Source organism: Mesorhizobium sp. M0862 (genome assembly GCF_040319795.1).
Classification (GTDB): Bacteria; Pseudomonadota; Alphaproteobacteria; order Rhizobiales; family Rhizobiaceae; genus Mesorhizobium.
In genome coordinates this window covers 1-109574 of sequence record NZ_JAMYOJ010000014.1, presented here as the reverse complement: position 1 = coordinate 109574, position 109574 = coordinate 1, and the positions used below count along the sequence as shown (strand labels likewise).

Here is a 109574-nt window from a genome sequence, read left to right as displayed (position 1 = left end):
CCTCAAGCTCAGCCTCGTCAGCTGTCCGGTCCGGCTCTATCCGGCAACGACGACCAGCGAGCGCATATCGTTCAACCAATTGCACAAGAAGACCCACAACCGCATCAACATGAAGCCGGTCGACCCTGAACTCGGCCTCGTCGAGCGCGCGGACCTGGTCAAGGGTTACGAATACGAGGACAAGCAGTACATCATCATCGATGAGGCCGACCTCGAAGCAGTGCGTATCGAATCCAACCACACGATGAACATCGAGGCCTTCGTCGACGAAGACGAGGTCGACGTCATCTATCAGGATGCGCCGTATTACATGGCCCCGGATGGCGCCATGGCGGAGGAAACTTTTGCCGTGCTGCGCGAAGCCATGCGCAAATCCGGCAAGCTGGCCATTGCCCGCCTTGTCCTGTCCAGCCGCGAGCGCGTGGTGACGATCGGCGCGCGCGAGAACGGCATGTTCGTGTGTACGTTGAGGAACCCGAACGAAGTGCGCGGCACGGCTGAATATTTCGGCAACATCCCGGCTGGCAAGCCGGATCCCGAAATGCTGCAATTGGCCGAAGCGCTGATCAAGCAGAAGGAAACCACCTTCGATCCGAAGAACTATGAGGACCGCTACGAGATCGCGCTGATGACGATGATCCGCGAGAAACTGAAGGGCCATAAGCCGATCATTGCGGCGGCGCCCGAGCGTGGCAATGTCATCAACCTCATGGACGCGTTGAAGGCGAGCCTGTCGCAATCAGCCAAGCCGCCGGCCAAGTCGAAGAGCAAGGCCGACGACGCTGAAAAACCTGCCGCCAAGGCTAAGGCGGGTGCGGCCAAGGAAAACCCGTTGAAGGCCAATCTGCTCAAGGCCGTCGGCAAGAGCAAGGGGTGACGGCGCCGACCGGTATAATCCCGGGCGCCGTCTTCGGCGCCATCGGCGCGCTGGCGGCATTTCCGCTGCGGCTCGCGGCCCGTGAGGTGGAGCGTCAGCACGGCCAGTTGCGGCGCGGCGTCACCAGGCGCACCAGCCATGTTGTGTTCGGCCGAACGCTGATCGCCAAGGCCGGCACGGCGAAGGACGGCGATGCCGAGATCGAGCGCCGGGTTGCAGCCGAGGGCTCCGCTGGCCGAACACTCCTTAGCGAAAATGGCTTCCTGCGCCTGCTTGGTCTGATGAAGGCGCCGGAGGCGTCTTCGCTGTCCAGGCAGTCTCTCGTCGACCAGTCCAGACTGTCCGGTGCCGACCTCGACCTGCTCAGCCTGTTCGACGCCTTCGAGCACGATTGTGAACCCTACTCGTTCCGCGATCTGATCCTTGCCCGCAAATATGCCGGGCTGGTTGCCGGCGGCGCATCCTGGGGCGCCATCGCGCGCTCGGTCCACCGTTCCGGCCCGGTCGCCTCGCTCACCGCCAAATCGCTCAATGTCGGCTCGCAGCATGGCAGGCCCGATGCGATCTATCTCGAAGGCGGCCAGAGCGAACTCGACGGCCAGCTGCTGTTCGATCTCGGCAGTGCAGCCGGCGACGACACGCTGGAGGACCTGTTCGCCGAGGCGGAAAGCGCGGAAGAGCAGGGCGATCACGAGCAGGCGGCGGCTCTTTACCAGCGCTGCCTTGCCATCGATCCGAGCGACGCCATCGCCGCCTTCAACCGCGCCAACTGCCTGCGCGGCGCCGGCCGTGCAGCCGAGGCCGCGCACGACTATGCCCGCGCGATCAAGCTCGATCCCGCATTCGTCGAGGCGTGGTTCAACCTCGCCGGCCTGATGAGTGAGCAGGGCAAAGTGCCTTCTGCGCGCCGCCATCTGCAAAAGGCGATCACGCTCGACAGGACTTATGCCGATCCAGTGTTCAACCTCGCCCGACTGGAATTCGACGCCGGGAATCTACTGGAGGCGCGACGGAACTGGATGCGCTATCTCGAACTTGATGCGGATAGCGAATGGGCTCGCATGGCGGCCCGGGGGATACAGTTCGTCGATTTGCAGATGACGCGGACGGCGGGGTAGGGCGCAATGGCAGCGCTTGAGCACCCCCCTCTGGCCTGCCGGCCATCTCCCCCTCAAGGGGGGAGATTGGATGTCGCCATCGCTTTCGCCAATCACTATCGTCGCGAGGTCCGTGAGGCGCTGAAACTGCCAATCTCCCCCCTTGAGGGGGAGATGTCCGGCAGGACAGAGGGGGGCGCGAAGGAACTCGGCCTTTACCGGCAGCGCACCCCATGACCACCTTCCTCTTCGACGGCAATTACACCGCCCCCGTCACGATCCTGCTTGCCCACGGCGCCGGCGCATCGATGGATTCTCCCTCGATGACCGCCACCGCCAAGGCGCTCGCCACCGCCGGCTTCCAGGTCGCGCGCTTCGAATTTCACTATATGGCGGCCCGCCGCTATGGCCAGCGCAAGCCGCCACCGCGCGCCGAGACGGTCAACCCGGAATACATCAAGGCCATCGCCGATCTGAGGGCGAGGGGCGTCGCTGGTCCGCTCATCATCGGCGGCAAGTCGATGGGCGGGCGCGTCGCCTCGATGGTCGCCGACGAGATGTTCGCCAAGGGCGAGATTTCGGGCCTCATCTGCCTCGGCTATCCCTTTCATCCGCCGGCCAAGCCCGAGCAACTCAGGACAAAACATCTCGCCGACCTCAAGACGCCGACGCTGATCTTCCAGGGCACCCGCGACGAGTTCGGCACGAAAGAAGAGGTCGCGACCTACGGCCTTTCCAAAGCCATCGAGGTGATCTGGCTGGAGGATGGCGACCACGACCTGAAGCCGCGCAAGAGCGTGTCGGGTTTTTCGACCGCCGATCATTTGAAGACGCTGGCCGGGACGGTGAAGGCGTGGACAGGGCGGATCGTTTCCTGATCGCCAAATGAAAATCGCCACCTTCAATATCAACAACATCAACAGCCGGCTGCAAAACCTGCTGGCGTGGCTGGCGGCAGCCAAGCCCGATGTCGTCTGCCTGCAGGAGCTGAAGGCCCGCGACACGCAGTTTCCGCGCACGGCGCTTGCGGCGGCCGGCTATGGCGCGCTGTGGAAGGGCGAGCCGACCTGGAACGGCGTAGCCATACTGGCGCGAGGAGCCGAGCCGGTGCTGACCCGTGACGAACTGCCCGGCGATACCGCCGACAAGCAGAGCCGCTACATCGAGGCGGCGGTGTCGGGCGTCGTCATCGCCTGTCTCTACGCGCCCAATGGTAACCCGCAGCCGGGGCCGAAATTCCAGTACAAGCTGGCGTGGCACGCGCGGCTGGAGGCGCATGCCGCAGAACTGTTCGACACCGGCCTGCCGGTGGCGCTGGTCGGCGACTACAACATCGTGCCCGAGCCGCGCGACATCTACGCCACCCGCTCCTATGACGACAACGCGCTGGTGCAGCCGGAAAGCCGGGCGTCATTCCAGCGTCTGCTCGAGCAGGGCTGGACCGATGCGCTGCGCAAGAAGCATCCGAAGGAAACGCTCTACACATTCTGGGACTACCGCCGCAACCGCTGGCCGCGCGATGCCGGGCTGCGGCTCGACCACATCTTGCTGTCGAAGAAACTGGCGCGCCGCCTCACTGCTGCCGGCATCGACCGCGATGTCAGAGGTGAGGACGGCGCCAGCGACCACGCGCCGGTATGGGTCGAATTGAAGTGAATTTGGCTGCGTGATCGCGCCCACTTTCGTGGGCGCAGTTTTGCGCTATTTGTTTCGCTGCGGCGGCCGCATGATGAGCAAGGTGCGGCACCGGAGGGGAGTCCGATGGACAGGTTGGCCGAAAGGCTGTTTGCGCTTCCGCTGCTGGCGGCCGCTTTGGCTTGTCTGGTGCGGGCGTATCTGCTGCTCGGCGACAGAGATTTCAGCTGGAGCGGGATCGACCACATGCTGCACGGCCCAGCCACGCTGCGACCGGTGGTGTTCCTGACCGTCGGCGGGCTTTGCCTGCTTGGCGCCCTGTTGTTCTGGGCCGGACTGCTGCCGGGTCGGCGAAGCCAGCCTGCTGGAACGCCGCTTTTTGGCCGCGACGCCGAGATGGAATCCAAGGGTCGCCCAGGCTGGCGGCGCGCCTTCCTCATGTTGCCGGTGCTCGCCGTGTTGGCGCTGCTGGCCGACCACTTCCCTTGGGCGCGTGACGCCGGCCCGGGCGCTGAGGTCGTCGCCCCGAGGGAGCCCAAAGCCGAGCCGAAGGGCCAGGATATCGCCGGCGTCCCACCGGACCTGGCGACGCCGGCGGTTCCACCGAGTTCGCCGCCGCTCGCCACGCCTCCCGAGCCAACCCCGCCTGAGCAGGCTGCCAAACCGCCGGAACCGGCGCAGCCTACGCCTCCGGCTGCTCCCCCTCGGCCGCCACAAGTCGCAGTCGCTCCGGCGACACCGCCACCGGAGACTGCTCCACCGCCGGCTCCGGCGACACCGCCACCGCAAACCGTCGCGCCGTTGCCGCCGCCTCCGCCGGCGCTGCCGACCGAGCCCGACGGCCATCGCGACGCCGTCGTCTGGCTCGCCGTCTCGGCCGATGGCCGCGACATCATGAGCGCCAGCACCGACCATATGATCAAGCTCTGGGACATCGCCGGCAAGCGGCTGATCCGCAACCTTGGTGAACACAAGGACATGGCGCGCACGGCGCTGTTCATGCCCGACGGCGCAACCGCGCTGACCGCCGGCGACGATGGCGAGATCGTGCTGCGAAAGCTTGCCGACGGCGCGGTGCTGCATGTCTTCTCGTCGGGCGCGAATGGCGGCGTGCGTAAGCTGGCGATCAGCCCGGACGGCAAGCGCGCCGTCAGTGGCCACGACACCGGCAACGTCATCGTCTGGGATCTCGTCAACAAATCGGTGCTGCATGTGATGACCGGACATGACTGGCCGATCAGCACGGTCGCAATCTCGCCCGACGGCACGCGCGCGCTGAGCGGCTCCATCGACGGCACGCTGAAATTCTGGGACGTCGAAAGCGGCAAGCAATTGCGAAGCTGGCACGGCCACGAGCAGGGCACTTACGGCGCTGTCTTCACCGCCGACGGCCATCATGTCGTCACCGGCAGCGGCGACTACACGATCAAGCTCTGGGACCTCGACACGTTTAGGGAATTGCGCCGCTTCGAGGGTCACGAAGGCACCGTCTATACGCTGGCGCTGTCGGCCGACGGCAAGCGCTTGGCCTCCGGCTCGCTCGACGGCACGGCGCGGCTGTGGGATGTCGGCACCGGCGGCCAGACCGCCATGTTCGACAGCCGCACCGGCCCGATCTACGCCGTTGCCTTCGCCACCGACGGCACGCTGCTCACCGGCGGCGACGATCGCACCATCAGGGATTGGCCGGCGGCTGGCGGCGATGGCGAAATCCTGTTCGCCGGCGCACCGCAGTAGCGACATCAAATGCTTTGGATATTCCAGAACAGCCTGGCTTGCGCTATGGATTACTGGTGGCTGCAAATGGATTGGGGACGGTGAGCAACAACGACTGGGCGCCCAAACTGGATACACCTGTCTACAGCCCGCCCAAGTCGCGTCGCCGAGGGGTCCTTACCGTCGTTCTGGTGTTGCTGGCGGCTTATGTGCTGCTCGGTCCTGGCCGAAATTATTATGTGCAGTGGTCAGCGGCACAAAAGGGTGCAGCGGCTCTCCAGGCAAAGGATTATGCCGAGGTATTCCGTCAAATGAAGATCATGGCGGACGCTGGCAATGTTGACGCAAAAGGGCAGCTTGGTGCGCTGTACTGGCGCGGGGAGGGCGTGGCTCAGAACGACAGCCAGGCGGTGTATTGGTGGAAGAAATCCGCCGATGGCGGCAATGCGGAAGCCATAGCAGCACTGGGTCAGGCCTACCTTATGGGCAGGGGCGTTGAAAAGGACAGTCGGCTTGCCGAGAGTTTCTCACGAAAGGCCGCCGATAAAGACAACATGAATGGGCAGTACCAGCTCGGCGTGTTGTACTGGCAGGGCCAAGGGGTCGCGCAAAGTTATGAGCAGGCGCTCTATTGGTGGCGCAAGGCGGCCGATCAGGGGAGCGGGGAGGCTGAATATTCTCTCGGCCAAGTCTATTTAAATGGCCAAGGGGTCGAAAGAAACGATCAACTGGCGTTGAAGTTTTCCAGGCAATCAGCCGACAAGGGCAATGCGAACGCTCAGTACGCCCTCGGCGTCCTGTATGCGCAGGGTCGGGGTGTTGCGCAAAGCTTCGAGCAGGCTGCCTCATGGTGGCGCAAGGCGGCTGACCAAGGAAGCCTGGAGGCCGCTTTCTGTCTCGGACGCGCCTACTATCTTAACCAAGGCGTCAAGAAGGATGATCAGGCCGCCATAGTGTGGGTGAAAAAGGCAGCCGATCTGGGTGAGCCGAATGCCCAGGCTTTGCTGGGCACGTTGTACTCGCGGGGCCACGGCGTTGAGCAGGATGACCGCCTTGCGTTCGGGTGGTGGATGAAGGCCGCAACCACCGGTCTGACAGAAGCGCAATACGCGGTGGCGGCCGCTTATGGCCAGGGAAAAGGTACCCCTAGGGACGACGGCCAGGCGTTTGCGTGGATGAGCAAAGCCGCCAATCAGGGCTTTGTGTTCGCCCAGTCGAATCTGGGCGGATATTATTCGATGGGCCAAGGCGTCGAGAAGAGCGCCGGGCAGGCGGTCTATTGGTGGCGCAAGGCCGCGGAAGCGGGGAATGCCGAAGCCGGTGCCAATCTGGCCCGGGCGTATTCGCTGGGCGAAGGCGTGGGACGGGACGATGCGTTGGCCGCGACTTGGGCGCAAAAGGCGTCCGACGGGCGAAACGCCGACGCTCAATATATGCTTGGTATCCTCTACAGCCAGGGCCGCGGCGTTGCGCAAGACAATGATCTGGCCTTCCGATGGTGGATGAAGGCTGCTGTCCAAGGCCATGTGGTAGCGCAGTATAATGTCGGGGTCGTGTATCGGGACGGGCAGGGCGTCGGGAAGGATGAAAGGCAGGCATTCGAGTGGCTGAGCAAGGCTGCCGACAAGGACAATGACCTTGCGCAGTTCGCTCTCGGTGGACTGTATTGGGATGGTCTAGGAGTAACGAAGGACCCCGTTCAGGCGGCAAGGCTCTGGCGCAAAGCCGCCGACCAGAGCAATGCATTCGCGCAGAAAGCGCTCGGCACAGCCTATTCCGAGGGTGTTGGCGTTGCGCAAAGCAGTGCGGATGCGGCGGGCTGGTGGCTCAAGGCGGCGCGGCAGGGAAATGTCGATGCCCAGCTAGCCTTAGCGTATGCCTCGGCCAACGGCGTGGGCATTGCCAGAGACGACAAGGCTGCCGAGTCCTGGTGGCTGGAAGCCGTAAAGGCCGGCAGCGTCGATGCCGAGTTCAGTCTGGGCTCGCTCTACTACCGCGGCGTCGATGGGAAACCAAACTACAAGGAAGCCGCCAAATGGTTCTTCAAGGCGGCAGGCCACGGCAGTTCCGGCGCCAAGACCTATCTCGACCTGATGAAGGAAAACGGCCAGCTCGACAGCAAGATGCTGTGAGCCGAGTGCATAAGCGTCGCCGTCACGCCTTCCGTTTGAGGCGTGACACTCGTATCGCACGATGCGAAGACTCATTTGCCGCTGCATCTCGAGAATCCCATGCCCAACCTCCAGCTCGTCGAAGCCACGATCGCCGACCTGCGCCGGGCGCTGGAGGCCGGCACCGTCACCAGCGTCGAGCTGGTGGGCGCTTATCTCAGGCGCATCGCGCATTACGACCGCCATGGCATCGCGCTCAATGCCGTGCCGGTGCTTAACCCGGCAATGTTCGAGGAGGCGGCGGCGTCCGACCTGCGGCGGCGCAATGGTGCCACCCTCGGGCCGCTCGACGGCATCCCCTACACCGCCAAGGACAGCTATAAGGTGAAGGGCCTGACGGTGGCCGCCGGCTCGCCCGCCTTCGAGCATCTCGTCGCCAACGAGGACGCTTTCACCATTGCCAGGCTGAGGGCCGGTGGTGCTGTGCTGATCGGGCTGACCAACATGCCGCCTATGGCCAATGGCGGCATGCAGCGTGGCGTCTATGGCCGCGCCGAGAGCCCCTACAATGCCGACTATTTGACCGCCGCCTTCGCTTCCGGCTCGTCCAACGGCTCGGGCACGGCCACCGCCGCCAGCTTCGCCGCCTTCGGGCTGGGCGAGGAAACATGGTCTTCCGGCCGCGCGCCGGCGTCCAACAATGCACTTGTCGCCTACACGCCGTCGCGCGGCGTCATTTCGGTCAGGGGCAACTGGCCGCTGGTGCCGACCATGGATGTGGTGGTGCCGCACACGCGCGGCATTGCCGACATGCTGGAGTTGCTGGATGTGATCGTCGCCGACGATGCGGAGACGCGCGGCGATTTCTGGCGTGTGCAGCCTTGGGTGTCGATCGCGAAAAGCGCTGATCTCAGGCCGCCAAGCTACACTACACTCGCGTTGGAGGGCTCATTACAAGGCAAACGCCTCGGCGTGCCGAAAATGTATATCGGCAGGGATAGCGGCGCTGAACGCCCGATCGAGACCCGCGCCTCGGTGCTCGACCTCTGGCGGCAGGCAGCGCGTGACCTGGAAAAGCTCGGCGCGGAGGTGGTCGAGGTCGATTTCCCCGTCGTCTCGAACTATGAGCGCGACCGTCCGGGCACAAAAACCATGGTCGAACGCGGGCTGGTGCCGGAAGCCTTCGCCGAGCGCGAAATCTGGGATCTCTGCCTCTGGGGCTGGGACGATTTCCTGCGCGCCAATGCCGATCCGGCGATCCCCGATCTGGCTGCGGTCGACGGCCCAAAGATTTTCCCGCAGCCGCCGGGCGCGCTGCCGGACCGCTATGGCGACGACGGTTTCGATCTGGCCGACTACGTCACGAGCGCCAAGCAGGGCGTGATGCCATTGCTGGATATCCCAACGCTGGCGGAAGGTCTCAAGGGATTGGAGGCGACGCGGCGCATCGACTTCGAGGACTGGCTGGACGCGAACCGGCTCGACGCCGTCGTGCTGCCGGCGGTCGCCGATGTCGGCCCGGCCGATGCCGACGTCAACGAGACCTCTGCAGCAATCGCCTGGCGCAACGGCACCTGGGTCGCCAACGGCAATCTGGTCTGGCGTCATCTCGGCATCCCGACCGTCACCGTGCCGATGGGAACGATGGCCGATATCGGCATGCCGGTCGGGCTGACCTTTGCGGGCAAGGTCTATGATGATGCGGAGTTGCTGCGGCTCGCCGGCGACTACGAGCGCGCCACCCAACGCCGCACCAGCCCGCCGCGCACGCCGGAATTGCCGGACGATGTCTTTGCGGGGCGGCCTGGTGGATTGCGGGCCAGCGATGCGCCGGCGCCGAGGCTTACGCTTGTTGCCGAGACGATGCGGCGAGGAGACCAGGCCGAGATCGCCGTGACGGTTGAACTCGATGCGGAGACCGCTGGCGTCAAGGTTCACGTCAATGGCGAACCGGTCGCTCTGCGGCGCAGCGGCACAAGCTTTCACGGTCGCATCCTGGTGCCGGCCGGCGAGCACGAAAGAATGCACAGTGTGTGGCGAGGCGCTTACGGGTCGATCGTTACGGCCGTCATGCGGCTGGAGGATGGACGCACGGCTGGTGCTTACGTGGTCGCGGGTGGAATCGGGTGAGGGTACAGGTAATCTCCCCAAGGGGGAGATCAGCAGCTTCGCCGTCTTGACCCTCCCATCGCCCGCGTTATCTTCGCGCCATGCCAAACCTCGCTCCCCTCATCGTCATCGACCTCCAGACCAACATGTTCGACGGCCGCGTCGAGCCGCCGATCCACGATGCGCCTGGCATAGCCGAGCGTACCTGCTCGCTGATCGACTGGGCGCGGCGCGAGGGGCGCAAGGTTGCTTTCGTCAGGCATGACGGGCCGACCGGCGATCCGCTGGCGCCCGGCGAGCCGGGTTGGCCGGTATGGCCGGAACTCGGCCAGGCCAAGGACGAGCCGACATTCTCCAAGACCGTCCGCAACGCCTTCTCGAATGCCGAGCTTGGCGCCTGGGTGGCCGGGCAAGGGGTCGGCGAAGTCGTGCTTGCCGGAGCGCAAACCGATTTCTGCATCGCCGGCACCGTTGAGGGCGCCCTGGCCGAAGGCTTCGGCGTCACTGTCGTTTCCGATGCGCACTCGACGCTGGACACTGAAGGCGAAACCGCGACCGAGATCATCGCCCGGTACAATGCGGACTTCACCGATGCCGGCGTCACGCTGGTGACGACGAAGGCGCTGACCGGCGACTGAAGCACCGCGCTTCGAAGAGTGGGAGACTGCCGTGCCAACCCTGAAATTGCCGGCCGAAGGCGGATGCCGCTGCGGACGTGTGCGGCTAAAGATTTCCGCAAAACCGCTTTTGACCATGGCTTGCCATTGCATCGGCTGCCAGCGCATGTCGGCCAGCGCCTATTCACTGAGCGCCGCCATTCCCTCGGACGGCTTCGAAATCATGCAAGGCGAGCCGGTGATCGGCGGGCTGCACGGCGCCTCGCGTCATTACTTCTGCCCTTATTGCATGAGCTGGATGTTCACGCGCCCCGAAGGGCTCGACTGGTTCGTCAATCTGCGCCCCACCATGCTTGACGAGCCCGGCTGGTTCACGCCGTCATCGAGACATGGACCAGCGAGAAACTGCCCTGGGCGACGACGCCGGCGGTGCATAGTTACGAGGCGCTGCCGGCCTTCGAGGCGTATGAGGGGCTGGTGGCCGAGTTTGCTGAAACTGCGAATCTCCCCCCTTGAGGGGGAGATGGCCAGCAGGCCAGAGGGGGTCGGTGCGACTGGGCTCGACGTCCTTGCTGCAGATGGAAGGTTGGCGCTTCACGCGCGGCGACCCCCTCTGTCGCCTTCGGCGACATTCTCCCCCTCGAGGGGGAGATAAGCCCCGCTAAAAATTTGCATCGAATCGATTGCGCAAACGTTTCGATGGCCCTAAGCTCCCTTAAAATCCGCCATCAGAGCGGACGGGAAACGCAAAAGGGAGGAGCGCTTGCAGGCGCTGATATGTCTTGCCGACAATGGCTGAAGTGGCGCGGCGCGCCGGCGTGTCGGTGTCGACCGTCTCGCATGTCGTCAACAACACGCGCTTCGTTTCGCTGGAAAAGGCGAGGCTGATCAACGACGCCATTGCCGCCATGGGCTACCAGCCCAACGAGCTGGCGCGCTCGCTGAAGGCCTCAACCACCAACAGCGTCGGCCTGGCGATCTCGGCGATCTCCAACCCTTATTTCACCGACATCATCTGCGCGGTCGAGGCCGAATGCGCACGGCTCGGGCTGATGGTCTTCCTGTCGGATACCCAGGAGGATCCCGACCGCGAACTGCAGGTGGTGCGCGCTTTCCATCAGCGCCGCGTCGACGGCGTCATCCTGGCCCCGTCGGGCTCGCCGCAGCGCGCCATCGATTACCTCGCCGACAAGAAGATGCCATGCGTTCTGATCGACCGTTTCGCCGACCAGCGCTTCGACCAGATCGGCGTCGAGAACGAAACGTCGATGCGCGCGCTGATCGACCATGTCGCCTCCTTCGGCCACAAGCGCATCGGCTATATCGCCGGACAGCCCGGCCTGACGACGACGCGCGAGCGCATCGAGGCGTTCCAGGCTTCGCTCGCCGCCAATGGACTTGAGTGCGTGCCGCGCTATCTCTCGGCCGAGAATGTCGACACGGCGGCGGCGACCGCATCCACCCACGCCATCCTGTCGCTGCCGTCGCCACCAACCGCATTGGTCACCGGCAACAACATGACGACGATCGGAGCCGTCCGCGCCATCCGCGAAAAGGGCCTCACCATTCCGGGCGATCTGTCGCTGGCCGGCTTCGACGATTTCGAATGGGCCGATTGTTTCGAACCGCGCCTGACGCTGGTTGCCCAGCCCTGCACCGAGATAGGCAGGCAGGCGGCAGCCCTGCTCAGCGCCCGCATCGCGGCGACCGGTTCAGAGCCACGTTCGGTGCGGCTGCAGGCGACGCTGCGGGCGCGCGCCTCCTGCGGGAGGCCGACCCACACGAGGCTAACATGAGCGCGCCGCTGCTGGTAATGACCGGCGCCGTCAAACGCTTCGGCGGCGTGCAGGCGCTGCGCGGTGTCGACTTCGATCTCAAGGCCGGCGAAATCCATGCGCTGCTCGGCGAAAACGGCGCCGGCAAGTCGACGCTGATGAACCTTTTGTCGGGCGTCTACACGCCGGACGAAGGCACCATCGAGATCGACGGCAAACCCGTGCGTTTCAACAACCCGCGTGAGGCGCAAGCGGCCGGCATCGCCACCATCTTCCAGGAGCTCGACCTGGTGCCGTCGCTGGATGTCGCGGCCAACCTGTTCCTCGGCCGCGAATTGATGCGTCCGGGCGGCTTCCTCGACGTGCCGGCAATGCGCCGCGAGGCCAAGAAGCGGCTGGAAGCCATCGAGATCGCCATCGATCCGTCCGCCATGGTGGCGGACCTGTCGATCGGCCAGCGCCAGGTGGTGGCGATCGTCAAGGCGCTGTCCTATGCCTCCCGCGTGCTGATCATGGACGAGCCGACGGCAGCACTTACCGTCGGCGAAGTCGAGCGGCTGTTCGACATCATGCGCAAGCTCGCCGCCACCGGCGTCGGCATCGTCTACATCTCGCACCGGCTGGAGGAAGTGCCCGGCATTGCCGACCGGGTGACGGTGATGCGCGACGGCCGCGTTGCTGGCATCACCGAGCCGCACGCGCCGCAGGCGGAGCTGGTGCGGCTGCTGGTCGGGCGTCCGCTCGACGAGCTCTATCCCCAACGCGCCAAAGCGGCGGGCAAGCCGCTGCTCAGCCTGAGGAACGCCAGCTTCAAACTCGCCCGCGACAGCGCCGGCTGGCAGGCGCCGCAAGGCGTTTCGCTCGATGTCCACGAAGGCGAGATCGTCGGCCTGGCCGGCATTATGGGGGCCGGGCGCACCGAACTGTTGTCCGCGCTCTACGGCACCGGCCTGTCCGGCCGCTGGGAGGGCGAGGTCGCCATTTCGGGCAAGCCGGTGAAACTGGATTCGATCAGTGCCGCCCGCCACGCCGGCATCGCCTTCGTCACCGACGATCGCAGGGGCTCGGGCCTGATGCTGCGCATGGCGGTCGGCCTCAATCTGGTGATGTCGGTCATATCCAGAATCTCGCCGAACTGGCTGGTCTCGCCGCGCCGCCAGGCCGAGGCGGTGAAGGAATCGTTCGGTCAGTTCGACATCCGGCCGAAGAACCCTGATATCGCCGTCGGCGCGCTGTCCGGCGGCAACCAGCAGAAGGTGGTGCTGGCGAAAGAGATCCTCGGCAATCCGCGCCTGTTGCTTCTCGACGAGCCGACACGCGGCGTCGATGTCGGCGCCAAGGGCGAGATCTACCAGCGGCTCAGGGCACTCGCCGCGCAGGGGCTGGGCATTCTGGTGGCGTCCAGCGAGATGCCGGAGCTGATCGGTCTGTGCGACCGCATCGTGGTGCTGCGCCAGGGGCGCAATGTGGCGGAATTCTTGGGCGGCGTCAACGAGCACACGGTGCTGGCCGCGGCTAACGGCAGGGAGGCCTGATGTCTCAGGACAACAATCCAGTGGCAGCGAGCCCGGTGATGGCGGCGCCTCAAAAGCATCGCGACCCGCTGGCGCTCATCGTGCGCTTCCAGAGCCTGATCGGCCTGGTGCTGGTGGCGATCGGCGGCATCATCTTCTCGCCGCGCCGCCACGGCGAAATCCTGTTCCTCAACCCCGACAACATCGCCAACATCGTGCGCGCCGTGTCGGAGACGGGCATCATCGCCATCGGCATGACCTTCGTCATCATCACCGCCGGCATCGACCTGTCGGTCGGCGCGGTGCTTGGCCTGTCCAGCGTCGTCACCGCATCGATGATGATCTCCGGCGGCTTCGGCCTGATCCCCACCATCCTCGCCGTGCTCGCTTTGGGCATCGTTTTCGGCGCCATCCAGGGCACCATCTCGACGCGTTTCAGGCTGGAGCCGTTCATCGTCACGCTGGCCGGCCTGCAGGCCGCGCGCGGCCTGGCGCTGGTCGTCTCCGGCAACCAGTACATCAACATTTCCTATGGCGAAGGGCCGGGCCTGGCGCCGCCGGTGTTCGCCGTGCTGGGCGAGCGGCTGTTCAACAACACCGTGCCGGTGGCGACGCTTGTGTTCGTCGTCTTTGCCGCGATCGCCACCATCGTGCTCAACACCACGCGCTTCGGCCGCTATGTTTTTGCCGTCGGCGGCAATGAGCGCGCCGCGCGCATATCCGGCGTGCCGGTGTCGATGGTGAAAATCTCGGTCTACGCCATCACCGGCTTTGCCGCCGCCCTTGCCGGCATCGTGCATGCCGGTCAGTTCAATTTCGGCAGCGCCAATGACGGCATGGGCTATGAGCTGACGGCCATCGCCGCCGTGGTCATCGGCGGCACCAGCCTGTTCGGCGGCGCCGGCTCGATGGTCGGCACCGTTGCCGGCACCATCATGCTGGGCGCACTCGCCAACATCCTGCAGCTCAACAACATCACGCCCGCCATGCAACTGCTCGCGACCGCCGCGATCATCGTTTTGGCGGCAGTGCTTCAATCCCTCGTTCGCCGCCGCGAGGGGTTGGGTCGTTAGTGCATGTCGCGCAAAAGTGACATCGGTTTGCGATGACGACATGCACAAACAAACAAGGAGGAGACGGCAACACGTGAACGTCAAACCAAGGTCTGGCCCCCCGGCCGGACGAGGAGGAGAGTGAGTTATGAAAACGACACTAAGAGGATCGACCCTCAAGGCTGTGCTGCTGGCAGGCGCTGGCCTGTGCATTGCAGGCTCCGCTTACGCCGCCGAGCCGCTGGTGAAAGCCTGCGCCAAGGACGGCCAGTTCGTCATCGGCTTTTCGCAGGCCAACAATGCCGAGCCCTACCGCCAGCACGTCAATGACGAGCTGGAGGCGGCGGCCAAGGAAGTGCCCGGCTTCACGCTGCAGATCGCCGACGGCGCCGGCAACGTCAACACGCAGACCTCGCAGGTCGACAATTTCATCACCCAGAAGGTCGACATCCTGCTGATCTCGCCCTTCGAGGCCGCGCCGCTGACGCCGGCGGTGAAGCGCGCCATGGATGCCGGCATCCCGGTCATCGAGCTTGACCGCAAGACGGTCGGCGACCCCGGCAAGGACTACACCGCCTTCATCGGCGGCGACAATTTCAAGATCGCCGAGGAAGCCGGCAAATACACCGCCAAGACGCTGCTGCCCGATGGCGGCGAGGCGGCGGTGCTGCAAGGCCTGCCGAGCTCGACGCCGGCCGTCGAGCGCCTCAACGGCTTCAAGGAAGGCGTGAAAGGCAACCCGAAGGTCCAGATCGTCGCCGAGCAGGCCGCCGACTGGGTGCCGGACAAAGCGCAGGTCGCCTTCGCCGCCATGCTGCAGGCGCACCCCGACATCAAGGTGCTCTACGCCTCCAACGACATGATGGCCGCCGGCGCGCTGCTCGCCGCCAAGGGGGCGGGCAAGGACGTCAAGATCATCGGCACAGACGGCCTGCCGGGCCCGGCTGGCGGCATCGAGGCGGTGGCCAAGGGCGACTGGGTCGCAACCTTCACCTACCCGACGGGCGCCAAGGAAGCGATCGAGATGTCGAAAAAGATCCTGCTCGATTGCGCGACCGAGGTGGACAAGACGGTGACGGTGGAGACCACCGCGATCACGGCCGAGAATGCCAAGCAGCTGATGGGGAAGTGAGGGGGGCGACGCTCAGCACTGAGGTTGAAAGCAAGGCCCCGGGAGGGGCCTTGTTGCGTTGCGGCGAGCTACGGGTGAATGGCCGCTGCCGGCCTTCAGATCAATGCCATCGCTACCCGTAAGCGGACGTTGGTCTGCTTTAAACCGTAAGTTGCGGCTGCGCCGGGGATCGTGATGTTGCCGAATCCGCGCTCGTCGAGATTGCCGGCAGAACGTGATGCGTCGTTAATCACTCAATGTCTGCTGCGATGAACCAATCGTTGATCTCCCGCAATTCCGCACGCGCCTCTTCGAATCTACCCTGTGACCGCAATAGCTTTGCCAGACTATTGGTCGCCTGCAACTCCCAACTCCTAGCGCGCTGCTGCCGCGCAAAGGCAATAGCCTCGCGGAAAGAAGCCTCTGCCGCTCTGTCTCCGACTCCATTTGCAAGTTCGATCTCGCCGCGAATGCGAAGCAAGGCAGCTGTAAAGTAATGCTCGCCAATCTTTTCGGCCTCGCGCAGACCTTTCTCCACGGTCTCTGCCGCTATATCGAATTGTCCAGAGTTAATGAAAGCTTTGGCCAGTAAGCCTAAATAACACGATTTGTCGACTTCCTGATCTTCAAGGTCACTCTCGGTCAATGCCATCATATGGCTTCCCACCAGACTGTCATCGAGGCTTGATGCAGCCAAGCCACCAAAAAAGCGCGCCACCCGTGTCCAGAGATTGAAACCGTTTTCCTGCGCTAATGGCAGAAGTTCATCCGCCAGCCGAGCGATATCCCTGCTCTCTTCGCGGAAGGCGAACAACACACACCCGTTTCCCAAGCAGGCGGCCAAGCGATAGGCGGATTGCTGCCGAACGGTCGCCTCCGCCTCGAGGTAGAGTTTCAGCGCTTGACGGCGATACCCCAGAATATGCAAGGTCCACGAAAGGTAGATCATGGCCATACTCGGAAAGTCGCTGCCGACCTCGTCTGCACTGCCCTTGTGGCTGAGAGCGCGCTCAAGATATTGCCGAGCCTCCGCCAACTCACCCTGACAGAACAGACTCATGCCCTTAAACTGCAGACCTATAACGAGCGCGTTTAGGTAGCCGCCCTCCTCGCCGACTCGAATTAATTCATCACTGGCCGCGAGGGCCTTACCAAACTGGCCCGAGTTGAAATGGGTACCGAAAAGCCCGTCGAGTGCCCTAATCGTCGCCTCCAGTTCGCCAAGCTTCCCGCTCAGCGCTATGGCCCGCTGATACGCGGCACTGCCTTCGCCCGTCACGTAGCCGAGCGCAGCGTACAGAACGTCGCCCAGTTCCAGTTCGAAGCGAAGCAACCTGCGGCTACGATCGTCGGAGTCAGGCAAGAGTTTCGCGGCTTCAAGCCCTTTCCTGAAGATACGCACTGCGTCAACTTTCGCCCAAGTCTTGGCGGCCTTCAGCCCTGCCTGCAGCCAGTAGTCAGCGGCGCGATCGAACAGACCGGCGTCGGCGAAATGCTCAGCGAGCACTTCGGGATAGGCAAAGCCCGCGTTGGGGTCGCGCAGCTCGATGCATTCGGCAATCGATTTGTGAATCTGTTGCGCACGTTCGTGCAGCATCGTGCCTCTAGCGGCCTGCTGGAGCAGCACGTGGGTGAACGAAAAGCCTGCTCCGGCCGTCCCTCGCTCGGCTACGATCAGCCCTGTGCGCATCAGCTCACCAACCGCAGCGCGCAACTCCGCTTCAGGCCAATCACAAATTTCGCGCAGCATGTCGAAATCGAATTCGCGGCCGATCGCCGCCGCGACCTGCGCGACTTCCTTGGCGGTCCCCAGCCTGTCGAGACGGGCAAGCAACGAGAACTGCAGAGAGTTTGGAATGTTGTTCGTGAGTGACAGACGCTTGGGCTGCGATACGTCTAGGCGCAACCCTGTTTCGACCACGCTTCGAGTAAGCTCTTCGATATAGAGCGGGACGCCTTCACCGCGATCGAGCACCGCTGCTACGTCAGCAGCGAGCGCATTCGGACTAATGTCATGGACGATCGCTTCAGCGTCCGCTCGGCTGAGCGCTTCAAGCCTGATATGGTGCCCGTCAGGACCGTCGACCCATGGAACGCTTGCGTTGTTCCTGCTCGACACAAGCAAGAGGGCAGGTGTCGAAGCCAGGCTGGCGACGACTTTGTCGAGAAGGTCGCGCGAGGTCGCATCGGCCCATTGCTCATCCTCGAACAAGATCAGGATCGGGGTAGTTCGCGCCAAATAACTGACCAGATCGATGAATGCTTGCTCGGCAATGTTGCGCTGTCGTTCGGCACTTATCCCTTCAAGCCTGTCCGGCATTGTCGTCGGCATCCCGAGCAGGCCTGAGAAGATCGCCAGCGCGATGTCGCTGGACACCGAGCCTATCGACAATCCGTTGCGGAGCTTTCGAAGCTTTTCTTCCGTTGAGTCACCGTCCTCGATCGTTGCAATCCTCTGCAACTCTGCGAGGAATGGATAAAGGGTGCTGTTCTCAAAGGTCGGAGAACATTGCATGGTCAGTTGCGGAAAGCTGCGCAGACGCTGCTGGATTTCGTTGAGCAACCGGGACTTGCCGATTCCCGACTCCCCCGAGACCAACACGGCATTGCCACGCCTGTCGCGCACGACAGTCTCCCAGTGCTCCATCAGCAGTCGCAATTCGGCGTTGCGGCCGCACAGCTTGGTCATACGCGCCCGCTTTGCAAAGCGGGTCGGCACCATGCGCGCCCTTTGCACCTGCCAAACCTGGACTGGCGCAGCGAATCCCTTCAGCTCATGTTTGCCGAACCCGGTGAAATCAACCGCGCCGCTTGCGGCCTCGAAGGTCGCCGCGTCGACAAGGATCGTATTCGGCTTGGCCAGTACCTGCAGCCGTGCCGCTAGATGCGCGACGTGACCGAAGGCGACGGTGGATACACCGCTCGGTGCGCCGACGAACTCACCCACCACGACTTGGCCGCTCGCGATACCCATCCTCACTTGCAACGGATATCCCTGATTTGCGGAGATGGTGGCCACCGCATCAACGATCTCGAGTGCGGCCAGCACCGCGAACTCGCTGTCGTCCTCACCAGCTGTTGGATAGCCGAAATAGGCCTGAATAGCATCGCCGATGTAACTAGCCGTCACACCCTTGCGGCGCCGGACGACGCTGCTGCAGGTCTCTAGAAAGCTCTCAATCAGGTGTTGGAAATCCTCGGGATCCAGGCGGTCGGCATATTCGGTTGACCCCACCATGTCGCAGAACAGGATGGTGAGATAACGCCGTTCCGCAACAGGTTTCGCCGGACTGCCGGGCAAAATGGGGCTAGCCAATGGAACCGGCGTGGTCACGCTCCGGGACCCTCCTTAGTGCGGCGACCATGTAGCACCCAGTCATGTTATCGCAAATCCCGGTGCTCACCAGTCGCTTTCGATCGCGTCAGGTGGTTCATTGAAGCTCGCCACACTGAACATCGGCGTAGATCAAATGGTCTGCCTCGCTAAATGCCGCTTGGCTCTGGTCGAAGCAGAACCGTTTGGGCACCAAACGAACTAAGGTGCGTCGGTTGCATTCACCGGGCAGATCGATCTGGAAGGTGCGCGGCGACATCGACGGCGCCGGATCGCTCCATTTCTTGTGACCAGCAAACGAAACGTTCTCGATCAACAAGCTGGAGCCGGCTGAACCGACTGGACCGGAGATAGCCTCGAAGCTGATGCCCTTTGCCTGCTCGATGCTTGGATATTCGCCACTTTGCGGCGGATCCCCGTTTGCCGGAATCGTGCCCGCGCTGACTGCCACATTGATCCTGATATCGTCGCGCTCGGGAACACCACCGTAGCTGTTGCGAAAGGTCCAGCTTAAGCGAAGGACACGCGTCCTGACGTCCTCTCCGGGCGGTGGAGGCAAAACCCGAATCTCGGCATCGGCAAGCGAAGAGCCTTCATCCTGCGCTTCTGGCGCCGGGCAGCGCGTGTAGAGTGGGCGGTAGCCACACTCAGGACCGCCGGCTCCCCACAGACAGTCGCTCAGCTTGCGCCAGTCTTCCAAGCTCAATCGAGGCGTTCCTGAGGACAGGTCATTGCCGGACCCCGGCACCATCCAGGGATGGATGCCGCTGCTGCCGATCGCCCAGTCCGTGCGATGTGCTTCTATTCCGGCGTAGACGGTCTGTTCCTCGTGCAGCTCGAGCAATTGGACCCAGGTTGGCGATGTGACCGCCGGTTCGTACCCGACTGCGTCCGCGGCAAAACGGCGGCCGGTGATTTGTGTGGTAAGCGTGTGGCAGCTTGTGCAGTTTCCGGTCGGATCTTCGACCGTCCTGGCTTGGCTAAGTTCATTGGGATAGGTGCCGGTGTAACCGGAGCCGACCACGCGGAACGGCGCGCCCGGCAACCGCGGTCGGCGCGGTAGAAAATCTCCCAGGCTGAAGGCGGTCGATTTGGAATCGCGGGCTGAACGGAAACCGACCCTGCTCTGTTCAATGTGCGGATCTATCACATAGGGGCTTTTGTTGTCATGGCATGCATGGCACGAGATCTGGAACGTCGGGTCATAGATTTTCTCCGCCGCAACCCTTCCGATGTCATCGGAATAGTTGCGCCCGCCTGGCGGAACGAAGGGCTTTGACCAATCGAACTCGCTCCGGTCCTTGCGGCCGTCGAAGAAGATGATTTCTCCGGATTTCCGATTGAACCCGATGGTGCCGAAGACGGAAAATCTCGGATCCGACCGTGTCCAGTAGGAATCGGTGCTGACCTCGTGGCTGATATTGGACTTTCTGCAGAGGAACAGCCATTCCACGTTGCCGCGCACGACCCTTACTGCACGTGAGTTCAGCCCACAGTAGGTTGAGCTGCCAGTTAGCGAAGGCTTGTCGCATCTGGGCAATGTCGCCGTCCATTTCACCACCTCTCCGTTCTCATTGCTGTGCTCGAACTCCAGCGGAGAGCCCGGTTTTGTCGGATTGGGCTTGAGGTCGACGACATTGCCATCAACTTCCAGTGGGATGACCTTCATCTGTGGGCTGCCGCAATCGCCCTCTGGAATAGGACCGAACACCGCCCGCGCTTCATCGCCAGACCTCGTTATGACGTCGGTGCTCTTTGAGGCTGGCGCCCAAAAGATGTCAGGGTTCCATCGCGTAACGGCTTCGGCGAACGCCTTCCCATCGAGTTCAGCGGGAGCGAAAGCGACGCTGCGAGGGCGCAGCGGCTCGAAAGCGGAACTGCGTGGCAATGGTGACGCCGCGCAGTTGCCCGCCTTGCTGCAAATCATGTCGGCCTGATTGGAGCCTTGCTTCTCGCCGGCTCGCGGCGTCGACACGAAAGCTTCATGTCCGATCGTCCCGGACAACAGGAGAAACGCAACGCCGAGGACAGCAGCGATCAGCGCAACAGCACGCATCTCAGCCCACTGGAGCGTGCCAGTGAACCCATGGCCGATCTCTGGGCGTCATCGCTTCTTCGCTGCGACAGAGCCAGCGTCATAGTCAGCGTGGACAGTAAGCGATTGAAATCGCCACATGCCGTCATCGCCCTTTACAACAGACGCGCGGGCATCCGCCGAATAGTCAAGACTCGGTGCCGAAGAGTGGGAGTCCTGCATTGTCACAAGGACTATCGATTTGGTGTTCACCGTCTTGTCGTTAACCACGTCGAACAAGGTGTTGGTCACGAGATGCCGGGTCTGGAGTTTATCGGTTTCCAGTTTCTTAACTATTATTTTCATTTGCACGAGAAGATCATGTGCCGACTCTGGGCCAAGGTCGAGTGTCAGCTCGAGGACACTGCTGCCTGCATCGCAAATCTCATAGTAAGACGATTTAGGTTCCGCAAAGAGGGTGGCGAACGCGGCTGCATTTTTTTCGTCGATCGTCCAGGCGTAGCGGGACAAAAGATCTTGGATTGCCTGACGGTCTTCGGCCGGAGGATTATTATGGACGTTCCAGCCATGAGTAGCCTCCGTTCCACATGAATCAGCCAAAGCAGTGCCGCTGAAAGCAAAACAGAACCCATACGCCAAGGCAAAATACCTCAAAATCGCGCAGACTGTTATTAAGCCTTTCCAACGCTCGCTCATAATGGCCCCCTCGGATGGAGCTTGATGGGAAAGTAGCGGTTCATCTTATACCACGCTAAAAAAGGCGCCAGTGAAAATCGATGTCATTGGAGGCCGGGGATGTCGTATTCCTGAATTTGTGAATTTGTGGTAAGTTGTACTCCCCTGTCTGCAGCAATTTTATTCCTGATTGCCAGATCAGCTGTGGGTGATCCTGGTATGCGTTAGCAAAATAAAAGCTCACGTAGGCGAAACAATAGATTCTAATCGTGGTTACACAGGAGCAAAAAATGCCAAACATTGTTCGAAATATGGTGTTTCTAATTTCAGCCTTTTTTAGTATAGTTCCTTTGGCGTTTGCGCAGCAGAATCAGGAAATTGAGATAGTTCTGCAATCGCGCCTGACTTCTTTTGGAAACGATACCCCACTAATTATTGACTTTACTCTCACGAACCGGTCACGCAGCCCGATCAGACTGCTCAGGTGGGCCACGCCGATCGACGGCGTCTCGGGCGAAATTTTTTCAGTAGCGAGAGGGTCGCAGCCAATTCAGTATATTGGCCCTTTGGTGAAGCGAGCAGAACCGACCGAGGCTGACTTTATCAATATCGAACCCGGACAATCGATTTCGGTGCCCGTCGATCTGTCATTGTACTACGCCATCTATGAAGCAGGGATCTATGCGGTTACCTATGATACAGAGAGAGTGGGTCTGCTGGTTGGCCCTCAAGGTGCCCTGAGACGCGCCCAGGTTCTGAGCAACGCCGTCACGTTCAGGCTTCTATCCGGTCGAATTCCTCCGGAACGGGTACCGCTCTCGGCACCCAAATTCGACCAGTGTGACAGCTCTCAACAGGACGATATTGGCGCTGCGCTGGCGGAAGCAAACAACATAGCCTCGGCTGCCCTGCAGGTTTTGCAGGGCACGCCTTCTGCCCAGCAACCGAATTCCCAACGATATCTGACATGGTTTGGGGCGCATACCGTAGGACTGTACGCGAAGGCCACTGGAAATTTCTCGAAGATTGCGGATGCTCTTGCAAACAAAGCAATATCGTTTGGATGTCACGGCAGCGTCTGCGGACCGGGAGTTTATGCGTATGTGTTCCGTGGTCAACCTTATAATATCTTTGTTTGTCAAAAGTTCTGGTCAGCCGCTCTGAAAGGAACGGATTCAAGATCTGGAACGATTGTACACGAAATTAGTCACTTTGAGGTCGTCGTCTTCACAGACGACTATTCCTCTGGTGGTCAAAATACCGCCAAGCTACTCGCGGTTGAAAACCCCCCGCAAGCCACAGAAAATGCCGATAGTCATGAATACTTTGCGGAGAACAACCCGGATCTTCCGATGTGAGGGACACCCAGGCAACTGATCCAGCGTGGATACGGGTGCCGTATTGCCATCAGAAACGAGAAAAGATCACCGAGGGCCGGACACATTGCGATCGCATGGTGAATGTCCGCTATCGCTCCCGCACACCGAAAGCGGTCCGGTCGCTCTCGGCCAAAATGCGACATTCAACTTTCGTCTCGTCCTGTCAGGATTTGGCAAGCCGCCCGCCGGCTGGCTCCGAAATGTAGGATCGAAGTCCTGGCGCGCATGCTAATGCGGACAACACGAACTGGACCGGTTTGGCAGTGATCCACTGCGCGCGCCAAACCCCGGCCGATTCACGGCGCAGCCGTAAACCCGCACTGCTTCTGTTCCATCTCGATCTGCTTCGTGATGCGGATGGCGTTCTGGGCGTAGGCTTCCGTTACCGAGCCGCTGTTGACGGTCTTGTCCTTCAGCGGGCTGACCGCTGCGCAGAGGTGGAAGACATGCTCGGTGTCGGACTTGGTGGCGCCGTTTTCCGGCGCGATCCAGTAGACGATATCCTGGCCATTGGGGTGCGCCGCGTCCTTCGTCGCCGCGGCCACCGTGGTGGAGTCGGTGGCGATCGCCTGCGCCTGGGCGGCGACCTCGGGCGAACAGGCCGTGGTCGGCTGCCCCGCCTTGATCTGTTCCGCGCAGGTGTTCATGTCCTGCGTGTACTGCTCGACCGATGGCGGCTGGTAGCTGACCCCGATCAGCGTCGCCAGCACGGCCAGCACGGCGCCGATGCCGCCGGCCACCTTCTTGCTCTTCGGGTCCATGTTCTTGTCGTTGAGGATCAAGACAACCAGCGGCAGGAAGGCAATCAGGGTGATGATCGCGCCGAGCTGGTTCTGGACGAAGAACCGGAATGTGTCGGATTCGCGGGCCGGGTCCTTCCGGTTGGCCGCCTTCCAGAGCAGGCTGCCGGCGATGGCGAAGATCGCGATGCCGACCAGAATGCCGATCAGCAGCGGCAGGTTGCCCTGGTCGAACTTGTGCTTGTAGAGCAGTACGATCCCGGCGATCTCGCCGCCAATGGCGATGACCCACGACAGCACGGCGAACAGGCGCAGCCGCGTGGCCCCGGACTTCTGGCCCTGCGTTGCCTGCCAGTCCTTGGTAACGTCTACGGTCGGCTTGTTGTCGGTCATGACCAGATCCCCCGGTATCGACACTTTTGCTGGGCGGCGTCAAAGGCGCCCGGCGCAGCGTCATTGATCGAACGTCGCCTGCCTCGGCGCGAAAGCGCCACGGCAGACCCCATCCTTATTGCGCATGATGGGATTCGTCCATAGCCGAGGGGGCGGACGACGATGCCGGCGATGGCGCGGAGGAGGGCAGGGCAATCGCATAAGGCGGCGCCAGCGAATACCCCCACCCTTGATCCCTCCCCACAAGGGGAAGGGAGACTTGGTAGGCGCCGATCGCCGCAAATCGCCTGGGTTCCACGCCAGAAAGGGTGGCTTGCGGCAGCGTTCCCTCCCCCTTGTGGGGAGGGTTAGGGTGGGGGTCCTCTTCGTAAGAACTCATATGTGATCGCCTTGCGCCGACGAAGGGAAGGTGGGTCGCCGAACCCGAGGGAGCGCCATATGCGATCGCCCTGCCATAGGTCGGATCACGCCACCGCGGGAACGCAACTAATTTGTTTACAAATGTTTCTGGGCGGCATCGGTTTGTGAAGCGCTTCACCGTTGCCGCGCAATCGATCGGTTACAGAGGCGGCGCAAGAGCGGGCCTGAGGCAGCGCTCTGCTGCTGCATGGAGGTAACCGATGTTTGAAAGTCTCAGCAGAATTCGTGCTGCCCTGGCGCGCGCCAGCAAGCACAGGAAGACCGTGCGCGCACTGAACGCGCTGCCGACGGAGATCCAGAAGGACATTGGCTGGACGGAGTCGAGGTCGATCGATGAGATAAGGCTGCCGTTCTAGCGCCGCATCCAGCGTCGCTAATATATCGCTCGCCATCGATTGTTCGGAAGCGTACAGTATAGCATCGTCGGCCACATCAATGGGCGCTGACGCTTGGGAGCGACCATCGCACTCCTGCCCCGACAGGAGGCATTGGAGCCATGGCGGAGCAACCGAGACAGTCCGGTCTGAGCGCCGAGGCGCTCGCGGCCTTGGCGCGGGAAACCGGGGCCTCCGAGCAGCAGATACAAGAGATCGCATCGCTGATCGGCAACGATCGCTCGTCCATCGTGCGCGAAGCGCGCATGGTTGCGGCTGACCGCCCGAAGCGCTGATCCAGGAAAAGCTGCTGGATTGATCCATGGGGCGTCGCCCCTGATTTGTCGGTTTTGTACGAAGTACAATGGCTGAATCCGAGTCAGCTATCGTCCAATGACCGTTTGCATTTGGGCAGGGCGCCGACGGCTGGGAGATGACATGTGCTCTTGCCCTTGACGGGAGAGAGCGATGGACCAGTCGGTCAGCAAGGAGAAAAGCGGCCTCTTGCGCCGCATGAACCCGGCCGACTTCGCACTGCTTGCGCCGCATTTGCACCATCGTGTGCTCGATCTCAAAGCCCCGCTCGAAATGGCGGGCGAGCCGGTCGCCTCGGTCTGCTTCCTGGAAAGCGGCCTGGCCTCGGTGGTGGCGAGGAACCGGCCGGGGCTCGACACCGAGGTCGGCATCATCGGCCACGAAGGCATGTCGGGCTCCGCCTTGGTGATGGGCGCCGACTGGGCGCCCCATGACTGCTACATGCAGATGCCGGGCGAGGCGGTGTGCATCGATTCCGAGCCGTTCAAGGCAGCGTTGCAGAAAAGCCCGACGCTTCGCGCCTTCCTGCTGCGCTATGCCCATTATCTCCACGGCCAGACCAAATCCACGGCGCTGAGCAATGCCCGCGCCAAGCTCGAGGATCGGCTGGCCAGATGGCTCCTGATGTGTGACGACAGGGTGGTCGGCCATCAGATCCAGATCACGCATGAGTTCCTGTCCGTCATGCTCGGCGTCAGGCGTCCGGGCGTCACCATCGGCCTGCAGATCCTGGAAGGGCGCGGCCTGATCCGGTCGCGGCGCGGCGAGATCGTCATCCGCGACCGGGATGGCCTGATCGCCGTCGCCGACGGCTTCTACGGCCAGGCCGAGGCCGAATACGAACGCCTGCTGGGCTGAGCCTGGCACGGGCTGGAAATGGCCGACGCGAATGCCGGTGAAAGCATGTTGCCAGAGCCGCGCCGGCCATTTGCGGCCATCTGGGGAGAGGCCGCCCGGCAAATCTAGCATCGGCGCAAAAGCGGGCAACGAACCGCAATCGCTTGGTAAAAACCGTACAATCGAATTGTGTTGAACCTTGGTTCGGCAAGAGTATGAATCCGCTGTCGTCGACCATTGTATGGGGCGCTGGCGCCTGAGACTTCGACAGGCTCGCGCGCCCGATGTGAACGGGGAAAACCGAAATGGCAGAACTGCTTTTCGATGTATCCGCCTTCGATTGCGCCATCCTGCGCGCCGCCTTCATCAAATCGGTGATGGAAGACAATGTCCCGGAAAAGCGCTGGCGCGCGCTCGCCGCTTCCCTGGTTCGCGACCTGACCGACCACGAAGACGTCGAGCCGGATCTGCTCGGCTGGATCACGCGCAAGTAGCAATATCCTGACGGTCCGGCGGCTACCCCAGCCACCACCACAGCGCCGCGATCGCCGCAAGCACCGCCGCCACCGACAGCCCCAGCATGATGTAGCTGCCCTTGATGATGTCGCGGATGATCTTCTTCACGCTTTCGCGGTCGTTGAGGTTGGGGAAGGGCTCGTTGGGCAGCGCCACGCCGAGGAAGCCGCAGAGCGGCGCCCAGCCATCGCTGACCTTGAACACCAGAAGCTTCTCCGGCGGCACGGCCGCTATCACCTCCTCGGTGTAGGCGTTGTAGCGCGCCACCGCCTTGGCGCGGTCGTCCATCACGCCGGCAAGCGTGCGGCCCCAGATCAGCCTGTGCGACATGTCGCCGAATTTGCGGCCGAACGGCGTCAGCCATTCCAGCACCTTGAACTGCCACAATGTCTCGGTGAAGTGGATGGTGTCGATGGTGCTGTCGTACCAGGCCTCGGCGCCGCGCGGATGCAGGGTGAGCAGCACCTTGGCGTCGGGATAGGCGGCCATCAATTCGCGCCACACGCAGCATCCCGGATTGTCGACCGTCGCCTTGTAATTGGCAAAGACTCTGGTCCAGTCGTGCTGGCTGCCGGGCGGGCTGTTGGCCACCTTGCGCCAGAAGTCGAGATGGCCCTTGTTGGCCTTGTTGAGGATGACTTCCTGCATGTGGTAGCTGGGAAGGCCCAGCCTGTTCAGCGCGGCAAAGGTCGACCATGTGCCGGTGCGGCCGAATCCGGCCCCGATGAGCTCAAGCGTCATTTTAACCCCCCTTGTTGAGACCGCTTTTCTTTTTATGTCGGTCCGCTCGGAATGAGGTTGCATCCGCGCCCCTCGGCGCGCAACAATTTTCCCTGTCCAGGGCAGAAATGTGTTTGCTTTTTCGTCTGGGCCACGCGGAATGAGGGTCTGGCTATTCCAGCGGGTGAGGGAGCCTGATAATAGGTCAGTCAGATTGACCTAAATCGCATGGGCCGGAACGGTCATGCTGGACCAGATGCCGTATCCCGGGAGGTGGGCTCGTGAGTTTGATGGACCTGTTGGCGTCGCGCGCCTCGCGCATGAAGGCGTCGGAAATCCGCGAGCTGCTCAAACTGCTCGACCAGCCCGACATCATCTCCTTTGCCGGCGGCATCCCCGATCCGGCTTTGTTTCCGGCGCAGGCGATCGCCGATGCTTACGCCTCGGTGCTGGGCGGCGCGGAGGCGAGCGCAGCACTTCAGTATCAGGTCTCCGAAGGCTATCTGCCGCTCAGAAAATGGCTGGCCGGCCAGATGGGCAAGCTTGGCATCGCCTGCGACGAGCACAACATCTTCATCACCTCCGGCTCGCAGCAGGCGCTGGATTATCTGGGCAAGCTGTTCCTGTCGCCCGGCGACACAGCGCTCGTGACGTGGCCGACCTATCTCGGCGCGCTCCAGGCCTTCAACGCCTATGAGCCGCGCTACGACCGGCTGACGCCGGATGGCGGCAACATGACGCCCGCCGCCTACCAGGCGGCGGCTGCCGCTGCAGGCGGCAAAGTGAAATTCGCCTATCTCGTGCCCGATTTCGCCAACCCGACCGGCGAGACGCTGAATCGCCAGCAGCGCGAGGCGGTGCTTGACCTCGCCGGCGAGCTCGACATTGCCGTCATCGAGGACGCCGCCTATCGCGCGCTGCGCTATGACGGCGAGGGCCAGCCGCCGATCCTGGCGCTCGACTGCGAACGCTCAGGCGGCATCGAAAACGCCCGCACGCTCTATTGCGGCTCGTTCTCCAAAATCCTGTCGCCGGGCATGCGCGTCGGCTGGGTCTGCGCGCCGCGCCGTGTCGTCGAGCGGCTGGTGCTGATGAAGCAGGCGTCGGACCTGCACAGCCCGTCGATCAACCAGCTGGTCATGCACCGCGTCTCCGAGGCCGTGTATGACGGCCAGGTGGAAAAGCTGATCGGCGCCTACCGCCAGCGCCGCGACGGCTTGCTTGCAGCACTCGAAGCGGAAATGCCGGATGGCGTCAGCTGGAGCCGGCCGGAAGGCGGCATGTTCGTTTGGCTGACGCTGCCTGAAGGTGCGGACGCCACGGCACTGCTCGCCCGCTCGGTCAAGGAAGCCCGCGTGGCCTTCGTGCCGGGCAACGCATTCTACGCCGACGGTTCGGGACGCAACACGATGCGGATGAGCTTTACGCTCGCAGATGAACGCGCCGTGGGTGAAGGCGTGCCGAGGCTGGCGAAATTGATGGGCTAATCTCCCCCCTCGAGGGGGAGATGTCGCCGAAGGCGACAGAGGGGGTCGCCGCGCGTGGAGCGCTAACCTTCATCAGTCGCAGGAGGTCGCGCCCAGTCGAGCCGACCCCCTCTGGCCTGCCGGCCATCTCCCCCTCAAGGGGGGAGATTAGCTCACTCCGCCACCACCAATTTATCCTGCGTCTTCGTCTCGAAATCGCTGGCGTCGTGGCGCTCGTGCAGTTGCATGGCCGGGTCGCCGAAGGCGCGGTTGACCATGCGGCCGCGTTGCACGGTCGGGCGGGCGTCGATCGCCTTGGCCCAGCGTTGTACGTGCTCGTAGTCCTGCACCGACAGGAATTCGGCGGAATCATTGTACATGCGGCCGAGCGCAAGGCCGCCATACCAGGGCCATACCGCCATGTCGGCGATCGAATAGCCGGCGCCGCCGAGATATTCAGTCTCCGCCAGCCGCCGGTCGAGCACGTCGAGCTGGCGCTTGGTCTCCATGGCGAAGCGGTCGATGGCGTATTCGATTTTTTCGGGCGCATAGGCGTAGAAATGGCCGAAGCCGCCGCCGAGATAGGGCGCCGAACCCATCTGCCAGAACAGCCAGGACAAGGTTTCCGCGCGCGCCGGCTGTTCGGTCGGCAGGAACTCGCCGAACTTTTCCGCGAGATAAAGCAGGATCGAACCGGACTCGAAGACGCGGACAGGCGTCTTGCCGCTGCGGTCGAGCAGCGCCGGGATCTTGGAGTTGGGGTTGACCTCGACAAACCCCGAGCCGAACTGGTCGCCATCGTTGATGCGGATCAGCCAAGCGTCGTATTCGGCGCCCTTGTGGCCGAGCGCCAGAAGCTCCTCCAGCATGACAGTCACTTTGACCCCATTCGGCGTCGCCAGCGAATAGAGCTGCAGCGGATGCTTGCCGACCGGCAGCACCTTGTCATGCGTCGGACCGGCAATAGGCCGGTTGATGCTGGCGAACGTGCCGCCATTGGCTTTCTTCCAGCTCCAGACTTTCGGCGGGGTGTATTCGGTCATGCGGGAAATTCCTTGGTTTGGCGGGCGAAACGACTTGCGCGACGGCGCGAGACTGATGGCGGAAAAGTCGGCGGAACCTAGATACGGGAACACATAGGTGCAATTCAGAAAGGTTCAACTTGTGTTGAACTATTATCGATGTCGGCGCCGCCCCTCATCGCCCTGCCGGGCACTTCTCCCCGTATAGTGACGGGGAGAAGGACGCTGTCGCCTACTGATTTCCCCAATTGCCAGCGTTGCCAAGAGCGCCGATGTTGCGGCCATCTCCCTTCTCCCCGTCGCTATACGGGGAGAAGGTGCCGGCAGGCGGATGAGGAGCAGCGCCAGCCTCTGAAATGATTGCCTTGTTGCCTAAGCCCTTGCGCCCTGTGCAGCGCGGCATACCTATAGAGGATACTGCCCACGAATATCTGCCAGGGTGAAAGCATGCCGATCGATCCCGTTTCCCCGCTCTTGCGCTCCGTCGTTGGCGTGCGCGCCATGGTTCCTGACGATGCCTTCACGGCCAATGCCTTGGGCACGCGCCGCGAAGGCAGCGGCGTCGTTATCCGCGGCGACGGGCTGGTGCTCACCATAGGCTATCTCATCACCGAGGCCGAGGAGGTCTGGCTGACCGACCAGGACGGCCGCGTCGTGCCGGCACATGCGCTGGCCTATGACCAGGAGACAGGCTTCGGCCTGGTGCAGGCGCTGGCGCCGCTCGGCCTGCCGGCGGTGGCGCTGGGCGACGCGTCAAAGGCCAATATCGGCGACCCCGTGGTCTTTGCCGACGGCACCGGCCGCTCGGTCAAGGCGCACATCGTCACCAAGCAGGAATTCGCCGGCTATTGGGAATATCTGCTTGACGAGGCGATCTTCATTGCCCCGGCGCACCCGTCTTGGGGCGGCGCGGCACTCATCGGCCAGGATGGCAGGCTGCTCGGCATCGGTTCGCTGCTTTTGCAGATGAGCCGCAACGGCGAGGTCGCTGACATCAACATGGTCGTGCCGATCAACCTTCTGACCCCGATCCTCGACGATCTGCTGACGCGCGGCCAGGTGGCGAAGCCGCCACGCCCATGGCTCGGCGCCTTCTCGGCCGAGTCGAACGGTGCGGTCGTGGTGATGAGCGTCGCCGAAGGCGGCCCCGCCGCCAAGGCCGGCCTGCGCCAGGGCGACATCATCTCCGACGTGCGCGATGGCGAGGTCGACGGTCTCGCCGATTTCTACCGCAAGCTATGGCAGAATCCGGCGGGTTCGGAGATTCCTCTCAGGGTCGTGCGTGACGGTCGTGAGACTTGGCTGCGAGTGAAATCCGCCGACCGAAACAGCTTTTTGAAGAAACCGCATCTGCAGTGAAGGCCAATCTCCCCCCAAGTGGGGGAGATGCCCGGCAGGGCAGAGGGGGGCGCGAAGGATCGCGGCCTCTCGATCTGTTTTCTGACAAGAATCGCGGGATAAACGTGGCTGACACTGGCCGGTGCGTTGGCGGGACAGCGGCCCCCCTGCCGGCCATCTCCCCCACGAGGGGGGAGATTGGCTGCCCCCTCAATCCCCGCATACCCTAAAAGGCGTCCCCGTGTCCCACTCCGCGAAGGGCACGACCTGGCCTTCGACAGACACGATACTGTTCACCTTGCTGTCATCATCCTGCGTCTGCATACTTTTGCCCTTGCCGGTTAGCACGTCGTAGTCGCAGCTGCTGTAGACGACAACGGACTGGTATTTGTAATGGTCATAGGCAACGCCGGCGACGACGAAGGCCTCGTTGCGCCAGGCGATGGTCAGCGTCATGTCGGTCCGCTCGCCGGGGCCGATCAGCCCCGGCAGAGAGATCTTGATCGAGCCGTTGGGCAGCAAGGTCAACTCCGGTTCGATGCCGGAGCCCTCATACTGCGGCTGGTCGTAGTCGTTCCATTCGCCGTAGACCTGCTCATGCACGACGCCGGCGGGTTTCAGAAAATTGTACTTTTTGTCCCTCAGGAAGAAATGCATGTCCATGGTATCGTCTTCGGGCTCGGTCTCGACGATCATCGCCAGATCGGCGGCGCCGTCCCCATTGAAGTCGCCGGTCAGCGCGGTGATGATCTTCTGGGTTTCGATGGGTTCGGCGAGCGCCGAGGCCGGCAGCAGAAGGATGAGGCCGAGTAACATCGATCGCATAGCATTTCCCCCGAATTGCAGTCTGCCTTGCCCGGCTCGACCAGCCGGGAAACTGCCATGAGCGCCGGCTTGGGCGCAAGCCGGCTCGCAATAGGCTAGGGGGTATCGACGCCGCTGACGGAAACTGGCATCGACAGCCGATACAGCCGGCCCGGCAACAACGAGGTGATGATGGCGCCGTTCAAGGTCGATCCCGACAAGGTTCATGAATTCCCCGATCCCGACAGTTTTTACGCCTGGCTGCGCGAAAATCATGCCGGCGAGAGCGAGGTCTGGATCAAGGTCCACAAGGTCGGCTCGGGCCTCGCCTCGATCACGCCGAAGCAGGCCATCGACGTGGCGCTGTGCTTCGGCTGGATCGACGCCATACGCAAGCCGCTCGACGACAAGAGCTTTCTGCAGCGCTACACGCCGCGCGGCAAGAAGAGCATCTGGAGCAAGATCAACATCGACAATGTCGCCCGCCTGGTCGAGGAGGGCCGCATGACCGAACACGGGCTGAAACAGGTCGAGGCGGCCAAGGCCGACGGCCGCTGGGACCGCGCCTATGCCTCAGGCAAGGACATGAAGATCCCTGACGATCTGCAGGCCGCCATCGACGCCGAGCCGAAGGCGAAGGAGATGCTGGCAAAGCTTTCCGCCCAGAACCGGTTCGCGCTGGCGTTTCGAACGCACAACATGAAGACGGAGGCGGGGCGCAGGAAGAAGATCGAGGCTTTTGTCGAGATGCTGAAGCGCGGCGAGACGATCTATCCGCAGAAGCGGTGAGGCGACGGCAAGCGGCTGCCATGGTGCGCGCAGCTAAAAACCCGCGTGTGAGGTTCTGGCCTCCCTTTCTCGGACATAACCTATTGTTTTTACGGTATTTTCCACTCGGCGTGTGGGTGATAGATGCGATAGTGGAAAAAACAAAGCAACTTATTGTTAATTAAGAGTTTTCCACTATGTTAACTTGATCCTGGCTTAAGAGTGGAAAACGATGCTGAGAGAGTTGACCGGCGAGCAGCGGCGCCAACTCATAGATACGCAACAGGTCTACGAGGCCTGGCAGCGTGCTGATGACCAGCGCCAAAGGCGCTTTGCAGGCAGCATGCGCTGGGTTGAGCGCAGCGGTGCTGAATACCTGCTGCGGAAGGTCCGGCAGGTCGAGAATTCACTCGGGCCGAAAAGCAGCCAGACGGAGAAGGCGTTCGCTGCGTTTTCCGAGGGCAGGGTGCAGAACAAGGATCTGCTGGCAGGTCTGGCCGATCGCCTGAACGGCCTGGCGAAAGTCAATGTGGCAATGGGGTTGGGCAGGGTGCCGGCCATCGCCGCACGGATATTGCGGCGGTGCGCCGAAACAGACCTGGTGGGCAAGCAGTTGCTGGTCGTCGGCACGAATGCGCTGTTCGCTTACGAGGCTCTGGCGGGCGTCCAGATCACCAGCGGTCTCACGGCAACCGGCGACATTGACCTGCTCTTCGATTCCCGACGCCGCATCAGCTTCGTGACCGGCGAGAGGGTAAGCCAGTCCGGCCTGATAGGCGTGTTGCGTAAAGTGGACAGGTCCTTCAAGCCGCTCCAGCCCCGAGCCTTCAGGGCAACGAACCGTGATGGCTATCTGGTCGACCTGATCCGACCGCAGGCAAGACATGTCCTCAAGGACAACGCCACTACCTCCGTTACACCGCTTGCCGACGACCTCGACAGCGCACGCACGGAGGGGCTGCAATGGCTCATCAACGCCCCGAAGGTGGAGGCTGTGGCGATCGATGAGCGTGGCTATCCCGTAAGCATGCCGACGGTCGACCCTCGAATGTTCGCTCTGCACAAGGCTTGGCTGGCCACGCGGCCTGATCGGTCTGCGGTCAAGGCAGTGAGAGATCGTGAACAGGCGGAAGCGGCTGCACGCATTGCCACGGGCTATCTTGCGCTTCCGCTGGACAGCGAGCATCTCAAAGGGCTTCCGGGGGCACTGCTGGACGCCGCGGCCGCAACGCTGTCCCTTCCTGGCCCGAGCGGCTTTTCTGAAGACCTTCCAATTGAGCCGGACTGGTAGCGCCCACACGCCATGCTACGAAAATAGCATTCTCCCCTTGCGAAATCTGATGCTACGTTTCCCGGCGCACCCAGGGCGGAGGGGTTGCCAAGAGGAGAAGTGGCGGGCGCTGGCCCGGATTTCAGCGAGAACCGGACGGAGCTGTTGAACCATTGCAAGGCCGCCGCGTTTTCCAGCGTCGGCCACAAGGGAGGAACCACCTGTGAAAGCATCCTATCTCGTCTCAGCCGCGCTGCTTGCGGCGACTGCGATGCCGGCGGCGGCCGGCGAAATTTCCGACGGCAAGGTCAAGATCGGCATCCTCAACGACCAGTCGGGCGTCTATGCCGATTTCGGCGGCAAATGGTCGGTCGAGGCCGCCAAGATGGCGGTCGAGGATTTTGGCGGCAAGGTGCAGGGCGCGCCCATCGAGATCGTCAACGCCGATCACCAGAACAAGCCCGACATTGCCTCCAACATTGCGCGCCAGTGGTACGACACCGAGCAGGTCGACGCGATCATGGAACTGACGACATCCTCGGTGGCGCTCGCAGTCCAGGGGTTGTCCAAGGAAAAGAAGAAGATCGACATCGTCACCGGAGCGGCATCGGCCGACCTGACCGGCAAGCAATGCTCGCCCTACGGTTTCCACTGGGCTTACGATACCCACTCGCAGGCGGTCGGCACCGGCGGCGCGCTGGTGCAGCAGGGCGGCGACAGCTGGTATTTCATCACCGTCGACTATGCCTTCGGCTATTCGCTGAAGGAGCAGACCTCAAAGGTTGTTGAGGCAAGCGGCGGCAAAGTGCTGGGCGAGGTGCGTTACCCCTTGGGATCGACGGATTATTCCTCCTTCCTGCTGCAGGCGCAGTCCTCCGGCGCCAAGGTTATCGGCCTTGCCAATGCCGGCCTCGACACCTCCAATACCATCAAGCAGGCGGCCGAGTTCGGCATCGTCGCCGGCGGCCAGCGGCTGGCAGCACTTCTGTTCACGCTTGCCGAGGTGCACGGCCTCGGACTGCAGGCGGCGCAGGGCGTGGTGCTCACCGAAGGGTTTTACTGGGACCGCGACGACAAGAGCCGCGACTTCGCCGGGCGCTTCTTCAAGCGCACCAACCGCATGCCCAACATGATCCAGGCCGGCACCTATTCGGCGGTGCTGCAATATCTCAAGGCCATCGACAAGGCCGGCACCGCCCGAGGAGAGCAAGAAGGACTGGGATTACTACACCTACCTTGCGACCATTCCGGGCGACAAGGCCTTCATCAAGGCTGAAGACAGCGGCTGCCCGCTCGTCACTAAGTGACGCTGGTGCAAGCCGTGGCCGTCCAGCCGGACGGTGCCGAAATCAAGCCGCGGGTGGTGCTCTCCGTCCGCGGCCTGCGGCGCGACTTTGCCGGTTTCGTCGCCGTCAACAATGTCGACCTCGACGTCCATCACGGCCAGATCCATGCGCTGATCGGGCCGAACGGCGCCGGCAAGACGACGATCTTCAACCTCTTGACCAAGTTCCTGCAGCCGAGCAGCGGCAGGATCGAACTGTTGGGCAACGACATCACCCGCACCGCGCCGGCCAGGGTGGCGCGCATGGGTCTCGTCCGCTCGTTCCAGATATCGGCGATCTTTCCGCATCTGAGCGTGCTCGACAATGTCCGCGTCGCCTTGCAGCGGCCGAGCGGGCTCGGCTTCCAGTTCTGGCGCTCGCTGGCCGCGCTTGACCAACTGACTCCACGGGCGCGCGAACTGCTTGCCGTCGTCGGTCTCGACGATGTCGCGCATCGTCCGGCCGGCGATCTCTCCTATGGCAGGAAGCGCGTGCTCGAGATCGCCACCACGCTGGCGCTCGACCCGAAAGTGCTGCTGCTCGACGAGCCGATGGCCGGCATGGGGCACGAGGATGTCGGCGTCATTTCCGGCATCATCCGCTCGCTGGCAACGGACCGCGCCGTGCTGATGGTCGAGCACAATCTCACCGTCGTCGCCGACCTCTGCGACTGGATCACCGTCATGCAGCGCGGCCAGGTGCTCGCCGCCGGCGACTACGCGACGGTGAGCAACGATGAGCGCGTCAGGGTCGCCTACATGGGGACCGAGCAGGGGGACCGAGCATGAGTGAGCCGCTGCTTGCCGTGCGCGATCTCCACGCCTGGTATGGCGAGGGCCATGCGCTGCATGGCGTCAACCTCGACGTTTTTCGCGGTGAGACCGTGACGCTGCTCGGCCGCAACGGTGTCGGCAAGACCACAACGCTGCGCGCCATCATGGGGGTGGTCCGCAAGCGCAGCGGCAGCGTCGCCTTCGACGGCAGCGACCTGATGCGCCTGCCGCTGCATCGTGTTGCCCATCGCGGCATCGGCTTCGTGCCGGAGGAACGCGGCATCTTCGCCACGCTCACCGTCGACGAGAACCTGATCCTGCCGCCGGTGGTGGCCAAGGGCGGCATGAGCGTCCACGAGATCTTCGATCTCTTTCCCAACCTCAAGGAGCGGCGCAACAGCCCCGGCACCAAACTGTCCGGCGGCGAACAGCAGATGCTGGCCATCGCCCGCATCCTGCGGACGGGCGTGCAGATGCTGCTGCTCGACGAACCGACCGAAGGCCTGGCGCCGGTCATCGTCCAGCGCATCGGCGAACTGCTGGCAACCTTGAAGAAGCGCGGCATGACCATCCTGCTCGTCGAGCAGAATTTCCGCTTCGCCGCGCGCATCGCCGACCGCTTCTATCTGATGGAGCATGGCAAGGTGGTGGAGGGTTTTGCCGTAAGCGAGCTTGCCGCTCACACGCAACAGCTGCACGAGGTGTTGGGGGTATGATGACGACAGCCCACGGCAGTACCCCCACCCCGCTGCTGCGCAGCGACCCTCCCCACAAGGGGGAGGGTGGAGGGCCACCGCCCTACCTCCCCCTTGTGGGGAGGTCGGACCGAAGGTCCGGGTGGGGGTACGTGCCGCACAGACGCATCCCGCTTGCAACACCCTCGGTGACGGCGCCATGACCATGATCTTCGGCATCCCCGTCCAGGCCTTGCTCGGCCAGATGCTGGTCGGGCTGATCAACGGCTCCTTCTACGCCATGCTGAGCCTCGGCCTGGCCGTCATCTTCGGCCTGCTGCGGATCATCAATTTCGCCCATGGCGCACTCTATATGCTCGGCGCCTTCATCGGTTACCTGCTGCTCGTCCATCTCGGCATCGGCTACTGGCCGGCGCTGCTCCTGGTTCCGCTCATCGTCGGCGTCTTCGGCATGGCGGTCGAGCGCGTGGCGCTGTCGCGGCTCTACCGCCTGGATCCGCTCTACGGGCTGCTGTTCACCTTCGGACTGGCGCTGGTCATCGAAGGCGTGTTCCGTTTCTACTACGGCGTGTCGGGCAACCCTTATGCCGTTCCGGCGCAGCTTGCCGGCGGCACCAATCTCGGCTTCATGTTCCTGCCCAACTATCGCGGCTGGGTGGTGGTGGCCTCGCTCATTATCTGCATCGGCACCTGGCTCCTGATCGAAAAGACCAGGCTCGGCTCCTATCTGCGCGCCGCGACCGAAAATCCCGAGCTGGTGCAGGCCTTCGGCGTCAACGTGCCGCTGCTGCTGACGCTCACCTATGGGCTCGGCGCGGCGCTCGCCGGCCTTGCCGGTATTCTCGCCGCGCCCGTCTACCAAGTCAGTCCGCTGATGGGCTCCGATATCATCATCGTCGTCTTTGCCGTCGTCGTGGTCGGCGGCATGGGTTCGATCCTCGGGGCCATCGTCACCGGCTATATGCTTGGCCTCGCCGAGGGCCTGACCAAGGTGTTCTATCCCGAGGCGTCGAACCTCGTCGTCTTCGTCATCATGGCGGTCGTGCTGCTCCTGCGCCCCGCCGGCCTGTTCGGAAGGGACGCCTGAGATGAGCGAGGCAACCCTTCACCAACAGCGCACCGCCGCCTCCGTGCGGCTGGAGCGGGTATTGCTGGCATTGGCCATACTGGCGCTGATAGCCGCGCCCTTCTTCGTCTATCCGATCTTCCTGATGAAGATGCTGTGCTTCGCGCTGTTTGCCTGCGCCTTCAACCTGCTGCTCGGCTACACCGGGCTGTTGTCGTTCGGCCACGCCACCTTCTACGGCGCCGCCGCCTATTTCTGCGCCTACGCCGTCAAGGCATGGGGCTGGCCGCCCGAGGCCGGCATCCTGCTCGGCACCGCCGGAGCGGCCGTGCTCGGCCTGGTCATGGGCTTCCTCGCCATCCGCCGGCAAGGCATCTATTTCTCGATGATCACGCTGGCGCTGGCGCAGATGTTTTATTTCTTCTGTGTCCAGGCGCCGTTCACCGAAGGCGAGGACGGCATACAGGGCGTGCCGCGCGGGCATCTGTTCGGCATCGTCGATCTCAACGTCACGCTCAACATGTATTTCGTCGTGCTTGCCGTCTTCCTCATCGGCGTCTTCGCCGTCTGGCGCATCGTCAACTCGCCCTTCGGCATGATCCTGCGTTCGATCCGCGAGAACGAGAACCGCGCCATCTCGCTGGGCTATTCGGTCGGCCGCTACAAGCTCGCCGCCTTCGTCATGTCGGCAGCCCTTGCTGGGCTTGCCGGCGCCACCAAGGCGATCGTCTTCCAGTTCGCGACGCTGACCGATGTCACCTGGCAGATGTCGGGCGAGGTGATCCTGATGACACTGCTCGGCGGCATCGGCACCATGGTCGGTCCTGTAGTCGGCGCCGGCCTGGTAGTCGGGCTGGAAAACACCCTCGCCACCTCCGGCTTCCCGGTGACCATCGCCACCGGCCTGATCTTCATGATCTGCGTGCTGGTCTTTCGCCGCGGCATCGTCGGCGAGATTTACGCGCGCTGGCTGGCGCCGGCCAACGGCGAGGAGGCCCGCGATCAATAGGTGATGGTCACCACCACCGTGTCGGTGTAGACGCCGGCCGAGGGCGTCGTCTGCGGCGGCACGCGGCCATAGACGGTGAGCGCCTGGGCCGTACCGGTTCCGGTGCCGGCCACCGTGCTTCCCGGCGTTCCGGCATCACCCCAGGGCTGCGCGCGCGCAATGTCCTTGTAGAGGCCGTAGGTGACCCGCTCGGCCCCCTTCGACATCTTGCGGTTGGTCGGCGTGCCGCCTGTCGTGCCGCCATCCAGGGAAACCGTATAGGCGGTCGACGGCGTGCAGGTCACCGAGACCTGGCCGGTGGCATCGGCATTAGCGGTGAGCACGCCCTTTGAGCCAAAATCGATGTTCTGGGTGGTGACCAGGCAGTTTGCCTGGACCGTGGCGTTGATGGTGAAGGTCGGATCGGGCGCCGTCAGACCGAAGCCGGTGTTGCAGCTGTTGCCGAGCAGGTCGTTCTGGTAGCGAAACTCGACGTGGATGCCCGAAAATATCGACTGATAGGTGCCCGGCGGAACCGCTGACTGGCCGCCGGTCACCCGAGCGTAGATCGTGGCGCTGCCGGATGCATTGCCGATGAGAATGGGCACCAGCACCTGCGGCGGCGGGCGCGATGCATAGGCCCAGGCATAGGAACCCCACACGACGCTCATTCCGGGGTCCGAATAGAGCTGGTAGTTAAGGCTGTTGGCGCCGCTCGCCATCTGCCTGGCTGCCGCCGAGGTAGCACCCCCACTGCCGGCGCCGATATGCGGACAGAACAGGATGCGCACCACGCCGCCGGTGCAATTCATGTTGAGTGTCGCCGTCGCGGTGGCTGCGGTGGCCGACAGCGTGTCGATGAGACCGAAATTCATGTCGGTGACGGTACCGGTGCAGCTCTGCGCCCGGGCCAGCGACGGCAGCAGTACGAGGATTATAACGACTGCAGCGCGCATCATTTGGCCTGGGATTTTCATTGGCACACCACATCCTTGATCGTCACTTGCCGGCCTCGCACCGCTTCGAACGGGAAATCCGCTCGGCACGAGCTGCCGTCCGCCAGACCGACCACCACCGCATTCTGCTTGCCGAGGCCCTTGATGTAGGCCTGCCCATCATAGCCGACGACGAAATCTTCCGTGCCGCCGTCGACGCGGCCGGCAAGCCCGGCTTCGAGCGGCGTGCCGCTCGGGTCGACCAGCGTCACCAGCGCGGCCTGCGCCGCCTCCGACACGCCGAACTTCAGCACGACGCCGTTGCGGTCGGCCGGAACGACAGTCTCCTTGGTGGTCGGAATATCGGCGTCGACGGGCAGGTTCTTCGGGTCTATCGACACCGTGTTCGGCTCATAGGAATTCAGCCCGGTGACCAGGATGCGGCCTTTGCTGTCGGTCTTCCCGACCGGCCGGTTCTGATGCAACACCTCCACGTCCGGCGTGCCGACATCGACGACGGCAAAGGCGTCGTCGATGCGATTGGTGGCGAACACGCCGCCGCCTGCGACCGCAATGGCGCCGTCCATCTGGCCGGTCACGCGAAAGTCCTTGTCGAATTGCTGGGCGCCGGCCTCGAAACGCGCAAACGGCGCGCGGTAGCTGACCGCTGCCGAACGATTGGGGACCTCGCCCTCCGAGGTGCGCAGCCGCCAGCCGATGCTGCCGTCCTCGGCCCGCTCCGATTTGGCGAGGTCGGCCACGACATTGAGGCCGTCAGGCCCATGCTCGACACCCGTCGACGCCATGACGTCGTCATTGAACGGGATCGAAATCCCCGCAAAGATGCCATAACTGTCGCCGTCGTCGAGATCGGCGAAGGCCGTGGCATAGAGCGTGCTGCGCTTGAAGATCGCCTGACTATAGGAGAGGCCGACGATCTGGCTGGTCTCGCCTTCGGCATCCTTGAGGTGGGTATAGGAGAAGTTGAGGCTGGAGAAATCGATCGGCATCGGCACGCTGAGCGTCACCTGGTCGACCGCCCGCGGCACACCGGCGCTGAAACGGGTGAAATCATCGGGATCGAGTATGACCGGCTGTGCCGTCACCGAAGCGATGTCATCATAGCCGCCGAACGCCCGCTGCATGCGGGCATTGACCGCCCAGCCATCATAACCGAACTCGACCCTGGCATCGACCAGCGAGCCGGTGCGCCCGTCATGATGGCTGCCGGCGACTGCCAGCGAAGCCGCGCCATATGCCCCGAGCGGGAAGGCAGCGCCTATGCCGCCATTGATCAGATCCGCGCCGCCCTCGGCATGGGCTTCCAATGTCAGCCGGTCGGTCACGCCGTAACGCGCCGTGGCGACCCCCATGACGCGGCCGTCATAATCGTCGGAGGAGATGCCGAAATTGCGCCGCGCCATCCCTGCCTCCACGGAAAAGTCGAGCAGTCCCTGGCGCAGCAGCATGCTGGAGGCATAGAACGGCAAGGTGGCCGTTGTCTCGCGGCCGAGGCTGTCGCGCAACACCACCTGCGCCTGTCCGGCGCCGGTGAACACCGGCAAATTGGTGACCTGGAACGGTCCGGGCTGGATGTCGCCGGAATAGGTGCGCACGTTCTGCGTATAGACCTCGAGCGTCGACGGCACCGCCGCCGTGCCGCCGAAGGAGGGCAGGGGTAGCGTCACCAGGTCCGATCGCAGGTGGAAGTTGCGTTGCGCCTGGATGCCGCCGAGATAGACCGGACGCGTCCACGACAATCCACCGGAGATGAAGTCGCCGGCGCGGTAGGTCATCAGCCGGTCGGGGTCGGAATAGCTCCATGTCGTGTTGAGCCGCGTGAAGCCGCCCAGCCTGCCCTCGGAATAGCCGGCGATGAAGGATTGGCTGAGCGTTCCATAGGGGCTGAACACGCGCGCATCGAAGCCGCCGGAAACGCCTTGGAACAGCTCGACGTCCTTGTCGAACAATGTGTTGGAGCTGGCAAACAGCGAATAGTTGAGAACCGCGCCCAAGCCCGATTGCGGCGCCGGCCGGTCCTGCAAGCGCAAGCCGAGATCCACCATGCGCGCCTCGCGGCTGTCATTGGCGGCGGTGACGTAGAGGCTTTGGGCTACCTCATCGATCCGAAACGAAACGTCGGCCAACTGGTCGAGCCTGACCAGGCCGCCGGCGTCGGCTATGGCCTCCGGCGGTTTCAGGCCGACCTCCTTCAGCTCTTGGGGCGCCGCCGCCAGCCCACCATCCGGCATCTCGATAAAATTGCCGACCAGCTTGGTCGAAACGTCGTTGATGAACACCTCGAGATAGAGGCTGCGGCCCGCTGGCAAAACGGAAGCCGGCTGTTCGAGGTTCGTCACGGCCGGAAATTCCTGCGAACGCACCGCCAAGCAAGGTGTGAAAGTCGCAACCGCGACGATGACAGCGACGCTACTTGCCCTTGACGGCAACGTTGGCATCGAAGGGTCCAAGATCGCTCTGTGCCTTCAAAAGCACGGAGCCCGCGGACAGTGATTTGCCGCTGCCGATCGGCCACTGCATGGTCGCGCCGCCCAGCACATAACCGACGAGCCCGTTTCGGTTGCCGAGCTTTTTGCCGTTCTGGGTCAGGGATAGGTTGGACAAGCGGAGACGACTTTCACCGGTATTGCTGGCTGTTAGCACAAGACTGCCGCCCTTGCGCGAAACACTCCAGGCGACTGCCGGCGCAGCGGCATCGGCGTCGCGGAAAAACACCGGGACCGAATAGCGCAGCGCGAGCGCGATCGTACCGGCCTTCTTGCGCGACGGGTCGGGTAACTCGTCGACGATGACGCGGTAGCTTTCCTCGGCCCGCACCGGCGCCTTGCTGACGCGCACGACGCGAACCACGTATTGGGCATTGGGTCCGAGTTTGGTCGATGGCGGGCTGGCGACGACGTCGGTAGTCGGCGTCAGCGTCTCGATCCCGCCAGCCTGGCTCCAGGCGAAGACGCGTATCTGCACATTGATCGGCCGCTTGGGGTCATCGTTGCTGAGGTTGAGAACCGCCGAGGCGTCGGGCGAGATCAGCTCGAGACCTGTCGGCGCCACCCTGAGCGAAGCGGCTTGTGAGAGACCGGCGCACAGCAACAGAACAGCCGTGGCTCCGATGCATGAAAGCATGGATCGCATGATCGTCCTCGTGTTGGTATCGATTGTCAGTACGTTATGGTGATCGCAACGGTGTCGGTGTAGAGGCCCGCCGCCGGTGTCGTCTGCGGTGGAACACGCCCGTAGACCGTCAGCGGCTGAATGGCGCCGTTGCCGGTTCCGCCGACCGTGTCGGTGGGGATCGTGGTGCCCCAAAGCTGCGTCCGGGTGCTTTCCCTGTAGATGGTGTAGTCGATCGTCGCCGACGCCGGCCCGGTCATCTTGCGAACAGCAACCGTTGCGCCCGCGCCCGCTCCGGCGCTCAGACCAACATTGTAGGACTTGCCGGTCGTGCATTGCACGTTGATGGTGCTGGTCTGGTCGACATTCGCATCAATGACACCGTGCGAGCCGAAATCGAGATCGCTCGCCGTCTGCACCTTGCATTCGTCGGTAATCGTGATGCGGACATTCATGCTGCCCGTCGCGGTCGCGGCGATCGCGGGCAGGATGGGAAGCAGCGACGCTCCCGCCAGCAGCGCATATTTCAGCAATCTCATGCGTGTTTCCTCCGTCGGGCAGACCGTTCCTCGCAACACAGTCTTGACCGGATTTCACTCCTACAGCTCCTCCGTTGCATGCTTCGCAAGACATCAACGATACAGTAATGTCAGAAGCGAACTGTGCAACGATTATTACAACTTAGATTCGGATTACGACAGCGAATAACTTCGGTATGTATCGGATAATTTTGGTTAATATTTGGTTAACAGAGATGAAATGGACATTTTTCCGAAGTGAAAGTTCGTCTGTCGAAAATTTATTTTGCTTCTCGTGCCGAAAAGGCGAAAATATCTGGCAAATCATCTTGATTTTGTAGAGTCTCACCTGTCGTACTTTATTATCGATATTTCGCGGCGTGCACCGGCGCCAAGCAGCCATCGCCATAGCCGCGCCGGTAGCTGTTCGCGCCTGTCCAAGCCTTGCGGTCGTGCTGACAGGGCCGCATTCGCCAAAACCGTGTTCCGCCCGGCCCAAGCATGGCCGTCCCGGCTGAGATAAATCCACCGCCGTCGGATCGCGGCGAAACACATGCGAATCGTTCTTGCCACGCTGGCCCGGATTTCTTCGGCGGCGCATCGGCCGGACGGGAGATGCGCCTGTTGTCCCTTGGAGCCATGATCCACGGCCGGCAGCCGCGCGGACCGGCTGCCAGACGTCAGAAAAGGAAGAACGATGAAGAAGACCTATGAAAAGCCACAGCTCGAAAAGCGCCAGAAGCTGTCGCGTGTGACGGCTGTCGCCAGCCCATCAGTGTCCAGTGAGAGCTGACGCCGTCGACCGGCATCGAACCACCAGCGGACAAGGAGAGCAGTCATGGATCAGCATGCGAACCCGTCACCCGGCTTCAGGCGCAATCCGGGCAAGGTGATCACCGTCGAGCCCTTCAACGGGCGTGTCGTCGTGTTTGCAAGCGGCAACATCATCGCTTCCTCGGCAAAAGCCAAAATGGTGACCGAGCCGCCCCATCCCTTCTCCTTCTACATCCCATTCGAGGACATCGACTTCCGCAAGCTCAGGAAGACGGAGCGGTCGACGCTGTGCCCCTACAAGGGCGACTCCAGCTACTGGAACGTGCTGCCGGCGGGTGAAACCGGCAACGACGCGATGTGGGCCTATGAGCAGCCCTTCGACGAGATGACTGAAATTCGCGACCACGGCGCCTTCTACCCACACCGGGTCACCATCGACGCCGCGCCCGCGCTGAGCGCGTCATGCCTGTCGCCCAAAAGTGCCCAGCGTTTTTGGAGCCGACGACAGGCATGAACAGAGGAATTTTTCAGATCAGCCAAAGCTGTCCTCACCCGGGGGCGCAGCGGTTTTGCGGCAACGGCATGCCGAAACGAAGACAAAAGGTCATGGACGAAAAGCAGAGAGCAATTCTCGACGAAATCCCGCGCCTGCGCCGCTATGCGCGCTCGCTGCTGCGCGACCGCGATTCCGCCGACGATCTCGTCCAGGACTGCCTGGAGCGGGCGCTGCTGCGGCTGGACAACTGGCAGACGGGAGAGAGCCCGCGAAAATGGCTGTTCACGATCATGCATCATCTGTTCATCGACCAGATGCGCAAGGTGAACCGGCGAGGCGAGGCCTCGATGCTGCCGCTGGAGGCCGGCGAGGTGCAGGCCTCTCCCGCCGACCAGCTGGAGAATGTCGCGGCCCGCGAGATCATCGACGCGCTGCAGGCGATCAGCCCCGACCGCCGTGCCGCGCTGACCATGGTCGCCATCGAGGGCTTCTCCTATGCCGAGGCCGCCGAGATGCTCGGCGTGCCGGCCGGCACGCTGATGTCGCGCATCGCGCGCGGCCGTGAGGAACTGCGCGGCCTGCTTGAGGACAATGCGCGCCGCCGCGCGATAAGGATCGTCGAGCCAGGCCCGGGCAGGGCGGTTCCAATCAGGGCGCCAATGGCATGACGAGCCCCAATCGCATGATGACGCCTTACGGCATGGTCCGGCACGATTGCAGGCCTTGTCCGCACTGTGGGCGCGGCGCACCCGGTAACGCTTTCTTCTCTGCTTGCGTGCATAGTGGCGGCGACGGAGTGAGCGAAACCAGGGCATGGCTGAAGAGAAAATACGCAACGGCGAATTCTGGGCGCTTGCGCTCGAACGCGCTCATCTCGGCGTATGGGACTGGGATATTTTGAGCGGCGACTGTTTCTATTCGCCAACCTGGTCGCACATGCTGGGTTATGAGGATGGCGAGCTTGCCAACAGCGACGACCTCTGGCTGAAGCTGACGCATCCCGACGATCGCCAGCGGGCGCTGGCCAGCGGAGAGCGGCACATTTCCGGCCTGACCGCCTCGATCGAGACCGAGCTACGCCTCAAGCACAAGGACGGCCACTGGATCTGGGTGCTGGACCGCGGCGGCATTGTCGAGCGTGACGAGACGGGCAGGCCGGTCAGGCTGATGGGCGTGCAGACCGACATCAGCCGGCAGAAAGAGGCGGAAGCCGAACTGGAGCGGGTCAATGTGCGCTTTCGCCTGGCGCTGGCGGCCAGCGGCACCGGCATCTGGCATCACGATATCGACGCCAACAAGAGCTATTGGGACGCCCGCACCAGGGAGATATTCGGCCTGGTCGCCGACACCGACGAGGTGGCCGCCGACCTCTGGCATTCCTATCTGCACCCCGACGACAAGGATGCCGCAGAGCGCGCCCATCTGGCGCCGCTTTCGACCGACGGCGTCGTCGCCGCGCAATACCGCATCGTCAGGCGCGACGGCGAAATCCGCCATGTCGAATCGCTGGTGCGCTTCATCGCGGCGCCCGAGACGGCGGGCCAGATTCTCGGCACCGTGCGCGACATCACCGAGGACAAGAAACGCGAGCGGGAACTCGCCTACGCCGCTCACCACGATGCGCTGACGGGCCTCTTGAACCGTGCCGCCTTCGACCGGCTGCTGGCCGTGCACATCGCCACCGAGCGGGCTTTGCCGCTGGCGGTGTTCTATGTCGATCTCGACTACTTCAAGGCGCTCAACGACTTCGCCGGCCACGCCGCCGGCGACCTGGCGCTGAAGGGTGTGGCCGCCGGTATTCTGGGCTGCCTGCCGGCATCGGCGCGTGCCGCGCGCCTCGGTGGCGACGAGTTCGCGCTGCTGGTGCCCAATTGCCAACCGGCCAAGGCCGAGGCGCTGGCCGGCGCCATCCTTGCGGCGGTCCGTGACGCCGACCTCGGACTGCCGGTGACCTCGCGAAAACTCGCGGCCAGCATCGGCATCGCCTTCGTCGAGGACACCACCACCACGGTTGCCGATGCGTTGGCCTGCGCCGACGACGCCTGCTATGCGGCCAAGGCGGCCGGGCGCAATCGCTTCGCGGTGTTTTCGGCCGATGCGGCGTCGGGCTCCGGCGGCCTCAACGCTGCGCGTGTCGCCGCCGACACTGTCGACGCCATGGATGACGGGCGGCTGAAACTGTTCGGCCAGGAAATCCATCTGCTCGGCCAGCCCTGGCAGGAGAGCCGCCATGTCGAGGTGCTGGCGCGGCTTGCCGGGCGCAATGGCAAGCTGATCCCGCCCAACGAATTCATTCCGGTCGCCGAGCGCTTCGGCATTGCCTCGCGGCTGGACCGCTGGATCATCAGGACAGCGCTTTCGCAGCATGGCAAGGCGATGCGGTCAGGCGCCATCATGCTCGGCTTCAATCTGTCGGCGCAGACGCTGAGCGATCCGCTGCTGTGGGATTTCGTCGACGCCGTCATCGCCGAGACCGGGGCGCCGCATTCCGGCATCGGCTTCGAGATCACCGAGACCGCGGCCGTCACCAATTTCGACGCCGCCGAGCAGTTCGTGCGCAAGGCGCGCGAGCGGCAATGCCGTGTCAGCCTCGACGATTTCGGCGCCGGCATGAGCTCGTTCGAATATTTGCGGCGCTTTCCGGTTGATCAGATCAAGATCGACGGCTCGTTCATCGAGAACATCGCGGAAAGCCGTTTCGACCGCGAGATCGTCTCGGCCATAGCGGGCATCGCCAAAAGTCTCGGCTGCGCGGTGGTGGCCGAAAAGATCGAACAGCAGGAAGCGCTCGACATTTTGCGCGGCATGGGCGTGGCCTATGGCCAGGGTTTTCTGCTTCACCGGCCGGAGCCGCTCGAGGCGATCGTCGCGCGGGCCGGCGAACAGTCACCGGCCAGCGGACAGTCGCCGGAAAAGCGCTTCGGCTGACGACTTCTCATCGCCTCGGGCTCGCGCGACTTGTCCGGCTAACCGGCGTCGGCCTTTTCCTGCTTTCGCTGCGCCGCCTCCTTCTTGCGGCGCAACACCTCATCTGTACCGACAAGGTCCTTCGAGGCGCCGGAAATGGCGGTCGAGACGACGGCGGGCGGATCGCTGGCCGGAAAACTGTCTTCGAGCCCTGATTGCAACTGCTCCTCGAGCGTCTGCGGGTTCTCGGAGCGGCCTTCGGCGCGGCGCTCGCCAACGGCTTCGACATCGCTCTTGGTGTCGGGGTGAGCGCGGGCTTCCGATATCGTCGACACCACCAGCTCGATGGCGAACTCTTTCATCGCCTCGGCTTGCGGCCCATCGACATCGGAGTCTTCGATCAAACGGATGAGCGACTTTTCCAGGGCGCCCAGCTCCTTGACGCCCTGACACCGCGCCAGACGCTTGGTGAGCGAACCGAGCAGCGCCGGGGCAAAGGTCGAATAGGCAAGCCTGCGTGTGTCGTCGACCTGCTCGGGATGAAGCTTTTGCAAGGACATAGATGCCTCCAGTCAATCAGCCGTGCAGCTTCATGCCGCTGGCCCCTCCTTAGGAAACAGAGGGGAGGGCAAGAGGTTCCATACAGTCCTCGACAGGGTCGACGAGTTCAACTCCACAGCGACGCCATGGTCAGCGACGCTTCGAATATCTGCTCCCTGTTCTCGTTCAGCATCTTGACGGTGATCCGCCGGTGGTCGCCCTCCGGTATCTCGTCGCGCGCCACATCGTGCAATATGCGCAGCGCTTCGGCTCCCGCGCGCTCCCGGCTGGGAAAAAGCTGCCCCTCTTCGTCAATCTGGGTCTCGGCGTTGTACAAGTCGAAGTAGAACCGTTCCATATGTGCAAGTCCCTGCTGGAGAACGCTAAAGCGCGTCGCGGTTGAAAGGGCGCAGGCGACGCGCTTCAGGTCTGTGTTTTTATGCATGTCGTTGTCTCAAAATCGGGGCCATTTTTGAGCGACATGGATTAAATCCCAACCCGCACCCATGGTTCCATGCGACTGTGTCCTGAGCAGATTTCCTGCCAGGAGCCGTCGCCGTGCCGGCCGATTGCAACCGCACCCGATCTCCGGCGTTTGGCTAGGCCACGAATGTCCACGAAATCTCGAACTGGATCCTCGATGCTAGAACCGCTTTATCTCAACCTTGGCCAGCATGACGCTTTGTCCGAGCAGGAAAAGGGGCTGCTGGCAGCCGCCATGACCATCGAGATGGATTTTGCCACCGGTCAGGACATCGTTTCCGAGGGATCGAGGCCAGGCTACAGCACGCTCATCATCGAGGGTCTGGCGGCGCGCTACAAGGTGCTGGAGGATGGCGGCCGCCAGTTCACCTCGTTGCAGGTGCCCGGCGATTTTGTCGATTTGCACGCCTTCCTGCTCAAGACAATGGACCATGGCATTATAGCTTTGTCGCCATGCCGGGTGATCGCCGCCGACCACAGTCGGCTAAGGACGATCACCGAACAGGCGCCTCATCTCAGCCGCTTGCTGTGGCTGGACACGCTCGTCGATGGCGCCATTCACCGGGAATGGATCGTGGCCATGGGCCGGCGGTCCAAGACCTCGCACCTGGCGCATCTTGTGTGCGAGCTGTTCGTCCGGCTCCAAGTGGTCAAGCAGACCAACGGCATGAGTTTCCGGCTTCCCCTGTCGCAGGCGGAACTGGCCGATGTGCTTGGGCTTTCGGTGGTCCACATGAACCGGGTCATCGGCGCGCTGCGCAAGATCGGTGTGATCGGCTGGGCGAATTACATGGTGACCATTCTGGACTGGCAGCAGCTGGTGGAAATCGCCGAGTTCGACCCGACTTATCTCAGCATGAACCGCGAGCCGAGATAGGCTATCCGGCGTTCGCCATGACATCGCAGGCAATCCGTCAGCCGGTCTTTCAACGATGCCCATCCAGCGACGCCAATTCGTCGAGCATGGCAAGGGCGGCACTTGGCTTGGCCGGCTTCAGCAAGCCCTGTTGGGCGGCGGCATTCTGGAAAGCGGCAAAGGCGATGTCCGGGCGGCAAATGCCGTTCAACGCGTCGTCCACCAGCCTGTCGGCCGCCTTGTAGGCCGCCGTCTGCTTGTTCTTCCATGTTCCGCCTAGCGCCCTCCTGGCGTCGGCGATCGACGACACCGTCATCGCGCTTCCGTCCACGAATCTGATCGTCAGGGGCAGAAAACGGCTCATGCGCTCACCATCCAAACCATTCGCGTCTCGCCCGGATCGATCTCATCACCTGCCTCCTTGAAAACGGGATCGCCATAAACGAGGAAATCACAAACTGGTTGCAGCTCGGCGAGCTACATGTTGCTTGCCGGCCAGATCGGCCGATGCGGACGATAAGGCGGCCGCGGCGCCGGCTTCAACGGGATGTCGGCGAGCGAGTTGCGGATCGGCCTGAACAGTATCGGCGAAGACGCGGCGCGGCGGTGCAATACCGCGGCTGACAATTTGGCAATCAGATTTCGAACGTCCATGGGACACCTCGAGCGCGTTGAGAGTCCCCCCCATCGCGATCACCTACCACCTCACGCCCAGCATCCGCATTTAACTTTGATATAGGCCGGACGAATACGCGCCGCGCGCAATGTCTGCCGCCGAGATTCTGCCGATCCTCGGCGGCGGCTATTGAGGGCGGCGCCAGGCTGGCGGTCACGCATCCCAGCAGCGACGTCGCAGACGCTGCTGCAACCGGATGAATTTTCGTGCATTCTTGTGCATGGCCACAATGCTTCGAACCGACACGCCGGCAAAATGCTGCTCCTATTGCGGTTCGCGAGAGCATGACTACGAGGATTGTCCGAAGCGCAAAGCAGAGGCGGAGCGGCAGTGGGAAGGCCAGGCAAAGCCCGGCGCCGAATCCGAGGCGACGGCCGAAGCCTAGCCGGGCTCGAACAGCTCGATCACGTTGCCGGACGGGTCTTCACAAAGAATCTGTCGCCCGCCCGGACCTTCGACCATCTGGTTGCGGAACCGCACGCCGGCCTCGCCCATCTCAGTCACGATTGACGGCAATTGCTCGACTTCGAGCACAAAGCGGTTCCATCCGCCCGGCTCGGGTGTCCGGCCGTCCGGCATCGGCCTGGCTGCCGACGCCAGGGGGCCGGCGAGCCAGAGCGAAAGGCCGCCGCGCGTCAGGATGGCCATCGCCGGACCGAATTGCTGCTTCAGCGCGAAGCCCAGATGGCTCGTATAAAACGCGATGGACAGATCGACATCGCGGACCAGATATCGGACGGACACCATTCGCAGGCTCCCTCACAAACGCCCTCCCGAGAGATAGCTGGCGGGACAAGCTGGGGCAAGCCCGCGGCGCACGGTTCGGGCGTCTATGGTGCGATTGCGTGGTCGGCCTGTCTCTCTCTCACGAAGGCCGTCAGCAACTCCATTCCCGCCGGCCAGTCGCCCAGCCCGCTATTGCTGTTGATGTGACCAAGCGGCCCGGCGATGTGCAGTTCGCTGCCCCATTGTGCGGCTTTCTCACGGGCATAACCGTTCGGATCATAGGGATCGTCGGTGCTGGCAACGATCAGCGAGGGGAAGCGAAGCGGCCCGCGCGGCGTGTCGGCGAAGGGAATTCCGTAAGAGGGGTAGACCGGCGAGGCCGGGTCGGGAACCGCAACCAGAAACGCCCCGCCGATCCGACGGCTCGACACCGCCTGCCAATGCGCGACCAGCAGGCAGCTGAGACTGTGGGCGACGAGCACCGGCGGGGTCTGTGCCTGTGACACCGCGACGTCCAGCGCCGCCACCCAGTCGTCCAAATCCGGCAGCTCCCAGCTTGCCGGGCTGAAGCGGCGCATCGCCGGGTCGGCCTGTTGCCAGCGTGTTTGCCAGTGGGCCTCGCCCGATCCGCCGCTGCCCGGCAGAATGATGAAGTCGGTCATGGAAAATCCTGTTTCTTCGCCGCAGATGATGTCCCAATCCTAGGGCTTCTCCTTGTTCGCGGAATGAGAGATCATCGGAAAGCGACGAAGAATTCCGATGGATTGAAGGTGTTCATGACAAACGGCGATTACCGGCCACGGCTCGACCCCACCGACATGGCAATCATCGAGATCATGCAGGAGGATGGCCGCATCGGAATTTCCGAACTCGGCCGCCGCGTCGGCCTGTCCCAGCCCGCGACGTCGGAGCGGGTGAAGCGGCTGGAGGAGCGCGGCATCATCGCCGGCTACCGGGCCGCGATCGATCCCACCGCCCTCGGTCTCGGCACCATGGCCATGATCCGCCTGCGCACCACGCATGAGCACATCCAGACCTGCCTGAAGAAATTCGCCGCCATGCCGCAGGTGCTCGAGGTACTGCGGGTGACCGGTGAGGATTGTTTCCTCGTCAAGGTCGTCGTGCCGTCGCCGCCCGACCTCGAAAGCATCGTCGACGCCATCGGCCGCTACGGCGCGGTGACGACCAATGTCGTGCTGCGCGCCGAGCCGCCGAAGCGGCTGGGACGCGAGCTGATGGCGAAGCTCTGAGCGGCCACGCGCGGCAAGAGGATGGCAAGCGCCTCCTTTTGCGAGGTCCGGCTTTGCCGGGAAAGAATTTCGCGGGCTGGTGTAGGATCGGAGGCGTGGCGCCCGTCCTTGGGACGAACCCGCTGCAAACCTTTGGAGAACATCATGGAAGCCGTTCAATCGCCGTGGCAGACCGCGGCCATTCTCATCGCCCGCCTGACCCTGGCCGCCATGTTCGCGATGGGGGCAGCGTTCAAGTTCATGGATATGAACATGACCGCCGGCTACATCGCCGCCGCCGGCTTCCCGTTCCCGCTGTTTCTGGCCTGGTGCGCCGCGATCCTCGAAACGCTGCTGGTGATCGCCCTCCTGACCGGAGCGTTCTTCACGCCGGCCGCCCTGGTCGCCGCCGTCTACGTGGTCTTCCTAGGCTTTGCCTTCCACGGCCCGTCGCACTGGGCCGGCAACCAGGCCGAGTTCGGCGCCTTCATGTCCCATTTCCCGTTCGCCGCCGGCCTGCTGTTTGCCGCCGTGCATGGACCGGGCAGCGTGCTTGCCTCGAAACTTGGCCGAGGGTGAGGCCCCGCGTCGGCAGACCGCCTCACATCTGGTCGTTGTAGGGTTCCTTCATCTGGCCGACCATGCGGGCCAGTTTCGAGAAGGACGGCATGTCCGCCTCCGGCTGGCATTGATTGGCCAGTTCCAGCAGTCTGATCGGAAAGTTGACGGCGTCGCGGTTGGACTCCGACATGCCGTCGGACCGCTCCTCGCCGGTTTCGATGGCCTTGCGCAGCGCGATGTCGATATCCTCCACCGTGAGCAGGCCCTTGCGCACCAGCACCTGATTGATCGAGGCGACGGCCATCAGCAGGCCTTCGAGTTGCAGATTGGCGACGTTCATGGCTGTTGCTCCCATTTGGCTCACGCTCAACGCATGAGCCGCTGTTACGATCCGGACGGGGATGCAAGCGATAGGCGTCGGCTGATGGCCTGCGCTACTCTTCCATCCAGCGGCGGCCATATTCGGCCCACAGCGCCTTGACCTCCCGGCTGCCGAGGCGAGGGGCCGAGCCGTCGCCATAGGCGATCGAAACGCCGCTGATGTCGTAATGGGGATGGGCGTCGATGACGAAGCGGATCGCCTCGCCGAGCGGCCTTCTGCCGATGACCGGATCGGCCTGGCCCTGGCCGACGCTGCGAACGCCCGAAACAGTGGCTGGCGCTTGCCGCATCCTGAACACGGATGCCATGGCTGGTTTGTCCATCCCGCTCTTCCCCGAGTTGGATTGGAATGATTCCATAAGAGCCAGCTAATGACCAGTCGCTAGACGGCCTGTCGAAGGCTGCGTCTTGTATCCTGCAGCCGGTTGAAGGACTGTTCAGGCCAGCGGATCCGCCGCCGGCGGCCTGGCGGGAAGGCCGAGCCTTGTCCGCTCGCCGTCGGCAGACTCCTCGGCCGCTTCCTGGGCCATGAACAGATGCTGGGTCACCGTGCCATTCTCGGCAACCAGCACCGCCCATTGGCGGCGGTCGACACGTTCCACGCGAACGTCATTGGGCTCTCCGGCCACCATGATCGTCCTCCAGCAGGCGTACGGCACGGAGGGGGCGTGCCTTTACGCCTTGGTCTTGCTCTTGGCCGGCGCCTTGGCGGCCGGGGCCTCGGGTGTTCTGATGCCGAGCCCGAACTCCTTTGCCAGCTCCGATCGTTTGGCGGCGTAGCTGGGCGCCGTCATCGGATAGTCGCCGGGCAGGTCCCATTTGGCGCGATAGGCTTCCGGCGTCATGCCATGGGCGGAGCCGAGATGACGCCGCAGCGACCTGAACTTCTTGCCATCCTCGAGGCAGTAAATGAAATTCGGCGTTACCGAGCGCTTGCGGTTGACCGCGGGCTCAGGCGCAGGTTGCGGCGGAGCAACGGGATTGTCCACGGCCGCGAGCGCTGCATTGACGCTCTCGATCAACGCCGGCAGGCTATCCGGAGGCACTGAATTGTTGCGCACGAATGCCGCGACGATGTCGGCGGTCAGATTTATATTTCGGATTTTGTCCTCAGACATGGCTTCTTTTGCCCCCTTGATGCCAAAGGGCAAATTATCAGACAACATCAGCCGACGGCATGGCACTTTAGAACATATGCATATGACTTGACGCCGGATGTGGTAGCGCTAGCATCGCCGAGTCTCCGATCGATGTCGATGTAGGAATTCTTTCCTGACATATCTTGACCGGTGAGGGCAGCTATGCTATGATTTGTTCATGGTGCTGATTTGCGCCAGCAACCCGCCGCCCAGGCGGGTTTTTGTTTCATGCCGGCTTGGAAACAATAACGGCCAGTGACGCGAGTTTTCCCTCGCTCAGGCTGCTTATGTAGTTTTTTCGCCGACGCACGAACTCGGCGCCGAGCACGATCTCATTGGCCTGCTGCTGGGCGGGCGAGGGCACGATGCCGGAATTTGCCCGTTTCAACGCCAGCTCGACGTGATCGCCGGTTTCGTCGATGACGTCGTCGACCCGGAATCCGGCTGAAGCAAACAAGACCTTCAGGGTTTCGCGGTCGACGAGATGGCTGACCGCAGCCGACACCGCCCAAGGCAAGGGATAGTGAGGCTCGCCGTCCGCCAGCACCGCCTCGGTCCAGACAAGCCTGGCCTTCGGCTTCAGCACGCGCCACGCTTGCCCAATGACCGCCGCCTTGTCAGCGATATTCATGCCGACATAGAAGCAGATTGCCGCGTCGAATGTGTCGTCCGCAAAAGGCAGCCTTGTCGCATCGGCCTCATGGAAACGCACTTTGTCGCCGAGGCCGCAGAACTCGGTCAGTCGGCGGGACGCCACGACGAACGCCTGCGTCAGGTCGACGCCGTCGACGCTGCACCCATAGGTCTCGGCAAGGAACCGGGCCGGGCCGCCAATGCCGCTGCCGATGTCCAGAACCCGATCGCCGGCGGAGGGCGCAAGACGCGCGGCATGGTCCTGCGTGGCGATCAGCTCGCGGCCATGAAGCTGATCGAACGGATAGAGTTGTTTGGCTGCGAGGCTGCCGGCCTTTGCGTCCGGCACAGCCGACAAGATGCGCTCGACGATGCCGCCGCTGCCATAGTGACTGGTCACATCGCTCATTGTGCGCTCTCCGACGAGGCCCAGCATCCCATCGAAGCGGCCCTCGCGCAATGCTGGCGGCGGCAAGGACGAGGCTTTGACCAGAGTAGGAATTATTTCCCAATTATATAATTGACGTACCGGGAATAAATTCCTAATGATTCGCACCGACAGGCCGGCACCAGAAATTGAAATCACGCCCGAGATAATAACGCGAGCGGCAGACGCGATTCTTGGCTTGTGGTTTATCGACGGCTTGGAGTTCAGGTTATCCAATGATGACGCTGAACGAGCAGCGAACCTAATCCTGAGCGCCGCGCTCGGATTGGATGTTGGCGATCAGGGCCGTGCACAGTGATCGCAGTGCCTCAAACTGGCTTATGTAGTGTGACAGGTCGCCAGAAGTGTACTGATAAGTGGCGGCGCCGATACTCTGTCCTTTTCGGTGCCACTTGTTTGGATTTGTGTTGTTGGGACAGAGATAAAATCCAACCTCGTTCAGGTCAAAAACGATACCATGAGCGATTTCGTTTCGGCGCGCCCCAAAGTCCTTCACTTGCTGGATGAGGGCTTTCGCATCGACGAGAAACTTCGAATGTTTGAGAGCGCGTGGAATGGCTGCGTCGAGCATTTGCGTTCGCCCAGACGATGAAGAGACTGCGATGAATGCGGCGATTCCAGAACGGTTGGATTGGAGCGCGTTCGGTGAGCCCGATACGAGGCAATCAAACAGTTCAGCGAGCGCCGACTCCAGAAGCTCCCAGCTAGTCAACGCTACGCCGACGTTGAAGAATATGCTATCAGGCGTTGCGTCGCCCTTGTCGGCTCTAGGCCGAACGTCCCAAGGATTGTTCATGTCGGAAACTTCCAAAGACAAAGACCAGGAAAAGGGCGACGAGGTATTGCGCCGTTTGCTGAAGACGCCGCCAAATCCAAAGACCGGGAAGGCTCAACCGAGTCGACACCCAGAACAAAAGGATTCAACGAGTGCCAAACGTCCCCGACTGGGAAAACGCAAGTGATGAAGTTACCCGTTTCGTTTTCGATCAAGCGGACAAATATCTTTCTACCCAACTAACCACTGGCATTGCTGCTGATCAACGAGCCACATCAGCGGCGGCAACCTTCAGCGGGTTCTCTGGCGCTATTTTGGCTGCGTCGGTCGGATATTACGCCGCAAAACCTGATCTTCCGCTGCTTTTAGCTGGCCTCGCCATTGGAATTGCCTTTGGTATTGCAGCAGGTTGTAGTTTCTATTCGGCCCGTCCTGTCGATTTCAACTATCCCGGAAACGAACCGGAGAAATGGTATGGAAGCCTGTCGGACCCGCTTCACGAGTCGATCGGCATAGAGGCCCAAAACTATTCGGCAGGCATCGCTGAAAACGCAATTATACTGGCCGGCAACGCAAAGTGGCTAACTATTGCATTTTGGGCGGCGGCAATTGCACCGCTTGCCGGCCTAGCACTATACGCAATCGCTAACCTTTTTTGCCACGGCTAGACCGTCCCGGTCCCTTGTCCTTTGCCTGGGTCAAAGCTGACGCAGCTACGCTTTTCTCAGCTTTTGATGACTTGGGATTGCTTAGAATTTTGGACGCCGCGCTTGCGACGCCCTTAGATGTGGTTTCGTTTTTTGCCATTTCTCTCCCCACCTTTAGTTGGTGCATGGGAACAATGGCCCGCCGTTTAGTCTGAGTCGAGTCGGCGTTTCTTTCGCCTGTGGAGAAACTTTCTCGCCTTCTGCTTAGGCGTGACCGGCTTCACCAATCCGCCGATAGGTCAAACGCTTGTCGCGGCCATGCGAAGCAAGTCTTCGGCGCGTTCTGCATCCAAGACTTTCAACGCGGTGCGGCGATTGTAGCGGAAATCGAACTCGGCAAGGTAGCGGTGCAAGTGAGCTTCGCCGCAATGCTGATAGACGCCAACCATGCCGCGCTTGAACACTGAGAACACGCCCTCAATAGTATTTGAGTGGATGGTCTCGGTGCCTTCGTAGCGCACGTATTCGCCAGCGCGTGATTGGTCGTCTTGTGCGATGCATATTCCTCGCCAGTGCGCGTGTAGAGGCGCGACGAGTCGGTATAGAGCGTCGTGTCACGCGACACGTTGCGAACCAGCACATCGCGCACGGTAGAGGCCGTAGCGTCGTTCAAATGGAACATGCGGGCTTTGCCGCCGCGCTCGACAAGACCAACCACAATGCGCTTATGCGCGCCGCCGCCCTTGCCCTTCTTGGTGAAGGGACGGCCCATGCGCTGTTCTGAAATGCGGGGCGTCTCACGCTTGCCGATATAGGTCTCGTCGGCTTCAACGGTCTTGCCTTCGCCGCCAAGCGGACCGGCAGACTTAACGTCTTCCTTCATGGCTTCGCGAATGCGGTGAGCCATAAACCAAGCGGTCTTGTAGGTGACGCCGAGCATACGGTGCAGCTGGTGAGCGGACATGCCTTTCTTGGATGAGGCGTAGAGATGCGAAGCCAGCACCCACTTGTGCAGGCCGATCTTGGAACGCTCGAATACAGTGCCGACCGTTACAGAAAAGGGCGCACGGCATTCATTGCATTTGTAGACGCCGGGGCGCGTGGACTTGCCCGCCAATTTGGTAATGCGCTCAGGATTGGCATTGCCGCAATGAGGGCAGAACGGGCCGTGGGGCCAATGGATAGCCTCCAAATGCTCGCGGCCTTGTCGGCGTCGTGGTAAATGGCGTTGGTCAGATCGAACATTGCGGTAACTGCTTGGATCCGTTATCGCAAAATCCGTCTGGTACGTCAAGTATATAATTAGGAATTATTTCTTATTTGCCTTGACGGGTGAGGGCAGCTTTGCTATGATTTGCCCACGATGCTGATTTGCGCCAGCGACCCGCCCAGGAGGCGGGTTTTGTTTTCCTGATGCCCACAGCGTGCGGATATCGGATGTCGGCGGGACAGCACCCCCCTCTGGCCTGCCGGACGTTCGTCGTTCGGAAAGCCAAGCAATTGGCTTTCCGTCCGCTGCGCGGACCACTCCTCAACCCCCACACGGGGGGGAGATCGGACTGCCCCTTGCTTTCGCCAATCGTCAGCGCTGCAAATTGGTCGCGACCCTGGAGCTGCCAATCTCCCCCCTTGAGGGGGAGATGTCCGGCAGGACAGAGGGGGGCGTGAAGGAACGCTATCCTCGGTTCATTCTGCCTTATCCGCGAGGCCTCCCTTGTCCAACCGCTATGCCACCATCATCACCGACGATGACGGCCGCGAGGTCGTCAGCGCCATTGGCGTGTTCGAGGGCGCTGCCCCGCAGGCGCGCATCGGCCGTATCGAGCCGGTCGTGCCGGGCGTGCTGATCGGCATGGTTCGCGGTGGTCCTGTCGATGCCATCGGCGGCTTCGGCTTTCCGCGCGGCGCGCACGACGCAAGGGCGATCGCCAGGGCAAGCCTGAAAGCCGCGTCTGCCGAAAAGCGCCACGCGCCAGCCGGTGCCGCCCGCAAGGCCGCCCCAAAACGGTCAGGGCCAAAATCGGCACGGCGCAAGTCCGGCAAGATCAAGTCCGGCAAGATCAAGCGGGCAAGGCCGGCAAAGCAGGCGAAGCAGGCAGCGACCGCCGAGCCCGCCGGGATCTCGGATCATGGCTGACCGGACGGCGCCGCGTTCTCGTCCTGGCCGCAAGGCGACTGCCGCCGCTGCCAAGCCGAAGCGGACGAAGAAGACGCTTGGCGATGATTTCCTCGACGCGGTGCGCGCCGACTTCCGCGCCCATGGCGCCGGCGTCATTGCCGCGGTCCGGGCCGACAAGCCCGACCAGTATCTGAAGATCGTGCAATCGGTGCTGCCCAAGGATCTGGCCAAGGATTTGCATGTTTCATCTGACCTGGAAGCCCTGAGCGATGACGAGATCCGCCGCCGCATCCGCGGCCTCGAAGCCGTCCTCGGGCCGTTTGGCGACCAGCCTGAAGGCGCGCCGCCACTATCTGGCGCTGCTGCAGGAGCTGGACCGCAGGCGCAGGACTAACCAGCTTGCCGCCTACCGGCCTTATCCCAGGCAGGCGCAGTTTCACGCCGCCGGCGCGCAGAACCGGGAACGTCTGTTCATGGCCGGCAACCAGCTCGGCAAGACCAGGGCCGGCGGCGCCGAATGGGCCATGCATCTCACCGGCCGCTACCCCGCGTGGTGGCAGGGCAAGACCTTCGACACCCCCGTCAGGCTATGGGCTGCCGGCGTGACGGGCGAGGGCACGCGCGACAACCCGCAGCGCGTGCTGGTCGGCCCGCCGCAGCAGCAGGCGGCATGGGGCACCGGCATGATCCCGGCCAACGCCATCCTGCACACGACCATGGGCCGCGGCGCCCCGGGCGCGCTCGACAGCATCGTGGTGCGCTGGGGCGGCGGCGGCGATGTCCAGGCCGATGAATCGGTGCTGTCGTTCAAGTCCTATGAGAAAGGCCGCGAAAAGTGGCAGGGCGAAACCCTGCACGGCGTCTGGTTCGACGAGGAGCCGCCGCTCGATATCTATTCCGAAGGCCTGGCCCGCACCAACGCCACCGGCGGCATCACCATCGTGACGTTCACGCCGCTGCTGGGCATGAGCGACGTGGTGCTGCGGTTCTTGACGGGTGAGGTGCGCGCTCTTCCTTCCCCCCTTGTGGGAGAAGGTGGATCGGCGCGATAGCGCCGAGACGGATGAGGGGTGTTCCAGCGGAGTGAGGCGTCGGCGTTCCCTGGAACACCCCTCATCCGTCACCTTCGGCGACACCTTCTCCCACAAGGGGAGAAGGGAAGACCCGCCGCGCTCCGGCCCAAAAATATCGTGCGCGAACAAAGCCATATCACGGCATCCCGAATCAATCCGGCAGGCCCCATGACCCGTCACGTCACCTTCATGACCATCGATGACGCCGAACATTATTCGCCGGACGAGCGAGCCGCGATCATTGCCGCCTATCCCGAGCATGAGCGCGAGGCGCGGGCGCGCGGCGTTCCGGTGCTGGGCTCCGGCCGCATCTTTCCGATTGCCGAGGAGCTGATTGCCTGCGAGCCGTTCCGGCTGCCGCGCTACTGGCCGCGGATCGGCGCCCTCGATTTCGGCTGGGACCATCCGTCGGCCGCGGTCGAGCTGGCCTGGGATACGGAGGCCGATGTCGTCTATATCTCCAAGGCGGCGCGGGCCTCGCAGCAGACGCCGGCCATGCAGGTGCTGGCCCTGAAGCCGTGGGGCGAGTGGCTGCCCTGGGCCTGGCCGCGCGACGGCCGCCGCGAGACGCTGGAAGGGGCGGGCACCGCACTTGCCAGACAATATTCCGCGCATGGGCTGAACATGCTGTCGGGCCACGCCCGCTTCGCCGACGGCTCGGTCTCGGTCGAGGCCGGGCTGATGGAGATGCTCGACCGCATGCAATCCGGCCGCTTCAAGGTGTTTTCGACGCTGCTGCCCTGGTTCGAGGAATTCAGGCTTTTTCACCGAAAGGACGGCAAGGTGGTGAAACTGCGCGACGATTTGATGGCTGCGACGCGATACCGCAAGCTGACGCTCGCCTATGTCAGTGGCGCCGGCACTTTGCCGACGACGGCCAACGGCATCTGGCTGATGTTCGACCGGGCCGGCGACAGAGGCGCCGACGGGACGGGAGTAGGAGATTTTTTGGGGCCTGCGTCTTCGGCAACCGACAATATTGTCACTTTCGCGGGCACGACGGGCAAGGTGGGGAAGGATAGTGGGATCGCGGTGTCCAGCCTGGCGCCGAAGGCCAGCCCGACATTTACCGGAACGCCAACGGGGCCGACCGCAGCGCCTGGAACGAATACCACGCAATTGGCTACAACGGGGTTCGTCAAGGCTGGGTTTGATCTGAAACTTGATAGCCGACCCAACCTTGGTGTCGTCGCGCAGACGATCACCGATTGGAACAACGCCCTGGACAATGGCTGGTATGTGGCCTCGGCGGCGGCTAATGCGCCAGACGGCGTAAACTGGTTCCTGGGGTTTGTGGAAGCGCACGGAAGCACTGGCTACCGGACGCAGACGGTGCATGATTTCGTCAACGACACTACGGCGGCAGACCAAAAGCTATGGCGGCGCAGGCAGGCTGGCGGTGCCTGGGGAGGATGGATCAAGCTGCAATGGTCGCAGGCCGAACAGGATGCACGCTATGTCCAGTCGTCCGCGGCGTTGCTTCAGAAGTGTTATGAAAGCCCGCAACAGACCATCACGAATGCCGGATCACTGACGCTAGCGCATGGACTCGGCGTCAAGCCAAAAAACTACTTTGCCGTGCTGCAATGCACTACGGCAGATGCCGGGTATTCCATTGGAGACGAAGTACTGGCTAATCCGGGCGGCGGTACAGGCAACAAAGGTCTATCGCTGGTCCCGGACGCCACCAACATCAATGTGCGGTTTTCGTCCACCGCTGTTGATATCACCGCCAAAGGCACCGGCGCAGGCACCACAATTACCAACAGTAGCTGGAGGCTCGTCGTGAGAGCGTGGGCCTAATTATTAGCGGCTTCTCTCCTGGCCTGCAGCAGATCCTGCTGAGCGCAGTATTTCTCGTAAGGCGACCCCGTATACCGCGAAATGTATATGTCTACGCTTACCGATACGGGCAAACAGCCAAAAAGAAGCCGCCTGTCGATAGCAGCCATCCGGCACCGCAACATAGGCGCCAAGAGCGACAAGGGTCGTGTCCCATCAGGTGGTGTAGCTCGGCGGTAGCGAAGTCGCTCACGAGCGCGCCGTTAGTAGCGCTGTAGCGAGCGAGCGGCGTGTGGGTGGTCATCGGCGCTTTCCGGTAGGGTTTGGTTGTTGGAGAAGTCCCCGGATGCCGATCTGCTGCGGGAGATGATCGGCTTTGCCGCCGAGCGACTGATGCAAATGGAGGTGGGCGCGGCCACCGGCGCCAGCTATGGCGAGAAGAACCCGCTCGGCTCGCCCAGCGCAATGGCTACCGCGACCGGGACTGGGATACGCGGGCCGGCACGGTCGAGCTGCGCATCCCGAAGCTCAGGAAGGGTAGCTACTTCCCAGGTTTCCTCGAACCGCGCCGCATGGCCGAGAAGGCGCTAACCGCCGTCATCCAGGAAGCTTATGTGCAAGGCATCTCGACCCGGTCGGTTGACGACCTGGTCAAGGCCATGGGTATGAGCGGCATATCCAAGAGCCAAGTCTCGCGGCTGTGCGAGGAGATCGACGGGGAGGTGAAGGCCTTCCTCGATCGGCCGATCGAGGGCGATTGGCCATACCTGTGGATCGACGCCACTTACCTGAAGGTCCGCCGCGGTGGGCGGATCGTCTCGGTCGCCGTTATCATCGCCGTCGGCGTCAACGCGGACGGCCGGCGCGAGGTACTGGGCATGGAGATTGGCACCTCGGAGGCCGAGCCGATCTGGACAGAGTTCCTGCGCAAGCTGACACGTCGCGGCATGCGCGGCGTCAATCTCGTCGTCTCCGATGCTCACGAAGGCCTCAAGGCGGCCGTCACCAAGGTGCTGCGCGCGCACATGACAGAGGTGCCGCGTCCACTTCATGAGGAACGTGCTGGCCCATGCCGGCAAGAGCGGCCGCAGGGTCGTCTCAGCCTTCATCCCCACCGCTTTCGCCCAGGAAACGCCCGAGGCCGCGTCCGTACAATGGCGCGCCGTCGCCGACCAGATCCGGCCGAAGGTGCCGAAGCTGGCGACAATCATGGACGACGCCGAGCCCGACGTGCTGGCCTACATGACCTTCCCCAAGGAACATCGCGCCAAGCTCCACTCGACGAATCCGATCGAAACTCTCAACGGCGAGATCAAGCGGCGCACCGAGGTCGTCGGTATCTTACCGAACGACGATGCGATCGTGCGCCTCGTCGGCGCAATCCTGCTCGAACAGAACGATGAATGGGCAGTGCAGCGGGCCAGATATATGACTCTGGAAACGATCAGCCAGATGAGCGATGATCCCCTGATCAGCCTTGCCAGCCGTGGCGCGCTGATCAGCCCGGCCCCATGCCGGAGAGCACGGCGACTAATGCCGCCAGCTACACCACGCCGCGGGACACGATCGCGACAAGTGCCGCCAGTCCAATTTGCAGGGACTGATACCGGTACAAAAGCCACATCTAAAAAGCCCTTTCCAATTTTGAGGCGACACCATGACAAAATACTTCGTTGATGGCAATGGCGCCTATCTCGGCGGCTTTGATGGTGAAGACCTCGAGCTTCCTGAAAATGGCATCGAAGTGCCTGAAGCCCCAGAAGATGCGCGTCAAATATGGGATGGCTAGGCTTGGAGTGCTGCCCCGGCAGTCCGCCGCATTGTGCTGAAATTCGTAGTGCAAGCGCATCATCGACGGCGGCAAGACGCCGCAGGCCTATGGCATGTTCACCGGCAACCCGATCTATTTCGCCCGCTGGTTCGCTCCGGACCATCCCTCTCTCTACAGCGACGATCCTGATGCTGTGAACTTGGTCCGAGCGCTCGGGATCGATCCGGCGGTAATCCTCGCCCCCTAACCCACAACCCCAAAAGAGGCAAAATGAACCGCAACTTCGCGCGGGCGCTTGCGCTCGTCCTCAAATCGGAAGGCGGCTGGTCCGACAATCCGGCCGATCCGGGCGGCGCTACCATGAAGGGCGTGACGCTGGCCAATTTCCGCCGCTACGTGAAGGCGGATGCGACGAAGGACGACCTTCGCCATATCACGGATGCTCAGGTGGCGACGGTCTATCGCCGCTTCTATTGGGATGCCGCTGCGGGCGCCGAGCTTCCCGGCGGTGTCGACTATGCCGTCTTCGACTTCGCCGTGAACAGTGGGCCGGGCAGGGCGGCTAAATATCTGCAGGCGGCAGTTGGCACCGCACAGGACGGCAGGATCGGCCCGGCCACGCTCAAAGCTGTCGGCGCCAGGCCACCGGGCGCAGTCATCGACGATCTTTGCGATGCCCGCCTGGCATTCCTGCGGCGGCTGCCGACCTGGCCGGTTTTCGGCAAGGGTTGGAGCGATCGCATCCGGTCGGTCCGTTCCCAGGCGCTGTTGATGTCGGCACTACAGCCCGCTCCGGCACCTTTGCCGGGCTCCCCGACCCAGCCATCAGCGCTCTCGCCGAAGCCCGGCAGTGCGATGCCGCCGGTGTCTACCGGCGGGCGCGTCAGCCCCGTCGAACGCCTGCCGTTCTGGCGTGCGCTGCTTCAAATCCTGAAATCGATTTTCGCAAGGAGTTCGACATGATCGCCGTCTTCATCCGCATCGGCTTGCGTTACGGCGCCGGTGTTCTGGTCGCGCGTGGCCTGCTCGGCGCCGACGACGCGGCGGCATTTTCTTCCGACCCCGACACTCAAGCTGGTCTGGAGATCGCCGCCGGTCTCGCCATCGCCTCGGTCACCGAGACCTGGCACTGGCTGGCCCGCAAATCCGGCTGGGAGCACTGACATGGAAGGGTTTCAACAACTGATCATCGCCTATCTCGAAGCCGCGCAACCCTATGCTATCGGCTTTGCCGCCGGGCTTGTCGCCGGGTGGCTGCTGTGAGCGCGCTCCTCGCCGTCCTGCTTGGCAACAAAGTGCTGCTGGGCTTCCTGGCATCGGCCATCGCCGCCCTTTGCTGGGGCGCTCACCAGCGGCTGGCCGGCGCCTGGGCCGAGCGCGGCAAACTGGCGGCCGCTGAGGCCGCGGCGCGCGCGGTCGCTGAGCAGGTGCAGAACGACGTCGGCGCACTGCCGGCGGACGCTGTTCGAAAGGAGCTGAAATCATGGGCAAGGGACTGATGCTTGCGCTGCTTGTGGCGCTTGCCGGGTGCACGACTGCTTCGGGCGGCTTCTGCGCGATTTCGAGCCCGCTGCGCCTGTCGGCCGAAGCCGTCGACGTCCTGTCGGACGCCGAGGCGAGAGCGCTCTTGGCGCACAACCGCAAGGGACAAAAGCTCTGCGGATGGAGGCCTTAGCCGATGCACGACCTCTTCGACATGCTCGGCATCAAGGGGCCGGTCGTCGCCGCCGGGCTAGCTGGCGGCGTGCTGCGAGCACTGTCGCGCCATCGCTACAAGCTGCGCGAGATGATTGCCTCGCCGATCTGCGGGGCGCTGGCGGCTGCGTATCTGACGCTGCCTGCCGTCGCCTGGTTCAGGGCAACCGGCATGCCTATCCCCGATCCGGCCGACGACACTACGACGCTCGCCGCCGCCTTTTTGATCGGCGTCTCGGCCATGTGGATTTCCGACATCGTCTTCGAGGTCATCGTGCGGCGGTTCGGCTCGGCCGGCAACGAGTGATGCACTTGAGATGCTGGAAGAAGCCAGCGACAATGCCTACCTAAGGAGCAATCCAATGGAGGTATGATATGGCGACGTCCACCGAACGTGCAGTCCTTGCCGGCGGCTGTTTCTGGGGCATGCAGGATTTGATCCGGCGCTATCCCGGCGTGATCTCTACCCGCGTCGGCTATAGCGGTGGCGATGTGCCCAACGCCACGTATCGCAACCACGGCAGCCATGCCGAAGCCATCGAGATCGTTTTCGATCCGGCCAGGATTAGCTTTCGCACATTGCTCGAATCCTTTTTCCAGATCCACGATCCGACCACCAGGAACCGCCAGGGCAACGATGTCGGAATGAGCTATCGCTCTGCGATCTTCTACACCAGCGACGAGCAGAAGCGCGTCGCCGAAGACACCATCGCCGATGTCGATGCCTCTGGACTGTGGCCGGGCAAGGTCGTCACCGAGCTTGCGCCGGTGGGCGATTTCTGGGAGGCGGAGCCAGAGCATCAGGACTATCTCGAGAAATACCCCAACGGCTATACCTGCCACTTTGTCAGGCCGGGCTGGAAGCTTCCGGTCCGCGAAAAGGCTGTTTCGTAACGCAGCCGCTATCGTCTGCTTATCTGGCGGTCGAACTATTCTTCCGCTGGATCGGTATGCCGGCCGCCTTGTTGAGGTGGCCGTGCTCGGGCTGCCCATAGATGAACGCGCCGTGGACGGGTTTGCCGTCGACCTCAGAGCCTGAGAACGCGACGGCCTCGATCTTCTTTGTTCCGGTCAGGCTCTGGTTTCGAAGATAGGCGAAGGTTCGCACCGCTTCTCCGACAATTCGATCGAGAAACGGTTTTGGCCGCCTCCCGGGCCGTCGCACGAGGCTTGGAAAGCGCTCTCGTCCCGAAACAAAATGGTGCTGTGCGCAAAGCGCCGGCATGATCTGATAGATTCGGTTGAGCGAGCAGGTCATGAATCCTGGGTGAAAAAGAACGAAGTCGACCTCTCCTCTCAGATGCATGGTCCTGCGCAGCAATCTTTGCGCTGCCGATCTGGAGATGACATAGCCTGCGGCGCCCGCGTGCAGGCCATAAAGTCTGGCAAGCGAAAACCCATCATCGAGAGCGACTTCCTTGCGTCCGACCCTCACTTTGGCAAAATGCGTTTCCAGCTTGATCACATCGGCATCGCGCGGCACCCATCGATCGGAAGCAAGCAGCGAGCCGGCGCCCGCGCCGAAAACGACGTCGTCCTCGAAAACCGCGCCATATTGATCCGCGCCGTTCGCAACGATCTCCCAACACGAGCGGTGGCTCAGGAACAGCAAACCTCAGCAGCGCTTAGCGGGCTTTTGGCGACAGAGCAGCAATCGGGGCAATCGATGGCGGAGACACGCTCAAATGGTACTCCGATCCGGCCGAACTCGGACGCGACATGCGCCAGCCGATCGCGAGAACGATCAAGATTGATCACCAGACACCTCATCAGCGCCCCCTTGTCTGGTGATCAGTGAATATCACGTTCCCGTGATTGCACAAAATTTGCTTACGTGCGGGGCAGTGGGTAGCGGCGTACGGTGCCGCCGGTTGGTTTTGGAGGTTGGGTGGACATTGACGGCGTCCCCCGCGTGGCGCGAGCCTTTACCGTGCGCGCCTAGACGAGTCGCCCTAGAAGCCGAAGAATTGCCGACCGATCATGTATCCGAGCGCGACGACCACAAGGGGAAACAGGGCGGGCGTCAGCCCACCAAGAGCGGAGGTCTTTGGCTGTTGCCTGGAGATGGTCCTGGGTGCATTGCCGAGATTCTTGGTCATCCGGTATAGTAGCAAGCGCTGATTAACGATTCCGTAACCCGATCGAGGCCGCCGCGGCTTTTTGCGTTTCTGGCGCGACCTTGACAATGCCCAGCCCGTGACGCAACTGGGCCGTCTTTGAGAGCATTGTGAGGCAAGGTCAATGCGGGTGACGCTCGTTTTGAAGGGCGTAATACCCTGCCGAGGTTACGGTGGGATTCAGCGTCAGGTCGAATGGCTGGCCACGGAGATGGTTCGTCTCGGACACGAAGTCGTGGTGATCGCTGGCCCTGGCTCCAGCCACCCGCTCTTCGAAGTCCGGCACGCTTCGACCGATGCCGAATGCCGGGCAGCCATTCCGCGGGACACGCAAATCGTCCACACCCATAGTTGGCCCGTCGAGGTGCCATTTCCAACGCTGAATACGCAGCGCGGCTTTATGCCGGACCAGCCCATGCCAGTTGCGAACTGGAGCTTTATCAGCGCCAATCATGCCCGCCAGCATGGGCGCGAGACATTCGTCTACAATGGCTTTCCGGTGGACGCCTATCGTTTGTCGGCTGCAAAGGGCGACCGCCTGCTATTTCTCGCCGGCATTGCACGATCAAGCAAAGGCCTCAACCGCGCCGTCGATCTCGCCAAAAAATTCGATTTCGGTCTCGATATCGCCGGTGGCTCGCGTTGGAAACTGCTGGGCCGAAGTCAGACCCGCCGCGAAGGGTTGTTTTTCAAGAGCCTTGGCAGGCGATACCGTTTCCACGGAATCGTTGACGGCGAGCCGAAGCTTCTCCTTCTCGGCGAAGCGCGAGCCTTCCTCAACCCCATCGCCTGGGAGGAGCCGTTCGGCAACGCACCGGTCGAAGCCATGTTGTGCGGCACTCCGGTGCTGACGACGACGCGAGGCGCATTGCCCGAGACGGTCGATGCCGACAGCGGGCGCTTCTTTGAGACCGATGAAGAATTTGCGGCCGCTTTCGAGGCCGTCGCCGACCTTACGCCTCAGCAATGCCGCGAATCGGCCGCGACGAGATTTCCCATCCAAAAAGCGGCGCGCGGCTATCTGGATCTCTATGCCCGCATCCTTGACGGCGAAGCGCTTCCTTGACGACCGGCGATCCAATCCTCTTCGTCGGCTTCCCCGCGGTCGGCGACTTCGTCCGTTGCCATTCCGCCATCCAGATCATTGCCGCGCGATTTCCTGATCGCCCCATAGATGTCGTCACCTCGCCCGTTGCAGCGCCGCTGGCGCGCCTGATGCCGCATGTCAGGAAGGGCTGGGCGCTTGCCAAGCGTCATCAGCGCCCCGGTTTTGGCGAGCGCAGCCGCCTGGTTGGCGAGTTGCGCAAGGAAAATTACCGTACGGCCTATCTGATGACCAGCAGCACCAAGGCGGCGCTGATGGCGTTCATGGCCGGAATAGAGGAGCGCATCGGCTATCCGCAGGAGTTGCAATTCGGCCTCCTCAATCGCTTCCCCGCCGGCTGGTTGGCCCATCTATGGGCCTTCGGACCCCGCAAGACGCGGCTGTTCGAGGAAGTCTGCTCGATTGCCTCGCTTGGCGAAAAGCCGGCTGCGGGCGCAGAGTGGCCGGCGCCCCGGCTTGTGGTCGATCCGGCCGAACTGGACGAATGGCGCCAGCACAAGAAGATCGATGCCGACCGACCGGCACTGGCGCTCTATACTGCCGACATTGAGAATTTCCGCTCATGGCCCGTCGAGCGCTTCATTTCGATCGCCAGAGACCATCATGATCGCGGCTGGGCAATCTGGATTGTAGGCGGACCGCGCGAGCACGCCGGTGCCGCAAAAATCCGCGCCGCCATTCCTGAGGCAATCGACTTCACCTCGACCCCGTCGATTGCTGACGCGATGTGCCAAATCGCTGCGTCGACCATGTTCCTCGGGGTTGATGGCGGGATTTCCCACGCCGCCGCTGCCCTGAACGTCCCATGCGCGCTCATCTACGGGCTGAATCGCCCCTATGTGCATGGGCCCGTAAACAACCATGTTCGCTTTATCGAACCGCCGCTTTCGACGCCCAGCTGGGTCAAGGACACGCGCGGCGTCAGCGAAACTCGGGTGAGGGAGGTTCTGGCTGACCTCTCAGCCGGTATTGCCAACTGACCGGTGGCCTCGCCGGCCCCAAGCGTCTGATCAAACGCTCCGTGGGGGCAACCATCGCCCCGTTTCGGGTTTACCCCTTGGCACTACCCCTTGGCCCTGCGGTTTTCGGGCTCGTGATTGCCGACCCAGTGGGCACGGATACGGTCGCTGGCTTCAAGGTAGGCCATGTCGATGAGGTAGGTCAGAAGCTTCTCGCCGTCGCCTTCGGCTTTCTGCCGAAGCTCCCGCAGTATCCCTTGCGCGAACTGCAGGTTCTCCATTTTGCTCGGCTGGTCCATCGGTGCCCCCCAATGTCTGCGCATGAACTTTGTGCTGACTATGCTTGCATGAAGATTGCCGTGAAGTGGATATTGCACGTGCGGACCGCGATCCTGCGAAGGCGCTGGCTGCATGAAAGCCGCCCCATCCGGATTCAAGATTCGCTACACTATGTGACGGAAAGAAAATAAACAAAGCGTTCTTTTGTACAAGACAGGAAGATTCCTTCAGTTCACGCCACGACATACTTGGACAGCATAGTTGACGTAACGATATTGCGTGGTCTTAAGCTCTCGTTTCCAAACAAAACGTAGCATCGTTGCAACCACAAGACGAATTCCAGCTGACCGGGGACGCTCCGTAGTCAATCGCCGGTTACAAACGGCATGGGTCTCAGCCCAGGGCTTTGGCCAATCCATCGTTCCACGGCAGCGCAGGCCGGATGATCTACCGCCCGCCTTGGCTTGACGCCAAGGCGGGCTTTTTTGCGTTTGGCTTCTACCGGGTGAAATGTTGTCGGACCCGGTCCTGTCGGCATCGGGCGGTTTCGAGAATGAATTTCGTGCCTGCCGGCTGTCTGCGCCGCTCGCGCTAGGCCGACTTGCGTTGCGGCAAGCTAGACGGCGTCTCGACACCGTCAGAAATCGGTTCGGCTGTCCGGTTTGTCGGCTCGTCATCGACTCGGTCGTGCTCGAATTGCCGGGCGGCAGGCAAGCGTTGCAACCAGTGCTCACGGCGATTGACCCAGAGTTCATAGCTGGGCTCCAGCCCTTCGGTGGGCACCTCATCGAGGCTGCCAATCGTCACTTCCACCTCATTCTCACGAACCAAAGGGACCCGGCCGCCGCAGGTGGGACAAAAACTTCTGTCGCCGTAGCTGCTGACGATACCCGTCGTTTCGAACGCCTCGAGCGGCCACACTGCAAACGCCGAAAAAGCCGACCCGCTAGCCTTGCGGCAGTCCTTGCAATGGCAAAGGCCAATCCGAAAGGGATCTCCCGTCACCGAAAACTGGATGCCGCCGCACAGGCAGCTGCCGCTCCGCCTTGTATCATTGGGCATGACCGCTCCTCCATCTGGTTGGGCATCACACCGCTACATCTTGCAGCGCCATGCGCACAATCAATTCACCCGCAGCGCAAGGGTTCCATGTCGCCTCGCGCAATGCATCGTCTGAACCCGGGAGCGCCATGGCAACGACCGCCGCAAGGCTGCTGGATATGTCAGTTCGGGAAATCGAACACCGGTTCCCGGCACCAATAGACACGGCACTGGCCATCACGTGTCGGAACGGAGGCAGCGACCGGCACCTCCGGCCAGTCGCACTCGTTGCCGTATTGGCGGACATAGCGATCGTAAGTATTCCGGCCGGTCGTCAACACCGCCGAGTGATGGCTCTGGATCAGGCGCTGCGTCTCCTCGCAGGTCATCGAACGCGTGTCGGGTCGGGCGTAGGCCGTGCTTGTTGCTGCAAACAACGCCGTTCCAATGATCCATGCCATTGTTTGGGATATCATGGCGATCCTTATCCTAAAATGCGGCCAGGTATTTCAACAGCGAAATGATGCCGATAATGATGACAACGATCTGCGCGATCTGCCTCGTGCGGCCATCGAGTGGCAGACGCTGGATGAGATAGAGCACCAGGATGATCACCAGGAAAGTGATCAGAATGCCGATAAGTACCGATGAAGCCATGTCCCTCACTCCGTCTGGCTACGTCTGAGAAGAGTACGCAGCGGCAAACGCTCTGGCCATAGATTGGTTCCTGTCGATGCGAAGCCGCCGGCGCAACGTAAAGGCTGCGAAACAGCGTTCCGCGGCCTTTGAAGCTGGATGCCGATCAGGTCTGTTTGCCGTAATGGTTGTCGTTTGCCATCGGCGACACGGTTTCCAGGCGACTTGTTGCTGGGTCAGGCTGGGCTAACGGGAGAACCGCCCCGGGCTGACGAGGTTCCGACAAAAACGGCCGCATCACGTTCTACAACGAGGCCGCTGCCGACATTTGGGGGCATCGTCCGGTCTTGGCCGAGACCTGTGGTGCGGCTCGTGGAAACTCCGTCACCTCGATGGTCGGCCGATGGCGCATGCTGAGTGCCCGATGGCCGTTTCCATGGTTGAAGGACACGATATCACGTGGGACCAGGCCATTGCAGGCAGAGCGGCCGGACGGCGAACTTATTCCGTTTATAGCCCACCCACGCCTGCTCCGCGACGGATCGGGCGAAATTCTCGGCGCCATCAACAGCTGCTTGATCTGCGCACGCAAACGCAAGCCGACGAAGCCCGCATCCGGTCATCATTTCGATGATCTATGAGACGAGCAAATCGGCGGGCAGTCCGGCGACATTCCTCGAACAGGTGCGATAGCGCATCTCGGCGCTTTCGCAATCACACGATCTCCTGGTCGACGCCGAATGGCGCGGCGCCAGCATCGGCGACCTGCTCAAGGCGCAACTCAAAGCTTTCGCGGCGCAGGACCGTTTGTCGGTGGCCGGGCCTGTGATCACGCTTCGCCCGAATGCCGTGCAGTATCTCGGCATCGCTTTCCACGAACTGGCCACCAATTCCGCAAAGCATAGAGCACTTTCACGTCACGGCGGACGAGTCGAAATCGAATGGGATACGGCGCCGGCAACCGACGGCACCGATACCTTTAGCTTGATCTGGCGTGAATTGGGTGGGCCGAACCTGAGTGGGACGACGCGCCGCGGTTTTGGCTCCGTCGTGCTCAAGCGGGTTGCGCCACAAGCGCTTAGCGGCACCGGACAACTAAAATTTGGGGAACAAGGCGTTGTCTGGACGCTCAAGGCGCCGCTGCGCTCGGTCCAAATCTCTCTCGCGGATTTTTGTCGATTGAAAGAGCGGGTCGCGCCTTAGGACAATCCCAATAGGTGACCGGTTTGGCCGCCTGTGGTGTCGGAATTGCCGATGCCAGGCAGTTCGTGCTTATCGTCGGCAAGCGAAGTCAATCTCCCCGCCTCGACGGAGGTCAGTCCGTCCAACTCCATCACCGCGCCGTAGAGTTGGGCCGTCTGCATCACAAGCCGCTCGACATCTTCAAGGGCGACGTTCTCGTCCAGGTTACGCAATCGTATGTCCTCGGCAACCACCGCAATATTGACCATTCCGCGCGAGCGCAGCGCGCCCAGGACCCGTGAATTGAGATCCTCCCGTAGCCGAGCCGAATATCCGTAGCGCATGGAAACCTTCCTTTCAGGAGCCGGTTGTCCCGTCGTGGTCAAGATGCGCCAACGACCTTCAGATGGCAAGAAGAATATAAAGTATTCTCAAGTAAATCAAGTAGTTAGCAGACTGCGCGGGTTGTGCTATCGGCGTGTCTTCCTCATCGTTGGTCTTGTATGTGAGTCACCCATCAGCCTCTCTTGACGCGCTGCACGGGGACCCCTAGCTATACTGCAATTGAGACACATACTAACTCACCATATTTTTTGGTCTTGACGGTTGGAGGCGCGAATGGCCGAGCTGGAACGACCCGAGCGACTGCAGATCATGCTGACAGCCGAGGAATTGGCTGCCTTGGAAAACTGGCGCTTCGAAAAGCGCATGCCAAGCCGGTCCGCGGCGGTGCGGGAACTGCTGCGGCGCGGCCTGGATGCGGATGGATTCCTGACTGCGGGACAAGGAACTAAGTCTCAGGACTTTGGAATTCTGGGCAGCAGTGTGACTGGCGACGGCCAGTCGGGCGAGTAATTCGACGGCGGTTAGCCAACAATCGCTTTTCTGGAAGTGCCGCTACCAATTTATTGCGGTGGCGGAAACGCAAAGCGGGTCGGCTCTCGGCAGGGTACTGGTCTCAGCAGGGTACTCTTGGCGTATGGTTGCAAAGCCCGCTCCGGTTCGCCGGAGCGGGCTTTTTGCGTTTTCCCGACAGGAAATAGTCGCGATCGCTTCAGACACGCTCAAGGTTCTCTTCGCACTCCATGCACGCGACGCTGTGACCGGGGCAACTGAGCCGGTGTGTTCCTCCGGGGCAGCAATGGCCGTTCGAGCTGGCCCACCGGGCACAGACAAACACCTTGCGGGTTCCGTGGCATTGTGGACATTCCATCGGACGCGCCAGCAGAGCCTCGTTCTCCGAGACACGGCATTCCCTCTCAAGAACCTGGACCATCTGAAACCCCAAGGACGAAATATGCTAAGCTATCCATACCCGGAAAGCCTAAATTAGAATTTAATTACATACGCCACGAGAGCCTTCCGAGGGGAAGTTCGCGGATGGCAATCTCAGGCCACCGGCAGTCCGCCGCGCGTGTCTCATTCCCAATCTCGGCCGTCTCAAGATCAAGCTCCGGTTGCTCCCGGCATCGGTCAACCCGCGATTTTGCCCACCGATTTTCGCATTCGGATCGTTATAGGCTTTCGCTTTGCTGGAGCGGCGTTAAAGCTGCCCGGCAAATGCCCGAGCGGGAACAGTCCGTTCCTGCGTCGGTTCGTTTGGACAAGGATGTCTGCCAATGACATTGATGGGCGCAGCGGCACTTTTGATCCTTGTCCTGACTTATGCCGGCGTCGCAATCGGGCGTATTCCAGGCCTCCGTCTCGACCGGGCAGGGATCGCCTTGCTGGGGGGGGCGGCGATGATCGCCATCGGCGCACTCAGTATGGAAGATGCCTATCGCGCCATCAATTTCGACACCATTACGCTGCTGCTCGGCATGATGATCGTGGTGGCGCATCTGAAGGTGTCCGGCGCCTTCCGGGCGCTTGGCGCCTACGCTATCGAGCATGCGCACGCGCCTTTCGTGCTGCTGGTGATGGTGACGCTGTTGACCGGCGTGTTGTCGGCGTTCCTGGTCAACGACGCCATCTGCCTGGTCATGGCGCCGATCGTCGTCCACGTCACCCGTGTCATCAATCGCAATCCCATTCCCTATCTGATCGCCACCGCCACCGCGTCCAACTGCGGCAGCGTCGCCACCATCACCGGCAACCCGCAGAACATGGTCATCGGCGCGCTGTCGGGAATTTCCTACCCAGCTTTTTCGGCCGCCCTGGCGCCGGTTGCCCTCTTCGGCCTCGTCGCGGTCGTCGTCATCGTGCGCATCGTCTACCGCGCCGAATTCGCCCGCACCGCCGATCTCAACCCGGAAGTCTATCGCGGCCGCATGCTGCCGGGACAGGTGCTGAAGGCGGTGGTTGTCTGCATTGGCCTGGCCATCGCCTTCTTCGCCGGCGTACCGGTTGCCAAGGCAGCGCTCATCGGCGGCGCCATCCTGCTGCTCACCCGCGCCATCAAGCCGGCACGCATTTACCGCGAGATCGACGGCCCGCTGCTGTTCATGTTCGCCGGCCTGTTCATCGTTGTCGCCGGCGCCGAAAAGACGCTGCTGACGCCCGACATCATCGCCTCGGCCAAGAACCTCGGGCTGGACGACGTCTGGCGTCTATCGGGCTTCACCGCGGTGCTCTCCAACATCATGAGCAATGTTCCGGCCGTGCTGGCGCTGCGGCCATTCATACCCGGCCTTGAAAACCCCGGGCGTGCCTGGCTGGTGGTGGCGATGAGCTCGACGCTGGCCGGCAACTTCACCTTGCTTGGCTCGGTCGCCAACCTGATCGTCGCCGAACAGGCGCGGGCGGCCGGCACGCAGCTGTCCTTCTCAGCCTTCTTCAAGGTCGGCCTGCCACTGACGCTGCTCACCCTTGCCGTCGGCACGGCATGGCTGGCGGCTGGATTCTAGAGCAACTCCACGAAAAATGTGAAGCGGTTCTCCGTCCGGAATTGCGTCAAAACAAAGAGATAGCGTGTTTCGCCGTCTCCACTAAACGGTGAACGCTCTAGCGGATAGTCGCCGATCCTGACCTTGCCCGAACCAGCGTTGCAGCGGCCTGTCCGGCGGCCTCGACATAGTCGGGGTTGCGGTGGATCAGCATGATCGAGAACGCGCCGTCCATCAAAAGCACGATTTCGCGCGCCAGGGTCTGCGGCTCGTCGACGCCGTGGCCTGTGAGTTCGCCGGCCAGCCAGGTCTCGAAATTCTGCTTATGCCGCGCCCCCGCTTTAACGGCCGGGTGTCCGGGCATGGAAGCGAGTTCGGCTGCCGTGCGCAGAAAGCCGCAGCCTCTCCATTTCGGGTGCTTCGCCACGCGCGCCAGATTGGTAAAAATCGCCTCGACCTTGCGCTCGACATCGCCTTCGGTCATCTCGAACCAGCCGGCCATCTGCTTGAGGTTCGGCTGGTCGCGACCGTCGAGATAGGCCGCGATCAAATCGTCCTTGCTCTTGAAATGATAGTAGAGCGTGCGCTTGGTCAGCCCGGCTTTTTCCGCCACTGCATCGACGCTGACTCGGCCGATCCCCTCGGCATAGAACAGCTTCGTTGCGGCATCGACAATGCGTTTGCGGGTAGGGCTTGGTGCTTCGCTCATACGCAAGTATACCGACTAGTGAATATACATACAACCGAAAGCCTGATCCTCTCCGTCGACAAACACAGGGAAGGAGAAGACATGACCGAGCTTGTGCTCACCGAGGCCCGCAACGGGATCGCCATCCTCACACTTAATCGGCCGGAAAAGCTCAACGCCTTGAACTATGCGCTGATTGATCGCCTGCTTGCGCTCCTCGATGCCGCCGAGACCGACGATGCCATCCGCGCCGTCATCCTCACTGGAGCAGGAGAGCGCGCCTTCTCCGCCGGCGGCGACATCCATGAATTCTCAGGCAGCGTGGACATCGGCGTCGACGTTGCCCTGCGCGACTTCGTCATGCGCGGACAGTGCCTGACCGCAAGGCTGGAGGCATTCCGCAAGCCCGTCATCGCCGCCGTCAACGGCATCGCCTTCGGCGGCGGCTGCGAGATCACCGAAGCCGTGCCGCTCGCTATCGCCAGCGACCGCGCCTTGTTCGCCAAGCCTGAGATCAACCTTGCAATGCCGCCCGCTTTCGGCGGCACGCAGCGGCTTCCGAGACTGGCAGGGCGCAAGCGGGCGCTCGAGCTGCTGTTGACCGGCGATTGGTTCCCGCCGCCGCGCGCCGTCGAACTCGGCCTCGTCAACCAGGTGGTGCCGCATGAGGAGCTGATGCCCGCCGCAATTGATCTCGCCCGGCGCATGACCAGACATTCTCCTGCAGCAATTGCCTCGATCCTCACAGCAGTGGCGCGGGGCCTGAACCAGAGCATCGCGGAAGGCTTGGCTGTCGAGGCCGAGCAGTTCGCCCGCATGGCTCCGACCGCTGATCTGCGCGAAGGGCTGGATGCCTGGATCGCACGGCGCCAGCCGGGCTGTGACGGCTCGTGGACACACATCACCCGGCCGGATGAAGCCAGGCGAGCCTCAACGCAGCAGGACGGGCTTGCGGACCGGGATCAAGGCGCCGTCACGGCCAGATGACCTTTCATGTTGGGGTGGAAGCGGCAGAAATATTCGACCGCTTCCGCCTTCCGCAGGGGCAGGCTCGCTGTTGTCTTCGGCGGGATCATCACTTCCCAGCCACCCTTGACGGTAGCCGTATGTGCGAACACGTCCTTGTTCACCCACTTGATCGTGTCGCCGACCTTCGCGTCGACGGTGGCCGGCGAAAAGACAAGTTTGTCGATGGTGACCTGGATGGTTTCGGCCTGCACGGGTGAGGTCCCGAAGACCAGCGCCAGTGCAATCCACAGCTGCCGTTTCGACATGGCCTGATCCTTACTTCAGCATACCTGCAACATGCTCGGCGTGCTGTTCATGGCCCTGGAAAATCTTCAGGCCGGTCTCCAGCAGGCTCTTCAACTCGGTATTACTGGCCGATGGGATCAAAAGGGTTTCAAGCGCGCCGTCGACCTGTTTGTGGTAGGCGATCTCGTTGTCGACATAGGCTTTGTCAAAGGCTGCGCCGTCGAGTTTGGCGAGCTTCGCCCGCTCCTCGGCCGCAGCCTTGGTCAGCGCCTGGCTGGTTGCGTTGTCTTCCGGCGTCACCTTCAGCTTCTTTACCAGTTCCAGTGCCTGCGCGTTGACCGCTTCGTGGTCGCGCACCATGTCGTTGGCGAAATCCACGACCTCCTTGGTCTTCGATTTCTTGATCGCCTGCTTGGCGGCTTCCACATCGATGACGCCTGCCGTGTAGGCGATGTGGGCGATCTGCGGGTCCGTCGGCTTGTCGGCGGCTTGCGCGAGCGGGGCAGCGCCAAGCAGCAGCAAGGCAGCGAGGGCGGCGGTGTGTCGGGTAACCATGGCATCTCCTTCGCCCGGACGCAGGATCGCGCCGGGCCGTGTTTTTCAGTTGACGGTCATTGGATGCGCAGCGGCGGCAAACGTTCCCGGGGAAATCGGCCAAATCAGCGATGATCAGCTCTCCAGGCCGAGCCGCTGCATGACGGCGCTGGTCAGCCTGTCGCAGCGCCGGCCGGCAAACGGGAAGGCGTCGAGCAGCACCGGCCCGATCTGGTCGTCGAGTGCCTTGCGTACCAGGGCGCGGGCGCGGTGTAGCCTTGTCTTGACGGTTTCCGGCCGCACGCCAAGCAGCTCGGCGGTCTCCTCGATACTGAGCCCCTCGATAACCCGCGCCACGAACACCGTCCGATAAACATCGGGTAGGCTGTCGGTCGCCCGTTCCACCAACTCGAGGATCTGCCGCTGCGCCATCGTCCGCTCCGGATCGTCGCTGGGATTGAGGGGGAACTGGATGATTTCGGCTTGCGGGTTTTTCGCCACCGTCCGCCGCCTTTTGCGCAGACGACCGAGCGCCTCGTTGATGACGATGCGCGACAGCCAGGTGGCCAATGAGGACTCCCCGCGAAAGGCATCGAGATGGGCAAAGGCTCTGACATAGGCCTCCTGGACGATGTCCTCGGCTTCAGCATCGTTGCGCACCACCCCGCGAGCGATGCGATAGAGCCGCTGATTATGGGTCTTCATGATGATGCGGAAGGCGTTGCCTTCGCGTGCCAGCGCGCGGCGCACGAGAAGCATCTCGCTTGAGGCAGCAGTGGGCATTGGTAGAGACATAGCAGGCATGGCCAGTTCCTCGATCCAATCCCCGTTCGAAACCTCGATCAAGACATTGGATAACATCGCCGGCAAAAGGTTCCCGGCCATTTTCGCCCGGCTCCGACGGCGCCTAGAATACTGCTTCCGCCAGCGGCTTGTCAGCAGCCTGCGCTCGTGCCGTTGCCGCAAGCAGATCGGTCTGCGTGATCAGGCCAAGGATGCGGCTGTCCCCGTCCACGATGATGACTGCATGGGTGCGGCCGTCGGTGAGCACCGGTAGCAGGGCCATGGCGGGCGTACCGGCGGCGGCGGTCGACGCTGTCGACGTAACGCTTCCGACGGCTTCGTCGGCTCGCGCCAATTCCCTCAATCCAACGGTGCCGACCAGTCTGGCGTCCTTGTCTACAACCGGCAGCGTGCGGATATTGTGGTCGAGCAGCAGATGACGCGCCCGATCGGCGGACGCGTGTTCATCGACCGAAATCACGTCGCACGACATGATGTCCTCGCACAACATGGTTCGGTGTGCGCGCATCGTCGCTTGCAGTTCGACCTGTCGCAGCAGTTGTTCGAGATCGTTGCGGTCGATGTCGAAGGTCTCGTCGAGCGCAGCCAGCGCGGCATCGATGTCCTCGGCCCGGAAGCCGATGCGCTCCTGAGCCGGCGGATCGATGGTTCCGTGCGTGCTTTTCGGGGCAGGGGCCGGCACATGCGGGTAGCTGCGTCGCGACAGCCTGTGGAAAGCATAGCCGAGCGCGACCAGCATCATGGAGTTCAGCGCCACCGGCACGAACGGAAACAGGAAGCCGGCACCGATCACGGCCGGCCCGCCGAGCACGGCGGTCAGTGCGGCGGCTCCGCCCGGCGGATGCAGGCAGCGTGAGAACGACATGGCGGCGATCGCCATCGCCACGGCAATGCCCGTTGCGAGAACGGGCTGATGGACGAAATGGGCCACGATCACGCCGACCAGCGCCGATATTGTATTGCCGCCGATGATCGACCATGGCTGCGCCAGCGGGCTTGCAGGCACCGCAAACAGCAGCACCGCCGAAGCCCCCATCGGCGCCACCAGCAGCGGCACATGCGGGCCGTTGCCAAGCACCAGCGCGCCGATCGCGCCGGTCAGCGCAATGCCGATCATCGCCCCGATGCAGGCGATGAGGCGCTCGCGCAGCGTCGCGCCGGCGAGAATGGGGACAAAGAGACGAAAGGCCATGGTAAGCTCAGTCCGGCTGGAATTGTGGGCGCAGCGCCTGCAATGGCGTTGGGCCGACGATTTTGAAAGTCAAACCGATCCGAAAAAGCGCGCGTTGGGGAAATAACATTGCGCTTGGTCTACCCATGAGCGGCTTTGCGACGTCGATCGTCCTACGAAAGTCGCTCGCCAATCCTTTCAACGGGTTAAGCGGGCTAGCGGAATCAGCTTCGCAAGTTTGCTGGTGTCATGCCGCAGCGGCCGCTTCCAGCCCGCGCAGGATATCGGCCTTGAGGTCCTCGACATCCTCGAGCCCGATCTGCAGCCGGATCAGCGGGCCGTCATAGGGGCCCTTGGCGACGGTACGGTCGCCGAGGAAGACCGGCACGGCAAGGCTCTCATAGCCGCCCCAGGAATAGCCGAGACCGAAGATTTTCAAGGCATCGAGGAAGGCATGCTGCTGTCTCTGGCCGCCGCCTTTGAGCACGATGGAAAAGATGCCGCTCGAGCCGGAAAAATCACGCTTCCACACCGCGTGGTCGGGGTGGCTGGGGAGCGCCGGGTGCAGCACGCGGGCCACGCCGGGCTGGCCTTCAAGCCAGACGGCAATGGCAAGCGCGCTCTTTTGATGGTGATCCAGCCGAACGCCCATCGTGCGCAGGCCGCGCAGGACTTGATAGACGTCGTCGGGGCCGGCGCAGCAGCCCATCGTGTAGAACGTCTCGCAAAGCTGCTTCCAGCAGTTGGCATTGGCAGACACTGTGCCCAGCAGCACGTCCGAATGCCCGGCCGGATATTTCGTCGCCGCATGGATCGAGATATCGACGCCGTGGTCGAGCGGATGGAAGTAGAGCGGCGTTGCCCAGGTGTTGTCCATCATGACGATGGCGCCCGTTTCATGCGCCGCCTTGGCGATCGCCGGAACGTCCTGCACCTCGAAGGTGTTGGAGGCCGGTGATTCCGTAAACACGACTTTGGTGTTCGGCTTGATCAAGCTGGCGATGCCGGCGCCGGCATGCGGATCGTAATACTCGACCTCGACACCCAGCCGCTTCAGCATCGTGTCGGCGAAATTGCGGGTCGGATGGTAAACGGAATCGACAATCAGGATGTGATCGCCTGCCGAGAGAAACGCCAGCAACGGAACGGTCACCGCCGCCAGGCCCGACGGCACGATTATGGTGCCGGCGGAGCCTTCCAGCGCGTCGATCGCATGCGCCAACGCATCGGTGGTCGGCGTGCCGCGTGTGCCATAGGTGTATTTCTGGCTGCGCGCCGCCATCGCCGACGCATTGGGATAGAGCACGGTCGAGGCATGCACGATCGGCGGATTGACGAAGCCGAAATAGTCGTGCGGATTGTTGCCCGAATGGGCAAGCCGCGTGTTGATACCCATCTCGTTGCCGTCAGTCGCCATTGCTCTTCGCCTCGTGGTGAACGCGCTAGCCATAGAGCGGCGGCATTGGCCGTGCAACAGCGGGCGCCCGCCAGGTGGTGCCCTTTGCATAGGCCAATTCCCTTATGAATAGTCTGGAATGCGTAGCAATCCAGAGCCGCGGATTTCATGAGTGGATGTGGATTAGCGTCGACGGACTTTGCCGTTTTTGTTTGCGGGGCTTGCTGCTTTCCTGATGGTGTTGTCCGCAATTCAGGCATTTGCGGCAATTGGTTTTCAAAGCTGTCGTGAAACGGTCATTTCCCTTGACCTCACAGAGATAATCGCCTTCGATGCAGTTCGTGAATGGGAGGGGCCGGGCGTCGGTTACGACGCGAGGTTCCGGAATGAGCCGGATGGGAGCCGGGTTCACGCGGGAAAAGATCAGGATTTGCCTGAGGATCAGGGTTTACCTGAAAACAGAAAAGGGTCTGTGGGTTATGAAACATATTGCAATTGGCATTCTCGGTGCCGCTGCGCTTGGATGGATGGCTTCGGCCGCGTCGGCGACAACGCTCGATACCGTCAAGGCGAAGGGCTTCATCCAGTGCGGTGTCTCGACGGGCCTGGCCGGCTTCTCGGCGCCTGACGACAAAGGCGATTGGAAAGGCATCGACGCGGATTTCTGCCGCGCTGTCGCTGGTGCAGTCTTCGGCGATGCCTCCAAGGTCAAGTTCACGCCGCTCAGCGCCAAGGAGCGCTTCACCGCGTTGCAGTCGGGCGAGATCGATCTCCTGTCGCGCAACACCACATGGACCATCAATCGCGATACCGCGCTTGGCCTGAACTTCATCGGCGTCACCTATTATGACGGCCAGGGTTTCATGATCAACGCCAAGAAACTGCCTGGCGTCAATTCGGCGCTGCAGCTTTCAGGTGCGGCAGTCTGCGTGCAGAGCGGCACCACCACCGAGCTCAACCTCGCCGATTACTTCAAGGCGAACAAGATGGAGTACAACCCGGTCGTCTTCGAAAAGCTGGAAGAGGTCAACGCTGCCTATGACGCCGGCCGCTGCGACGTCTACACCACCGACCAATCCGGCCTCTATGGCATCCGCCTGACGCTGAGTGCGCCGGCCGACCATGTCGTGCTGCCCGAGATCATCTCCAAAGAGCCGCTCGGCCCCGCCGTACGCCAGGGGGACGACCAGTGGTACCACATCGTCAAGTGGACCTACTTCGCCCTGTTGCAGGCAGAGGAACTGGGCATCACCCAGGCCAATGTCGAAGAGATGAAGACCTCGGATAATCCGGAGATCAAGCGCGTGCTCGGTCAGGAAGCCGAAACCAAGATCGGAACCGACCTTGGCGTGAGCAATGACTGGGTCGTCAACATCGTCAAGGCAGTCGGCAATTACGGCGAGATGTTCGAGCGCAATGTCGGCACCGGCAGCCCGCTGAAGATCGCGCGCGGCATCAATGCGCTGTGGACCAAGGGCGGCCTGCAATACGCACCGCCGATCCGCTGATCGAAATGTGATCCGGAAGGCAGATCATCTGCCTTCCGGTTTCTCTTTCCAGGGGATGAGCAATGGCATCGCAGGAAGTTCTTCGCGAGGAGCCGAGCCGCGGTTCCTTCATCAACGATCCGAAAGTCCGCGGGTTTTTCTTCCAGGCGGTGGTTGTCATCTTGCTGGTGGCGGGCGTCTGGTGGATCGTCCACAACGTCATCGTCAACCTGCAGCGCCTGCATATTACTTCCGGTTTTGGCTTCCTGAACAACCGAGCAGGCTTTGACATTCCAGTCAGGCCCATCGCTTATGATTCTGATTCGACCTATGGCCAGGCCATTGTCGTCGGGCTTATCAACACCATTATCGTCGCCGTTGCCGGCATTATCACCGCGACCATCATTGGCTTCATTGTCGGCGTCGGCCGGTTATCGCGCAACTGGCTGGTTCGCAAGATTTGCACGGTCTATGTCGAGGTGTTCCGCAACATTCCGCCCCTGCTGGTGATCTTCTTCTGGTATTCAGGCGTGCTCGCGGTACTGCCGGCGCCTCGCGACAGTTTCAATTTGCCGTTCGGCTCTTTCCTCAACCAACGCGGTTTCTATTTTCCGCGCGCTATCTGGGGCGACGGCTCCTGGCTGATGTTTGTCGCCTTGCTTGTCGGCATCGCCATGGCTTTTTTTGTCGCGCGCACGGCACGCCAGCGGCAAATGGCAACGGGCCAGCAGTTTCCCGTATTCTGGACTTCGGCGGCGCTGATCGTCGGCCTTCCGCTCCTGGCCTATGCGCTGAGCGGCTTTCCCTTGAGCTTCGACTTTCCAAAACAATCGACCTTCAACCTGACCGGAGGCTTTCAGATCGGGCCGGAGTTCCTGTCTCTCTATTTGGCGCTGTCCTGTTACACGGCCTCCTTCATCGCCGAGATCGTGCGCGCCGGCATTCTCGGCGTCAGCAAGGGTCAGACCGAAGCGGCTGGCGCCCTGGGGCTGCGGCCGGGATCTATCCTGCGGCTTGTCGTCGTTCCCCAAGCCATGCGGATTGTCATCCCGCCGCTGACCAGCCAGTATCTCAACCTGACCAAGAACTCGTCGCTGGCCATCGCCATCGGTTATCCCGACCTGACGGCGATCGCGGGCACAGTGCTGAATCAGACCGGTCAAGCGGTCGAGGGTGTGCTGATCATGATGGTCGTCTATCTCATCATCAGCCTGGTGACGTCGGCGGTGATGAATGTGGTTAACGCCAGGATGGCGCTGGTGGAGAGGTAAGACCATGCAGGAACATGATACCTCCTGGGTGCGGACCGAAATGGCACTCGCTCAACAAGCCCCGGCCGGCGTGCGGGGGCCTTTGGCCTGGGTTCGCAAGAACCTGATCGGTTCGGTGGGCGACGTCATCCTGACTGTAGTGGCTATTGCGCTGGTGGTGATGATCGTGCCGCCCATCGTCAACTGGGCCTTCATCAACGCCCAGTGGACGGGGCCGGACCGGACTGTATGCGCCACGGTGGCGCAAGGCGGAATCCAGCCGGACGGCTGGTCAGGCGCCTGCTGGGCCTTCGTCAACGCGAAGTTCGGCCAGTTGATGCTTGGCCGCTATCCCCTGGAAGAGCGCTGGCGGCCGATCCTGGTCGCCGTCCTGTTCGTGGCGCTGCTGGTGCCGTTGCTGATGCCACGTGTGCCGCGCAAGGGGTTGAACGCCATTCTTCTATTCCTGGCACTGCCGATCATCGCGTTCGTGCTCCTGGTCGGCGGCATCTTCGGCCTGCCGCATGTGGAGACCCAGCTATGGGGCGGGCTGCTGGTGACGCTGAGCCTGTCCTTTGTCGGCATTGCCGTGTCGCTGCCGATGGGCATCGTGCTGGCGCTCGGCCGGCGCTCCAAGATGCCGATCGTCAAGACACTGTGCGTGGTCTTCATCGAGTTCGTTCGCGGCATCCCGCTGATCACCGTTCTGTTCTTTGCCAGCGTCATGCTGCCGCTGTTTCTGCCCGCCGGGGTTTCGTTCGACAAATATCTCAGGGCGCTGATCGGCGTCTCGCTGTTTGCCGCGGCCTATATGGCGGAAGTGGTGCGCGGCGGCCTGCAGGCGATCCCCAAGGGCCAGTATGAGGGTGCGGATTCGCTTGGCCTGGGCTACTGGCAGAAGATGGTGCTGATCGTGCTGCCGCAGGCACTGAAGCTGGTCATCCCCGGCATCGTCAATACCTTCATCGGTATGTTCAAGGACACAAGCCTCGTCATCATCATCTCGATGTTTGACCTGCTTGGCGTCGTCAAGCAGAACTTCTCGGACGCCAATTGGGCGACGCCACAGACCGCGAGATCCGGTCTCATCTTTGCAGCCTTCGTCTTCTGGCTGTTCTGCTTCGGCATGTCGCGGTATTCGATGTACACGGAACGCCGGCTCGACACCGGCCACAAACGTTGATGCATGTCGCCCAAAAGTGTTTAGCGGTTTTGGGACAACGACATGCATCATAGCTAAAAGACAGAACAAAAAGGGGAACCTGCCATGGTCATAGAAAACGCCGTCAGCGCCGAAGAGATCAAGGTCGATGCCAAGAAGATGCACATTTCGACCACCGATGTCGCAATCGACATCATCGGCATGCACAAATGGTATGGCGAGTTCCATGTGCTGAAGGACATCAACCTCAAGGTGATGCGCGGCGAGCGCATCGTCATCTGCGGTCCTTCGGGCTCGGGCAAGTCGACCATGATCCGCTGCATCAACCGGCTGGAAGAGCACCAGAAGGGCAAGATCATCGTCGACGGCAAGGAACTCACCAACGATCTCAAGAAGATCGACGAGGTGCGCCGCGAGGTCGGCATGGTGTTCCAGCACTTCAACCTGTTCCCGCATCTGACCATCCTGGAGAACTGCACGCTGGCGCCGATCTGGGTGCGCAAGACGCCGAAGAAGCAGGCCGAGGAAATCGCGATGCACTTCCTCAAGCGCGTCAAGATCCCCGAACAGGCCAACAAATATCCGGGCCAGCTGTCGGGCGGCCAGCAGCAGCGCGTAGCGATCGCGCGTTCGCTGTGCATGAACCCGCGCATCATGCTGTTCGATGAGCCGACCTCGGCGCTCGATCCAGAAATGATCAAGGAAGTGCTGGAAACGATGGTGGGCCTGGCCGAGGAAGGCATGACCATGCTGTGCGTCACTCACGAAATGGGCTTTGCCCGCAAGGTCGCCAACCGGGTGATCTTCATGGATCAGGGCCAGATCGTCGAACAGAACACGCCGGCCGAGTTCTTCGACCATCCGCGCCACGAGCGCACGAAGCTGTTTCTGTCGCAGATCCTGCACTGAGCATTTTCATGCGAACCAAAAGAGCCCGGCCGTAATGCGGCCGGGCTCTTTTGCTATCCGGGGTTGATCTTCTCCATTGAAACACAAAGCCGCCGCCGCATGATAAAAGCCCTGCGTTTCGTGGCCATGCTGATTATCGTGGTCGCGCTCGCTGCCACGCTCGGCACGCTGGTGCCGCGTCCGCTGTGGCCGGCGTCAGCGGCGGGTGAGGGCACGCGCCATATTCTGGTGCTGGAGAATCCGATCCACACCGACATCGCCATTCCCGTCGATGACGAGGTGCACCGGCGCTTCCATTTCTTGGTCGCTGCCGGCATCCCTGTCGACGCCCCGGAAGTGCGCTACATCGTCTTTGGCTGGGGCGGCCGGGCCTTCTATCTGGAGACGCCGAGCTGGTCGCAGCTGAAGACAGTGCCCGTCCTCAAGGCGCTGACACTGGACGCCTCGGTCATGCATGTCGATATCGCCGGGGCCATCGCCGAGCCGCACCCTGCTGTCACCGGTTTCGACATCGATGAGGAACGTTTTGCAGCGCTGCTCGACTATATCGACGCGAGTTTCCAGCAAGGGCCGCATGGTCCGGTCGTCATCGAGAACGCCGCCTATTCCAGCTTCGACCGCTTCTTCGAGGCGAACGGCCATTTCAACGCGCTGGTCGGCTGCAACACCTGGACAGCCGCCGGCCTGCGCACCGCCGGCCTGCGCACCGGCTGGTGGAACCCGCTGCCGGCCTCGCTGGGATTTTCAATGCGGTTTCATAACTAGCAGTCCTTCATCGCACCGCGACAGTGTTGGATCTTTTGAAGTCAGCGGGACAGCACCCCCCTCTGGCCAGCCGGCCATCTCCCCCGCAAGGGGGGAGATCAGCCGTTTTGCCCGCGGCGCTCCTGCTGCAACGCCGGCGATTTTGGCGAAGGCGACGGCGACATCCAATCTCCCCCCTTGCGGGGGGAGATGTCCGGCAGGACAGAGGGGGGTGGGAAGGATCGCTACGTCGACGATCTAGACTGCCGAGTGTCCGCTCGCCATCCATAGAGCCAGTCGAGGTCGGCGGCGAGCTTGTCGGGCGAGCGCATGGCCAGGAACAGATTGCGGGCGATCGCCACCGGGCCGGCAGCATGCCAGGCGAGGCGGTTTACGGCCCCACGACGCGCGGCCTTGGCGACACGCGGCCGCCGAAGATTTTCCCAGATTTGAAAACTTCTGAGCAGATCGCCAGGGAAATCGGCGATAGCGTCGGCAAGCGTGATGGCATCTTCGATCGCCATTGCCGCGCCCTGTGCGGCAAACGGCGTCATCGCATGCGCAGCGTCGCCGATCAGCGCGATGCCCTGCGGGCTCGTCCACCGCTGTTGTTCGACGGTGTGGATCGGAAAGGCCGTCCATGGGCCGGCCAGTGCCACGAGCTTCGTCAGGCCCGGCGCGGTGCCGCGCAGGGCAGCCGTGAGGATCGCGGGATCGGCATGGCCCGACCAACCTTCGGCCATGCGCTCACCCTTGGTGAAGGCGGCGAGATTGAAGGCCCGGCCTTTGCTGACGGGATAGGCGACCATGTGGAAGCCTGGATGCAGGAACGTGGTGACGCAGTCGGCGGCGCCGATCGCGACAAAGGCTTCGCCGGCGGCGCTCTCGGCCGCGATCGTGACTCGCCAGGCGAGTTCGCCCGAAAAACGGCTTTTGACGAAGTCCTCGCCTGCGAGTTGCGCCCTGACTGCCGACCAGACGCCGTCGGAGCCGACCAGCAGTTTGCCGCGTGCCTCGATCTCGCGGCCGTCCACTTCGGCGGTCACGGCGACATATTGCGCGTCTTTGACGATGCGGGTCACGCGGGCGCCGGTGATGAGCTCAATCTCCGGCCGTTCGGCCATTTGCGCCAGCAGCGCTGCCTGCAGATCGGCGCGGTGAGCGACGAGATAAGGCGCCTGCCAGCGCGCTTCGGCGGCTTGCCCAAGCGGTACCCGCGCCAGTTCGCGCAGCGTCCCGGCGTCCTTGAGCACGACCGCTTCCGGCCGCAACGCTGCGGGCAGCAGCCGGTCGAGCACGCCGAGTTTTCCAAGAATGCGTGTTGCGTTGGGCGAAAGCTGGATGCCGGCGCCGGCCGCGTCTAGGTGCTGTGCCTGTTCGATCAGCTTTACCGGATAACGCCGTCCGGCGAAGGCAAGGGCAGCGGTCAGCCCGGCGATGCCGGCCCCGGCGATTATGACCTGCCGGGACCTGATGTCTTCCATCGGGCTTGTCGCGGAAGGATCAGGCGGCCTGGTCGATATAAAGGCAACCGGCCGGCAGCGTTTCCGTCGCCCTCAGCTTCGCCGAATAGCGGTAGAGCGTCGAGCAATAGGGGCAGACCTTTTCATTGTCGTCGCCCATGTCGAGGAACACGTGTGGATGGTCGAAGGGCGGGTTGGCGCCGGTGCACATGAATTCCTTGACGCCGATGTCGATTGCCGGATGGCCCGCATCGTTCTGGAAGTGGGGAATGGAACCGCCTGCCATCGTCGTCTCCTTGATCTCGTCGAAAAGCATCTGGAACATAACAGACCTGTTTGCAAGATCGATGAAATGAAACTGTCGCAAAAGCCTGTCAGAGGATACGGTGAGCCGGTTAAGTGCATGTCCCTGAAATCGGAATGGTTTTCGCCGAAGGGCCATGCGTCACAAAAGCGTGTTAGAGGCATGGCACGTCCAGCGGCGCTCCAAGGGACGGTTGGCGGGGAAGAGCAGGAACCATGAACGAACTGAAGCCGGTGCAGAGCGAATTCATCAATGTCGAGGTGGCGAGCCCCGAGGGCGGCAACCCCGATCGGTTCGTCAACCGTGAGTTCTCCTGGCTGCAGTTCAACCGGCGTGTGCTCGAGGAATCACAGAACGAGCACCATCCGCTGCTCGAACGCGTCCGTTTCCTGTCGATTTCGGCCGCCAATCTCGATGAATTCTTCATGGTCCGCGTCGCCGGCCTTGCGGGCCAGGTGCGCGAAGGCATTGCGCTCAAGAGCCCCGACGGCCGCACGCCGGAGCAGCAGCTGGAACAATTGCTGCGCGAGGTCGAGCGGCTGCAGGAGGACCAGCAGAACAGCCTTTCGGCGCTGATGTTGCTGCTCAACAAGGAAGGCATTGAGAGCATCACCCGCGATGCACTGACCAAGGATGAGAAAGTCTGGCTGGAAGATCATTTCCAGGACCAGGTCTTCCCGGTCCTGACTCCACTGTCGATCGACCCGGCGCATCCGTTTCCGTTCATTCCCAATCTCGGCTTCTCGATGGCGCTGCAATTGCGCCATCGCAAGAATGGCGAGGAGATGAGCGCGCTTCTGCGCCTGCCGGTGGCGCTGAAGCGCTTCATCCGTCTGCCCGACCGCAAGCAGCACGTTCGCTTCATTCCGTTGGAGGAGGCTGTCGGCCTCTATATCGGCAAGCTGTTCCCCGGCTATGAGGTCAAGGGTTCCGGCACCTTCCGCATCATCCGGGACAGCGATATCGAGGTCGAGGAAGAGTCGGAAGATCTCGTGCGCCTGTTCGAGACGGCGCTGAAGCGGCGCCGCCGCGGTTCGGTCATCCGCATCGAATTCGACAAGTCGATGCCCGGCGAATTGCGCGAGTTCGTCGCCGGCGAGCTTGGCGTCTCTTCGAGCCGCATCAGCGTTCTGACCGGCCCGCTGGCGCTCAGCCAGGTTTCCGAGATCGTCGCCGTGCCGCGCGACGACCTGAAGTTCACCCCCTACAATCCGCGCTTTCCCGAGCGCATCCGCGAGCATGGCGGCGACTGTTTCGCGGCCATCCGCGAGAAGGACATCGTCGTCCACCACCCCTATGAATCCTTCGACGTGGTGGTCCAGTTCCTGCGCCAGGCGATGGCCGACCCGGAGGTGGTGGCAATCAAGCAGACGCTCTACCGCACCTCCAACGACAGCCCGATCGTGCGCGCCTTGGTCGACGCGGCCGAGGCCGGCAAGTCGGTGACCGCCCTGGTCGAGCTCAAGGCGCGCTTCGACGAGGAAGCCAACATCCGCTGGGCGCGCGACCTCGAACGCGCCGGCGTCCAGGTCGTGTTCGGCTTCCTCGAACTGAAAACCCATGCGAAAATGTCGCTCGTGGTGCGGCGTGAGGACGGCAAGCTGCGCAACTATGTGCATCTCGGCACCGGCAACTACCATCCGGTGACCGCGCGCATCTACACCGACCTGTCCTTCTTCACCACCGATCCGACGATCGCGCGCGATGTCGCCCAGCTGTTCAACTTCATCACCGGCTATGCCGAGCCGACCGATGAGATGCGGATCGCCATCTCGCCGTTTACGCTGCGCAGCCGTATCCTCAAGCACATTGCCGACGAGGTCGCCTACGCGCTGGCTGGCCGTCCGGCGCGCATCTGGATGAAGATGAACGCGCTCGTCGATCCCAACATCATTGATGCGCTCTATGACGCCAGCCGTGCCGGCGTGGAGATCGATCTCGTCGTGCGCGGCATCTGCTGCCTGCGGCCGCAGGTGCCCGGCCTGTCGGAAAACATCAGAGTCAAGTCGATCGTCGGCCGCTTCCTCGAACACAGCCGCATCTATTGCTTCGGCAACGGCCATGGCCTGCCGTCGGACGAGGCGATCGTCTACATCGCCTCGGCCGACTTGATGCCACGCAATCTCGACCGCCGCGTCGAGACCATGGTGCCGATCACCAATCCGACGGTGCATGAACAGATCCTTGGCCAGATCATGCTGGGCAACATCATGGACAACCAGCAAAGTTTCGACGTATTGGCTGACGGAACCTCCCGGCGCGTCGTGCTGGATGAGGGTGAGGAACCGTTCAACGCGCAGGAATATTTCATGACCAATCCGAGCCTGTCGGGACGGGGTGACGCGCTGAAGTCGCATGCGCCCAAGCGCATCGCGCAGTTCAAGCGTCGCAAGAAGAACAGCGGCTCATGATTTCAACGTCCCAAGGCCGGCTGCAGGATCGCCGGCCGCTGTCCATCATCGACATCGGCTCGAACTCGATCCGCCTTGTCGTCTATGAAGGGTTGGCGCGCTCGCCGACCTTGCTGTTCAACGAAAAGATGCTGGCCGGCCTCGGCCGCGGCATCGTTTCGACCGGCAAGCTCGACCCCGAGGCGGTGACGCGCTCGATGGAGGAGTTCCGCCGTTTCCGCGCGCTCTCCGACCAGGCGGGTGCGGAGCACATGTTTGTGCTGGCAACGGCCGCGGCCCGCGAAGCGATCAACGGCCCCGATTTCATCCACCGCGCCCAGGATGTGCTCAAGACCGAGATCCGCGTGCTCACTGGCCGGCAGGAGGCGCATTATTCGGCGCTTGGCGTCATTTCGGGCTTCCACCCCGCCAATGGCATTGCCGGCGATCTTGGCGGCGGCAGCCTGGAGCTTATCGACATCAATGGCGAGGCGATCGGCGACGGCATCACGCTGCCGCTGGGTGGCCTGCGGCTGCAGGACATGGCCAGGAATTCGCTCGCCCAGGCGGCAAAGATCACCCGCGACGAACTGGCGCGCGCCAAATTGTTGAAGGGCGGGCAGGGACGGCCCTTCTACGCCGTTGGCGGCACCTGGCGAAACCTTGCCCGGCTGCACATGGAAATGACCAACTACCCGCTTGGCGTCATGCACCACTATGAGATCGGTGTCGACAGCGCCGCCAATTTCCTGAAGCAGGTGGCGAAAGGCGAGATCGAGAAGGTCAAGGGCATCGAAGGCGTGTCGAAGAACCGCCGTTCGCTGCTGCCCTATGGCGCGGTCGTGCTGCAGGAGATCATGGCGGCGATGCAGCCGTCGAAGATCATCGTCTCGGCATTGGGCGTGCGCGAAGGGTTTCTCTATTCGCTGCTCGACCCTGCCGAGCAGAAGGCCGATCCGCTGGTCTCCGCTTCGGAGGAACTGGCGCGGCTGCGGTCGCGCTCGGTCACCCATGCGCATGAGCTTGTCGAATGGACGGACAAGACCTTTGCCGCCTTCGGCATCGACGAGACGGAGGATGAGGCGCGCTATCGCCACGCTGCCTGTCTGCTGGCCGATATAGGCTGGCGCGCACACCCGGAATATCGCGGCAAGCAGTCGCTCAACATCATTGCCCACGCCTCCTTCATTGGCGTCGATCACCCCGGCCGTGCCTTCCTGGCGCTGGTCGGCCTGTTCCGCCACGAAGGCGTGTTCAACGATGCGGCGCCGGAAATCCGCGGCCTGGCGACGCCGCGCTATCTCGAGCGCGCCCGCATCCTGGCGGCGGTGCTGCGCGTCGTCTATCTGCTGACGGCGGCCATGCCCGGCGTCATGCCGCGGCTGAAATGGGAAAACCGCGGCAATGGCACGTTGGCGCTGGTGCTGCCGGCCTCACTTTCCGATCTTTACGGCGAACGCCCGGCCGGACGGCTGGCGCAACTGGCGCGGATCACCAACCGCCGGCTGGTGCTGGCGGTCGAGGGTGGGCAGAGCGTGTCGGTGAAGTAGGCGCGGCCTGACAGCAAAACCATGTCGTCGTCGGCCTCGCGTTCGAGGACCGGCTTCCTCAATCCGTCGCTGCTTCGCACCGCCACCTTCCCCCTCCGGAGGGAAAGGAAGGGAGCCTCGTTGGAAAGCGTTGGCGGCAATAGGCTCGAGCCCTTCCTCTACTCCGTCGATCGGGGGAGAGGTGGCTCGGCGGAGCCGAGACGGAGTGGGGGTCGACCTGCCTCGGCGAGGGATCAACCTGGGACGATATTTGACGATATCAGACCGCGGCGCGGCGCCCGTCGATCGACCAGGCCCCGGCGCCGGCCATGGCTAGCGCCAGGAATCCACCGGCGATGGCAATATCCTTCATCAGCATCTGCTGGTGCAGGAAGGTGAGCATCGGGTCATCGCCGCCCTGGCCGTAGTGGCCGATGGAGCCTGCAACGATGCAGAAAGCGGCAAGAAGTATCGCAACGACCGGCGTCTGAAAGCCGACCAGTATCAAGAGACCGGCAATCGACTCGAACAGCCCGGTGCTCCAGGCAGCAAGCGTCGGCAATGGCATGCCGAGGCCGGCGAAATAGCCGGTCGTCCCGGCAATGTCGGCGAGCGCGTGGTAGCCGGAGGGAACGAGCAGGGCGGCGAGCAGCAGCCGGGAAATCAGAAGCAATGCATCGCGGGGCATGGTCATCTCCGTTGTCTGTCCGCCGGCTGTTTCGAGACCGATCCTAGCAGGGATGGGACGGGCGCGCGCTTGGGCAGACAACGAAAAAGCGGCGTGGAAAATTCCACGCCGCTTTTTTCAGGCTTGGGAGGGAAAGCTCAGCCGCGCTTGGCGTCGATCGAGTAGGCGCCAGGGCCCGAGGAAGCCAGCAGCAGGAAACCGCCGGTGATGGCGACGTTCTTCAGGAAATGGATCATCTGGTTCTGGTCGGCCCAGCCGGTATGGGCGACAAAGGCCGAGGCGATGGTGAAGACCGCGAGCACCCAGGCGGCGATGCGGGTCTGAAAGCCAACGAGCACGGCAAGGCCGCCGAGCAATTCGATCAGGCCGACGACAATGGCCGTTACGGTCGGCACCGGCAGGCCCATGGCGCCGAAATAGCCGGCGGTGCCCGAAATGGCGGTGAGCTTGCCGAAGCCGGAAAGCAGGAAGATGGCGGCGAGCAGGATGCGGCCGAGCAGGATGGTGGTGGAGCTGTTGGACGCGATGCCGGCGCCGGCAGCGGAAGTGTTGATGGACATGGTGGCTCTCCGAAAAGGGTTGATGTCCCGTCAGATAGACCAAGCCGACTGTTCACCAAAGCCGCCAGTCCGGCGACACATTGTTCACAGGACGTACATTTCGGGATCGTTCGACCGACGCAAAATTCTTGTCGCGGCCAGCAGCGGCGGGAGCAAATTGTCCCGCCACAAAATTCGGATTTCTAGTTGACGCAATCCCCAAGAAGAGGGCTGCGCGCTTCCCGAGGAAACGCAAGGCACTTCCCCTGGAATCGCTTAACCCGGATGCGTCATGTCCTCCGGCCGCACCAGCCGGTCGTAGTCTGCCTCGCTGACCAGCCCGGTGGCCAGTGCTTCCTCGCGCAAGGTGGTGCCCTTCTTGTGCGCGGTCTTGGCGATCTTGGCGGCATTGTCGTACCCGATCGTCGGCGCCAGCGCGGTCACCAGCATCAGCGAGCGGTCGAGCGCGGCTTTGATGTTGTCTTCGCGAGCCTCGATGCCGAGGACGCAATTGTCGGTGAAGGAGATCGAGGCGTCGGCCAACAACTGCACCGACTGCAGGAAGTTGTAGGCCATCAGCGGGTTGTAGACGTTGAGCTCGAAATGGCCCTGGCTGCCGGCGAAGGTCAGCGAGGCGTTGTTGCCGAACACCTGCACGCAGACCTGCGTCAGAGCCTCGCATTGGGTCGGGTTGACCTTGCCCGGCATGATCGAGGAACCCGGCTCGTTTTCCGGCAGCGACAGTTCGCCGAGGCCCGAGCGCGGGCCGGAGCCGAGGAAGCGGATGTCGTTGGCGATCTTGAAGAGGGCGGCGGCCGCCGCGTTGATGGCGCCATGCGAGAACACCATGGAATCGTGCGCGGCGAGCGCCTCGAACTTGTTCGGCGCGGTGACGAAGGCAATGCCGGTAATGTCGGCGATGCGCGCCGCCACCTTTTCCGCAAAGCCGACCGGCGCGTTGAGGCCGGTGCCGACGGCGGTGCCGCCCTGCGCCAGTTCCTGCAGGCCGGGCAGCGTCATCTCGATGCGCTTGATCGAAGAGGCCACCTGCGCGGCGTAGCCGGAAAATTCCTGGCCCAGCGTGAGGGGTGTCGCGTCCTGCGTATGGGTGCGGCCGATCTTGATGATGTGGGCGAAGGCCTTCGTCTTGACCTCGAGCGCAGCGTGCAGATGCTTCAGCGCCGGCAGCAGATCGTGCACGATGCGCTCGGCGCACGCGATGTGCATGGCTGTCGGGTAGGTGTCGTTCGACGACTGGCTCATATTGACGTGGTCGTTAGGGTGCACCGGCTTCTTCGAGCCCATGACGCCGCCCAGAAGTTCGATCGCCCGGTTGGAGATCACCTCGTTGGCGTTCATGTTGGACTGCGTGCCCGAGCCGGTCTGCCAGACGACCAGCGGGAAATGATCGTTCAGCTTGCCGTCGATCACCTCTTGCGCCGCCTCGATGATCGCCTTGCCGACTGCCGGATCGAGCCGCTTCAACTCCATATTGGCTTCCGCCGCCGCTCGCTTGACGATGCCGAGCGCACGCACGATCGAGGCCGGCTGCTTTTCCCAGCCTATCCTGAAATTGCCGAGGGAACGCTGCGCCTGCGCGCCCCAGTAACGGTCGGCGGCAACCTCGATGGGGCCGAACGTGTCGGTTTCGGTTCTGGTCCTGGCAGCGGTCACTTGTCTCTCCGACGATCGAATTCGGCAACGGCGTATCGCGTTGCACAATGGCCTTCAAGCAGAGATTGCGGCCGGCAGGCAGTAAATCGGTTGAAGCAGTAGCGCCGGCCTTCGGGATCCTGCACCCTCCACTTTCGTGTGAAGGAAATTGCTCCTCAGTGCGGCTTGATCCCATGAAGTGGACGGAAACTTGCGGATTTAGCTCGATAAGATCATGTCGAGCTGGCGGATTGCTCTACGCAAACTTCCCCCAGGATCAGCAATGCGCAATTCATGTCTACCTACTCTACCTACGAGCGACGCTGCCACACAAACTACCATCCGTGCCGGCGTCTCACTGGCAACAGCAGCGATGAGGTAGCTTATGCACTTGTCCTTCTGTTCAGTTTCCCGACCAAAATCCGGCATCGCATCCGGATCGAGCTTCGGATCGCGAAACCGAGAATTTCAAGTCCACCCTGGGAGCGCCTCCACATAGCCTCGGAGATTTCCAAGATGCATGGCGGCAAGGTCGAAGCCGTCTCGACGTCGCAAGAGACGCTCTTTGTTCTCCGTATTTTGCTGAAAGCGCGCCTGATCGCGGACCGTCAGCTCGGAACCTTTTTCCTCCAACGGCGCAGCTTTGTCCTGAGATAGGATCTGTAGCCGAACGGAAGTGTTCGCCGTCCGGAAGGCTTGCTTGTCCGCGCCTCCAGACGCTGGCGCACGACGCTCATCAGTCTGCAGAACGCGGGTGTTTCCAATGATTGCACCCGTTTGACGAGGTTGTCGGGCAATGGCTTTGAGCGCCAGTCGAAATAAGCCTCGTAGTCTTGCGGCGTTGCGATCAGGTGCTGGAGATAGGCTGCAAGATCGCTGGCGCTGGCGAAGGCACTGGCGTCAATAAAGGAGTGCTCCGGAACGAACTCGTCCACATTGGGAGCGCCAAGGTAGATCGGCACCGTGCCCGCCATGAACGCGTCATAGATTTTCTCGGTGACATAGTCGGCCTCGATCGAGTTCTCCATGGCCAGGCAGAATTTGTGCCGCGCAATGGTTTCGATCTTGGTCTTCGAGCCCAGATCGGGGCCAGAGACCGATCGGTTGTTGCGATATCGGCCATAAGAATCGATCTTGATGTGGCGCGCCAGTTCGTTCGCCAAATCGACACGGCCGCTATAATTCAGGCCGGCCGACTGGAAGAGTGCGACCGGCGCTTCTTCCGTTTTCGGTACGATTGGTCTGGCCAGCGCATCTTTCCACCACACCGCACGCGGAAGGTAGGGTACCCAGACATCGGACCGGGATTCATGCGTCATGATGATATCGAAGTGCCGCATGATTTTGGGGTCGGCAAGTCGCTTGTAGTTTTGGCCGCATTCCATCGACCAGGCGACCCAATATTGACCAGGGTATTTGTAGGCATCGCCAACTTCGCGAAAGTTCGGAATATGGAAGACGACTGCCGCGGCCTCGGAAATCCGTCGTTTGTCCAGTGTCCACCGCCCGGGCATTTCGCACTGTATCGACGCGATATCGACGGGTTTGCTGAAGAACGTTGTGTAGAAGAGGATCAGTGGATCGATAGACGGCATGGCACCACGAATGTCTGAAGCATTGCTCAATCTGCAGACAGACGCGGTATCGGAAGTTTGGTCAAGTGCTCCGCTTGTTCGAGGCCGAGGGCCGTCCAAACGGTCACCTCGCCGTATACCCGCCATCGATCGCGAAAATGCCGCCGCTGGTCCACGCCGCCTCGTCGCTGGCCAGATAGACGGCGATGCCGGCAAGATCGCTGGTCTGGCCGATGCGGCCGAGCGGGTAGCTGCGCTCGACATAGGTTTTCAGCTCGGCTTGCGCTGCCGCCGGCAGGTTGTCGATCGACTTGCGCCGCATGGCGGTGTCGACCGTGCCGGGCGCAATCGCATTGACCCTGATGCCGCGCGGACCAAGCTCGAAGGCCAGCGACTTGGTCAGCGAATTCAGCGCGCCCTTGGACAAGGAATACAGGCTCGACGGCCGCTTCGGGATCATCTTGTCGGCGAAGTAGGACGAGATATTGATGACGGAGGCGTTGGCGCCGAGATGCGGCAGCAGCCGCTGGGTAAGGAAGAACGCCGCCGTCACATTGAGCGCGAAGGATTGCTGGAATTGGTGCTCGGTGACGGTCTCGAAAGGCACCAGATAAGCGACGCCGGCATTGTTGACGAGGATGTCGAGCGGGCCGGTTGCTTTCGCGCGATCGACCACGGCATCGATGCCGGACGAGGTCGAGAGATCGGCCGACTGGGTGCCGACGTTGCCCGCCGCCGCAAGTGTCTCGCGGGCGGTCTCGAGCTTGCTGGTGTCGCGACCGACGATCAGCACGTCGGCGCCCTCGCGCAAGAAAGCTTCCGATGTCGCCAGGCCGATGCCGTCCGAGCCGCCGGTCACCAGTGCTCGTTTGCCAGAAAGTCTCATTGAAGGCCAAGTCGCATCGAATGCTCTCGCTGTTGCCCGCGTCACGAAGGCAATGCCGATCGGCGAGGGCGGTCAAGCCGCCGGCCTATCGCTCAGTATGAACTTCGGTTGGCCGCGTGCCGATCCGGTTACCGCAGCAGCGACTGCGACGTCGGCGTCAGGCGCAAGGTTTCGGTCCGCCAGGTCACATCGGCCGCTTGCCATTGGGGCGAAGCGGCAACTGCGGCTTCGTAACTGGCATGCGCCTCGGGACTGTTGAAACCCGTCACCGCGATAAAGACGTTTTCGCTCAAGCGCACCGGCAGGCGGGGAAAGCTGTTTTCGGCGTGCTCGGTGATGAAGGCGCCAAGCAACCGTCCGCCGGCGCCGATAAGGACCGGAACGGCATCCGTTTCGAAATTGCCGGCGAAATCGGCTTCGGCGCCAGACCGCAGATGATGAATCTGGATGACAACAACACCGGTCAAGCCATTGTCTGCGCTTGGCTTTCCATCCGCCGGCATGGCGCCTCGCTGCGCGCCTGACAGATCGAAGCCGGCGCCTGGCCATGCCGGCTTCAAGAGCAGCACATCGTCGGAATCGATCATCGTCGCATTGGCGGCGTCGCGGTGCGCCGTCCACACCGGCCCGTCATAGAAGGCGGTGAGCGCCTGCTTCCGCGCTTCCATGCCATCGAAGCCGCGCAGCCAGACGAATATGTCGGGGCGGTCGAGGTCGCGGAACTGTCCGATGATGGTCATGCCGGCGTGTTCCTGGCCTTCGATGAACCGACTGTCGAAGATGTCGATCAGCGTCTCGCGCCGTCCCGGCTTCAGCGTGTACTGCCGCAACTCGACGACAGGCGAAGCGAGCAGGCTTGCCGTCGCAGGCGCATTCAGGGGTACGGTCATTGTGTCGTCTCCAAAAACAGGATGATCATCCGGTTTATAAAACAGACCGGTTGTCCTGTTTTGTCAATCTGCTATCGTTGGCAAATGTCAGCAGAGATTGCTCGGGCTCCGAAAGGGCCGCCGCGAAAACGCACCAACGATCCCGAAGGGCTGCGCAACAAGGTGCTCGATATCGCCGAAGCGTCGTTCCAGGCGCGTGGCTATCATGCATCCGCTCTTGGCGAGTTGATGACGACCGCAGGCGTCAGCGGCGGCGCGCTGCATCATCATTTCCCGACGAAGAAGGCGCTCGCTCTGGCGGTGATCGAGGAGCGCGTGGCAGCGGCCCTCGATGAAACCTGGATCAACCCTGTACGGGCGGCAGGCTCGGCGCGCGAAGGCGTGCGCGCGGTGTTCGAGGCGGTGGCGACCGAGCTTGAGCAGCAAGGCTTCGTGCGCGGCTGTCCGCTCAACAATCTGGCGCATGAACTGTCGCTCGCTGACCCGGATTTCCGCGCCGCTCTGGACGATATCTTTGCCGGATGGCGTCAGGCGGTTGCCGACAAGGTGCGAGCCGACCAGCAGTCGGGGAGGGAGCAGGGCACCGACCCCGAGCGCTTTGCGGCACTCGCCATCGCCGCCTATTCCGGCGCCATGTCGATGGCCAAGGCGGCACAGGATGCCAGCGTGCTGCGCGATTGCCTGGCCGAACTTCAGGGCAGCTCAACGCCGCCATTCCCGAGCAGAGCGAAGCGGCGTCGCAGGATCCTGCTGCGGCCGGGAAAACCTTGAGGCCGGAACTGCGCTGTTCTAGTTGGAAAGCGGCTTGATCGTCTCGTAACCGTTCACCGATTCCGCGCTGGTCCCTTCGTCGTAACGCCGGGCGAGAGACGCTTGCAGATCGGGAGCATAAAGCGCGGTGAATGTGTCCAGCGTTTCGCCGGCGCCGTTCTTGAAGGTCTCCGTGACCGCCAGCACGTTGTATTTGCAGCCGCCGACGCTGAACGTCTCCTTGCCCTTGACGACCAGGCTCAGTGTCTTGGTGCTCTTCGGCTGCTTGTTCGGCGACAACTCGACGAATTCGATCGTGCTCTTGGCTCCCGTCTTCAGCGGAAACAGTTTTCGCAGATCGGAAAACGGAATCGTCGCCACCCGTCCGGTATCGCTGTCGCGAAACACTTCGACCAGGCCGGCAAACAGGAACTGTGTCTGCGGCGATTGCGATTCGTAGTTGTTGGCGACGGACACCATGCCGCCGGCCACCGGCCGAAACTCGCTGCGGACGCCAGGCATTTCCAGAACGAAGCCGGCCTTGGCCGATTTTGCGTCGACACAATCGGCGGCATGCACCGCAGCCGCCGGTAGCAACCCAGCCAGCACCACGCCTATCGAAACGGCTCTCATGAAATCCTCCCCCTCTGCTTGTATTTGCTACGCGCCAGCATGACCCAAGAAATGCCAGAGCCACAGTGCCGTGTCGACCTGCCATTCCTGGCAACTGGACGGTGGGGCGCCGGCTGTGCTGAATTTCAGGTCATGAATCGCAAGCTCGTCCTCTCCCGTCGCAATTTCCTCGCACAGGCAGCCGGCCTTACCATGGCTGGCATGCTGCCGCGCGCCGCGCTTGGCCAGACCGGCAAGCGCATCCAGCCCATCGACGCCACCTTTCTGTTCATCGCCGACGTCCATGCCTGCCGCATGTCGAGCGGCCTCAGCCCCAACTGCCTGGAGGAAGGCAAGACCGACGCCGCCTTGCTGCGCAATGTCGCTGTCCTCAATGGCTTGGCCGGCCGGCAATGGCCAGTCGAGATCGATGGCGTTGCAACCCGCCTGCGTTCGGCCGGCGGCCGCATCGATGCGCCGCTCGGCCTCGTTGTCGGCGGCGACATCACCGACGATGGCGGCGGCCAGATCACCGAGCCCAGCGAAGGCACGCAACTGTTGCAGTTCAGCCAGCGCTATCAACAGGGCGTCGGTCCCGATCGCGTGCACATGCCGGTCTATGTCGGCCTCGGCAATCACGATCTCGACCAGAACGGCTCGCCGCCCCATGTCGACTGGTACCGGCGTGAATTGCGCGACTATGTCGAGATCAACCACCGCCCCGGCGTGTTCTTCAAGCCGCCGGTGCCGGCCACCGAATACGATGTCGACACCGACTGCTATTCCTGGGACTGGGGCGGCCTGCATCTCGTCCAGACCCACCGCTTTGCCGGCGACACCGGCCATGGCGCGGTGAGCAGCCTGCCGTGGCTGAAGCAGGATCTGGCGACCTACGCGGCGGATGGCCGTCCCGTCATCCTGTTCCAGCACTATGGCTGGGACACTTTCTCGGTCGAGCGCTGGGACCCGGCCAAGCGCACCTATGACGATGACGGCGCAGGCGCGCCGCATTGGTGGAGCGAGGCCGACCGCCAGGCGCTGCTGGCGGCGCTGAAGGGCTACAATGTCATCGCCATCTTCCATGGCCATCAGCACGAAGTGCCGATGATCTACAAGAGCGATGGCCTCGACCTGTTCAAGCCGAAGGCCGCCTATATGGGCGGCTTCGCGCTGGTGAGGGTAACCGGGGACAGCATGGACGTAGTGCTGGGCGAGGCGGCCGGCGACCACGGCGAGGTCAAGTTCACCAGCGCCTTCAGCAAGAGTCTCAGCCTCTGACAAGAAAAAGGCGGCCTTGAGCCGCCTTCCTCATTGCCTGCGAGATCGGGTCAGAGCGCCTTTTTGATCTTGTCCTTCACGTCGCCATAGACCTTCTGCACCTTGCCGGCGGTCTTGTCTGCAGTGCCTTCGGCCTGGGTCTGCCTGTTGCCGGTCGCCTTGCCGCCGGCCTCCTTGACCGAGCCCTTGACCTGCTTGGCCACGCCGGCAACCTGATCCTTGTTCACCATCTTTGCATCTCCTGGGATTCCGGGGATTCATTCGCAGGAGGCAAACGGGCCGGCTTGGCTTAGGTTCCCTGGGCGGCGATCATCGTCGCATCTGGTCGCTTATATGGTCGCCGAAACGCTTTGCCGCGTCGTATCGTGTGACTAGTGTGACGAAATTTTGGGGAGACCGCCTTGGCTGAATTTACGCTCATCATCGCCAACAAGTGCTTTTCGTCCTGGTCGCTGAGGCCATGGGTGGCGATGAAGCATCTGGAGATCCCGTTCGAGGAAGGTTTCGTGCGCCTGCGCACGCCCGAGACTTTTGCCGCTCTGGCGAAAGTCTCGCCCACCGGCCTTGTGCCAGTGTTGAATCACAATGGCAGGATTGTCTGGGAAACCCTTGCCATCCTTGAATATCTGGCCGACCTGTTTCCGGAGAAAAAACTTTGGCCGCAGGATATCGGCGCCCGCGCCTTGGCTCGCTCGGTGGCGACCGAGATGCATTCCGGCTTTCGCGAGGTGCGCTATGGCTGGCCGATGAATTTGCGCCGGCCGAAGGGCCACAAGCCGCTCGACGCCGAAGGCGAAATGCAGCGCGCGCGCATCGAAACGATCTGGCGCCAGTGCCGGGAACAATACGGCAAAGGCCGCCCCTTCCTGTTCGGTCATTTCACCGCGGCCGATGCCATGTATGCACCTGTCGTCACCCGCTTCGACACCTATGGCGGCAAGCTCGCGCCCGACACGCGCGCCTACGTCGACGCCGTGTTGGCAACGCCGGCGATGCGGCACTGGTATGCGGAAGCAGCGAAGGAGACTTGGCCGGAACCCGGCCCGGACGAATAGGACCACTAATGACATCACGGTGAGTGACCGATGGCCAGCAATGATGGACCGCGTGAGACTACCGCGCCAACAATCTTCCACTGCCGGCTGATCCCGCCTCGGCCGGACTTCGCCTTCACCCTGACGGAGGAGGAGAGGGAGTTGATGGGCCGGCATGCCGACTATCTGCGCGGCAAGCTTGCCGAGGGCACCATGATCCTGGCCGGGCCGGTCGCCGACCCGGCCGGTCCTTGGGGTCTGCTGATCCTGCGTGTCGGCAGCGAAGCCGAGGCAAGAGCGGTCACCGACGGCGATCCGGTGTCGAGCTCCGGCCGCGGTTTCCACTACGAGATCCTGCCGCTGATCAGCGCGATCCTGTAGGCCGCCAGCGTGAGTTTAAGGAAAGTGTGAAACGGTTTTCCCCTGGGAATTGCGTCAGACAAGGGCACTTACAAGAACGCCTCTCGCACCGCTTAATGTGCGGGAGGCGTTCTTTTGCCAGCATTACCGAGATTGCTCTCTGAATTGCTGACACCACGGAAATGCGCCGGCTTGCGATTGGTTCCGGGGCGTGGAATATTTTTTGGAACGCCTTGAGCTCCGCCACCTCGTCAGTTGAGGCTTATGCCTCAGGCACCCTCAGGTTGAATTTGGGTTCCGGCCAAACCAGAAATTGACTCGGCGCTAAAAGAAGTCTATAAGAAACATGTCGATATTTGTTTGACCGACTTTTGTTATCCGCGCATGATGCGCGCCTTTGACGAACTTCCCCATCAAAAATCGAGACAAAACGCTGTTGTGCAGTCGCACGATGGTGAACGAATATTTGCCAGGGAAAGGGTTCTTCATGGCCACCGGCACAGTGAAATGGTTCAACGCCACCAAAGGTTTTGGTTTTATTCAGCCTGACGACGGCTCCGCCGACGTTTTTGTCCACATCTCGGCCGTAGAGCGCGCCGGCATGCGTGACATCGTCGAGGGCCAGAAGCTCGGCTACGAGATGACCCGCGACAACAAGTCGGGCAAGATGTCCGCCGACCAGTTGAAGGCGGCCTGATAAGGAATTCGGCCTTCCGGTGACCACGGATGTACTGGCACCGATGAAAGGCTGAAGGAGCGCCTTGCGCATCCAACTGGATGCGCGGCGCTTTCATGGAAGGTCAGGCGGTGCCTGGCCTTTTTCATTTTGTGCGTCATGCCGCTAAAAGTGCGCCGCACGCCGGCCGGAACGTGCTAAGGGACGATCCAGCAATCTGAACCGCCCATACTGCCCCGCTGCCGTATTGCTTTGGTCGTAATCGAAGACCGCTCTCGCTCTATCGGCACCAGGCTCCCGACAGGAGAAAGTTTTGACCACTCAATCCAAGACTGCCGACCAGGCCGGCTCGCTGTTCAGCAAGACGCAAACCCAGTCGATGTCACTCAACCGCATCCTGTCCGAGCGTGATGCCGTCAGCGAGGCGCGCGAAGCCAAGACCGCGCGCTTGCGCGAACTGCGCAAGGAAAAGGAAGCCGACGACATGGCAGCGGCCGCAGTCCTTGCGGCGCTGCCGAAGCGGGCAGGCAAACGCTGATGGCCACCAAGCGCGTACCGCCGACGCCGATCGATGCCGATGCGACCATCGCGTCCATGGTCCCGGGCCTGGACAAGCCGGTCGAATATGTCCGCCGTGTGCTGGAAAAGCTCGAGCGCTGCAAGCGCGCGCATGGCGATGCCCAGGTGCGCGTCGGCGTGCGCGGCCGTGCCGAAGCCCCGAACTATCTGGTCGAATATGTCCGCGAGGACAAAAAGACCCAGGAGCGCGTGACCTACCAGGATGCCGCCTATAGCGGCAGCACGCATCGCGAACTGGCGGCGCACCACATTGCCGAGGCGAGGAACTGGTCGCCCGAGGAAATGAACATCACAGCGGTCTCGGCGCTGATCGGCCGCTTGCGCAATCCGCGCGCACCATCATCCCGCTTTTCCGACGAGGACTGACATGGCCATAAAGTTTTCCACCAAGGACCAGCCGGCAGCGCCGGCTGCTGCCACTGCAAAGCAGGCCAAGCCCGCTGCCGCGCCGAAGGCCGCCGAACCGTCGGCGACCGATCTGTTCGAGGCGCCAGCCGCCACGCCCAAGGGCAAGGCAGGCAAGAAGAAATAGCGCCTTGCCGCACCAAGCCGATCGCAATCTCGCAGCGCCTGGGCTGGTCGCGTTGGCCGCCAGGGATATCCGGTCGTCAAAACAGGACGACCAGCCGGTTTTCGATTGCCAGAGCTGCGGCGCCTGCTGCTCCTACTCGGCCGAATGGCCGCGCTTCTCGACCGAGGACGATGCGCAACTTGACCGGATTCCGGAAAAGTTCGTGTCCGCCGACCTGTCCGGCATGCGCTGCGAGGGCGTGCGCTGTTCGGCGCTTACGGGCGAGATCGGCAAGCACACGGCCTGCGGCATCTACGAGATCCGCCCGGACGTCTGCCACGCCTGCATGCCTGGCGGCGACGATTGCCTGATGGCGCGCAAGGCGCACGGGATGCCAACGATCTAGCCGACGCCCACCTTGCCTCATCCCACATCCCCCGATAGCTTCCACCACGGGCAGGGCGTTGGAGGAACCATGAGCATCGAATTCCTGTTGACGTCGCTGATCGTCGTGGCTTCGCCCGGCACCGGCGTTCTCTACACGCTGAGCGCCGGGCTTTCGCGAGGCGCGCGCGCCTCGATCACTGCTGCATTCGGCTGCACGCTTGGCATCATCCCGCATATGGCCGCCGCCATCACCGGCTTGGCGGCGCTGCTGCACACAAGTGCTGTCGCCTTCGAGACGCTGAAATATCTCGGCGTCGCCTATCTCCTCTACATGGCCTGGAACACGCTGAACGAGAAGGGCGGCCTGAGCGTCGATGAAAACGCGGCACCCCGCTCGGCGGCCAAGGTCATCACCTCCGGTATCCTGATCAACATCCTGAACCCGAAGCTGTCGATCTTCTTCTTTGCCTTCCTGCCGCAATTCGTCAGCACGACCGAACCGAACGCATTTGCCAAGATGCTCGAACTCTCGAGCGTCTTCATGCTGCTGACCTTCGTCGTCTTCGTCGCTTACGGCATCTTTGCGGCCTCGATCCGCAGCCATGTCGTGTCGCGGCCGATGGTGCTGACCTGGATGCGCCGCACCTTCGCCGGCGCCTTTGTCATGCTTGGCGCCAAGCTGGCGCTGGCTGATCGATAGAACAGGAGCTGCCAGGCCTCGGCCTACTCTTCGTCGGTTCCGGATCCGGTCCGGATGCCTAGACGCCAGGCCGAGGGCGGAAGGCCGATCATCTTCTTGAAGGCGCGGCTGAACGCTGCCTCGGATTCGTAGCCGATTTCAGCGGCGATGCTGGCCATGTTGCTGGAGCCGGCGCTGAGCAGCTCCGAGGCGATCTGCATGCGCCATTTGGCGAGATAATGCATTGGCGGCATGCCGACCAGCCTGGTGAAGCGTTCGGCGAGCACGCTGCGCGACAGCGCGGAGTCCTTCGCCAGCGCCTCCACCGTCCAGTTATGCGCCGGCCGGTCGTGGATCAGCGCCAGTGCCCTCGCCAGGTGCGGATCGCGCAGGCCAGCCAGCCATCCCGTGGTTTGTGGCGGCAGCGATTCCAAGTAACGGCGCAACACGTCGACAAACATCAGTTCGCTCAGTTTGGTGAGCACCGTTTCACTGCCTGCGCGCTTTTGCGCCACCTCCGTGACAACGCTTCTATCCCTTGACGTAACCCATCGCCTCGACGATCAGCCCATCCGCGACGCGCATCAGATTGACGCCGCGGATGGAGTTGCCGCCGGCCATGAAGTAGCGCCAGCGGATCGTCGCCCGTTCGCCGGCGACGAAGGTTTCCTCGAGGTCGAAGCGCGTGCCGGGCTGGGTGGCGATCGCCGACCATAGGTCAATGCATGCCTCTTTGCCGGCATGGCGGGCGCCGTCCGGCGCCGGCACGGTGTTTTCGATAACGCAATCCTGCGCCACCAACTCGGCAAGCGCGGACGGATCGTGCAACTGGAACACATCGTTGAAGCGACGCATGATCTCGGCCGTCTGGCTAGAGTGGTCGCCCGGATGAATGCTCGTGATGCTGTCCTGGCTCATCTCATACCTCCTGGTTTTCATTGTTCCGTGGCAGTGGTGGCGGCCAGCTCGGCCTTGAGGGTGATGGTTGTAACGCCGGCCAAAGCGCGGGAGACAAGGCAGGTCGTCTTCGCCGTCTCCGCCATACGCTGGAATTCGGCAGGCTGAAGGCCGGGAATCTCTGCTTCCGTTTCGAGCTCGATGCGGGTGATCGTCGGCCCGGCGGCGGTCGCGCCGAGATGCACCTTGGCGACGGTGCGGATGGTGCGGGCGACGTGGCCTTCCTGGCCGAGGATGAAGGTCAGCGCCATCGAGAAGCAGCCGGCATGTGCTGCCCCGATCAGCTCTTCGGGATTGGTGCCCGGACCGTTCTCGAACCGCGACGGAAAGGAATAGGCGCCTTCGAAGACGCCGCTGCCAAGCCGCAGACGGCCGCCGCCTTCCTTCAGTGTGCCTTGCCATTCTGCGGAAGCTTCACGGATGGTCATGGTCGTTCTCCTGATTCGGGGTTGAAAAGCGGGCAATTGGGTCAGGCGCAGTCGATGACAACCTTCCCGAACACGTCGCCCTGCTGGAAGTGGCGGTACGCTTCGGGGGCTTCGGCAAAGGGGAAGACCCTGTCGATAACGGGCTTGAGGCGATGCTGCGACACGGCGCGCAGCATGGCTTCGAGATTGCTGCGGCTGCCGACGAACAGGCGGCTGATGGTGACGAGGCTGCGCTGATAAAGCGCTGCCGGCATCTCGATCGATCTGCCACTAGCGTCCTGCAGCGTCAGCAGCACGATGTGTCCATAAAGCGTGCTGGCAATCAGCGACTGCGCGAAGGTGGCCGGGCCGCCGGTTTCGACGACGAGGTCGATGCCGCCTGTCTGCTCGCGCGCCCAGCCGCCCCATTCCGGTATGTCGGTGCTGGAGACAACGAGGTCGGCGCCCAGCGCCCGCAGCCTGTCGGCCTTCTCCGCGCGCGATGTGATGGCGACAACCCGGCAGCCGAGCAACTTGGCGAACTGCAGAGCAAACAGCGAAACGCCACCCGAACCGATGGTGAGAACCCATTGACCAGGCTTCGGAATCCGGGTCCCGGTCACCGCGTTCCAGGCCGTCACGCCGGCGCAGGTCAGCGTCGCCGCTTCGTGCCAGCTCAGATGATCGGGCAGTCGCGCCGCCCATTGTTCGTCGAGCACGGCAAACTCAGTCAGCATGCCGTCCAGCGTACAGCCGAGCTGGTCGATCAGACCGGCATTGATGCGGCCATCGATCCAGCGGGCGAAGTAGCTGCCGGTGACGCGGTCGCCGACGGCAAAACGGGTAGCGGCATCGCCGATTGCGACGACGTCACCGGCGCCGTCGCTCAGCGGCACGATGCCTTGCCGCGGCGGCAACGGATAGGTGCCGCCAAGGATCATCGTGTCGCGCCGATTGAGCGAGGCGGCGCGGACTCGCACCACGATCTCATGCGGTTTCGGTTCCGTCCGCGCCTCGTCGCGCATCGCCAGGGATTCGGTTCCACCAAACCCTTCAAGACGGTAGCTGCGCATGTCACTCTCCTTGTTATATATAGACTGATTTACATATTATATAGACCGATTGTCATATTCTTGGCAAGGCCCTATAATGCGTCACTGCTGACAGAGGTTGACATGGCCAACGACACCCGCACCCGCATACTTGAGACCACAGGCCTGTTGCTCAGGCAGCGCGGCTATCGCGGCACCTCGCTCAACGACATTCTGGGCGCCAGCGGGGCGCCGCGCGGCTCGCTCTATTTTCATTTCCCAGGCGGCAAGGACCAACTGGTCATCGAGGTGACGCGCAACAGCGTTGCCGACGTCACGAAAAGGCTGGGCGAAGCACTGGCAGCCGAGAGCGATCCTGCAGTGGCCGTCCATCACATATACCAGTCGGTCGGGCGCATGCTGGAGGACAATGATTTTTCGCTGGGTTGCCCCATCGCGCCGGTGGTGCTGGATTCACCCACCGATGTGCCGGAACTGGCGGAACTCTGCCGATCGGCTTTCGAGCAATGGATCGGCTTGCTGCGACAGGCCTTTGTCAGGGCAGGAGTGCCCGAACGCCGGGCGCATGCCCTGGCACTGCTGGTCGAATCCTCGCTGGAAGGGCTGATGGTGATTGCGAGGGCCACCCGCGATCGTGGCCCGGTGCTGGTGGTGGCCGACGAGGTGGCGGCGCTTGTCGAGCAGGCGGTGCTTGCAGGCAAGGTTGCGCGGCAGGCGGACAGCGCCGCCTAACCATCCGCTTTCCAAAACAAAAAGGGCGCCTCTCGGCGCCCTTTCCGTATGCATAAGCCAGATAGCTTGGATTAGAAATCCATACCGCCCATGCCGCCCATGCCGCCGCCGCCCATGCCGCCAGGCATGCCGCCGCCAGCAGACTCCTTCTTGGGAGCCTCCGCGATCATGGCTTCGGTGGTGACGAGCAGGCCGGCGACCGAAGCCGCGTCCTGGAGAGCGGTACGAACGACCTTGACCGGGTCGACGATGCCCATGGCGATCATGTCGCCATACTCGCCGGTCTGGGCGTTGTAGCCGTAGGTCGCGCCCTTGTTGTCGAGGATCTTGCCGGCAACGATCGAAGCTTCAGCACCTGCGTTCGAAGCGATCTGACGGGCCGGAGCCTGCAGTGCACGACGAACGATGTTGATGCCGGCAGCCTGGTCGGCATTGACGCCGGTGACCTTGATGTTGGCCGAAGCGCGCAGCAGTGCGACGCCGCCGCCTGCAACGATGCCTTCTTCCACGGCCGCGCGGGTCGCGTTGAGGGCGTCATCGACGCGGTCCTTCTTTTCCTTGACTTCGACTTCCGTCGCGCCGCCGACACGGATCACCGCAACGCCGCCGGCGAGCTTCGCCAGACGTTCCTGCAGCTTCTCCTTGTCGTAGTCCGACGTGGTCTCTTCGATCTGCTGCTTGATCTGGGCAACGCGGCCCTGGATCTCGGCCTTCTTGCCGGCGCCGTCGACGATGGTGGTGTTCTCCTTGGAGATCGACACCTTCTTGGCGCGGCCGAGCATGTTGAGGCCGACGTTCTCGAGCTTGATGCCGAGGTCTTCCGAGATGACCTGGCCACCGGTCAGGATGGCGATGTCTTCCAGCATGGCCTTGCGGCGATCACCGAAGCCCGGCGCCTTGACGGCGGCGATCTTCAGGCCGCCACGCAGCTTGTTGAC

General features: G+C 62.5%; 120 protein-coding genes and 7 pseudogenes (1 of these 127 running past the window's edge). 73 read left to right on the top strand and 54 right to left on the bottom strand.

What is annotated here, in order from left to right:
* From ku to NKI15_RS21245, 13 genes and pseudogenes are all read left to right on the top strand, one after another.
* Positions 1-877 carry the 3' portion of a non-homologous end joining protein Ku gene (gene ku, locus NKI15_RS21305; RefSeq protein WP_023712534.1) on the top strand. Its footprint begins 29 nt before the window's first position, so only the last 877 of its 906 coding nucleotides appear in the window; its start codon lies off the left edge, out of view; its stop codon occupies positions 875-877.
* A complete protein-coding gene (locus NKI15_RS21300; RefSeq protein ID WP_352515045.1) occupies positions 874-1995 on the top strand; it encodes a tetratricopeptide repeat protein in 1122 nt (373 codons plus the stop codon). The genes ku and NKI15_RS21300 overlap by 4 nt, the downstream gene beginning before the upstream one ends.
* A 212-nt stretch (positions 1996-2207) precedes the next feature.
* The gene (locus tag NKI15_RS21295; RefSeq protein WP_352515046.1) at positions 2208-2852 is read left to right on the top strand and encodes an alpha/beta hydrolase family protein; all 645 of its coding nucleotides are present in this window, start codon (positions 2208-2210) and stop codon (positions 2850-2852) included.
* A gap of 7 nt (positions 2853-2859) precedes the next feature.
* Positions 2860-3630, top strand: coding sequence for an exodeoxyribonuclease III (locus NKI15_RS21290; protein WP_352515047.1), 771 nt, complete (start codon positions 2860-2862; stop codon positions 3628-3630).
* Positions 3631-3735: 105 nt separating this feature from the next.
* On the top strand, positions 3736-5346 hold the full coding sequence (locus NKI15_RS21285; protein ID WP_352515048.1) for a WD40 repeat domain-containing protein: 1611 nt from the start codon (positions 3736-3738) through the stop codon (positions 5344-5346).
* An 80-nt stretch (positions 5347-5426) separates the two neighbouring features.
* Positions 5427-7457, top strand: a complete 2031-nt coding sequence (locus NKI15_RS21280) for an SEL1-like repeat protein (protein ID WP_352515050.1) — start codon at positions 5427-5429, stop codon at positions 7455-7457.
* A gap of 99 nt (positions 7458-7556) precedes the next feature.
* Positions 7557-9566 carry an amidase gene (locus NKI15_RS21275; protein ID WP_352515052.1) on the top strand — a complete coding sequence of 670 codons (2010 nt, stop codon included), beginning with the start codon at positions 7557-7559 and terminating at the stop codon, positions 9564-9566.
* A gap of 80 nt (positions 9567-9646) precedes the next feature.
* Positions 9647-10183 (top strand): isochorismatase family protein, encoded by a 537-nt coding sequence (locus NKI15_RS21270; RefSeq protein ID WP_352886866.1) that lies wholly within the window; start codon positions 9647-9649, stop codon positions 10181-10183.
* A gap of 31 nt (positions 10184-10214) precedes the next feature.
* A pseudogene (locus NKI15_RS21265) lies at positions 10215-10678 on the top strand (GFA family protein).
* A gap of 266 nt (positions 10679-10944) precedes the next feature.
* Complete coding sequence (locus NKI15_RS21260) at positions 10945-11958, top strand: LacI family DNA-binding transcriptional regulator (RefSeq protein WP_023814831.1); 1014 nt, start codon at positions 10945-10947, stop codon at positions 11956-11958.
* Positions 11955-13472 carry a sugar ABC transporter ATP-binding protein gene (locus tag NKI15_RS21255; protein WP_023747807.1) on the top strand — a complete coding sequence of 506 codons (1518 nt, stop codon included), beginning with the start codon at positions 11955-11957 and terminating at the stop codon, positions 13470-13472. The genes NKI15_RS21260 and NKI15_RS21255 overlap by 4 nt, the downstream gene beginning before the upstream one ends.
* Positions 13472-14524 carry an ABC transporter permease gene (locus NKI15_RS21250; protein WP_023705098.1) on the top strand — a complete coding sequence of 351 codons (1053 nt, stop codon included), beginning with the start codon at positions 13472-13474 and terminating at the stop codon, positions 14522-14524. The genes NKI15_RS21255 and NKI15_RS21250 overlap by 1 nt, the downstream gene beginning before the upstream one ends.
* Positions 14525-14651: 127 nt before the next feature.
* Positions 14652-15635, top strand: a complete 984-nt coding sequence (locus tag NKI15_RS21245) for a substrate-binding domain-containing protein (RefSeq protein WP_023689831.1) — start codon at positions 14652-14654, stop codon at positions 15633-15635.
* A gap of 95 nt (positions 15636-15730) precedes the next feature.
* Here NKI15_RS21245 and NKI15_RS21240 read toward each other — a convergent pair whose 3' ends face one another.
* The 4 genes from NKI15_RS21240 to NKI15_RS21225 all read right to left on the bottom strand — a co-directional run bounded on the left by NKI15_RS21240 (position 15731) and on the right by NKI15_RS21225 (position 21679).
* Positions 15731-15868: a hypothetical protein gene (locus tag NKI15_RS21240; protein WP_155921578.1), complete on the bottom strand. Its 138-nt coding sequence runs from the start codon at positions 15866-15868 to the stop codon at positions 15731-15733.
* Entirely contained in the window at positions 15865-18948 is a 3084-nt protein-coding gene (locus tag NKI15_RS21235) for an ATP-binding protein (RefSeq protein ID WP_156932412.1), read from the bottom strand. Before NKI15_RS21235 ends, NKI15_RS21240 begins: the two co-directional genes overlap by 4 nt.
* 97 nt (positions 18949-19045) lie before the next feature.
* On the bottom strand, positions 19046-21004 hold the full coding sequence (locus NKI15_RS21230; RefSeq protein WP_352886863.1) for a hypothetical protein: 1959 nt from the start codon (positions 21002-21004) through the stop codon (positions 19046-19048).
* A 48-nt stretch (positions 21005-21052) separates the two neighbouring features.
* Complete coding sequence (locus tag NKI15_RS21225; protein ID WP_023747804.1) at positions 21053-21679, bottom strand: nuclear transport factor 2 family protein; 627 nt, start codon at positions 21677-21679, stop codon at positions 21053-21055.
* 269 nt (positions 21680-21948) lie between these two features.
* Here NKI15_RS21225 and NKI15_RS21220 point away from each other — a divergent pair, with 269 nt between their 5' ends.
* Positions 21949-23016 (top strand): M35 family metallo-endopeptidase, encoded by a 1068-nt coding sequence (locus tag NKI15_RS21220; RefSeq protein WP_084567155.1) that lies wholly within the window; start codon positions 21949-21951, stop codon positions 23014-23016.
* Between the two features lie 317 nt (positions 23017-23333).
* Here the strand turns inward: NKI15_RS21220 and NKI15_RS21215 are convergent, their stop codons facing one another.
* Positions 23334-24170, bottom strand: a complete 837-nt coding sequence (locus NKI15_RS21215) for an SLC5/6 family protein (RefSeq protein WP_023747802.1) — start codon at positions 24168-24170, stop codon at positions 23334-23336.
* Positions 24171-24790: 620 nt separating this feature from the next.
* On the opposite strand from NKI15_RS21215, the gene NKI15_RS21210 reads away from it, so the two are divergent.
* The 4 genes from NKI15_RS21210 to NKI15_RS21195 all read left to right on the top strand — a co-directional run bounded on the left by NKI15_RS21210 (position 24791) and on the right by NKI15_RS21195 (position 26610).
* Entirely contained in the window at positions 24791-24946 is a 156-nt protein-coding gene (locus tag NKI15_RS21210; protein ID WP_023671409.1) for a DUF1127 domain-containing protein, read from the top strand.
* 140 nt (positions 24947-25086) lie between these two features.
* Positions 25087-25260 (top strand): hypothetical protein, encoded by a 174-nt coding sequence (locus tag NKI15_RS21205; protein WP_023689840.1) that lies wholly within the window; start codon positions 25087-25089, stop codon positions 25258-25260.
* A 172-nt stretch (positions 25261-25432) separates the two neighbouring features.
* Entirely contained in the window at positions 25433-26137 is a 705-nt protein-coding gene (locus NKI15_RS21200) for a Crp/Fnr family transcriptional regulator (protein WP_023685922.1), read from the top strand.
* A 284-nt stretch (positions 26138-26421) separates the two neighbouring features.
* Positions 26422-26610, top strand: a complete 189-nt coding sequence (locus NKI15_RS21195) for a hypothetical protein (protein ID WP_023671412.1) — start codon at positions 26422-26424, stop codon at positions 26608-26610.
* Between the two features lie 22 nt (positions 26611-26632).
* Here the strand turns inward: NKI15_RS21195 and NKI15_RS21190 are convergent, their stop codons facing one another.
* Positions 26633-27373 (bottom strand): sulfotransferase family protein, encoded by a 741-nt coding sequence (locus NKI15_RS21190; RefSeq protein WP_023693766.1) that lies wholly within the window; start codon positions 27371-27373, stop codon positions 26633-26635.
* Positions 27374-27642: 269 nt separating this feature from the next.
* Here NKI15_RS21190 and NKI15_RS21185 point away from each other — a divergent pair, with 269 nt between their 5' ends.
* Positions 27643-28839, top strand: a complete 1197-nt coding sequence (locus NKI15_RS21185; RefSeq protein WP_352515081.1) for an aminotransferase-like domain-containing protein — start codon at positions 27643-27645, stop codon at positions 28837-28839.
* A gap of 152 nt (positions 28840-28991) precedes the next feature.
* Here the strand turns inward: NKI15_RS21185 and yghU are convergent, their stop codons facing one another.
* Positions 28992-29861, bottom strand: coding sequence for a glutathione-dependent disulfide-bond oxidoreductase (yghU, locus tag NKI15_RS21180; RefSeq protein ID WP_352515063.1), 870 nt, complete (start codon positions 29859-29861; stop codon positions 28992-28994).
* A 426-nt stretch (positions 29862-30287) separates the two neighbouring features.
* On the opposite strand from yghU, the gene NKI15_RS21175 reads away from it, so the two are divergent.
* On the top strand, positions 30288-31199 hold the full coding sequence (locus NKI15_RS21175) for a S1C family serine protease (protein WP_023707112.1): 912 nt from the start codon (positions 30288-30290) through the stop codon (positions 31197-31199).
* Between the two features lie 189 nt (positions 31200-31388).
* Here NKI15_RS21175 and NKI15_RS21170 read toward each other — a convergent pair whose 3' ends face one another.
* Positions 31389-32003: a hypothetical protein gene (locus NKI15_RS21170; protein ID WP_352515064.1), complete on the bottom strand. Its 615-nt coding sequence runs from the start codon at positions 32001-32003 to the stop codon at positions 31389-31391.
* Between the two features lie 171 nt (positions 32004-32174).
* Here NKI15_RS21170 and NKI15_RS21165 point away from each other — a divergent pair, with 171 nt between their 5' ends.
* The 7 genes and pseudogenes from NKI15_RS21165 (at position 32175) to NKI15_RS21135 (ending at position 38888) form a co-directional block, all read left to right on the top strand.
* A complete protein-coding gene (locus NKI15_RS21165; protein ID WP_023693762.1) occupies positions 32175-32771 on the top strand; it encodes a YdeI/OmpD-associated family protein in 597 nt (198 codons plus the stop codon).
* Positions 32772-32982: 211 nt separating this feature from the next.
* The gene (locus NKI15_RS21160; protein ID WP_352515065.1) at positions 32983-34041 is read left to right on the top strand and encodes a GSU2403 family nucleotidyltransferase fold protein; all 1059 of its coding nucleotides are present in this window, start codon (positions 32983-32985) and stop codon (positions 34039-34041) included.
* Positions 34042-34243: 202 nt separating this feature from the next.
* Positions 34244-35327, top strand: a pseudogene (locus NKI15_RS21155) (ABC transporter substrate-binding protein).
* Positions 35328-35341: 14 nt separating this feature from the next.
* Positions 35342-36133 (top strand): ABC transporter ATP-binding protein, encoded by a 792-nt coding sequence (locus tag NKI15_RS21150; RefSeq protein ID WP_286439222.1) that lies wholly within the window; start codon positions 35342-35344, stop codon positions 36131-36133.
* Entirely contained in the window at positions 36130-36834 is a 705-nt protein-coding gene (locus tag NKI15_RS21145) for an ABC transporter ATP-binding protein (protein WP_023707119.1), read from the top strand. Before NKI15_RS21150 ends, NKI15_RS21145 begins: the two co-directional genes overlap by 4 nt.
* A 178-nt stretch (positions 36835-37012) precedes the next feature.
* A complete protein-coding gene (locus NKI15_RS21140; RefSeq protein ID WP_023671423.1) occupies positions 37013-37900 on the top strand; it encodes a branched-chain amino acid ABC transporter permease in 888 nt (295 codons plus the stop codon).
* 1 nt (position 37901) lies between these two features.
* A complete protein-coding gene (locus NKI15_RS21135; RefSeq protein ID WP_023707120.1) occupies positions 37902-38888 on the top strand; it encodes a branched-chain amino acid ABC transporter permease in 987 nt (328 codons plus the stop codon).
* Here NKI15_RS21135 and NKI15_RS21130 read toward each other — a convergent pair.
* From NKI15_RS21130 to NKI15_RS21115, 4 genes are read right to left on the bottom strand one after another with little or no spacing between them, the layout of a single operon-like run.
* On the bottom strand, positions 38882-39826 hold the full coding sequence (locus tag NKI15_RS21130; RefSeq protein ID WP_023707121.1) for a Csu type fimbrial protein: 945 nt from the start codon (positions 39824-39826) through the stop codon (positions 38882-38884). The two genes, NKI15_RS21135 and NKI15_RS21130, sit on opposite strands and share 7 nt — an antisense overlap.
* 14 nt (positions 39827-39840) lie before the next feature.
* The gene (locus tag NKI15_RS21125; protein ID WP_023709701.1) at positions 39841-42261 is read right to left on the bottom strand and encodes a fimbria/pilus outer membrane usher protein; all 2421 of its coding nucleotides are present in this window, start codon (positions 42259-42261) and stop codon (positions 39841-39843) included.
* The gene (locus NKI15_RS21120) at positions 42233-42955 is read right to left on the bottom strand and encodes a fimbrial biogenesis chaperone (RefSeq protein WP_023707124.1); all 723 of its coding nucleotides are present in this window, start codon (positions 42953-42955) and stop codon (positions 42233-42235) included. The genes NKI15_RS21125 and NKI15_RS21120 overlap by 29 nt, the downstream gene beginning before the upstream one ends.
* A gap of 26 nt (positions 42956-42981) precedes the next feature.
* Positions 42982-43473: a Csu type fimbrial protein gene (locus NKI15_RS21115; protein ID WP_023685937.1), complete on the bottom strand. Its 492-nt coding sequence runs from the start codon at positions 43471-43473 to the stop codon at positions 42982-42984.
* Positions 43474-44290: 817 nt separating this feature from the next.
* Between NKI15_RS21115 and NKI15_RS21110 the strand changes: the two genes are divergently transcribed.
* The 3 genes from NKI15_RS21110 (at position 44291) to NKI15_RS21100 (ending at position 47650) form a co-directional block, all read left to right on the top strand.
* The gene (locus tag NKI15_RS21110; protein WP_023707125.1) at positions 44291-44740 is read left to right on the top strand and encodes a DUF427 domain-containing protein; all 450 of its coding nucleotides are present in this window, start codon (positions 44291-44293) and stop codon (positions 44738-44740) included.
* Between the two features lie 92 nt (positions 44741-44832).
* Positions 44833-45390, top strand: a complete 558-nt coding sequence (locus tag NKI15_RS21105) for an RNA polymerase sigma factor (protein ID WP_023693751.1) — start codon at positions 44833-44835, stop codon at positions 45388-45390.
* 145 nt (positions 45391-45535) lie between these two features.
* Positions 45536-47650: an EAL domain-containing protein gene (locus tag NKI15_RS21100; protein WP_023689857.1), complete on the top strand. Its 2115-nt coding sequence runs from the start codon at positions 45536-45538 to the stop codon at positions 47648-47650.
* Positions 47651-47688: 38 nt separating this feature from the next.
* On the opposite strand, the gene NKI15_RS21095 is transcribed toward NKI15_RS21100, so the two are convergent.
* Positions 47689-48189, bottom strand: a complete 501-nt coding sequence (locus tag NKI15_RS21095; RefSeq protein ID WP_023689858.1) for a hypothetical protein — start codon at positions 48187-48189, stop codon at positions 47689-47691.
* 107 nt (positions 48190-48296) lie between these two features.
* Positions 48297-48614: a DUF6894 family protein gene (locus tag NKI15_RS21090; protein ID WP_023753170.1), complete on the bottom strand. Its 318-nt coding sequence runs from the start codon at positions 48612-48614 to the stop codon at positions 48297-48299.
* 195 nt (positions 48615-48809) lie between these two features.
* Here NKI15_RS21090 and NKI15_RS21085 point away from each other — a divergent pair, with 195 nt between their 5' ends.
* Positions 48810-49529, top strand: coding sequence for a Crp/Fnr family transcriptional regulator (locus tag NKI15_RS21085; RefSeq protein ID WP_023671436.1), 720 nt, complete (start codon positions 48810-48812; stop codon positions 49527-49529).
* Between the two features lie 49 nt (positions 49530-49578).
* On the opposite strand, the gene NKI15_RS21080 is transcribed toward NKI15_RS21085, so the two are convergent.
* Both NKI15_RS21080 and NKI15_RS21075 read right to left on the bottom strand, forming a co-directional pair.
* Positions 49579-49872 carry a DUF982 domain-containing protein gene (locus tag NKI15_RS21080; protein ID WP_023685943.1) on the bottom strand — a complete coding sequence of 98 codons (294 nt, stop codon included), beginning with the start codon at positions 49870-49872 and terminating at the stop codon, positions 49579-49581.
* Between the two features lie 113 nt (positions 49873-49985).
* Positions 49986-50162, bottom strand: coding sequence for a hypothetical protein (locus tag NKI15_RS21075; protein ID WP_023671438.1), 177 nt, complete (start codon positions 50160-50162; stop codon positions 49986-49988).
* 242 nt (positions 50163-50404) lie between these two features.
* On the opposite strand from NKI15_RS21075, the gene NKI15_RS21070 reads away from it, so the two are divergent.
* A complete protein-coding gene (locus NKI15_RS21070) occupies positions 50405-50569 on the top strand; it encodes a hypothetical protein (protein ID WP_023671439.1) in 165 nt (54 codons plus the stop codon).
* Here NKI15_RS21070 and NKI15_RS21065 read toward each other — a convergent pair.
* Both NKI15_RS21065 and NKI15_RS21060 read right to left on the bottom strand, forming a co-directional pair.
* Positions 50566-50931, bottom strand: a complete 366-nt coding sequence (locus tag NKI15_RS21065) for a VOC family protein (RefSeq protein ID WP_023747793.1) — start codon at positions 50929-50931, stop codon at positions 50566-50568. The two genes, NKI15_RS21070 and NKI15_RS21065, sit on opposite strands and share 4 nt — an antisense overlap.
* An 83-nt stretch (positions 50932-51014) precedes the next feature.
* Positions 51015-51572, bottom strand: coding sequence for an RBBP9/YdeN family alpha/beta hydrolase (locus NKI15_RS21060; RefSeq protein ID WP_023747792.1), 558 nt, complete (start codon positions 51570-51572; stop codon positions 51015-51017).
* A gap of 114 nt (positions 51573-51686) precedes the next feature.
* Between NKI15_RS21060 and NKI15_RS21055 the strand changes: the two genes are divergently transcribed.
* Positions 51687-52160 (top strand): Lrp/AsnC family transcriptional regulator, encoded by a 474-nt coding sequence (locus tag NKI15_RS21055; RefSeq protein WP_023747791.1) that lies wholly within the window; start codon positions 51687-51689, stop codon positions 52158-52160.
* 144 nt (positions 52161-52304) lie between these two features.
* Positions 52305-52718 (top strand): DoxX family protein, encoded by a 414-nt coding sequence (locus NKI15_RS21050; protein ID WP_023727103.1) that lies wholly within the window; start codon positions 52305-52307, stop codon positions 52716-52718.
* 22 nt (positions 52719-52740) lie between these two features.
* On the opposite strand, the gene NKI15_RS21045 is transcribed toward NKI15_RS21050, so the two are convergent.
* From NKI15_RS21045 to NKI15_RS21020, 6 genes are all read right to left on the bottom strand, one after another.
* Positions 52741-53040: a hypothetical protein gene (locus NKI15_RS21045; protein WP_352515068.1), complete on the bottom strand. Its 300-nt coding sequence runs from the start codon at positions 53038-53040 to the stop codon at positions 52741-52743.
* Between the two features lie 94 nt (positions 53041-53134).
* Positions 53135-53404: a hypothetical protein gene (locus NKI15_RS21040; RefSeq protein ID WP_023697755.1), complete on the bottom strand. Its 270-nt coding sequence runs from the start codon at positions 53402-53404 to the stop codon at positions 53135-53137.
* A 114-nt stretch (positions 53405-53518) separates the two neighbouring features.
* Positions 53519-53713 carry a hypothetical protein gene (locus NKI15_RS21035; RefSeq protein WP_352515069.1) on the bottom strand — a complete coding sequence of 65 codons (195 nt, stop codon included), beginning with the start codon at positions 53711-53713 and terminating at the stop codon, positions 53519-53521.
* A 42-nt stretch (positions 53714-53755) separates the two neighbouring features.
* Positions 53756-54199 carry a Ros/MucR family transcriptional regulator gene (locus NKI15_RS21030; protein WP_023671447.1) on the bottom strand — a complete coding sequence of 148 codons (444 nt, stop codon included), beginning with the start codon at positions 54197-54199 and terminating at the stop codon, positions 53756-53758.
* A 247-nt stretch (positions 54200-54446) separates the two neighbouring features.
* The gene (locus NKI15_RS21025; protein ID WP_352515070.1) at positions 54447-55517 is read right to left on the bottom strand and encodes a class I SAM-dependent methyltransferase; all 1071 of its coding nucleotides are present in this window, start codon (positions 55515-55517) and stop codon (positions 54447-54449) included.
* Positions 55518-55542: 25 nt separating this feature from the next.
* Positions 55543-56097, bottom strand: a complete 555-nt coding sequence (locus tag NKI15_RS21020; protein WP_023747789.1) for a hypothetical protein — start codon at positions 56095-56097, stop codon at positions 55543-55545.
* A gap of 131 nt (positions 56098-56228) precedes the next feature.
* Between NKI15_RS21020 and NKI15_RS21015 the strand changes: the two genes are divergently transcribed.
* Positions 56229-56744: a hypothetical protein gene (locus NKI15_RS21015; protein ID WP_156932411.1), complete on the top strand. Its 516-nt coding sequence runs from the start codon at positions 56229-56231 to the stop codon at positions 56742-56744.
* A gap of 278 nt (positions 56745-57022) precedes the next feature.
* On the opposite strand, the gene NKI15_RS31990 is transcribed toward NKI15_RS21015, so the two are convergent.
* Positions 57023-57280, bottom strand: coding sequence for a transposase (locus tag NKI15_RS31990; protein WP_502898682.1), 258 nt, complete (start codon positions 57278-57280; stop codon positions 57023-57025).
* Between the two features lie 35 nt (positions 57281-57315).
* Positions 57316-57915 (bottom strand): annotated as a pseudogene (locus tag NKI15_RS31985) (IS1595 family transposase); the annotation flags it as partial.
* Between the two features lie 522 nt (positions 57916-58437).
* Between NKI15_RS31985 and NKI15_RS21005 the strand changes: the two are divergent.
* The 13 genes and pseudogenes from NKI15_RS21005 to msrA all read left to right on the top strand — a co-directional run bounded on the left by NKI15_RS21005 (position 58438) and on the right by msrA (position 66057).
* Positions 58438-58860, top strand: a complete 423-nt coding sequence (locus tag NKI15_RS21005; RefSeq protein WP_023747787.1) for a hypothetical protein — start codon at positions 58438-58440, stop codon at positions 58858-58860.
* Positions 58853-59236, top strand: coding sequence for a hypothetical protein (locus NKI15_RS21000; protein WP_023747786.1), 384 nt, complete (start codon positions 58853-58855; stop codon positions 59234-59236). The genes NKI15_RS21005 and NKI15_RS21000 overlap by 8 nt, the downstream gene beginning before the upstream one ends.
* Positions 59163-59834: pseudogene (locus NKI15_RS20995) on the top strand (terminase large subunit domain-containing protein); the annotation flags it as partial. The gene NKI15_RS21000 and the pseudogene NKI15_RS20995, both read left to right, overlap by 74 nt.
* A 255-nt stretch (positions 59835-60089) precedes the next feature.
* Positions 60090-60740 (top strand): annotated as a pseudogene (locus tag NKI15_RS20990) (phage terminase large subunit family protein); the annotation flags it as partial.
* A 1323-nt stretch (positions 60741-62063) separates the two neighbouring features.
* Positions 62064-63182: pseudogene (locus NKI15_RS20985) on the top strand (IS256 family transposase); the annotation flags it as partial.
* A gap of 172 nt (positions 63183-63354) precedes the next feature.
* Complete coding sequence (locus NKI15_RS20980) at positions 63355-63486, top strand: hypothetical protein (protein ID WP_280790706.1); 132 nt, start codon at positions 63355-63357, stop codon at positions 63484-63486.
* A 94-nt stretch (positions 63487-63580) separates the two neighbouring features.
* A complete protein-coding gene (locus NKI15_RS20975) occupies positions 63581-63715 on the top strand; it encodes a hypothetical protein (RefSeq protein WP_023705676.1) in 135 nt (44 codons plus the stop codon).
* 23 nt (positions 63716-63738) lie between these two features.
* The gene (locus tag NKI15_RS20970; protein WP_023705677.1) at positions 63739-64431 is read left to right on the top strand and encodes a glycoside hydrolase family 108 protein; all 693 of its coding nucleotides are present in this window, start codon (positions 63739-63741) and stop codon (positions 64429-64431) included.
* A complete protein-coding gene (locus NKI15_RS20965; protein ID WP_023705678.1) occupies positions 64428-64631 on the top strand; it encodes a Pam3-gp28 family putative phage holin in 204 nt (67 codons plus the stop codon). Before NKI15_RS20970 ends, NKI15_RS20965 begins: the two co-directional genes overlap by 4 nt.
* A 96-nt stretch (positions 64632-64727) precedes the next feature.
* Complete coding sequence (locus NKI15_RS20960) at positions 64728-64967, top strand: hypothetical protein (RefSeq protein ID WP_023705680.1); 240 nt, start codon at positions 64728-64730, stop codon at positions 64965-64967.
* Positions 64952-65143 carry a hypothetical protein gene (locus NKI15_RS20955; protein ID WP_023671459.1) on the top strand — a complete coding sequence of 64 codons (192 nt, stop codon included), beginning with the start codon at positions 64952-64954 and terminating at the stop codon, positions 65141-65143. Before NKI15_RS20960 ends, NKI15_RS20955 begins: the two co-directional genes overlap by 16 nt.
* 3 nt (positions 65144-65146) lie before the next feature.
* The gene (locus NKI15_RS20950) at positions 65147-65470 is read left to right on the top strand and encodes a hypothetical protein (protein WP_023689880.1); all 324 of its coding nucleotides are present in this window, start codon (positions 65147-65149) and stop codon (positions 65468-65470) included.
* Positions 65471-65538: 68 nt separating this feature from the next.
* A complete protein-coding gene (msrA, locus tag NKI15_RS20945) occupies positions 65539-66057 on the top strand; it encodes a peptide-methionine (S)-S-oxide reductase MsrA (RefSeq protein ID WP_023671461.1) in 519 nt (172 codons plus the stop codon).
* A 19-nt stretch (positions 66058-66076) separates the two neighbouring features.
* Here the strand turns inward: msrA and NKI15_RS20940 are convergent, their stop codons facing one another.
* Both NKI15_RS20940 and NKI15_RS20935 read right to left on the bottom strand, forming a co-directional pair.
* Positions 66077-66775: a glycosyltransferase family 25 protein gene (locus NKI15_RS20940; RefSeq protein ID WP_023708544.1), complete on the bottom strand. Its 699-nt coding sequence runs from the start codon at positions 66773-66775 to the stop codon at positions 66077-66079.
* Positions 66763-66933 carry a glycosyltransferase family 25 protein gene (locus NKI15_RS20935; protein ID WP_352447940.1) on the bottom strand — a complete coding sequence of 57 codons (171 nt, stop codon included), beginning with the start codon at positions 66931-66933 and terminating at the stop codon, positions 66763-66765. Before NKI15_RS20935 ends, NKI15_RS20940 begins: the two co-directional genes overlap by 13 nt.
* Before the next feature lie 471 nt (positions 66934-67404).
* Between NKI15_RS20935 and NKI15_RS20930 the strand changes: the two genes are divergently transcribed.
* Entirely contained in the window at positions 67405-68346 is a 942-nt protein-coding gene (locus NKI15_RS20930) for a glycosyltransferase (RefSeq protein ID WP_352886848.1), read from the top strand.
* The gene (gene waaF, locus NKI15_RS20925; protein ID WP_023671465.1) at positions 68343-69365 is read left to right on the top strand and encodes a lipopolysaccharide heptosyltransferase II; all 1023 of its coding nucleotides are present in this window, start codon (positions 68343-68345) and stop codon (positions 69363-69365) included. Before NKI15_RS20930 ends, waaF begins: the two co-directional genes overlap by 4 nt.
* An 83-nt stretch (positions 69366-69448) precedes the next feature.
* On the opposite strand, the gene NKI15_RS20920 is transcribed toward waaF, so the two are convergent.
* From NKI15_RS20920 to NKI15_RS20905, 4 genes are all read right to left on the bottom strand, one after another.
* A complete protein-coding gene (locus tag NKI15_RS20920; protein ID WP_023705682.1) occupies positions 69449-69643 on the bottom strand; it encodes a hypothetical protein in 195 nt (64 codons plus the stop codon).
* 571 nt (positions 69644-70214) lie between these two features.
* Positions 70215-70685: a GFA family protein gene (locus NKI15_RS20915; RefSeq protein ID WP_023705683.1), complete on the bottom strand. Its 471-nt coding sequence runs from the start codon at positions 70683-70685 to the stop codon at positions 70215-70217.
* A 161-nt stretch (positions 70686-70846) separates the two neighbouring features.
* Entirely contained in the window at positions 70847-71125 is a 279-nt protein-coding gene (locus tag NKI15_RS20910; protein WP_023705684.1) for a hypothetical protein, read from the bottom strand.
* A gap of 28 nt (positions 71126-71153) precedes the next feature.
* Entirely contained in the window at positions 71154-71321 is a 168-nt protein-coding gene (locus NKI15_RS20905) for a Thivi_2564 family membrane protein (protein ID WP_023705685.1), read from the bottom strand.
* A gap of 675 nt (positions 71322-71996) precedes the next feature.
* Between NKI15_RS20905 and NKI15_RS20900 the strand changes: the two are divergent.
* Both NKI15_RS20900 and NKI15_RS20895 read left to right on the top strand, forming a co-directional pair.
* Positions 71997-72065, top strand: a pseudogene (locus tag NKI15_RS20900) (hypothetical protein); the annotation flags it as partial.
* A gap of 60 nt (positions 72066-72125) precedes the next feature.
* Positions 72126-72503, top strand: a complete 378-nt coding sequence (locus tag NKI15_RS20895) for a sensor histidine kinase family protein (RefSeq protein WP_245261169.1) — start codon at positions 72126-72128, stop codon at positions 72501-72503.
* On the opposite strand, the gene NKI15_RS20890 is transcribed toward NKI15_RS20895, so the two are convergent.
* Complete coding sequence (locus tag NKI15_RS20890; RefSeq protein WP_023705687.1) at positions 72500-72826, bottom strand: hypothetical protein; 327 nt, start codon at positions 72824-72826, stop codon at positions 72500-72502. The two genes, NKI15_RS20895 and NKI15_RS20890, sit on opposite strands and share 4 nt — an antisense overlap.
* 274 nt (positions 72827-73100) lie before the next feature.
* Between NKI15_RS20890 and NKI15_RS20885 the strand changes: the two genes are divergently transcribed.
* Both NKI15_RS20885 and NKI15_RS20880 read left to right on the top strand, forming a co-directional pair.
* Positions 73101-73337 (top strand): hypothetical protein, encoded by a 237-nt coding sequence (locus NKI15_RS20885; protein ID WP_023671471.1) that lies wholly within the window; start codon positions 73101-73103, stop codon positions 73335-73337.
* Between the two features lie 764 nt (positions 73338-74101).
* Positions 74102-75328 carry an anion transporter gene (locus NKI15_RS20880; RefSeq protein WP_023709703.1) on the top strand — a complete coding sequence of 409 codons (1227 nt, stop codon included), beginning with the start codon at positions 74102-74104 and terminating at the stop codon, positions 75326-75328.
* 97 nt (positions 75329-75425) lie between these two features.
* Here the strand turns inward: NKI15_RS20880 and NKI15_RS20875 are convergent, their stop codons facing one another.
* Entirely contained in the window at positions 75426-76016 is a 591-nt protein-coding gene (locus NKI15_RS20875) for a TetR/AcrR family transcriptional regulator (RefSeq protein WP_023705688.1), read from the bottom strand.
* Between the two features lie 81 nt (positions 76017-76097).
* Between NKI15_RS20875 and NKI15_RS20870 the strand changes: the two genes are divergently transcribed.
* On the top strand, positions 76098-76982 hold the full coding sequence (locus NKI15_RS20870) for a crotonase/enoyl-CoA hydratase family protein (protein ID WP_352514919.1): 885 nt from the start codon (positions 76098-76100) through the stop codon (positions 76980-76982).
* Here NKI15_RS20870 and NKI15_RS20865 read toward each other — a convergent pair.
* The 5 genes from NKI15_RS20865 to NKI15_RS20845 form a co-directional block, all read right to left on the bottom strand.
* Positions 76958-77269: a cupredoxin domain-containing protein gene (locus tag NKI15_RS20865; RefSeq protein WP_023705690.1), complete on the bottom strand. Its 312-nt coding sequence runs from the start codon at positions 77267-77269 to the stop codon at positions 76958-76960. The genes NKI15_RS20870 and NKI15_RS20865 overlap by 25 nt on opposite strands.
* A 10-nt stretch (positions 77270-77279) precedes the next feature.
* On the bottom strand, positions 77280-77804 hold the full coding sequence (locus tag NKI15_RS20860) for a DUF4142 domain-containing protein (RefSeq protein WP_023705691.1): 525 nt from the start codon (positions 77802-77804) through the stop codon (positions 77280-77282).
* Positions 77805-77918: 114 nt separating this feature from the next.
* Entirely contained in the window at positions 77919-78587 is a 669-nt protein-coding gene (locus NKI15_RS20855; RefSeq protein WP_023705692.1) for an RNA polymerase sigma factor, read from the bottom strand.
* A gap of 103 nt (positions 78588-78690) precedes the next feature.
* Positions 78691-79779, bottom strand: a complete 1089-nt coding sequence (locus NKI15_RS20850; RefSeq protein WP_023671478.1) for an HPP family protein — start codon at positions 79777-79779, stop codon at positions 78691-78693.
* Between the two features lie 226 nt (positions 79780-80005).
* The gene (locus NKI15_RS20845; RefSeq protein ID WP_023705693.1) at positions 80006-81175 is read right to left on the bottom strand and encodes a cystathionine beta-lyase; all 1170 of its coding nucleotides are present in this window, start codon (positions 81173-81175) and stop codon (positions 80006-80008) included.
* Between the two features lie 458 nt (positions 81176-81633).
* Here NKI15_RS20845 and NKI15_RS20840 point away from each other — a divergent pair, with 458 nt between their 5' ends.
* The 5 genes from NKI15_RS20840 to NKI15_RS20820 all read left to right on the top strand — a co-directional run bounded on the left by NKI15_RS20840 (position 81634) and on the right by NKI15_RS20820 (position 86727).
* Positions 81634-82662: an amino acid ABC transporter substrate-binding protein gene (locus NKI15_RS20840; RefSeq protein ID WP_023671480.1), complete on the top strand. Its 1029-nt coding sequence runs from the start codon at positions 81634-81636 to the stop codon at positions 82660-82662.
* A 62-nt stretch (positions 82663-82724) separates the two neighbouring features.
* A complete protein-coding gene (locus NKI15_RS20835) occupies positions 82725-83912 on the top strand; it encodes an amino acid ABC transporter permease (protein WP_023671481.1) in 1188 nt (395 codons plus the stop codon).
* Positions 83913-83916: 4 nt separating this feature from the next.
* The gene (locus NKI15_RS20830) at positions 83917-85074 is read left to right on the top strand and encodes an amino acid ABC transporter permease (RefSeq protein ID WP_023705694.1); all 1158 of its coding nucleotides are present in this window, start codon (positions 83917-83919) and stop codon (positions 85072-85074) included.
* 84 nt (positions 85075-85158) lie between these two features.
* Positions 85159-85962 (top strand): amino acid ABC transporter ATP-binding protein, encoded by an 804-nt coding sequence (locus NKI15_RS20825; RefSeq protein WP_023671483.1) that lies wholly within the window; start codon positions 85159-85161, stop codon positions 85960-85962.
* 99 nt (positions 85963-86061) lie between these two features.
* Positions 86062-86727, top strand: a complete 666-nt coding sequence (locus NKI15_RS20820; RefSeq protein WP_023705695.1) for a TIGR02117 family protein — start codon at positions 86062-86064, stop codon at positions 86725-86727.
* Between the two features lie 224 nt (positions 86728-86951).
* Here the strand turns inward: NKI15_RS20820 and NKI15_RS20815 are convergent, their stop codons facing one another.
* Both NKI15_RS20815 and NKI15_RS20810 read right to left on the bottom strand, forming a co-directional pair.
* A complete protein-coding gene (locus tag NKI15_RS20815) occupies positions 86952-88190 on the bottom strand; it encodes an FAD-dependent monooxygenase (RefSeq protein ID WP_023743011.1) in 1239 nt (412 codons plus the stop codon).
* A gap of 19 nt (positions 88191-88209) precedes the next feature.
* Entirely contained in the window at positions 88210-88455 is a 246-nt protein-coding gene (locus tag NKI15_RS20810) for a zinc-finger domain-containing protein (RefSeq protein WP_023705697.1), read from the bottom strand.
* A 233-nt stretch (positions 88456-88688) separates the two neighbouring features.
* Here NKI15_RS20810 and NKI15_RS20805 point away from each other — a divergent pair, with 233 nt between their 5' ends.
* Positions 88689-90884 carry an RNA degradosome polyphosphate kinase gene (locus NKI15_RS20805; protein WP_352886843.1) on the top strand — a complete coding sequence of 732 codons (2196 nt, stop codon included), beginning with the start codon at positions 88689-88691 and terminating at the stop codon, positions 90882-90884.
* Positions 90881-92413, top strand: coding sequence for an exopolyphosphatase (gene ppx / locus NKI15_RS20800; protein ID WP_023705699.1), 1533 nt, complete (start codon positions 90881-90883; stop codon positions 92411-92413). Before NKI15_RS20805 ends, ppx begins: the two co-directional genes overlap by 4 nt.
* Before the next feature lie 259 nt (positions 92414-92672).
* On the opposite strand, the gene NKI15_RS20795 is transcribed toward ppx, so the two are convergent.
* The 6 genes from NKI15_RS20795 to NKI15_RS20770 all read right to left on the bottom strand — a co-directional run bounded on the left by NKI15_RS20795 (position 92673) and on the right by NKI15_RS20770 (position 98622).
* Entirely contained in the window at positions 92673-93080 is a 408-nt protein-coding gene (locus NKI15_RS20795) for a DoxX family protein (RefSeq protein WP_023705700.1), read from the bottom strand.
* Positions 93081-93217: 137 nt separating this feature from the next.
* Positions 93218-93640: a DoxX family protein gene (locus NKI15_RS20790; RefSeq protein ID WP_023694684.1), complete on the bottom strand. Its 423-nt coding sequence runs from the start codon at positions 93638-93640 to the stop codon at positions 93218-93220.
* Between the two features lie 255 nt (positions 93641-93895).
* Positions 93896-95293 carry a class II fumarate hydratase gene (gene fumC / locus NKI15_RS20785; protein WP_023694685.1) on the bottom strand — a complete coding sequence of 466 codons (1398 nt, stop codon included), beginning with the start codon at positions 95291-95293 and terminating at the stop codon, positions 93896-93898.
* 587 nt (positions 95294-95880) lie between these two features.
* Positions 95881-96966, bottom strand: coding sequence for a glycosyltransferase family 10 domain-containing protein (locus NKI15_RS20780; RefSeq protein WP_245260853.1), 1086 nt, complete (start codon positions 96964-96966; stop codon positions 95881-95883).
* Between the two features lie 4 nt (positions 96967-96970).
* Positions 96971-97732, bottom strand: coding sequence for an SDR family NAD(P)-dependent oxidoreductase (locus NKI15_RS20775; protein WP_023821201.1), 762 nt, complete (start codon positions 97730-97732; stop codon positions 96971-96973).
* 128 nt (positions 97733-97860) lie between these two features.
* Positions 97861-98622: an NIPSNAP family protein gene (locus NKI15_RS20770; protein ID WP_023689910.1), complete on the bottom strand. Its 762-nt coding sequence runs from the start codon at positions 98620-98622 to the stop codon at positions 97861-97863.
* Positions 98623-98706: 84 nt separating this feature from the next.
* Between NKI15_RS20770 and NKI15_RS20765 the strand changes: the two genes are divergently transcribed.
* Positions 98707-99393 carry a TetR/AcrR family transcriptional regulator gene (locus NKI15_RS20765; RefSeq protein ID WP_023689911.1) on the top strand — a complete coding sequence of 229 codons (687 nt, stop codon included), beginning with the start codon at positions 98707-98709 and terminating at the stop codon, positions 99391-99393.
* Positions 99394-99411: 18 nt separating this feature from the next.
* On the opposite strand, the gene NKI15_RS20760 is transcribed toward NKI15_RS20765, so the two are convergent.
* Positions 99412-100005 (bottom strand): hypothetical protein, encoded by a 594-nt coding sequence (locus NKI15_RS20760; protein WP_023689912.1) that lies wholly within the window; start codon positions 100003-100005, stop codon positions 99412-99414.
* Positions 100006-100137: 132 nt separating this feature from the next.
* Here NKI15_RS20760 and NKI15_RS20755 point away from each other — a divergent pair, with 132 nt between their 5' ends.
* Positions 100138-101262: a metallophosphoesterase gene (locus tag NKI15_RS20755; protein ID WP_023689913.1), complete on the top strand. Its 1125-nt coding sequence runs from the start codon at positions 100138-100140 to the stop codon at positions 101260-101262.
* 50 nt (positions 101263-101312) lie between these two features.
* On the opposite strand, the gene NKI15_RS20750 is transcribed toward NKI15_RS20755, so the two are convergent.
* A complete protein-coding gene (locus NKI15_RS20750; RefSeq protein WP_023671498.1) occupies positions 101313-101492 on the bottom strand; it encodes a CsbD family protein in 180 nt (59 codons plus the stop codon).
* A 171-nt stretch (positions 101493-101663) separates the two neighbouring features.
* On the opposite strand from NKI15_RS20750, the gene NKI15_RS20745 reads away from it, so the two are divergent.
* From NKI15_RS20745 to NKI15_RS20710, 8 genes are all read left to right on the top strand, one after another.
* Positions 101664-102317, top strand: a complete 654-nt coding sequence (locus NKI15_RS20745; RefSeq protein WP_352886835.1) for a glutathione S-transferase family protein — start codon at positions 101664-101666, stop codon at positions 102315-102317.
* A 30-nt stretch (positions 102318-102347) separates the two neighbouring features.
* On the top strand, positions 102348-102677 hold the full coding sequence (locus NKI15_RS20740; protein WP_023824496.1) for a YciI family protein: 330 nt from the start codon (positions 102348-102350) through the stop codon (positions 102675-102677).
* 466 nt (positions 102678-103143) lie between these two features.
* Complete coding sequence (locus tag NKI15_RS20735) at positions 103144-103353, top strand: cold-shock protein (protein ID WP_023671502.1); 210 nt, start codon at positions 103144-103146, stop codon at positions 103351-103353.
* Positions 103354-103645: 292 nt separating this feature from the next.
* Entirely contained in the window at positions 103646-103870 is a 225-nt protein-coding gene (locus NKI15_RS20730) for a hypothetical protein (RefSeq protein ID WP_023689917.1), read from the top strand.
* A complete protein-coding gene (locus tag NKI15_RS20725) occupies positions 103870-104277 on the top strand; it encodes a hypothetical protein (RefSeq protein ID WP_023671504.1) in 408 nt (135 codons plus the stop codon). Before NKI15_RS20730 ends, NKI15_RS20725 begins: the two co-directional genes overlap by 1 nt.
* A 1-nt stretch (position 104278) precedes the next feature.
* Positions 104279-104443, top strand: a complete 165-nt coding sequence (locus NKI15_RS20720) for a hypothetical protein (protein WP_023671505.1) — start codon at positions 104279-104281, stop codon at positions 104441-104443.
* Positions 104444-104447: 4 nt separating this feature from the next.
* Entirely contained in the window at positions 104448-104828 is a 381-nt protein-coding gene (locus NKI15_RS20715) for a YkgJ family cysteine cluster protein (protein ID WP_023715196.1), read from the top strand.
* Positions 104829-104897: 69 nt separating this feature from the next.
* Positions 104898-105509, top strand: coding sequence for a LysE family translocator (locus NKI15_RS20710; RefSeq protein WP_023671507.1), 612 nt, complete (start codon positions 104898-104900; stop codon positions 105507-105509).
* Between the two features lie 23 nt (positions 105510-105532).
* Here the strand turns inward: NKI15_RS20710 and NKI15_RS20705 are convergent, their stop codons facing one another.
* Genes NKI15_RS20705 through NKI15_RS20690 form a run of 4 tightly spaced genes read right to left on the bottom strand, consistent with a single transcriptional unit; the run spans position 105533 to position 107925 of the window.
* A complete protein-coding gene (locus NKI15_RS20705; protein WP_196813781.1) occupies positions 105533-105973 on the bottom strand; it encodes a helix-turn-helix transcriptional regulator in 441 nt (146 codons plus the stop codon).
* A 46-nt stretch (positions 105974-106019) separates the two neighbouring features.
* Complete coding sequence (locus tag NKI15_RS20700) at positions 106020-106406, bottom strand: nuclear transport factor 2 family protein (protein ID WP_023705714.1); 387 nt, start codon at positions 106404-106406, stop codon at positions 106020-106022.
* Positions 106407-106423: 17 nt separating this feature from the next.
* Positions 106424-106873: an OsmC family peroxiredoxin gene (locus NKI15_RS20695; RefSeq protein WP_023705715.1), complete on the bottom strand. Its 450-nt coding sequence runs from the start codon at positions 106871-106873 to the stop codon at positions 106424-106426.
* A gap of 41 nt (positions 106874-106914) precedes the next feature.
* On the bottom strand, positions 106915-107925 hold the full coding sequence (locus NKI15_RS20690; RefSeq protein ID WP_023747753.1) for a zinc-dependent alcohol dehydrogenase family protein: 1011 nt from the start codon (positions 107923-107925) through the stop codon (positions 106915-106917).
* Positions 107926-108027: 102 nt separating this feature from the next.
* On the opposite strand from NKI15_RS20690, the gene NKI15_RS20685 reads away from it, so the two are divergent.
* Positions 108028-108636, top strand: a complete 609-nt coding sequence (locus NKI15_RS20685; protein ID WP_023709381.1) for a TetR/AcrR family transcriptional regulator — start codon at positions 108028-108030, stop codon at positions 108634-108636.
* Positions 108637-108707: 71 nt separating this feature from the next.
* Here the strand turns inward: NKI15_RS20685 and groEL are convergent.
* Positions 108708-109574: chaperonin GroEL (gene groEL, locus NKI15_RS20680; RefSeq protein WP_352886830.1), on the bottom strand; the 867-nt coding region annotated here is incomplete at its 5' end.

Excerpts from the sequence above, each read along its gene's own strand:
- NKI15_RS21295 (WP_352515046.1), top strand. The coding sequence starts at position 2,208 with ATGACCACCTTCCTCTTCGACGGCAATTACACCGCCCCCGTCACGATC.
- NKI15_RS21290 (WP_352515047.1), top strand. The coding sequence starts at position 2,860 with ATGAAAATCGCCACCTTCAATATCAACAACATCAACAGCCGGCTGCAA.
- NKI15_RS21285 (WP_352515048.1), top strand. The coding sequence starts at position 3,736 with ATGGACAGGTTGGCCGAAAGGCTGTTTGCGCTTCCGCTGCTGGCGGCC.
- NKI15_RS21275 (WP_352515052.1), top strand. The coding sequence starts at position 7,557 with ATGCCCAACCTCCAGCTCGTCGAAGCCACGATCGCCGACCTGCGCCGG.
- NKI15_RS21270 (WP_352886866.1), top strand. The coding sequence starts at position 9,647 with ATGCCAAACCTCGCTCCCCTCATCGTCATCGACCTCCAGACCAACATG.
- NKI15_RS21255 (WP_023747807.1), top strand. The coding sequence starts at position 11,955 with ATGAGCGCGCCGCTGCTGGTAATGACCGGCGCCGTCAAACGCTTCGGC.
- NKI15_RS21250 (WP_023705098.1), top strand. The coding sequence starts at position 13,472 with ATGTCTCAGGACAACAATCCAGTGGCAGCGAGCCCGGTGATGGCGGCG.
- NKI15_RS21245 (WP_023689831.1), top strand. The coding sequence starts at position 14,652 with ATGAAAACGACACTAAGAGGATCGACCCTCAAGGCTGTGCTGCTGGCA.
- NKI15_RS21230 (WP_352886863.1), bottom strand. The coding sequence starts at position 21,004 with ATGCGTGCTGTTGCGCTGATCGCTGCTGTCCTCGGCGTTGCGTTTCTC.
- NKI15_RS21225 (WP_023747804.1), bottom strand. The coding sequence starts at position 21,679 with ATGAGCGAGCGTTGGAAAGGCTTAATAACAGTCTGCGCGATTTTGAGG.
- NKI15_RS21220 (WP_084567155.1), top strand. The coding sequence starts at position 21,949 with ATGCCAAACATTGTTCGAAATATGGTGTTTCTAATTTCAGCCTTTTTT.
- NKI15_RS21215 (WP_023747802.1), bottom strand. The coding sequence starts at position 24,170 with ATGACCGACAACAAGCCGACCGTAGACGTTACCAAGGACTGGCAGGCA.
- NKI15_RS21210 (WP_023671409.1), top strand. The coding sequence starts at position 24,791 with ATGTTTGAAAGTCTCAGCAGAATTCGTGCTGCCCTGGCGCGCGCCAGC.
- NKI15_RS21205 (WP_023689840.1), top strand. The coding sequence starts at position 25,087 with ATGGCGGAGCAACCGAGACAGTCCGGTCTGAGCGCCGAGGCGCTCGCG.
- NKI15_RS21200 (WP_023685922.1), top strand. The coding sequence starts at position 25,433 with ATGGACCAGTCGGTCAGCAAGGAGAAAAGCGGCCTCTTGCGCCGCATG.
- NKI15_RS21195 (WP_023671412.1), top strand. The coding sequence starts at position 26,422 with ATGGCAGAACTGCTTTTCGATGTATCCGCCTTCGATTGCGCCATCCTG.
- NKI15_RS21190 (WP_023693766.1), bottom strand. The coding sequence starts at position 27,373 with ATGACGCTTGAGCTCATCGGGGCCGGATTCGGCCGCACCGGCACATGG.
- NKI15_RS21185 (WP_352515081.1), top strand. The coding sequence starts at position 27,643 with ATGGACCTGTTGGCGTCGCGCGCCTCGCGCATGAAGGCGTCGGAAATC.
- yghU (WP_352515063.1), bottom strand. The coding sequence starts at position 29,861 with ATGACCGAATACACCCCGCCGAAAGTCTGGAGCTGGAAGAAAGCCAAT.
- NKI15_RS21175 (WP_023707112.1), top strand. The coding sequence starts at position 30,288 with ATGCCGATCGATCCCGTTTCCCCGCTCTTGCGCTCCGTCGTTGGCGTG.
- NKI15_RS21170 (WP_352515064.1), bottom strand. The coding sequence starts at position 32,003 with ATGCGATCGATGTTACTCGGCCTCATCCTTCTGCTGCCGGCCTCGGCG.
- NKI15_RS21165 (WP_023693762.1), top strand. The coding sequence starts at position 32,175 with ATGGCGCCGTTCAAGGTCGATCCCGACAAGGTTCATGAATTCCCCGAT.
- NKI15_RS21160 (WP_352515065.1), top strand. The coding sequence starts at position 32,983 with ATGCTGAGAGAGTTGACCGGCGAGCAGCGGCGCCAACTCATAGATACG.
- NKI15_RS21145 (WP_023707119.1), top strand. The coding sequence starts at position 36,130 with ATGAGTGAGCCGCTGCTTGCCGTGCGCGATCTCCACGCCTGGTATGGC.
- NKI15_RS21140 (WP_023671423.1), top strand. The coding sequence starts at position 37,013 with ATGACCATGATCTTCGGCATCCCCGTCCAGGCCTTGCTCGGCCAGATG.
- NKI15_RS21135 (WP_023707120.1), top strand. The coding sequence starts at position 37,902 with ATGAGCGAGGCAACCCTTCACCAACAGCGCACCGCCGCCTCCGTGCGG.
- NKI15_RS21130 (WP_023707121.1), bottom strand. The coding sequence starts at position 39,826 with ATGATGCGCGCTGCAGTCGTTATAATCCTCGTACTGCTGCCGTCGCTG.
- NKI15_RS21125 (WP_023709701.1), bottom strand. The coding sequence starts at position 42,261 with ATGCCAACGTTGCCGTCAAGGGCAAGTAGCGTCGCTGTCATCGTCGCG.
- NKI15_RS21120 (WP_023707124.1), bottom strand. The coding sequence starts at position 42,955 with ATGCGATCCATGCTTTCATGCATCGGAGCCACGGCTGTTCTGTTGCTG.
- NKI15_RS21115 (WP_023685937.1), bottom strand. The coding sequence starts at position 43,473 with ATGAGATTGCTGAAATATGCGCTGCTGGCGGGAGCGTCGCTGCTTCCC.
- NKI15_RS21110 (WP_023707125.1), top strand. The coding sequence starts at position 44,291 with ATGGATCAGCATGCGAACCCGTCACCCGGCTTCAGGCGCAATCCGGGC.
- NKI15_RS21105 (WP_023693751.1), top strand. The coding sequence starts at position 44,833 with ATGGACGAAAAGCAGAGAGCAATTCTCGACGAAATCCCGCGCCTGCGC.
- NKI15_RS21100 (WP_023689857.1), top strand. The coding sequence starts at position 45,536 with ATGGCTGAAGAGAAAATACGCAACGGCGAATTCTGGGCGCTTGCGCTC.
- NKI15_RS21095 (WP_023689858.1), bottom strand. The coding sequence starts at position 48,189 with ATGTCCTTGCAAAAGCTTCATCCCGAGCAGGTCGACGACACACGCAGG.
- NKI15_RS21090 (WP_023753170.1), bottom strand. The coding sequence starts at position 48,614 with ATGCATAAAAACACAGACCTGAAGCGCGTCGCCTGCGCCCTTTCAACC.
- NKI15_RS21085 (WP_023671436.1), top strand. The coding sequence starts at position 48,810 with ATGCTAGAACCGCTTTATCTCAACCTTGGCCAGCATGACGCTTTGTCC.
- NKI15_RS21080 (WP_023685943.1), bottom strand. The coding sequence starts at position 49,872 with ATGAGCCGTTTTCTGCCCCTGACGATCAGATTCGTGGACGGAAGCGCG.
- NKI15_RS21075 (WP_023671438.1), bottom strand. The coding sequence starts at position 50,162 with ATGGACGTTCGAAATCTGATTGCCAAATTGTCAGCCGCGGTATTGCAC.
- NKI15_RS21070 (WP_023671439.1), top strand. The coding sequence starts at position 50,405 with ATGGCCACAATGCTTCGAACCGACACGCCGGCAAAATGCTGCTCCTAT.
- NKI15_RS21065 (WP_023747793.1), bottom strand. The coding sequence starts at position 50,931 with ATGGTGTCCGTCCGATATCTGGTCCGCGATGTCGATCTGTCCATCGCG.
- NKI15_RS21060 (WP_023747792.1), bottom strand. The coding sequence starts at position 51,572 with ATGACCGACTTCATCATTCTGCCGGGCAGCGGCGGATCGGGCGAGGCC.
- NKI15_RS21055 (WP_023747791.1), top strand. The coding sequence starts at position 51,687 with ATGACAAACGGCGATTACCGGCCACGGCTCGACCCCACCGACATGGCA.
- NKI15_RS21050 (WP_023727103.1), top strand. The coding sequence starts at position 52,305 with ATGGAAGCCGTTCAATCGCCGTGGCAGACCGCGGCCATTCTCATCGCC.
- NKI15_RS21045 (WP_352515068.1), bottom strand. The coding sequence starts at position 53,040 with ATGAACGTCGCCAATCTGCAACTCGAAGGCCTGCTGATGGCCGTCGCC.
- NKI15_RS21040 (WP_023697755.1), bottom strand. The coding sequence starts at position 53,404 with ATGGACAAACCAGCCATGGCATCCGTGTTCAGGATGCGGCAAGCGCCA.
- NKI15_RS21035 (WP_352515069.1), bottom strand. The coding sequence starts at position 53,713 with ATGGTGGCCGGAGAGCCCAATGACGTTCGCGTGGAACGTGTCGACCGC.
- NKI15_RS21030 (WP_023671447.1), bottom strand. The coding sequence starts at position 54,199 with ATGTCTGAGGACAAAATCCGAAATATAAATCTGACCGCCGACATCGTC.
- NKI15_RS21020 (WP_023747789.1), bottom strand. The coding sequence starts at position 56,097 with ATGAACAATCCTTGGGACGTTCGGCCTAGAGCCGACAAGGGCGACGCA.
- NKI15_RS21000 (WP_023747786.1), top strand. The coding sequence starts at position 58,853 with ATGGCTGACCGGACGGCGCCGCGTTCTCGTCCTGGCCGCAAGGCGACT.
- NKI15_RS20980 (WP_280790706.1), top strand. The coding sequence starts at position 63,355 with ATGACAAAATACTTCGTTGATGGCAATGGCGCCTATCTCGGCGGCTTT.
- NKI15_RS20975 (WP_023705676.1), top strand. The coding sequence starts at position 63,581 with ATGTTCACCGGCAACCCGATCTATTTCGCCCGCTGGTTCGCTCCGGAC.
- NKI15_RS20970 (WP_023705677.1), top strand. The coding sequence starts at position 63,739 with ATGAACCGCAACTTCGCGCGGGCGCTTGCGCTCGTCCTCAAATCGGAA.
- NKI15_RS20965 (WP_023705678.1), top strand. The coding sequence starts at position 64,428 with ATGATCGCCGTCTTCATCCGCATCGGCTTGCGTTACGGCGCCGGTGTT.
- NKI15_RS20955 (WP_023671459.1), top strand. The coding sequence starts at position 64,952 with ATGGGCAAGGGACTGATGCTTGCGCTGCTTGTGGCGCTTGCCGGGTGC.
- NKI15_RS20950 (WP_023689880.1), top strand. The coding sequence starts at position 65,147 with ATGCACGACCTCTTCGACATGCTCGGCATCAAGGGGCCGGTCGTCGCC.
- msrA (WP_023671461.1), top strand. The coding sequence starts at position 65,539 with ATGGCGACGTCCACCGAACGTGCAGTCCTTGCCGGCGGCTGTTTCTGG.
- NKI15_RS20935 (WP_352447940.1), bottom strand. The coding sequence starts at position 66,933 with ATGAGGTGTCTGGTGATCAATCTTGATCGTTCTCGCGATCGGCTGGCG.
- NKI15_RS20930 (WP_352886848.1), top strand. The coding sequence starts at position 67,405 with ATGCGGGTGACGCTCGTTTTGAAGGGCGTAATACCCTGCCGAGGTTAC.
- NKI15_RS20920 (WP_023705682.1), bottom strand. The coding sequence starts at position 69,643 with ATGGACCAGCCGAGCAAAATGGAGAACCTGCAGTTCGCGCAAGGGATA.
- NKI15_RS20915 (WP_023705683.1), bottom strand. The coding sequence starts at position 70,685 with ATGCCCAATGATACAAGGCGGAGCGGCAGCTGCCTGTGCGGCGGCATC.
- NKI15_RS20910 (WP_023705684.1), bottom strand. The coding sequence starts at position 71,125 with ATGGCATGGATCATTGGAACGGCGTTGTTTGCAGCAACAAGCACGGCC.
- NKI15_RS20905 (WP_023705685.1), bottom strand. The coding sequence starts at position 71,321 with ATGGCTTCATCGGTACTTATCGGCATTCTGATCACTTTCCTGGTGATC.
- NKI15_RS20890 (WP_023705687.1), bottom strand. The coding sequence starts at position 72,826 with ATGCGCTACGGATATTCGGCTCGGCTACGGGAGGATCTCAATTCACGG.
- NKI15_RS20885 (WP_023671471.1), top strand. The coding sequence starts at position 73,101 with ATGGCCGAGCTGGAACGACCCGAGCGACTGCAGATCATGCTGACAGCC.
- NKI15_RS20880 (WP_023709703.1), top strand. The coding sequence starts at position 74,102 with ATGACATTGATGGGCGCAGCGGCACTTTTGATCCTTGTCCTGACTTAT.
- NKI15_RS20875 (WP_023705688.1), bottom strand. The coding sequence starts at position 76,016 with ATGAGCGAAGCACCAAGCCCTACCCGCAAACGCATTGTCGATGCCGCA.
- NKI15_RS20870 (WP_352514919.1), top strand. The coding sequence starts at position 76,098 with ATGACCGAGCTTGTGCTCACCGAGGCCCGCAACGGGATCGCCATCCTC.
- NKI15_RS20865 (WP_023705690.1), bottom strand. The coding sequence starts at position 77,269 with ATGTCGAAACGGCAGCTGTGGATTGCACTGGCGCTGGTCTTCGGGACC.
- NKI15_RS20860 (WP_023705691.1), bottom strand. The coding sequence starts at position 77,804 with ATGGTTACCCGACACACCGCCGCCCTCGCTGCCTTGCTGCTGCTTGGC.
- NKI15_RS20855 (WP_023705692.1), bottom strand. The coding sequence starts at position 78,587 with ATGCCTGCTATGTCTCTACCAATGCCCACTGCTGCCTCAAGCGAGATG.
- NKI15_RS20850 (WP_023671478.1), bottom strand. The coding sequence starts at position 79,779 with ATGGCCTTTCGTCTCTTTGTCCCCATTCTCGCCGGCGCGACGCTGCGC.
- NKI15_RS20845 (WP_023705693.1), bottom strand. The coding sequence starts at position 81,175 with ATGGCGACTGACGGCAACGAGATGGGTATCAACACGCGGCTTGCCCAT.
- NKI15_RS20840 (WP_023671480.1), top strand. The coding sequence starts at position 81,634 with ATGAAACATATTGCAATTGGCATTCTCGGTGCCGCTGCGCTTGGATGG.
- NKI15_RS20835 (WP_023671481.1), top strand. The coding sequence starts at position 82,725 with ATGGCATCGCAGGAAGTTCTTCGCGAGGAGCCGAGCCGCGGTTCCTTC.
- NKI15_RS20830 (WP_023705694.1), top strand. The coding sequence starts at position 83,917 with ATGCAGGAACATGATACCTCCTGGGTGCGGACCGAAATGGCACTCGCT.
- NKI15_RS20825 (WP_023671483.1), top strand. The coding sequence starts at position 85,159 with ATGGTCATAGAAAACGCCGTCAGCGCCGAAGAGATCAAGGTCGATGCC.
- NKI15_RS20820 (WP_023705695.1), top strand. The coding sequence starts at position 86,062 with ATGATAAAAGCCCTGCGTTTCGTGGCCATGCTGATTATCGTGGTCGCG.
- NKI15_RS20815 (WP_023743011.1), bottom strand. The coding sequence starts at position 88,190 with ATGGAAGACATCAGGTCCCGGCAGGTCATAATCGCCGGGGCCGGCATC.
- NKI15_RS20810 (WP_023705697.1), bottom strand. The coding sequence starts at position 88,455 with ATGGCAGGCGGTTCCATTCCCCACTTCCAGAACGATGCGGGCCATCCG.
- NKI15_RS20805 (WP_352886843.1), top strand. The coding sequence starts at position 88,689 with ATGAACGAACTGAAGCCGGTGCAGAGCGAATTCATCAATGTCGAGGTG.
- ppx (WP_023705699.1), top strand. The coding sequence starts at position 90,881 with ATGATTTCAACGTCCCAAGGCCGGCTGCAGGATCGCCGGCCGCTGTCC.
- NKI15_RS20795 (WP_023705700.1), bottom strand. The coding sequence starts at position 93,080 with ATGCCCCGCGATGCATTGCTTCTGATTTCCCGGCTGCTGCTCGCCGCC.
- NKI15_RS20790 (WP_023694684.1), bottom strand. The coding sequence starts at position 93,640 with ATGTCCATCAACACTTCCGCTGCCGGCGCCGGCATCGCGTCCAACAGC.
- NKI15_RS20775 (WP_023821201.1), bottom strand. The coding sequence starts at position 97,732 with ATGAGACTTTCTGGCAAACGAGCACTGGTGACCGGCGGCTCGGACGGC.
- NKI15_RS20770 (WP_023689910.1), bottom strand. The coding sequence starts at position 98,622 with ATGACCGTACCCCTGAATGCGCCTGCGACGGCAAGCCTGCTCGCTTCG.
- NKI15_RS20765 (WP_023689911.1), top strand. The coding sequence starts at position 98,707 with ATGTCAGCAGAGATTGCTCGGGCTCCGAAAGGGCCGCCGCGAAAACGC.
- NKI15_RS20760 (WP_023689912.1), bottom strand. The coding sequence starts at position 100,005 with ATGAGAGCCGTTTCGATAGGCGTGGTGCTGGCTGGGTTGCTACCGGCG.
- NKI15_RS20755 (WP_023689913.1), top strand. The coding sequence starts at position 100,138 with ATGAATCGCAAGCTCGTCCTCTCCCGTCGCAATTTCCTCGCACAGGCA.
- NKI15_RS20750 (WP_023671498.1), bottom strand. The coding sequence starts at position 101,492 with ATGGTGAACAAGGATCAGGTTGCCGGCGTGGCCAAGCAGGTCAAGGGC.
- NKI15_RS20740 (WP_023824496.1), top strand. The coding sequence starts at position 102,348 with ATGGCCAGCAATGATGGACCGCGTGAGACTACCGCGCCAACAATCTTC.
- NKI15_RS20735 (WP_023671502.1), top strand. The coding sequence starts at position 103,144 with ATGGCCACCGGCACAGTGAAATGGTTCAACGCCACCAAAGGTTTTGGT.
- NKI15_RS20725 (WP_023671504.1), top strand. The coding sequence starts at position 103,870 with ATGGCCACCAAGCGCGTACCGCCGACGCCGATCGATGCCGATGCGACC.
- NKI15_RS20720 (WP_023671505.1), top strand. The coding sequence starts at position 104,279 with ATGGCCATAAAGTTTTCCACCAAGGACCAGCCGGCAGCGCCGGCTGCT.
- NKI15_RS20710 (WP_023671507.1), top strand. The coding sequence starts at position 104,898 with ATGAGCATCGAATTCCTGTTGACGTCGCTGATCGTCGTGGCTTCGCCC.
- NKI15_RS20700 (WP_023705714.1), bottom strand. The coding sequence starts at position 106,406 with ATGAGCCAGGACAGCATCACGAGCATTCATCCGGGCGACCACTCTAGC.
- NKI15_RS20695 (WP_023705715.1), bottom strand. The coding sequence starts at position 106,873 with ATGACCATCCGTGAAGCTTCCGCAGAATGGCAAGGCACACTGAAGGAA.
- NKI15_RS20690 (WP_023747753.1), bottom strand. The coding sequence starts at position 107,925 with ATGCGCAGCTACCGTCTTGAAGGGTTTGGTGGAACCGAATCCCTGGCG.
- NKI15_RS20685 (WP_023709381.1), top strand. The coding sequence starts at position 108,028 with ATGGCCAACGACACCCGCACCCGCATACTTGAGACCACAGGCCTGTTG.